Source organism: Modestobacter caceresii, from assembly GCF_000761485.1.
Classification (GTDB): domain Bacteria; phylum Actinomycetota; class Actinomycetes; order Mycobacteriales; family Geodermatophilaceae; genus Modestobacter; species Modestobacter caceresii.
Genome location: NZ_JPMX01000091.1, coordinates 41234 through 155274, shown reverse-complemented (window position 1 = coordinate 155274; position 114041 = coordinate 41234). Strand labels below are relative to the sequence as shown.

The window sequence follows — 114041 nt, the reverse complement described above, 5'->3', positions numbered from 1 at the left end:
TCGGGTGGGCGATCAGCGCCTCGTGCGCCTCGTGCCACTCGTCGAGGGTCATGTTGGCCTGTTCACCAGGCACCGCCTCCCACGAGAGGACCGCGTCGGCGGTGAGTGAGACGACGGCCTTGTAGACGGTGCCCTCCTCGCGGCTCCAGCAGGTCACCCGAGCCACACGCGGGATGGGGTCGCCGGGAGCGAAGGCGCGGACGACGTCCTTGGCGGGCTCCTCCAGCTCGATCGAGGCGAAGCGCCAGCGTTCGTCGACGCCCCTGTCCCGGCGGAGCACGGCCGCGGCAGCGCGGAACTCGGCGGCGTCGAGCGGGTCGAGGGGGTGCGCGGTCATGTCTGGGTCTCCCGGGTCGTGGAGCAGCGGTCGGCGAGCAGAGGCACGGCTGGGTCCAGCGGATCCCGTCCCGGGCGCGGCGGCGACGGGCCAGGGCCCAGAGGGCCTCCGGCACCACCTGGTCGGCCAGGACCGCGGTGGTGTCGGCGCGGCCGTGCAGCTCGGGAAGGGCGGCGAGCACGGTCCCGGAGGGGCAGTGGGCGAGTGTGAACTCACAACGCATCCGGCACCTCCTCACGCACGGGGCGGGTGCTGGCAAGTGTCTGGCTGAGCGGCCGGTCGGGGCTCATCCGCAACGGGTGATCTCGAGGGGCCTACAGCAGTCCGCGTGTCCGTGCGATCTCCAGGGCCTCGCGTCGGTTCCGTGCCCCGAGCTTCCGGTAGATACCGCGCATGTGGGTCTTCACGGTGTTGACGCTCACGAACTGCTGCGCCGCGATCTGCTCGGCGGTGCGCAGCGAGGGCAGCTCGACGAGGACCTCCTGCTCCCTCCCGGTGAGCTGCTGGATAGCACCCACGGCGCCGGGTGGGAACAGCGTGAGCAGCCGGGTGGCGAAGGCCTCGTACCGGCCGTACCGCCCGAGGTTCCGGGCGAGCAGGTCCCGTACCGCCGAGCCGGCCAGGGTGAGGCAGCGCATGGTCTGCAGCGGCTCGGCGACGGCCAGCGCCTCGGTCAGCGCGCGGTGGGCGGCGAAGCCGTCCGCGGTGGCGTCGGCCAGCACCGCGTCCAGCACGAGCGCCTGGATGAGCGTGCGATCGGCCACGCAGACGATCACGCGCTGGCAGATCGGGGCGAGCAGCTGCCGGGCGCTGGCCGGGTGCCCGCGGTGCGCCTGCACCACCGCGCGCAGGTACTGCGCCTCGCCACCCACGCCGAGGCGGCGTTCCACCTGCTGTCGCGCTTCTGCCGCCAACGCCGGCTCTCCTGCCTGGAGCGCCAGGTGCTGCTGCTCCAGGGAGGCGTGCGCGACCAGCACCGGGGGGAGGTCGACCCTCGACGAGGGCCACGACCGGCTGACCCGCCGGCACCGGGCGGTGCAGTCGCCGGCGTGCCCGGGGGACAGCACGGCGTCCAGCAGCTCGGTGGCGAACCGCAGCGGCGGCTCCACCACATCGCTGGTCAGCTCCACCGCTGCCCGGATGTGGTCACGGGCGGTGGGCAGGTCCAGCCGCGAGTAGGCGGCCGAGGCGGCGATCACGTGCGCCGCGGCGCACTGCGGAACCCGGTCCCAGCCCCGCTCGGCGGCGAAGGCGAGCGCGGTGCCGGCCCGGCTCCCCATCTCGGCGCTGTCGCCGCGGCTCGCGGCGACCGCCGCGAGCCCGGTCAGTGCGCGGAGGGTCATGTGGTCGTGTCCCGCGGATCCGGCGACCTCCGCCGCCCAGCGCAGATCGGGCTCGGCCGCGTCCAGCTCGCCGCGGAGCAGCCTCGTCGTGGCCCGCTCGACGGTTGCCAGCAGGTCCAGCTCGGGGTCCGCCGGGCCGCCGGTGTCGGCCCTGCCCGGGACCTGCAACTCACGTCCGGCGTCGCCGAGCAGGTGCGCCCTGCGCAGCGACACCGTGGCGCTCAGCGCCGGTTCCCGCTCGGCGATCTCCGCGGGCGGCACCAGCGCGAGGGCCTCGTCGGCGCTGGTGATGTCCTGCGCATCCAGCGCGGCCGCAGCAGCCACCAGCGCCACCGTCGGTGTGGCTCGCACCTCGGCCGGTGCGTCGCGCAACGTCCGGGTCACCGCCGCACCGTGGCCGTCGAGCATCAGCCGCAGGCCCGACCGGCGCACGAGAGCGACGGCCAGCGCCGGGTCGTCGCACCGGCAGGCGTGCTCGATGGCGGCTCGGTGGTCGCCGTGCGCGGCCGCCCACAGCGCGGCCCTCCGGTGCAACTCGGCCCGCACGGCGGGCGGCCGCCGGGCAAGTTCTGCGGCCAGGTGGCTGCGCAGCAGGCCATGGTACCGGTACCAACGGGGCTTCCCACCCAGGCCGAGGGTGAGCACGTTGGCCCGGGCGAGCTCCTCCAGGAGCAGGCCGGCGTCGTCGCGATCGGTCAGGGCATCGGCCAGGTCGGGGGTGATCCGGTCGCACACGGAGGTGCGGACGAGGAAGTCCCGCACCTCCGGCGGCAGGCGGCCCAGCACCTCGCCCGCCAGGTAGTCGCCGACGGCCCGGTCATCACCGGCGAATGCGAAGAGGGCAGCCCGCTGGTCGCTCGCGGTCTCCAGGCAGATCGCGGCCAGGCGCACGCCGGCGGCCCACCCTTCGGTCCGCTCGAGCACCACGTCGATGTCCGCGTCCTCGAGGTGCAGGTCGTGTCCGCTGAGCAGCTCCACCGATTCGGCGCGGTCGAGGTCCAGCTCCTGGGCGCGGACCTCCAGCAGCCGGCTCTCCACGCGCAGCCGGTGCAGGGCGAGCCGAGGTTCCCGGCGTCCGACGAGGACCAGGCGCAGCCGCGGGGGAGTCCAGCGCAGCAGCGCGTCGAGGGAACGGAGCGCGTCCGCATCCTCGAGGGCGTCGACCTCGTCCAGGACCAGCCACAGCGGCCGGTCCAGCCCGGCGAGCTGATGGGTGAGCGCAGCGACCAGTTCGTGAGCGGCGGCATCACGGCCCGGCAGCGCATCGCCGAGCAGCCGGCCAGCGGGCAGACCACCGGCCTGGGCGCAGGCGGTCAGGACCGCTGCCCGGAGGGATCGGACGTCATCGCCGGAGTCGACGGTCACCCACGCCGTCGGCGACGGGTCGGGGGCAGTGGTCGAGTGACGGCGGGCCCAGCTCGACAGCCAGGTCGTCTTGCCGGCCCCCGCGGGTCCGGTGACCAGGACGACGTCGGGCGGATCGTCGCCGGGCACGATCGCGCCGTCGAGGATGGCGTCCAGGCGGGGGCGGGCCACCAGCCGGCGCGGTGTCCGGGGTCGGCGGGTCTTGAGCGCGACCACGACGGACGGAGCCTCGCCGAGCGACGGCAACCCGGTGCTGACCTGTCCCGGCCGCCTGGGGCCGACGTCCGGCGGACGCTCGTCGGCGAGACGCTGCGGTGGCTCAACACGGGGCATCGCATGCTCATCCGCTCGGCGAGGGTGATGGGGCAGTGCCTGGGTGGACGACCCGCAGCGAGGCCATCCGCGGCCACGCTAGGTCGCCCGGGTGCTCAGCACAACTACAAGGCCGAGGGACGTGCCGGGCCGCCGGCGAGGCACCGCACGGCCGCGGCCTGCGCGGTGGCGTCCGCCAGCCGGTCGGCTCCGTGACGGAACCATCCCGGCAGCTGGTCGTCGGTGCCCGGGTCATCGTCCCGGCCGGCCGGACGGGAGGGTCTGCGCCGTCGACGAGTCAGCCGGGGGGCTCCTCGGCCGCTGGGAGGCCCGGCGCTGTCGGCTCCCGCCGCGACCGTGCCGACCGGGCGCGGATCTCCCGATCCGACCGGAGCAGCGCGTCGGCCCACCGAGCGCGGGGATTCGCATCCTCCAGCAGCGCCTTGACGAGAAGGGTGAGCGGCACGGCAAGGATGGCACCGACCGAGCCGAGCACCCAGGCCCAGAACACCAGGGAGACGAGCGTGACGGTCACCGAAAGGTCGACCACGTCGCCGATGTACTTGGGCTCGATCAGGAGGGTCAGCACGAAGTTGACCAGCGTGTAGACCGCTGCGACCGCCAGGGCGAGGTGCCAACCGCCTTCCAGCAGCGCCAGCAGGGTCGGGGGCACGATGCCGATCCAGAACCCCACGTAGGGCACGTAGTTGGTGATGAAGACCAGGAGGCCCCACAACGGTGCCAAGGGCACCCCGAGCAGGGCCAGCGCGACCGCGTCGACCAACCCGGTGAGCAGTCCGAACGCGGTGCTGACCGCGACGCAACGCCGGGTGGAGCGGGCGAAGCCGCGGAGCGCGTCGGCCAGCCGCGGCCGGTCCTCGGCGAGCAGCGCCAGCCGCAGCCGGGCGCCGGCGGCCTCCATGGACAGGAAGAACAGCAAGGTCAGCAGCAGCGCCAAGCTGCTCAGCGCACCGCTGACGCCCCGGACCAGGTCGCCGGTCCAGGAAACCAGCCCGCCGTAGTCGGCGCCCGCGGCCAGGCCGCCGAGCTGGTGGGCGTCGACCCCCAGGTCCGCGACCGCCCGGGTCACCGAGTCGGCCAGCGCGGTCGCCTCGTCGCGGTAGCGGGGGAGGACCGCCGCCAGCTGGGCCAGCGAGACGACCAGGACGGCGGTGAGCGCGATCAGGGCTCCATACACCACCCCGGCCAGCAGAGTGGTGGCCAGCCAGCTCGGCACGCCCCTGGCCCGCAGCCACCGCTGCACCGGCAGGACGGTGATCACGATGACCGCGGCGAGGAACGCGGGGGCGACCAGCCAGGACACCTCCCGCACCCCGGCCACGACGGCGACCGCAGCCGCCGCTCCGACCGTCGCGGTCACGCCGGGCGGCCACAGGGGCCCACCCTCGTCGCCGGGGGAGTCCGGACGCTGCCGCTCGACTCGCCCGGTCACTCCGACCGTTGTACGAGCCGGTGCGGGGAACCGGCCTCACCCGCCGCGGATGACGTCCCTCCAGGACGGGCGCTCACCGCAGCCGACGGCCTGCCCGCACGGGGCGCAGTTGCTGCTGCGCGGGGGGCCCGGCTCACCCGCTGCGGATGAGGCGACGGGGGCGCCGGGTGGGCAGCGTCGGGACAGCGTGCACTGCCGCGCCAGCACGACGCCAGAACGAGGAGTTGTCACCACGGTCGCGGCGACGGCCCACCACCAGCTACCTGGGCGGGGCCCGTCGGTGAGGAGTGCAGATGCCTGGTCTGGAGCACGGGCGCGTCCGGCCCGCGTGGCGACGGGGCTCCTGCGCGTTGCTCGTGGCCGTGGCCGTGCCGAAGGATGTCGCGGTGGTGCGGATCGATCCACCCCGAGGGCTCCGACCGGCCCACTGGGCGGACTCCGCCGACCTCGTCGTGGGCGCCGCCGTCCTGGCGATGGGCAACCCCCTCGCCCTCGAGGGCGCGGTCACCGAGGGCATCATCAGCGCGACCGGTCGCACGGTGACCGTCCCGGCGACCGGTGCCTCCCCGCAGCTCACGTTGCCGGACATGGTGCAGACCTCGGCAGGCGTCCATCCGATGACGAGTGGAGGGGCACTGGTCGCGCTCGACGGCACGGTGGTCGGCGTGCCCACGGCATGGGTGACCGCCGGCGTCGACGCGGCTCCCGCCGGCTTCGCCATCCCGGCCGACGACGTGCGGAGCCTGGCGGACCAGTTGATCGCCGACGGCGTCGTCACCCGGTCCGGCCGAGCCGACGTCGGGGCTCAGCTGACCACGGTCCTCGACGGCGTCGGGCGCCCTCGCGGGGTGGGCGTCGTCTCCGTCGAGCCCGCGGACCGGCCGACCGGGCGGGGCTCCGCACCGGCGACGTCGTCCTCTCGATGAACCGCGCCGGATCCCTGACGATCGGCCGGTTCGGGGACCTGCTGGCCGGTCTGCCGGCCGGTGAACCCGTCACGGTCACCATCCGTCGAGGGGACCGTCGGCAGGACCGCACCGTCACCCCGGCCGACCTGCCCTCCTGACCCGGGACGATGATCCGCCCCGTCCCGGGTGCCCGCCGGGCGACAGGTCGTCGTGGCGACACCGGGTCACCGGAGCCGTCCGGCTCACCCGCGCGCCCGTCCCGCGGCCGCCCCGGCGGCCCGCGCTGGTGGACCGTCCCGCTGCCGGCGGCATGGGGAGCGATCCTGCTGGTCGGCGTGTCGCTGACCCCCTCGCTGCTACCGCGCAGCGGCGAGGTCCAGGGGTTGGTCAGCGGCATCACCGCGGCCTGCGGCCACGCGCTGGGCCTCGGTGCCGCTGCGGTCTGGCGGGCCTTCGCCGACCGCGGGCCGCGGTCGGCCCGCGGTGGCGCCTGGCGGCTGTTCGTGGTCCTGGCGGCGGTGCTGCTGACGGTCTCCTTCGTGCTCGGCCGGCGGTGGCAGGCCGAGCTGCGCCGGCTCATGGGGGCGCCGGAGGAGCCGCTGTGGCACGCGCTGCTCGCGCCGGTGGTGGCGGTCGTCGTCTACGCCGTCCTGGTGGGCACCGGCCGGATCCTGCACGTGGCCGCCCGGGGAGCAGGGCGGCTGCTGTCGCGGTGGATGGGCGTCCGGGCGGCGCGGACGGTGGGTGCACTCGTGGTGGGCGCCGCGGTGGTCCTGGTGGTCACCGACGTCGCCGTCGACGGCTTCGTCGCCGCGGCCGACCGGACGTTCTCGCTCGCGGACGACGACACCCCGGACGGGGTGGCGCGACCGGACAGCCCGCTCCGCTCTGGTGGGCCGGGGTCCGCGGTGCCGTGGGAGGCGCTGGGCCGGGAGGGGCGGGTGTTCGTCGCGGGTGGACCGTCGGCGGCGCAGATCGGTGCCGTCACCGGCCGGCCGGCGCGACCGCCCGTCCGGGTGTATGCCGGGCTGGAGCTCACCGATGACGTCGAGCAGCGCGCGCGGGCCGTGGCGGCCGAGCTGGACCGGACCGGGGGCTTCCAGCGCGCCCGCCTGCTGGTGGCGACGACGACCGGCAGCGGGTGGGTGGACGGTGACTGGGCGGCGGCGTTCGAGTACCTGTCCGGAGGGGACTCGGCCATCGCCTCCATGCAGTACTCGTACCTGCCCTCGGCGCTGTCCTACCTGGTCGACCAGGACCGGGCCCGGGCCGCGGGGCGGGAGCTCTTCGACGCCGTCTACGAGCGCTGGACCGCGCTCCCCGCCGACGACCGGCCCGAGCTGTACGTGTTCGGAGAGAGCCTCGGCTCCTTCGGCGCGGAGGCCGCGTTCAGCGGGGAGCACGACCTGCACAACCGGACCTCGGGCGCGGTGTTCGTGGGGCCGCCGTCGTTCAACACCCTGTTCACCGAGTTCCGCGACGACCGGGACCCGGGCAGTCCCGAGGTGGAGCCGGTGTACCGCGACGGGCGGACGGTGCGCTTCAGCACGGAGCCCGACGGCGGTGCGCATCCCTCGCCGGACGGCCCGTGGAACGGCACCCGGGTGCTCTACGTGCAGCACCCCTCCGACCCGGTCGTGTGGTGGAGCCCCTCGCTGCTGTTCGAACGTCCGGACTGGCTCGCCGAGCCGCCCGGGGACGACGTGCTGGACGACATGGCGTGGATCCCGCTGGTGACGTTCTGGCAGGTCACCCTGGACCTGCCGTTCGCCACCGACGTGCCGTCGGGTCACGGGCACCGCTACGACCGGGAGGCGGTGGCTGCCTGGGCCGCCGTCCTGCGACCGCCGGGGTGGACGCGCGCCGACACCCGACGCCTGGAAGAGGTCCTCGAGCGCTGAGCGGCGGTGCAGCCTGGGGGCATGCGCAGGTGGACGACTGGACGCGGCCGCACCCGCGCGCTGACCGTCGCGCTGGTCCTCGTGCTGGTCGTGCTGCTCACCCCGGGGAACGACGTGGTCGTTCCCCGGGTCCCCAGCCGCCTACGTCCCGGCCAACCTGGTGGCGACCGGGGTGCTGCTCCCCGCGGCCCGGGCAGTCGGGCCGACCTCGACGGAGCTGGGGCGGGCCCGAGGCCGGCTGCGGAGCGGTCTCACGTGGGGGGCCGGGTGCGCTGGGCTGGTCGCGCTCGCCTACGCGGTGGCCGTCCTGGTACCGGCGTCCAGCCCTGCTGTCCGCTCGTCGGCGAGCAGGGCGGTCCCCTCGCGGTCACCCTCGGTGTCGGGCTGGCGGTCCTGGCGACTGCGGGAGCCGGGGTGGTGCTGGTCCTGCTGCGGTTGCGCTCGGGCAGCCTGCTCGCGCCGGTGCTGCTGCGCCTGGCGGTCAACGGGCTGGGGACGCTGGCCGCGCTGGCGGCCCACCGGCTGGCATGACCGGCGAGGTGTCCGTGGAGGGCGTCCGCGGGCGCGCCGGCCCGACCTCCAGCTGGTGGAGACTGCACCACAGGACGAGCGCAGCGAGGCCGGAACCTGCCAGCGCGAGGCTCTGGGAGGCGAGGTAGGAGTTGTAGTCGAGCACGGCATCGGGCGCCACGGGGACCTCCGCCAGCACCAGGACCGTGCCCCCCGCGGCCAGGGCCAGCCCGGTGACGACGACCAGCGCCGCACCGACCGTCCACACGCGCAACCGCCGGCGCTCGGGGACCGGGTGCAGCGACCCACGCCGCGCCAGCCAGGCGAGCACCAGGCAGGTGACGGCCAGCGCGACGAGGTCGGCGCCGATGGTGTCGCTGACCCGGTGCCACTTCGCGGTGACCGTCTGAGCCCCGATCGCGACGGCGTACGCGCCCCCGGCGGCCACGGCGATCCCGCGCCAGCGATGGGGCACGACCACGGCCAGCGCGAACAGCGCCGACATGGCGATCGTCGTGTGCCCGCTCGGGAAGCTGTTGTGGGTGTAGTCACCGGTGACCGGGACCAGCTCCGGCCGGGGCAGCACCACCCGCTTGAGCGTCTGCGTGATCACGGTCGACCCGGCCAGGATGATACCGACACCGACGGCCAGCCGGAGCCCGCCGCGCCACCAAGCGGCCAGCACCAGGAGCGCGGAGACCAGGGCGAACGACGAGAGGGTGATCCAGGACAGCTCGTCCGACGCGGCGAGGCGCGCCTGGCCGGCGACCTGGTCTGCTCCGCGCAGCGCGGCGTTCTCGATGCGCTGACCGGTGACCGTCCACACCGCCGCCCAGTACGTGAGGGCGAGGAGGACGGTGGCGGCCGCGGCGATGACCAGCCAGCGGCGGGTGGGCGGGTGCGCGTCGTCGGCGACCATGAAGTCCTCGTGTCGGTGTGTCCCGGCGTGCCCTGTCGATCAGCAGGGTCGTCCATCCGCCGCCGCGCGGCCACCGGGGCCGGCCGTGACCGCGGGCACCGGCCGGTCACGGGCAGCTGTTCTCCTGGGGGACACCGGCCAGCCGGTCCTTCGTCCACTGCTCGAGGTCGTCGTTCAGCGGCGAGTCGGGCTCCAGGACGCCCATGTGGTTCCGCCCTTCGTACCGCTCGTACCGCAGCGGGTGGCCGGCGGCGCACAGCCGGGCGACGTAGTCGTTCTGCAGGCGCGGGCTGATCACCTCGTCCGCCGACCCCTGGGCGATCAGCAGGGGAGCTGACCACGGCCCCAGCGGCACGTTCTCGCGCAGCCGCCGGCCCACCGCCCCGGTGGTCGGGTCCTGCTCGAGGATCGGGGTGTCGCGGGAGACGGCGACGCCGGTGAGGATGGTGAGGACGGTTCCCGGCTCGCTGGTGCACCGGGCGGCCGCCTCCTCCACCAGGGTGCGCGCCGCCGGGTGGACGATGTCGAGGGAGATGTCCGGGTAGGTCCGGCTGTAGGCGGCCACCACGAAGGAGATCCCCAGGCTGGCCCCGAGCGCACCGGGGTGCGAGGTGACGAGCACGGCCATGCCGAGCGGGTCGCTCGCCGCGGACAGCGCCGCGACCCCGGCGACATCGACGTCCGGTGCGTACGTCGGCGCCAGCTGCCCGGCCCAGAGCGCGGCGTGCCCGCCCTGCGAGTGCCCCCAGATCACCGTCTCGGAGGCCAGGTCGAGGCCGTCGACCTGGTGCGCGGCCCGGACGGCGTCGAGCACCGAACGCCCCTCCCCCTGACCGATCAGGTAGGGGAAGTTCCCCTCGGTGCCCTGGCCGATGTAGTCGGTGGCGACCATGCCCCAGCCGTTGCGCGCAAGGGCGTCCATGGCCGGCATTCCCTCGGTGGAGATGGCGTTCGGCCCCAGGCTGGGCGCGCAGGCCCGGGCGACCCCCACCGTGCCGTGGGCCCACGCGATCAGCGGGACCGGCCGCGCGGTCGGTTTCGCGGGTACCGCCACGACCGCGCTGGCCAAGCCGGGCACGCCGTCGTCCGCGGTCGTCGTGTACAGGATGCGGAGGGCCGTCAGCCCCTCCGGCAGGTCCCCGTCGTAGGGCTCCGCCCGGATCAGGCGGCCGGGTCGGTCGGGGACGTCCTCCGGTGCGTCGTAGAACCCGTTGAGCACCGGGATGCCGCTGCGGAACTGCTCGCTCACGACGAGCGTGGCCCCCGCCACCAGCAGCACGACGCCCGCGGCGACCCACTGCAGGGCCCGCGGCCTCGTGCGCGTCGTCGAGGGCAGCGCCCTGTCCGGCGAACCCAGGCGGCCGGCGGCGACGCCCCGCCAGATCAGGGAGAGACCGAAGGCCGCGGTGCGCACGCCGAAGAGGAGGGCGACGACCAGCAGGGTGGCGTCCGGCCACAGCAACGCCACCAGGCCGAAGGCCACCTCGGACGCTCCGAACGCGCCGCTGAGCAGCCGGTCGGCGGTCGGGCCGTGACGCAGGTCGAGCAGCCTGACCGCGCCGGTGAGGAGCAGGAGCGCCGCCACGAACGGCCCGAGCAGTTCCAGGCTCCGGCCGAGCCAGGCGAGCACGGCCACCCCGGCGACGACCCAGCCGATCCCGGTGACCAGTGGCAGCCGCCCCTCCCCGTGGCGGCGCGCGACCAGGTCGCCCAGCCCGGACACCACGCAGCTCGCGCCGGTGTAGATGCCCAGGGCGGTCAGCGAGCTCAGCGGCCGAACGGCCAGCAGAACGCCCAGGGCCGCGGTCGTCGTGCCGATGAGCACGAGCACCCACCAGGGCGCACGGCCGACGAGCCCCGGCAACGCCCGCACCCGCCGGTCCAGCCGTCGGTACGGAGTGACGGTCGGCATGGCCCGACCGTAGGACCCGGCCGGGTCCCCGGCAGCCGAAGCCGTCGATCTCCGGTCACCCGCGCGCCGGCCGGGCGTGATTGGCTCGGTCGCGTGGACCCCACGACCGAGTTCGTCGTGCACGTGCTCGCCGGCCTGCTCGGCGTCCTCGTCCTGCTCGGAGCGCTCGTGTGGTCGCTCAGGAGGGACCCACGGGCGCTGCGCAACGGCTTCCTCCTGGTGCTGGCGGCGTACCACCTGCTGGGGTTCGTCGCCCTGGCCGCCTCGCGGTCCCGGGTCCTGGAGACCCTGACCGGGGTCGTCTCCGTGGCTGCCCTCGGCCTGATCGCCCTGGGGCTCCTGCTCCTCCCGCTGCTCCTGGTCGTCGACGGGCTCGTCGTGCTCCGCCGGGAGCGACGGTCGCTCGGCAACTCCCTCGCACTGCTGGCGGGGCTGTCCCTGGTGGTGCTCCCCGTCGTGGTCGTCGGCCTGCTCCGCCACGAGAACCCGGTGACCGGCACGCTCGCCGTGGGGCTGGTCACCGCCGAGGCCTGCGCCGGTCTGCTCTTCCTGGGGTTCGCGGTGCAGACGGCGCTGTACGCCTGGACGACCCGCCGGGCGCCGGCACGGGCGGTCATCGTCCTCGGCGCGGGCCTGGTCAGGGGAGAGGTGCCGCCGTTGCTCGCCGCTCGGCTGCGGCGGGCCGTCGCCGCCGTGGAGCAGCGGGCCGGGTCCGTCCCGGTCGTCGCCAGCGGCGGTCAGGGCCCGGACGAGCCGTACCCCGAGGGCGTGGCCATGGGGGAGTGGCTGCGCCGGCACGGGGTCGCCGCCGACAGCGTCCTGGTCGAGGACCGGTCCCGCACCACCCGGGAGAACCTCCGCTACAGCGCGGACCTGCTGGCGCAGCACGGTGTGCCCGAGCCCTACCTCGTCGTCACGAACGACTACCACGCCCCCCGGGCGGCGCTGCTGGCGAGGAGGCTCGGCATCGACGCGCAGGCGATCGGTGCGCCGACCGCCCGGTACTACTGGCCCGGCGCCTACCTCCGCGAGTTCGTGGCGGTGCTCGTCGAGCACCGTTTCCTCCTGGTGCTCTCCGGCCTGGCGGTCGCAGGCATGATGCTCGCGACCTGGCTGTCCCTGACCGCCTGATCCGGCCGGGGCCGCACCGTTCTTCCTCCCGGGCCGCGCGGTCGACGACGTCGACACCGCCGACCCGCCGCGGAGCACGGGTCGTCCTCGGACCAGCTCGGCGAGGTGACGGGGCGTCGCTCCCCGCCGCGCGGCCGGGGCGACGGGGGAGGGCTACTGTCGGGCGCGTACCGACCGTGTGCCAGCAGCCTTCGTCCGGGGAGGACTTCCCCTGTGCGATCGGTACCCCGCCCACCAGTGGCGGGCCGCCGGTCCACCGAGTTCCGCGGCCCGAGGCGTCGATCTCACCGATCCGCCGGGCCGAGCCGGGGGTGGGTGTCACGGGTGGTCCCGGGGCGCCTGTCGTCGGCGGACGGCGCACACGGACCACCTCGGCCGCATGAGCCTGGAGCGCCGTGAACCACCGGGGCCCGCTGCTACCCGGTGCAGAGGCGAGGCCGTGGTCATCTGAACCGCTGAGCAAGGCTGACATCGGACGGATCAGCTTCGAGGTGCTGATCTGCGCTCGATGCTCGCCGGCGGTTGGCCGTCGCGCCCTGCTGGTGAGGGCGCGACCCGGACGTGACGTGCCGGGGGAACCGGAACGCGGGTGGCTAGGTGGCACATGCCGCCCTGACGTGCCACCATCTGGGCATGGATGCCACAGTGGTGGTCGGTCGTCAAGGACGGGTCGTCATACCCGCGGAGGTGCGCGCTGCGCTGGGTCTCCAGCCGGGAGACGAGCTGCACTTACACCTCAACGGGCGGCAGTTGGTCCTCGAGCGGCCGGTCGACGCGCTTGCCCAGTTGCGGGGGTTGGCGACCACTGTGCCGACCAGTCGGTCACTGGTGGACGAACTGCTCGCCGAGCGGCGACGGGAAGTGGCGGAGGAGTGACCGTCCTCGACGCCTCAGCGGTGCTCGCCCTGGTCCATGACGAGCCAGGCGCAGATGTCGTGGCGGCCGCGGTCGGTGCGGCGAGTCTGGGGACGGTGAACCTGGCCGAGGTCGTCGGCAAGCTGGTCGACGCGGGCGTGGACGTACGAGCGGTACGGAACCTGCTACGGGCTGCCGGAGTGGCGATCGAGCCGCTGACAGAGGACGACGCTCAGCTGGCTGGGGCGCTGCGCTGGATCGACGGGGGCCGAGCCCTCTCCCTGGGGGACCGGTGCTGTCTGGCTCTCGCGATGCGTAGCCGCCCGGCCGAGGTGCTCACAGCCGATCGCGCCTGGGCGTCCCTCGATCTCCCCTTGCGCGTGCACCTGATCCGGTAGCCCGCTCGCGCCGGCTACGACCCGCCCGCCCGTCGGCCGTCAGGTCAGTTTCGCGACAGTCGGTGGTGCGTGTCGGCGAAGTTGATGCCGGACGAGGAGATGTCGAACAGCTGCTCCCCGTCCCCGGGGACCGGGTCGGGCAGCTCGACGACGTCCATGACCTCGGGGCCGCCGAAGCGGGTGATCTGTACGGCTCGCATGATCCGAGGCTAGGTGTTCGGGCGGGGCAGGACTGCACCGCGGGTAGCGGTCTCATGAAGAACAGGGCGGTCCATGCCCTGGGCCAGTCAACTGAACTCGGGGCAGTCCCCCTGCCAGCGGCAGCGCCCGGGGAGGGCCCCACCGTGAGCACCGGCTCGAATCACATGTCGTGCGCGGTGAGGATGGAGTCCATGGCGACCTTTGCGACGAGCCCGATGAGCAGCCTGGTGGACGCCCCTGTCCGTTACGACCTGGCCGCGAGCACCACACCAGCGCTGCGCGTCGGGGATCTGGTAGATCCTGACGCGCTGGCGGATATGACGCTCGGGTACGGCAGCTCCCCCGGCGACGCGGAGTTGCGGGCGCTGATCGGTGCGGAAGCCGGCGTGGACGCCGGACAGGTGCTGCTGACCGTGGGGGCGATCGAGGGGATGTTCCTGCTGGCCCAGGATCGGCTCGGGCCCGGCGACGCGGTGGTGCTGGCGAGCCCCTGCTTCCCACCGGCCCGCAGCATCCCCGAGGGGTTGGGAGCGCGCGTGGATGTCGTGGCGATGCGCTTCGGCGATGGCTACCGGCTCCCGATGGATGCGGTCGCAGACGCCCTCACACCGAAGACCCGACTGGTGTCGGTCGCCTCACCCCAGAATCCGTCCGGGGTCCGGCTGACCGAGGGGGAGCTTCACGGGCTGCTGACCGCCGTCGAAGAGCGTGCGCCCGAAGCCGTGGTCCTGGTCGACGAGACCTACCGCCAATCCACCTACGGGAACGCGCCGGTGCCCGCGTCGGCGGCCGCCCTGTCCCCCCGCGTGGTGACGTGTGGATCTGTGTCCAAGGCGCACGGCGCGCCGGGCCTCCGGCTGGGCTGGCTGACGACGACCGATGCCGATCTCTACGAGCGGCTGCGTAACGCCAAGCACCTGACGACGATCGCCTGCTCGGCACCGGCTGAGTTCCTCGCCGTGCAGCTGCTGCGCCGGAGCAAGGAGGTGCTCGCTCCACGGGCGGCGCTGCTGCAGCGTGCACTCACCGAGCTGCAGCAGTGGGTGCGCGATCAGCCCGTGGAGTTCGTCCGCCCTGACGGGGGAGCGCTGTGCTGCCTGCGCCTTCCCCGCGACCGAGTGCCGGACGCTGCCGTGCCGGACTTCTACTCGCGGCTCGCGCAGAACGACGCTCGAGTCGCCCCCGGCTCCTGGTTCGGCGATGAGGACCGGGTGTTCCGCCTCGGATTCGGCCACCTACCACCGGCCGAGTTCACCGAGGCGCTCGCCCGGCTCGCCGACGCGCTCCTTCCAGACCGCGGAAAGAGCTCCTGAGGCAGGCTCTCCACCTGCGGTGTTCGGCCTGCTGCGTGCCCGGTGCGTTGCCCCCACCTTGGGCAAGGTCGGCTGTCTGCAGCCGGTTCGGTCGACGGGCCACGGCGTCGCGGCCAGCCGCCTGGCCCATCAATTGGCGGAGGTGACGGCCTCCAGCCGACGGCGGTCGACCTGGACGGGAACCCGTCGTGTTGCTGGTGCACCTCAGGGAAGTTGACGCCGGACGAGCTGATGTCGTAGAGCGTCCGGCCCTGGGGACCCGCAAGGGCTCTCCGTCCACCGGGCACGCAGCGGCTCGGCTGTCCCGCCGGCGGGCGTCGTCGTCGAACGCCCGGTCCAGCGGCGCCAGCGAGACGTTCGTGACGGTGCGGGCACTCGGCACGGTGTCGAGTCGCGACTCCGGGACGACGTCCGCTGTCCGCCGGTGGCGACCCCGTGATGAGCATGAGCGAGGTCGACTTCGGACGACGAGCTGTCGTCGAGGCGCTGGCCCTCGGCGGGGACATGGTCGGGTAGGTCGACGACGTCGAGGACCTCTTGTCCCGGTCCGGGGATGGGTCAGGGGCAGGTGGTGGCCTGAGGGAGGCCAGCCAGCCGGTCCTGCGTCCACTGCTCCAGGTCGGCGTTCAGGGGGGAGTCGGGTTCGAGCACGCCCATGTGCGACCTGCCGGGGTACTTCGTGTACAGCAGGGGGCGCCCGGCAGCGCAGAGCCGCGACACGTAGTCGTCCTGCAGACGGGGGACGATGACCTCGTCCGCGCCTCCCTGGCCCAGGAACAGGGGTGCCTGCCAGGGGCCCAGCGCCACGTTCTCGCGCAGTCGGCGGCCGATCGCGCCGGTCGCCGGGTCCGTCCGGAGGATCGGGGTGTCCGCGGAGACCGCGACGCCGGTCAGGACGGTGACCAGGCTCCCTGGCTCGCTGGTGCAGCGGGCGGCTGCCTCCCGGACGAGCGTCCGCGCCGCCGGGGTGACGTCGTCCAGGGAGATGTCCGGGTACCACCGGCTGTACGCGGCCACCACGAAGGAGATGCCCAGGCTCGCGCCGAGGGCGCCGGGGTGTGCGGTGACGACCTGCGCGAGTGCCAGTGGGTCGCTCGCCGCCGACAGTGCGGCGATGCCCACGACGGCGACGTCCGGCGCGTACGTCGGGGCGAGCTGGCCGGCCCACAGGGCGGCGTGGCCTCCCTGGGAGTGCCCCCAGATGACCGTCTCCGGGGACACGTCCAGCTCCGCGACCTGGTGCACGGCGCGAACGGCGTCCAGGACCGAGCGCCCCTCTCCCTGCCCGATCAGGTACGGGAAGTCCCCTTCGGTGCCCTGGCCGGTGTAGTCGGTGGCGACCATCCCCCACCCGTTGCGGGCCAGGGCGTCCATCGCGGGCATGCCCTCGGTGGAGATGGCGTCGCGGCCCAGGCTGGGCGCGCACGCTCGCGCGACGCCGACCGTGCCGTGCGCCCAGGCGATCAGGGGGACCGGCCCCGTGGGCTCGGCGGGCACCGCGACCACACCGCTCGCCAGCGCGGGGACGCCGTCGTCCGCGGTCGTCGTGTAGAGGATGCGGTGGGCTTCCAGCCCCGGCGGCAGGTCCCCGCCGTACGGCTCGACGCGCAGCAACTGCCCGGGCTCGTCGGGGACGGCGTCCGGAGCGTCGTAGAAGCCGTCCAGCACCGGGATGCCCTGCCGGAGCTGGTGGCTCACCACCAGCGTCGTGCCTGCCACCAGCAGGACGACGCCTGCGGCCGTCCACCTCGCGGCACGGGGCCGCGGGACGGCCGCCGGGCACCCGAGGGGGTTCGACGGGCGACTCCTCGCCAGAGCAGGGAGAGACCGAAGGCGGCGGTGCGCATGCCGAACAGGAACGCGACGACCAGCAGGGTGGCATCGGGCCACGCGAGTGCGACGACGCCGAACGCGATCTCCGACAGGCCGAACACGCTGGACAGCGCCCGGTCCGCGGTCGGGCCGCGGCGCAGGTCGAGCAGCCGCACGGCGCCACTGGCGATGAGCAGGACGGCAACGGAGGGGCCGAGGAGCTCGAGGCTCCGACCGAGCCACCCCAGGACGGCGACGCCGGTGAGGACCCAGCCGGAGCCGCTGACGAGTGGCCGCCATCCGGCACCGTCGCGGTGCGTCACGAGGTCACCGACTCCGGAGACGACGCAGCTCAGGCCGATGTAGACACCCAGCACGGTCAACGAGCTGAGCGGGCGCACGGCCAGGAGCACCCCGAGCGCCGTGGTCACCACGCCGACGAGGAGGAGCACCCACGACGGCGCACGGCACATCAGTCCGGGCAGTGCCCTGACGCGGCGGCTCAGGCGGCGGTACGGGCTCCCGACCGGCATGACCGCACCCTAGGGGGCCGCCCACCTGCACATCGCCCGGGTTGCCCGAGTGCGCTGCACGCGCTCCCGACCGGGGTGATTGGATCGAGGAGTGGGCCCGCCGACGGAGTTCGCCGCGCGGGGTCTGGCACCGCTCCTCGGGGTCCTCGTCGTGGGCGCAGCGCTGGTCTGGTCGCTGCGGAGGGACCCGCGGGCCCTCCGCAACGGCGTGCTGGTGGTCCTCCTCGGCCACTACCTGCTGGGCTCGGTCGCCCTGCTGACCGCGCGGTCGACCGAACTGGAGGTCGTCACCGGCGTCGTCCTCCTCGCGGCGGCAGCACTGGTCGGGCTCGGTCTCGCCCTCCTGCCGCTGCTCCTGGTCGTCGACGGTGTCCTGGTGCTGCGCAGGGAGAGCAGATCGCTGGCCAATGCCCTCTCCTTGCTGGCAGGGCTGTCGATGATCGGCTTCCCCGTCGTCCTCGTCGCTCTGCTCCGGCACGAGAACCCCGTGACCGGTGCCCTGGCCGTGGGCCTGCTGACCGCACAGGCCTGCGCCGGCCTGCTCTTCCTGGCCTTCGCGACGCACACCGCGCTCTACGCCTGGCTCGCCCGGCGGGCCGAGGCCCGGGCAGTGATCGTGCTCGGGGCCGGTCTGGTCGAGGGCGAGGTCTCGCCGTTGCTCGCCGCGCGCCTGCACCGTGCGGTCACCGCCATCGAGGAACGGAGGGGACGGACGGGTGGGCTGCCGATCGTCCCCAGTGGCGGCCAGGGCCCCGACGAGCCGCGCGCCGAGGGGGTGGCCATGGCCGAGTGGCTGCGCCGGCACGACATCCCCGCCCAAGACGTCCTCGTGGAGGACCGGTCACGTACCACGCGGGAGAACCTCCGGTTCAGCGCGCGGCTGCTGGAGCAACGAGGTGTGCCGGAGCCCTACCTGATCGTCACCAGCAACTACCACGCTCCTCGCGCGGCGCTGCTCGCGCGGCGGTTGGGGATCGACGCCCAGGCGATCGGTTGCCCGACCGCGCTCTACTACTGGCCGAGCGCCTACCTCCGGGAGTTCGTCGCGGTGATGCTCGACCACCGCGCCCTGCTCGCGCTCTCCGGACTCGCCGTGGTGGGCATGGCCGGCCTGGCCGGGCTGTCCCTGGCTGCGGCCTGACCACCGGCCTCGTGCACGCATCGAGGCAGCCGAGACGGACATCGGGCGCCGACGCCCGGTCCGGGGGGATGCACGGCATGCGGGTGGGACGTGCACGGTCGACGAGGGAGCCGATGTGACCACGGTGCTCGACGCCTTCCGCGGGCAGCTCAGCCTGGGCGCGGTCCTCGCCCTGCTGGCGCTGGGAGTTCTGGCCGTCCCGGTGCTGGTCGTGCAGTACCGACGGTTCGGGGTGGTCGACCGGGGGCGTGCGGCGGGCGTCTACCTCTTCGCCGTCTACGCCGTCTTCGTGGTCGCGCTGACGTTGCTCCCACTGCCGTCACCCGATGACGTGGTCTGCGTCGGGAGGAACCTGGAGCCGTTCGCCTTCGTCGGGGCCGTTCGCGGCGACCTCGCCGAGGGGCACTCCCCGTTGTCCAGTCCCGCCCTGTTCCAGCTGCTCTACAACGTCGCGATGTTCGTCCCCGGTGGTGTGCTGCTCCGGCGTTCCTTCCGGTGGTCGCTTCCCCGGGTCGTCGTGGTCGCACTGGCGGCCTCCGCGGCGATCGAGGCGGTCCAGGGCAGCGGCGTCCTCGGCCTCTACGACTGCGCCTACCGCGTCCTCGATGTCGACGACGTCCTGACCAACGTCGGCGGCGCCCTCATCGGCGCTCTGCTGGCGCCGGCGGTCGTGGTGGTGCCGCACCCGGGCCACGGGGCGGCGCGCTCGGGCCGGTCCGGTCCGTTGCGCCGAGCGACCGCTGCGGCGGTCGACTTCCTGCTCGTCGGCCTCCTCGACGGCGACTCACTGATCGGGCTGGGCGTCTCACTGCTGTTCGTCTTCGTCGCCGTCCCGGTCCTCGCCGGCGGCGTGACCCCCGGGCAGCGCCTGGTGCGGGCCGCAGTGGTGCAGCGGGACGGCCGCCCCGCCGCACGTCGTGCACTGCTCGTGCGGGGCGTCCTGGTCTCGGGCCCGTGGTTCGTCGTCGCTGCGTTGTCGCGGTGGGCCAGTGACAGGGCCGCGGAGCTGCCCGGCCTCGTCGTCGTGGCACCACTGGTCCTGTGGGCCGGCCTGGTCGCCGCGGTCATCGGCACCGTCGCCCTCCGACGGGACGACCGAGCACCTCAGGACCTGCTGACCGGTACCGACCTGCGCGTCAGCGCGCGGGGCCGTGACAGTGCGGTCGGGGCCGCGGAGGAACCGGCGTGAGTCGGCGGGTCGATGGGCTGTCCGCTCGGCACTGCGTCGGGCCGGTGCGGCAGCTCGCTGACCGCGAGAGCCATCCGTTCCACTCCGGACGCTGCGGCGGGCTGTGGGCGGGCGACGTGCCTGTGCGTGACGTCAGTTGCCGGACACCCGGTGGTGGGTGTCGGCGAAGTCCACTCCGCACGAGGAGATGTCGTAGGTGGCCTGGCCCTCGCCGGGGACGGGGTCGGGGAGGTCCGCGACGTGGAAGATTTCACGGCCGCCGGAGTGGGTGGTCTGGACTGCTCGCATGCAGCTGAGGCCAGGGGTGAGAGGGAGGTCCTGGCTCGGTCGCCTCGCGAGCCGGGGGCAGTCCCCACCTTCTCCACGAAGTGAGCGCCCGCATCGACGTCGCTCGCTCATCGACTCACCGGCGGCGTCGCGGCTGCACGAGCTCCCCGGTCGCCACCAGGTGATCGGCGACCTCCCGGAGCTTTCTGTTGGTCCCTTGCGAGGCATGGACCAGGACCTGGAACGCCTGTTCCGCGGTCAGCTCGTGCCGTTCCATGAGGATGCCCTTGGCCTGGTCGATGACCGAGCGGGACTGCATGGCCACCTCCAGGTTGTCGGCGACGTCCCGGGCCGTCTGGTAGGCGTGCATGTTGCTGATGCTGACCGCCGCTGCGCGGGCGAACTCCTCGGCGGCCGTCCGGGTGTCGTCGTCGAAGGCGCGCGGTTCGGTGGCATAGACGTTCAGCCCCGCCTGCAGGCCCGTCATCGGCAGCGGCACCGACAGCGAGCTGCGGCTGCCGCGCTCGACCGCTCGGGAGGTGTAGTCGGGCCACCGTGTGTCGCTGCGGGCGTCGGTGATCTCGACGAGTTCCCCGGTGGTCGCGGCGTGCAGGCAGGGGCCGTGGCCGCGCTCGTACTGGGACTCGTCCAGGTCCAGGGCCAGCTGGCCGCTGTACACGGCAGTGGTTGGACGGTTGCCGACGACGAGGGAGATCGACGAGTCCACGTACCCGGGCAGCGTCGCCTTCGTGGCGTCGACGACCGCCTGCAGGAGCGTGTCCATGCTGTGTTCGCGCAACACCAACGAGTTGATCTGCTGCAGGGCGGAGCGGGTGGCTGAGGACGACGACGTGGTGTTCGACACGAGGAGCTCCATCGGTGCGACCGCGAGTGGGTCTCCGCGGCATCGGCACCGACAGGTGCCCCGGTCGAGGTGCGCCTCTGCGTGATGCACCGAGACCGTTCGGGCTGTGCTCCCGTGACGAGAGCAGGTTAACGCCCGAACACGACGAAGGGCGATCGTGGTGCCTGGCCCCCGTGCGCGCGGACACGGCACACGAGGGTCCCGTCGGGGACCGGACGTGCGCAGCGTGGAGGTCAGCCGGCGGGGAGTTGAGCGACCAGCTCTCGCGGTCAGGCTCCATCGGCCGGACCACGGCTGGTGGGCCGCCGCGCACGCCCGGCTGCCCGCGTTCTGTCGACACCCGGGTGGCCTAGGCTCGTGGAGCTCCGACGTGGCACACAGACGGCGCGTGTTCGCGGGGTCCCAGGTCGGGGCTCCTGCCGAGGTCACCACCCCGGTGTACCTGACCGGAGCTGAGCCATGTCGCGCGCCGACCTCCCCCCTGACGTCCCCTCCCGAAGCCAGGAGGCCGCTCGCGCGTTGGAGCAGTTGGGCGGCATCTCGCTGCAGCGCTACTCGATGGAGTCGCTGCTCCAGACGGTGACAGAGCTGGCCAAGTCGGTCATGCCCGGTGACCCGGAGGTGTCGATCACCGTCCAGACCGGCCATCGGCGGTTCACCGTCGTCTCCACCGGGCAACTGGCCACGGACCTCGACGAGGTGCAGTACGCCGAGCACCACGGGCCCTGCCTGCACGCAGCCACCACGCTCGAGCTGACCGAGATCCCCGACACCCGTAGCGAGACCCGCTGGCCGGAGTACGCCCGGCGCGCGGTCGAGCACGGCAACCTGAGTTCGCTGTCGGTGCCGCTGGACATGGACGCCGACCTCTCCGGCGCGCTGAACGTCTATGCCCGGACGCCGAACGCCTTCGACGACGATGCCCGGGAGGCAGCCGCCCGCTTCGGCCCGTACGCGGCCGTGGCGGTCGGGAACGTGCACGCCTACGAGAGCGCCCAGGACGTGGCGCACAACCTCCAGGTCGCTCTCGAGTCGCGCGCGGTCATCGACCAGGCCAAGGGCATCGTGATGGAACGGCACAGGGTGACGGCGGACCAGGCCTTCCAGCTCCTGGCCGGGTTCTCCAGCCGGACCAACACCAAGCTGCGCGAGGTCGCCGAACGCCTCGTGCACACCGGCGAGCTGCCGGACCTCTTCGACCGCTGAGGCGGGCCCGTGTCGGGCGGGTCGCTCGGCTCCGCCACCTGTGACTGTTGCCGTCGCACGCCAGGTGCTCGACCTGCACTCGTCGACCGAGCACGCCTCCTGGGGACGGCGCTGCTGGACTCTCGCCAGGTGGCTTGCGGTCCTGAGCGGGCTCACGAGGTCGCGTACCGTTCGGCCCGGTCCAACCTCCGGCCGATCGCCTCGTGGGGCACCCGGGCCGGGACCGGCCGGTTGCCGTGTCCCGCGCCTCTCTGGGGGAGACCACCGTGACCGCACCCGTGACCTCGTCGCCGGGGACCGAGGACGACCCGGCGCTGTCCGTGTCGATCGACTTCGCCACAGCGACCGTCGTCCTCTCCGGCGAGCTGGACCGCGACGGGGCGCACCACCTCGTCGATGCCCTCGGCAACCTGCTCACCACAGGTCATCCGCGGTGGACGGTCGACAGCGCCGCCGTCACCTGGTGCGACGTCGGTGGCCTCCGCGCACTCGCGGCAGCCCATGCCCTGGCCGTCGCCCACGGGCGCGAGCTGTACCTGCACCGGTCGAGCAGGTACGTCGATCGACTGGTCGCCCTCAGCGGACTGGACCAACTGGTGTCCGGTGTACCGGGTCACGGGCGTCGCCCGGCACGGTCAGCACGTCCAGACGGCGCGGTGGCGTTGGTCGAGACCCACGTCGGGGGGCCGGCGTGACCGGGTGCCCGGTCAGCCGGGCCGCTCGCTCAGCGGTGTGCGACCGCCGACACCGTCGTCACGTTCCTGGGCGTGCGTCCGTGACGGACGGCGGGGCAGTTGCCCAGCGATCACGGCTGCCGCCGGGTGCGGATGTGGTGGGTGAGCAGTAGTCGACGCGGTGTGCGCGGTAGCCGTCGGCCAACGCCTCGTTGAGCGCGAGCGCCAGCACGTCCTGCTGACCGGTCTCCCAGGGCATCAGCCCGGCCAGGTACCCGTCCACGTCGAACAGGTCGCCGCTGCCGGTCAACGCCGCGTAGCGGAGCCACAGCGCCTCCAGCGTCAGCTCGGCGTGGACGCGGGCGGCGTCCATCTGCCGATGCCGCTGGTCGAGGGTCACTGCCCGGTCCAGCCCGAGTGACCACTCGAATGGGGCACGAGGCGGGCGTCCGATGCAGTTCGTCTGGGGAAGTGCTGGGTTCTGGGCATGACACGCCTCTGGTGTGGACACCGGGGTGATCACCGCGGCAGGAACCCCGAGCTGGAGTCCCGCTAACACGCGCCGATCGGTCAACGCGCTGGACCTGACCCTACGCCTCCCGACCGGTCCTCGCGGGAGAGGTGGCGCCGGTCGGTGGCGCTGGGTGACCTCCGCGGTCGCGGCGTCAGAGGCGCCCGGCGAGGACGACGTCCTCGGCCACCTCCCGCAGTTTCCGGTTCTGGTGCTGGCTGGCGTTGACCAGGGCGTCGAACGCGGCCTGCTCGGGAATGCGCCGGCTGCTCATCAGGATCCCCATCGCCATGCCGATGGTGCGGGCGCTCCGCAGCGCCGCCTCGAGGTCGGCCACCCTCACGCGAGCCGCCGCCGTCTCCTCGCGGGATGTCGCCGTCTCGGCCCGCGACACCGCGGTCTCCTCGCGCGAGGACGCGAGTTCCTCGAGGGACCGGGCGAGACGGGCTTCGATCGACGTCTCGACCCGCTCGGTCACCCCGGTCTCCTCACCCTTCGATCGTGACACGACGGTGACCGGTACGGCGACAGCCCCGTCCCACACCGACATGGTCAACCGGCGGGCACCAGCGCGGCCCAGACGTGCTTGCGGGGTCCGTCGGCCGCCCAGCCGAACGCCGTGGACAGCCGGGCGATGAGGTGCAGGCCCAGTCCGCCCAGGGCCGGGTCCCGGTCGACCGCGGGCACCGGCGGGTGGTCGGGGAGGGCGTCGCTGACATCGACGAGCCAGCCGCCGTCACACCCGTCCACACGAACGTGGACCGGCGCGCCGCTGTGCCGCAGCCCATTGGAGGCGAGCTCCTCGAAGGCGAGCAACAACCGGTCCACGTCGTCCTCGTCAGCCCCTGAGGGCAACGTCCCGGACGCGAGACTGCGACGCAACTCGTTGCGAGCGGCGGTCAGCTCGGCTGGTCGGGCGATGGTCCAGGCCCAGCTGTCGTGCACTGCGGTGGGAGTCGGTGGGAGGCGGTGCGCCCACCCGGCTGCCTGGTCGGTGCTCATGGGCTCCTGCGGTGGTCGAGCGGCTGGTCTCGCCGCTGTGCTGTGCCGGGTCGCGCTGTGCTGGCAGGGTCAGCCGAGCGCTCGCGAGGTGGTGCTGCGCGCGACGTCGCGCCTTGCTGCCGTCCAGGACGGCAGGGTCAGGAGTTCGTCGCGCCCGCGTTGCAGGGTGCCATCGGATCAGCCGGCCAGCACGTCGAGCGACGGACCGCACCACTCGACGAGCGACCGACCGATCGTCGTCAGCGGCCGGGCGAGGACGGCGACGTGCGTGGTCGTCGCTCGACGGCGCCGGGACCACGGGGAACCGGCGGGGCCATCCGGAAGACCGGCCAGCCGATCTCGGTGCGCCAGGCGTCCGGTTCGGGGGTGTCGCGTGGGCCGACGAGGTAGGTCTCCCGCACCGGGCCGGCGACGGCCAGTGCGTTGGTCACCACCCACCGACCGAGCTCCCCGTACGTGACGTCGATGTCGTCGTGCTCGCCGACGTGGGTGGTGACGGCGAGCTCGACGGCAGGCAGGGTGACCGCGTGCACCCGGCCGCTGCGCGGCGGCGCGGCCGTCGGCCGGTACACGAGCACGTGCCCGTGGCCGTCCTCGAACAGCGCGTTGTCGTACAGCCCGCCCGGGACGCCGGTCGGCTGGCGGACCACCGCGTCCAGCTCGGCCATGGCACCGGCGTACCAGCCGAGCACCTCCTCGAGCGCCACGTCGTCCTCGACCGCGGCCACCGTCGTCGCCGGGACCGCACGGACCTCGACGTCCAACGGCGCCGGCTCCGGCCGGAGCAGCCGGCGCAGCGATGCCACCGCGGCGCGGGTCCGATCGAGCTCCGCCTCGAGCCGCTGCAGGTGGTCGGCCACGAGGGTGGCCCGGGCACCCGGGTCAGGGGACCGCAGGATGCGCTGCACGTCGGGCAGCGGGACGTCCAGCTGGCGCAGCCGGTGGATGACCTGGGCGGCCGGGATCTGGTCCGCGCTGTAGTAGCGGTACCCGGTCGTGGCGTCCACCGCAGCGGGCTCGAGCAGGCCGGCGTCGTGGTAGCGGCGCAGCGTGCGCACGCTGAGGTGGGTCAGCCGGGAGAACTCGCCGATCGCCAGCATGCGTGCACTCTGCCCCCTCTCCCCGGGGGAGAGTCCAGCGCTTGACCCTCCCGCATCGGGAGGCCGCACCGTGGGGACATGACCTCACCGACCAGCATCCAGCCCGACCAGCTCCCCGTGACGATCCGCGGCTACCTCGCTGCGCACGACGCCGGCGACGCGGACACCGCGCTGCGCGCCTTCACTCCCACCGCCGTGGTCGTCGACGACGGCCTCACCTACCGCGGGACCGAGGAGATCCGACGCTTCCTGGCCAAGGCCGGGGCCGAGTTCACGTACACCAGCACCCTCGTCGCCGCGGAGCGCACCGGCGACGCGCACTGGGTCGCCACCAAGCACCTCGAGGGGGACTTCCCCGGTGGCGTCGTCGACCTGCGCTACCGCTTCGCGATGGACGGCGACTCCATCGCGGAGCTCCTCATCGCGCCGTGACGACCGTGCACTCCTCGTCGGCGTGTGCTGGGAAATGGCCCGCGTCGAGTGCCGGATGAGCAGGTCGGCCTGCCGGGTCGGAGCCGGGGGGCTCGCCTCGGACCTTTCCCCGATCGTCCCGCGCGCACTAGCTTGCCGTCGTCGAGGGGGATCGCGATCCGCGCGGCAGCCGGACGGTGGTGAGCGTTGATGGGCGTGGACACGGCGACGGCGGGCCTGGTGGGCCGGGACCCGGAGATCGACGCACTCGATCGGCTGCTCCGCGACGTGCGGCACCGCGGCGCCGCCGTCCTCGTCCGCGGCGAGGCCGGGATCGGCAAGTCCGCCCTGCTCGACCACGTGTGCGGAGCAGCGGCCGAACGCGGGCTGCGGGTGCTGGCCACGACCGGCGTGGAGTCCGAGACGACCCTCCCGTTCGCCGGCCTCCACCAGCTGGCGCGGCCGCTGCTCGGTCGCCTCCCCGCGTTGCCCGCCCCGCAGCGGCGCGCGCTGAAGGCGGCGTTCGGCATGACCGACGACGCTGCACCGGAGCTCTTCCTGATCGGGCTGGCGGCCCTGACCCTGATCAGCGACAGCGCCGCCGACCAGCCCGTCGTGCTGGTCATCGACGACGCGCACTGGCTCGATCGGCCCAGCGCCGACGTCCTCGGCTTCGTGGCCCGTCGGCTCGAGTCCGAGGCAGTGGTGATGGTGGCGGCCCAGCGCGACGGCTTCCCGCCCGCCCTCGCCGGCCCGGCGGTGGGCGAGCACCGCCTCGAGCGCCTGGACCGTCGCTCCGCCGAGGACGTGCTGGCGCGCCGGGCACCGCAGCTCGAGCCGGCCGACCGCCGGCGCCTGCTGGCCGAGGCCGCGGGGAACCCGCTCGCGCTGGTGGAGCTGCCCCTGGAGCGGGCGCGGGACGACGGGGCGCCCCTGACGCTGACCGCGCGGCTGGAGCACGCGTTCGCAGCCCGGCTGCCCGGGCTGCCCGACGCGACCCGGGACCTGCTGCTCGTCGCAGCGCTGGAGGACGAGGGCGACCTGGGGGAGGCGCTGGCCGCGGCGTCCACCCTCCGCGGCGACGAGGTCACCGCGGACGCACTGACCTCGGCCGTCGAGGTCGGGCTGGTCGCCGCCGACGGCGGGAAGCTGACCTTCCGTCATCCGCTGGTCCGCCACGCGATCCGCCAGCGGGCCACCCTCGCCGAGCGGCAGCGCGCGCACATCGCGCTGGCCGGGACGCTGCGCGGCACCGACCGGCAGATCTGGCACCGGGCCGCCGCAGCCGATGCACCGGACGACGCGGTCGCCGCCGAACTGGAGGACGCCGCGGCCCGCGCCCAGCGCCGAGGTGGCGTGGCAGCGGCGCAGGCGGCGCTCGAGCGCGCCGCCCGACTGACCGCCGACCCGGCGGAGCGGGCGCGGCGCTACCTGCGAGCAGCGGAGCTCGCCTTCGAGTGGGGGCGGCCCGACGTCGTCGACCGCCTGCTGCGTCAGACCGCGGTCCTCGACGTCCCGGCTCGGGAACGGGCACGCATGACGGTGATCCGGGAGGGGTTCGAGGAGGGCATCCGCGACGTCCGCGCGGGCACCCGGATGCTGACCGACGTCGCGGCCGCAGCCGCGGTCGACGGCCGGGCCGACCAGGCGCTGGGGTTCCTCCGGGCAGCGGCGCTGCGGTGCTGGTGGGCCGAGCCGGGCGCCGAGGCGCGCGCCCACCTGCTCGAGGTCGTCGAGCGGGCACTCGATCCGGACGACGTGCTCGTGCTCGAGGTGCTCTCCTACGTGGCGCCGTTCGACCGCGGGGCGCTGCTCCACGAGCGGTTGCGTGCCGTGGCCGACGGTCCGCTCGACACGGCGCGGGCCCAGGCCGCCGGCGAGGCGGCGAGCGTCGTGGGCGACTTCCCGCTCGCCGTGGGTTTCCTGACGTCGGCGCTGACCGGCCTCCGGGGCGACGGTCGGCTCGGACTCCTGGGACGGGCCCTGGCCGTACAGGCGTGGAGCGCGCTCAACGTCGGGCGGTTCGACCTCGCCGCCACGGCTGCCGACGAGGCCGCCCGGCTCTCCGCCGACTCCGCCCAGCCGCTGATGGGGGCCGTCGCCCTGGTGGTCCAGTCGGTGGTCGCCGCGGTCTGCGGCGCCGAGGACGTCGAGGAAGGCCTCGCCGAGGCTGCCCGGCTGGGCCTGCAGGTGGACTCGAACGCCGTCCTGGCGGGTGTGCAGTTCGCCCGGGGCATGGTCGCGCTCGACCAGGGGCTGCACCAGGCTGCCTGGGACCAGCTCGTCCGCCTCTCCGACCCCGCCGACCCCGCCCACCACCCCGTGGTGCGCAGCTTCGCCGTCGGCGACCTGGTGGAGGCCGCCGTCCACAGCGGGCACCGGGCCGAGGTCGAGCCGATGGTGGCGGACCTCGAGGCGATCGCGGCGCGGACCCCGTCGCCGGTGCTGCACATCGGGCTCCGGTACGGCCGAGCGCTCCTGGCCTCCGAGGACGAGGCCGAGGAGCTCTTCGCGGCCGCCCTGGCGGCCGACCTGGGTCCCTGGCCCTTCGCCCGTGCCCGCCTGCAACTGGCCCACGGGGCCTGGCTGCGGCGGTGCCGGCGGGCGGCGGAGTCCCGGGCCCCGCTGCGGGCCGCGCGGGACACCTTCGACGCCCTGGGCGCCGCTGCCTGGGGCGACCGGGCGCGGCAGGAACTGCGCGCCTCCGGGGAGCAGAGCAGGCCGCGGACCCCGGAGGCACGCGAGCAGCTGAGCCCGCAGGAGCTGCTGATCGCGCAGCTCGCTGCGGAGGGCCTGACCAACCGGGAGATCGGCGCACGGCTGTACCTCTCGCACCGGACGGTCGGCACGCACCTGCACCGCATCTTCCCGAAGCTGGGCATCACCTCCCGCGTGGCCCTGCGTGCCGCGATCGGCCCGGAAGCCGCCCGATCCACCGTCGGTGCGACGGTCATCTGACGTACGCGAGCAGGGGGCACCGCTTCCTACGGTCGGTCCATCAGCGCTGACGCGACCGATCCGGTCGTCCCGGTCGCTGCGGATCGAGAGGAACGACGATGACCATCGACAGCGACGAGCGCCGGCCGGACCAGGAGAAGCCCACCGTGGTGCTCGTGCACGGCGCCTTCGCCGAGTCCGCGAGCTGGAACGGGGTGATCGAGCAGCTCAGGAGCGACGGCTACCCGGTCGTCGCCGCGGCCAACCCGCTCCGGAGCCTGCGCCACGACGCCCTCCAGTTGCGCAGCGTCCTGGACCAGGTGCGCGGCCCGATCGTGCTGGCCGGTCACTCCTACGGCGGCTCGGTGATGAGCGTGGCCGCGGACGGGCACCCCGGCGTCCGGGCGCTGGTCTACGTGGGCAGCTTCCTGCTGGAGGAGGGGGAGAGCACCGGTGACCTGGCCGGGAGGTTCCCCGGCAACGAACTGGGGTCCGCCCTGGAGTCCGTTCCCGTCCCCGACGGGAACGGCGGCACGGTGACCGACCTGTACATCCAGCCGGAGAAGTTCCGGCAGGTGTTCGCCGCCGACGTCCCCCCGGAGGTCGCCGAGCTGATGGTCGCGACGCAGCGGCCCATCACCAGCGAGGCACTGGAGGAGAAGGCGACGGCGGCGGCCTGGCGGACGATCCCGTCCTGGACGCTGGTCACGCGGCAGGACCTCGCGGTCCCGGCCGAGGCGCAGGCCTTCATGGCGCAGCGCGCGCAGTCCACGGCCGTCGAGGTCGACGCCTCCCACGCCGTCGCCGTGTCCCGGCCCGGCGCGGTCGCCGACCTGATCGTCGAGGCCGCCCGCGCGACGGCGGGCTGATCCGCCGAACCACGACCGTCCCGCCGCACTCCGGGATCCAGCGGACGGAGCGGGGCGGTCGGGACGGCGCCGCCACCCAGCCAACAGGAGGCCGGTGACGACATGCAGGTCCTCGACCTGATCGGCGTCTTCGCCTTCGCGGTCTCCGGCGCCCTGATGGCGATCGGCCGCGACCACGACGTGGTGGGGATCGCGATCCTGGCGGTGGTCACCGCGCTGGGCGGCGGGATCACCCGTGACCTGGTGCTCGGCGACACGCCACCCCCCGCGTTCACCAGGTGGCAGTACCTGGTCGTGGCCCTGGCAGCGGCCGCGGTCACCTCCGTCGCCCACCCCTGGCTCGGGCGGCTGAGCAGACCCCTGCTCGTCTTCGACGCGGCCGGACTCGGGCTCTTCTGCGTCGCGGGGACCGAGAAGGCGCTCGACCACGGGCTCGCGCCCGTGGCCGCCGCCCTGCTCGGCGTGACGACCGCCGTGGGGGGCGGCGTCCTCCGCGACGTCCTCGCCCGCGAGACCCCGGCGCTGTTCCGGGCGGACTCCGAGCTCTACGCGGTGCCGGCGCTGGTCGGGGCGCTCGTCGTCGGCACCGCCTCGACCTCCGACGCCGACGGACCCGCGCTCGGCGCGGGGGTCGCCTGCGCCGTCTTCGTCGTCCGCGTGCTCGCCCTGCAGCGCCACTGGCGCGGTCCGCGGGCGCGCGGGCGGCGACCTCCGGTCGGCCCGTCCCCGGTGGGCGGACCGCCACCTCCCTGACGCAACGAGAGAAGGAACGACATGACAACGGACGAGCGGTACGACGTGGTGGTCGTCGGCGGTGGCGCCGCCGGCCTGAGCGGGGCCCTCGCCCTCTCCCGGGCGCGGCGCAGTGTGCTGGTGGTGGACGCCGGCAGCCCGCGCAACGCCCCGGCGGAGCACATGCACAACGTGCTCGGCCGCGAGGGGACGCCGCCGGTGGAGCTCCTGGCGATCGGTCGCCGCGAGGTCGAGGGCTACGGGGGCACCGTGGCTGAGGGCCGGGTCTCCGCGCTGAGCCGGGTGGACGGCGGGTTCCGCGTCGACCTGGCCGACGGGCGGTCGGTGCGGGCGCGCCGGCTGCTGGTGGCGACCGGGCTGACCGATGAGCTGCCCGACGTCCCGGGCGTCGCGGAGCTGTGGGGGAGGAGCGCGCTGCACTGCCCCTACTGCCACGGCTGGGAGGTGCGGGACGCGGCGATCGGCGTGCTCGGCTCCGGACCGCAGAGCACGGTGCAGGCGCTGCTCTGGCGGCAGTGGAGCGACGACGTCGTCCTCTTCCCGCATACCGGCGCTGCGCCCACGCCGGAGCAGCGCGAACTGCTCGCCGCCCGCGGGGTGCGGGTGGTCGAGGGCGAGGTGGCCGCGCTCGACGTCACCGACGGTGCGCTCGCCGGGGTCCGGCGGGCCACGGGGGCGGTGGTCGCCCGCGCAGCGCTGGTCGTGGCACCGCGGCTCACGGCCAACGCCGGGCTGCTCGCCGGCCTGGGCATCGAGCCGGTCGACCAGTTGGTCCACGGCGCCGTCCGCGGCACCCGCGTGCCCGCCGACCCGACCGGCCTGACGGAGGCGCCCGGGGTCTGGGTGGCCGGCAACGCCGCCGACGTGACGGCACAGGTGATGGCCTCGGCGGCGCAGGGGATGGCCGCCGCCACCGCGATCAACGTCGACCTGGTCCTCGAGGACGCCCGGACCGCCGTCGAGCAGCTGCGGGACGAGACCAGAGAGGCGTCGTAGAGGCACGGCCGTGGAAGACGACGACGGAGGAGCAGAGATGGGGAGTGTGGATCGCGGGCGCCTGGACGGGCGTCGAGCGCTGGTCACCGGCGGGTCGAAGGGATCGGGTGCAGCCGTGGCTCAACGGCTTCGCGAGCTCGGTGCCGACGTCTACGTGACGGCCCGGACGATGCCCGAGGGGTACGAACACCCGGACCGCTTCATCGCGGCCGACACCTCGACCGCCGAGGGCACGGCGCTCGTCGCGTCGAGCATCGCGGAGGCCGGTGGCGTCGACGTCCTCGTGCACGTCGTGGGAGGTGCGTCCACGCCGTCCGGGGGGTTCGCGGCGATCACGGACGAGCAGTGGGCGACCGAGCTCCAGCTGAACTTCCTCGGCGCCGTGCGGCTCGATCGAGCGCTGCTGCCGTCGATGGTCCGGTCCGGGCACGGTGTCGTGCTGCACTTCACGTCCATCCAGCGGCAGATGCCCCAGTACGACGCGTCTCTCGCCTACGCGGCTGCGAAAGCCGCCTTGCGCACCTACAGCAAGGGCCTGGCCAACGAGCTCGCGCCGCACGGTGTGCGGGTCAACGCGATCAGTCCTGGTGGGATCGAGACCGAGGCCTACGAGAGGTTCGTGGACCGGATCGCGGAGGGGAACGGCCTGAGCCGGGAGGGGGCGAAGCAGAAGATCCTCGACTCCCTCGGCGGAGTTCCTCTCGGCCGTTTCGCGAGAACGGAGGAGATCGCCGATCTGGTGGGCTTCCTGGTGTCCGACCAGGCGTCGGCGATCGTCGGTGCGGAGTACGTGATCGACGGTGGGACCGTCCCGACGACCTAGACCGACGAGCATCCAGGCCGCCGCGAGCAACCGTGCGTCTCTGCGGGAGAGGAGCAGCTGTGGGCACCATGGACGAACTGATCAGCCCAGTCGTCGTTGCACGGCTTCGGGCTGCGCTGGCGGCGGTTGCGCCCAGCAGCGACTTCCCCGCTCTGGTCGAGGCGGAAGGTGCCGTACGGGACGTCCGCCTACGGAAACGGGTGGACGTCGTCCGCGATGCTCTCCTCAGCGACGTCCCGGCGGGGTTCGCCGCCGCCGAGCGAGTGGTGCTCGACGTCGTGGACGAGCCGCGTTTCGGCGGGTGGATGATCTGGCCCACCACGGAGTTCATCGCGTCGAGAGCACTCGAGACCGGGTCGACGCGGGACTTCGATGCCGCCATGGCGCTCCTGGCCCGGCTCACCGTCGGTCTGACGGGCGAGTTCGCCGTCCGTGAGCTCCTCAACGCGCGCCCCGAGCGGGGCCTCCGCATCATGCAGACCTGGACGGGGCATGACAGCGAGCACGTGCGGCGACTCGCCACCGAGGGCTCTCGCGCCTACCTGCCCTGGGCGAAACGGGTGCCCTGGCTGCTCGGCCATCCTCGTGCGACACGAGCCATCCTGGACGCCACCTATCGGGACCCTGCCGAGTACGTGCGGCGCTCGGTCGCCAACCACCTCAACGACCTCAGTCGCGTCGAGCCCTCCGTCGTCACGGACGCCGCCGCCGCGTGGGCCGGCGAGCCGGACGCCAACACCCCCTGGGTGCTGCGGCACGGCCTGAGGACGCTGATCAAGCAGGCCGATCCCAGCGCACTGGCACTCGTCGGGTTCACCGGGAGCAGCCTGCGCGTGGCCAGACTGCGGATCCCCGCCGACGTCGTCCCCTGGGGAGGGGACCTCACGTTCACGGCCGTCGTCACAAACGACGGGGAGACGGAGGCGACCGTGGCGATCGACTACTCCATCGGGTTCCGACGCGCCAACGGGTCCGTCAGCGCGAAGACGTTCAAGCTCGGGTCACGACGCATCCCCGCCGGCGGGAGCAGCGTCGTCACGAAGACCCACTCCTTCCGCCCCATCACCACCCGGACCTACCACCCGGGGCCGCACCACGTCACCGTGCAGGCGAACGGGGTCCTCTCTCCACCCGAGGGGTTCGTCCTGGGAAGGGCAGACGGGCAGGAGGACGGTCATGACCACGCCGCCGACTCTGCCGGAGGTGGACCGGAGTCGGTCGGGATGGTCGACGCGAACTCCACGGGACACCCGATCGACGGAGGCAGGGAGGGGCGATCATGAACGACGTGGCCGAGCGGGTCCTGAGCACCGTGTCCTCGATCCCCAGCGGGCACGTGATGACCTATGGCGACGTCGCCGAGGCGGCTGGCACGGGCGCGCGCGCCGTCGGTCAGGTCCTGCGCAACAGCGGTCACCACGTGCCGTGGTGGCGGGTGGTGGACGCCAGGGGGCGGCCGGTGGAGGGCGCGGCCCAGGAGGCACTCGAGCAGTTCCTCGAGGAGTCCACTCCCTTGCTGCACCGCGGCGACGACGTGCGAGTGGACCTCGCGCGAGCATCGTGGCCCACCCACGACGTGGGCAGGACCTGACGCCGCGGAGGCCCCACGCCTCCACCAGCTCCGCTGCAGCTCGGGTCCGCGCCCGACCTCAGGTCATCGGGTGGTCTGCGCCTCGCGGCGCGGGAGCACCCAGTCGGGCCGCACGTAGTGGCAGGTGTACCCGAACGGGATCCTCTGCAGGTAGTCCTGGTGCTCGTCCTCGGCCACCCAGAACGGGCCGGCCGCCTCGACCTCGGTGACGACCTCGCCGGGCCAGATGCCCGAGGCGTCGACGTCGGCGATGGTGTCGAGCGCGACGCGCTGCTGCTCCTCGCTGGTGTAGAAGATCGCCGAGCGGTAGCTGCGACCGACGTCGTTGCCCTGACGGTCCTTCGTCGACGGGTCGTGGATCTGGAAGAAGAACTCCAGCAACTCGCGGAACGAGATCACATCCGGGTCGAAGACGATCTCGACCGCCTCGGCGTGGTCGCCGTGGTTGCGGTACGTGGCGTTCGGGGTGTCGCCTCCCGAGTAGCCGACGCGGGTGGAGAGCACCCCCGGGCGCTTGCGCAACAGGTCCTGCGCGCCCCAGAAGCAGCCGCCGGCGAGGATCGCGGTCTCAGTGGTCATGGGTGCCTGCCTCTCTGTCGAGTACGGCAGGACAACACCGCGACCGGTGTCGGTGCTTCCCACCGCCCGCCTGGCCCGGGTGGCGGCCCCGTTTCGAGCGACTGCGCAGCCGCTGTCAGGCCAGGCGGCGTCGCAAGGTCGGTACGCCGTCGCCGCCGAGGTGGTCGAGTGCGGCCGGGCGGCCGGTGATACCCAGCAGGAGCGCCTCGGCGGGGCCGCGCACTACAGGGCCGCGGCCGTGCGCCCAGTCGAGGTCCGTCGCCTCGAAGCGCAACCCGTCCAGCGCACCTCTGCGCACGATGCCACCGACCGGGGCGGCGGTCAGGAAGGTGAGCACCTTGTGCAGGCGCTCCTCGGGGACGGCGCGCTGCAGACGCAGCGGCCAACGGATGTCCAGGCCGTGCACCACGAGGTCGGTGAGGGGTGCCTCGGGGCCCGACCCCGGAGGGGTGAACTGGGAGTCCGCCTTGCGCCGCAGGACCTCGACGAGCTCGTCGAAGGGCCGGCGTGCCTGCTCGCGGGCCAGGCGGACGTTCGCCCGGTCGAAGCTGCCGCGGCTCGCCAGCATGGTCAGCAGGAACCTCGGCATGCCCACCTCCAGGGGCACGACGAGGTGCGCGACCACGTCGCGAACGCTCCACTCGCCGCACAGGCTCCGTGTCGCCTGCTGTTCCTCCGTCAGTCCCGACACCAGGGCCGCCAGCCTCCGGCGCTCGTCGGCGATCTCCGCGAACGTCTCCACGGACGGCACCCTGGCAGAACCCCGAGAGGGTGTGCCCACGATCCCGCGCGGCCGCGCCCCTGGACCACCGCCGCCTCGTGGCCTCGGAGCGCGCGTGGTCACGGGCGCGGTCCTGGGGCGCCGAGGCGCGCGACCATCGTCCGTACGGCCTCCTCGACCGCGCGGCTGACCCCGTCCTCGTCGATCGACCAGGTGGCGTGGACCAGTCGGGGCCAGAAGACCGCGCTCGCGATCATGCCGAGGAACTGCGTGGCGGCGGTCTCGGGGGAGTCCACCGTGACCAGCCCCGCCTCGTGCTCGGCCCGGAGATAGCGGCCGAGGGAGACGAGGGCGGGGAGCGTGCCGAAGTCGAAGGTCCGCTCGCCCAGCTCGGGGAAGCGTGGTGCCTCGGCGATCAGGAGCCGGAGCAGGTCGGCGGTCCGGGGCTGCACCAGCACCTCGGCGTACGCCCGCCCCAGCGCCAGGAGGCCGGCGTGCAGGTCGCCGGCCGAGGGGACGGGGACGCTCCCTCCCGGCGTCTGGCCCACGGCGAGCACGGTCGCCTCGAACAGCAGGGCCTTGGTCGGGAACTGCTTGAACAGGGTGGCCTTGGAGACCCCCGCGCGCTCGGCCACCCGGGCGAGCGACGTCCGGTCGTAGCCGCTCTCCAGGAACAGGGCCTCGGCGGCGGCGAGGACGGCCGCGCGGTTCTCATCGGCCACACGCTGGTGGTACTCGGGCAGCTCGCGGGTCATGACGCCAGTCTGACACGGACATGAGTCGGTTGACTCACCTCTCTTGCACCCCTACCGTCAGAGAGGTGAGTCGACCGACTCACGTCAGCGCGAAGGAGTGGTCCCCATGCACGACACATCCCCCCGGACAGCCGCAGGCAAGGTGCTGTGGCACTTCTCGATGTCGCTCGACGGGTACGTCGCCGGTCCCGGTCACCGCATGGACTGGATGCCCGAGGCGACCAACCGGCCAGGTCTGATCGAGGAGTACGTCCAGACGACCGGAGCGGTCCTCGGCGGACGCGACGGCTGGGACGCCTTCCCGGACGCGGGCGCCGTGTACGGCGGTGACTGGAGCGGGCCGGTCTTCGTGCTGACCCACCACCCCGAGGACGCCGAACCCGCCGACGGGGTGACCTTCCTCAGCTGCGACGTCGCCGAGGCGATGCAGATCGCCCGGCAGGCCGCGGGCGGCAAGAACGTCGAGGTGCTGTCCCCGACGATCGGCCGGCAGCTGCTGGAGCGCGGCCTGCTCGACGAGATGGACCTGCACGTCCTGCCCGTGCTGCTCGGCGACGGGGTGCGGCTCTACGACAACCCGGGCGGGGCCCCGGTGCCCCTGGAGTTCCTCAACGGCGACCCGGTCGAGGAGGTCAACCTCAGGTACCGGCCGGTCTCCACGGTCGGCGGCTGAGACCGACCGCACTCCTGGCCCCTGGAGCGGCACGCGCGGGTGTGCTGATCCGGGCAGGGCCGGTGTGGGCGTCGGTGAGGCGTCGCTGCGTTCTCAGCGCAGCCGGCTCGCCGGCTCCAGCGCGACGGCGGTCCCCGTCACCTCGATGCCACTCGAGGACCCGGCGGGGATGTCGACCTCCAGCACCCCCGGGCGTCCCATGTCGGCACCCTGCAGGACGGTGACCGTGGCGGGCACCTCGATGTGCCCGCCTTCGCGCAGGTACCCGCCGAATGCCGCGGCGGCGGCGCCGGTGGCCGGGTCCTCCACGACCCCGCCCGGGGGGAAGGGGTCGCGGGCGTGGAAGGTGCTGGGTCCTTCCCGCCACACCAGGTGGGTCGTCGTCCACCCGCGCGCGTCCATCAGCGCGGCGAGGGCGTCGAAGTCGTAGTCGAGCGCCCGCAGCCGGTCGCGGGTCGCGGCGGCCAGGACGGGGTGCCAGGCCCCCGCCCAGGCCACTCTCGGCGGCAGCGCCGGGTCGAGGTCGGACTCTGACCACCGCAGCGCGACGAGCAGGTCCCGGCGGTCGTCGTCCGCCAGCTCGACCGTCCGCGGCGGCACGCTGGTGAGCGTCGCGCGGACGGTCCCGTCGTCCACGGCCCGGGTGAGGACGCCGACCTCGCCGGCGGGTGTGTCGAAGGTCAGCCGGCCGGGGCCGTGCCGTTCGGCCCAGGCCACGGCCGAGGCGATCGTGGCGTGCCCGCAGAAGCTGACCTCGGCCCGCGGGCTGAAGTACCGGACGTCGAAGCGGTCACCGCGCGGCACCAGGAAGGCGGTCTCGGAGAACCCGACGTCGGCGGCGATCGCGAGCATCTGCTCGGCGGTCAGGCCGTGCGCGTCGAGCACCACGCCCGCCGGGTTGCCGCCGTCGGGCGTGGCGCTGAAGGCGGTGTACCGCAGGACCTGGGGCAGTTCTGTGTTCGTCACGGGAGGGCTCCTTCCGGGCCGGCGACGTCATGGTGGGCCTCGATGCAGTGCTCGGGGATGCGGACGTGCTGGAGACAGTCGAGCCGTTCCCCGGGGCGGTCGTCCAGTGGGAGACCCCCGGCGACGTCCGAGGTCGCCGGCCGCGGCTCCGGTACGTTGGCGCCCGCTCGACGGTCACCGGAGGTGAGGCCGCACGTGGAGGTCAACGACTACGACAGCTTCGGCGCGGCGTACTCGGCGGAGAACGAGGTCAACCTCATCAACGCCCACTACGAGCGACCCGCGATGCTGGACCTCGCCGGGGACGTACGCGGTCGCCGCATCCTCGACGCCGGGTGTGGCTCCGGACCGCTCGCTGCGGCGCTGCGCGACCGGGGCGCTGTCGTGACGGGGTTCGACTCCAGTGCGGTCATGGTCGGGCTGGCGAGGGACCGGCTCGGCGAGGACGCCGACGTGCACGTCGCCGACCTGTCCGCGCCACTTCCCTTCGCCGACGGCGGCTTCGACGACGTGACCGCGTCGCTCGTCCTGCACTACCTGCGCGACTGGACCGCACCGCTGTCCGAGCTGCGTCGAGTCCTGAGGCCGGGTGGCCGACTCGTGCTGTCGGTCAACCACCCGCTGCTCCACAAGATGCTGAACCCCCAGGCGGACTACTTCGCCGTCACCGAGTGGACGGACGAGTACACCTTCAGTGGCCAGTCGGCTGTGCTGTCGTATTGGCACCGGCCGCTGCACGCCATGACGGATGCCTTCTCGGACGCGGGCTTCCAGGTCGCCGTCGTCAGTGAGCCCCCGTGGTCGCCGGACACCCCGGCGGAGCTGCTGCCACCACAGTTCGCCGGCCGCACGTCGTTCGTGAGCTTCCTCTTCTTCGTGCTGATCGCGAACTGAGCGGCGGGGCTCCGGGCCCTGTCCATCGGGTGGACGACGCGCCTGTCGGGCTCCCCATCGGATGGATGCCCGGATGTGTGGTGTCGTCGTCCGCCGTCGCGGGTCGGCGATGGGAAGCTTCCGCGCGGTCGCCCGAACGGGGACCGGTCGCGACGGGAGCTCGATGGCAATGACGTCCTTGTTCGGAACGGGAGACCTGGCCCAGTTGGACCCCCTCATCGGCGCCGACCTGCGGATCTCCGTCGGCGGCGAGCAGCGTCGGTACATCGACCTCGACGCCGCAGCCACCACGTCGGCCTCGGCGGGCGTCGTCCGGGCCGTGCAGGAGTTCCTGCCGTGGTACTCCAGCGTCCACCGCGGAGCCGGCGCGAAGTCGCAGTACACCAGCGCCCGGTACGAGCAGGCTCGCGAGACCCTCACCCGGTTCGTGGGAGCCGATCCGGCGACGCACGTGGCCCTGTTCCCCCGGAACACCACCGAGGGCCTCAACCTGACCGCCTTCCGGTTGGGTCTGACCCGGGACGACGTCGTCGTCACCACCGCGGTCGAGCACCATGCCAACCTGCTGCCCTGGCAGCGTCATGCGCAGGTGCGGGTCGTCGACGTCGACCGGTCCGGGACCTACGACGTCGCCGCCGTGGTCGCCGCCCTGGACGCGCGGCCCACGCCGCGCGTGCTCGCGGTGTCCGGGGCGTCCAACGTCACCGGCTGGCTGCCCGACCTCGCCGCGATCGCCGCAGCGGCCCGGGCCCGCGGTGTGCTGGTGGTGGTCGACGGGGCGCAACTGGTGCCGCACCGCCCGGTGGACATGGCCGCGCTCGGGATCGACGTGCTCGCGTGGTCCGGCCACAAGATGTTCGCGCCCTTCGGCGCGAGCGGGCTGGTCGTCGACCGACGGCTGCTCGCCGACGGGGAGCCCTTCCTCGTCGGGGGTGGCGCGGTGAAGGCCGTCTCGCACGAGGAGGTGATCTGGGCCGACACCCCCGACCGGGACGACGCGGGCACACCCAACGTCGTCGGCGTCGTGGCCCTCGCTGCCGCCGCGGAGGAGCTGCTCGCCGCCGGAGCCCGGAACCGGGTCCACGAGGACCTGCTCGTCCGGGCGCTGGACGACGAACTCGCCACCGTTCCCGGACTGCGTCGCCTCGGCCCCACGACCGGCGACCGTCTGCCGGTGGCCGCCTTCGTCATCGACGGCATGCCCCACGGCGAGGTCGCGGACCGGTTGTCCCGCGAGCACGGCATCGGGGTCCGCAGCGGGTGCTTCTGCGCCCACCCCTACCTCAGCCGACTGTTCGGGCTCACCCCGAGCGAGGTGCAGCAGTTCCACGACGACGCGCGGGTGGACCGGGCCGACCGGCTGCCGGGCGCGGTGCGCGTGAGCTGCAGCTCGGCCACTCCACTGGCAGACGTCGCCACGCTGGGCGAGGCCCTGCGCGCCGTCACCGCCGCTTCCCGGGGCGAGGTCCGGACCCGCCCCGTTGCGATGGCTGGTCAGGGGCGCTGAGTGGGGCCGCACGCATCGCCGTCCGGGCGCGGCGACCGTCTCGACCCCGGCGCACCCCGCCGAGCTGAGCAACGCGGCGGGAGCCTCGACGGTCGTCCCGGCGCGGCGATCCCGGTGGCGAGGCCACCGGGACCGCCGGGGAGCGTTCGCGTCAGCCGACGTCGGACTCCTTCGCCTGGCGGATGAGCTCGTAGGCGTCGTAGTAGGTCAGGAAGCCGGCGGCCTGCAGCTCGATGACGTTGTCGGTCACCTGCGTGACGTAGTCGCGGTGGCTGCTGTACAGCTCGTCCAGCCGGGCTTGCTCGAAGGGCACCTCGTACCCGGCGATGAAGCAGAACGAGGCGCCGGTGGCCGTACCGAACCAGGTGCTGGTGGGCACGTCGAGGAACGGTGAGCGCAGCCCGCCCTGCACGTTGCCGAACTCGTCGAGCACCGGCTCGCCGCGCTCGACGACGATCGGGTTGGACCGGGGCGGCGCCACGCCGTCGCGGACCCAGCGGTCGAGGTTGTCCAGGGCCGCGTTGAAGAAGATCGAGCTGGGGAACCGGCTCCGCGGGCCCTCGTTGCAGGCTTGCGGCGGCACCTCGCGGCCCGCGGCGACGATGTCCGCCGAGGACGCCGAGTAGTACAGCTCGAAGGGCGTGGCGTGCCCGGCTCCGGCCATCTCGTAGTGGCGGAACTGGTCGGGGGCGATGTCGCTGTCGGGGCGGCGCGAGCCGATGCCGCGCAGGTAGTCCGACTGGGACATGACCTGGATGACCGGCACGCCGATGCCGTAGAGGTCACGCCGCGGGTCGTCCACCGGGGGCGCCGGCTCGCACTGGTTCATCGGGTAGGCCCCGGCGAAGGCGCCACCGGCGACACCGACGAGGTAGGCGTCGTAGGTCGGCGCACCCTGCTCGGCGACCACGAGCGGGTGGACGGCCTTCATGTAGTTGACGAGGTAGCCCCCGGTCTGGGAGTAGCCGAAGCCGTAGGCGCGCTCGACCGCCGTCCCGCCGGTGCCGTAGGTCAGCGGGTTCGAGGTCTCGTCGCTGCGCAGCCAGTTGCCGACCTGGGTGTAGATGTCCCAGACCAGCCCGTTCTCGGTGGCCTGGGTGGTGTCGGCCGGCAGGGGCGTCGGTTCGGTGGCCGGGTCGGCGTCGGCGTCGACGACGGAGCAGTTGGCCGGGTCGTCCACGGGCAGGGGGTTGGCGGAGGAGAGGGAGCCGTACCGCTCGGCGTCGAAGGTCTTCAGCGCGTCGACGGCGATCGGCTTGGCGGTGATGCCGACCCAGGCGTCGCCGTTGTCGATGATCTCCTCGCGGGCCAGGGCCCAGCCGATGTTGAGGTCGAACAGGTTCGAGGGGTTGAGCATCTCGACCACGACGTTGCCGCTGAAGTCGTCGGCGTCGGCGGGACGGCGTACGAGCACGCGGGTGGTGTACGGGGCGTCCGCGGTGCGGACCACGGCGGGGGCGTCCTCCGGCCAGCTGTACACGTTCGAGGTGCCGCTGGCGAGGAACTCCTCCTCGGTGTAGCCGATGGCGCCGAGGTCCTCGGGCACCTCCTGGTGGGCGGCGCCACCGAAGGGGTGCGACTCGTCGCTGGAGGGCAGCGGACCGCTCACCTGCGGTACGGGCCCCACGGCGCGTTCCCCGCCGCTGTCGGCCGGGGTGCTCGCCGGCTCCGGGGCCGGGGCGGCGACCGCCGGGGCGGCCGCGCCCCAGGAGGCGGTGACCAGGCCGGCGACGAGCAGGCCCCGTCCGACGGCCCGGGCGCGCGGTGACGAGGAGGTGATGCGGTGCATGGCTGCTCGATCCTGTGGTCGGTCCGAGGCGTCGTTGCCCCGGGTCTCTCCAGGGACCCACGGCGGTGTGGGCCCGCCGACCCGGAGGCGGTGGCGTCCGGGTCGCTGCCGTGCGGCTGGGCTCCTTCCCGAACGGGTGCGGTCCCTCCGGCCGAGTGGCGGGACGGCCCGGGAGTCGGCGTTCACGTCCCGGGCTCGGCAACGGGCGCCCGAGAGCTCCCGTCACCGGGGTGTCGCTCAACGTGCTCCTCATCCCGCCGCTCGGCAAGTCGTCGCACGGGCGTGGGGAGGGAGCGGGGCACCACCTGGAGCTCTCGGCGTGACCGTGTTGATCACCCGGCCGTCGTCCGGGGGGCGGAGGGCGACCGCCCCCAGTCCGTCGGTGAGCATCGCCCACTCGCCAGATCGACTCCTGCGCCAGCTCGGACGTCCTGGGCGCGGTCAGAACCCGATCGCGTTGTGGGGCGGCGGGTCGGTGCGGAACAGCCTCGACAGCAGGTGCGTGGCGTCCGGGGTGTGCGGCCGGATGTGGCCGGCGGAGGTCAACAGGGCTGCGGAGTTGCCGCCGAGGTAGAGCGCGCCCAGGGCCGCGACGTCGATGGTGAGGTCGGGGTCGCGCTGGACGCGCCGGCAGGTGGGTGTCGGTCCACGGGTGTCCAGCAGCCAGGTCCCCACGTTGTCCGGGCACATCGGGTCGCTGGGGACGGTGAAGGTGAGATCTGCGTCGAGGTCGTAGGCCCGCGCGGTGAGCGCGGCGGGGACGTCGAGCAGGCGGAGCCACAGGTTGTCGGACTGCCTGGTCACGCGCAGGGCCCGGGGGTTGCGCAGCATCCAGCGCAGCGGCTCGTCGGTGGGTCGGCCGGCGGCCACGACCCGCTTGGTCAGGTCGAAGTCGAGCAGCAGTGCCCACATCGACCGGTACGCGTCGTCGGTCGTCGCCTCGAGCCGTTCGACGACGAGGGTCCCGGCGTCCTCGATGCGGGGTGACCAGGGCAGCCGGTAGTCCGCGATGCCGTCGATGCGGCCGTCCCCGTCGCGGTGGAGCAGGTAGCGCAGTGGCCCGTCGTCCCCGTCGGCGTCGTCGGTGAGGGACCGCCAGTGGCCGGCCGTCGAGGACACCTCGCCGTTCCTGGTGGCGTGGACCTGCCGGTGGACCACCGGCCACGCCGCTCGCGCCTCCTCGGCGTCGGCCAGGACGAGACTGCCCGCGGGCTCAGGGTGGGGGAGCAGGCCCGCGTCGGCTCGCTCGATCTCCCATCGGGTGCGGATGGTCGCTGGGGCGAAGCCGAACCGGCCGTAGATGCCGCCCTCGCTGGCGCTGAGCGCCGCGAGCGGCTCACCCCGGGCCAGGGCGGCGTCGAACATCGCCTGCATCATCGCGCGGAGGACACCGCGGCGGCGGTGGGTCGCCCGCACCCCGGTGGAGGTGACCCCACCCGCGGGGACGGCGCGGAGGCCGGGCACCGTGATCGTCAGGGACAACATCGCCGATGCCCCGACGATCTGGTCACCGTCGAACGCAGCCTGGGTGTGGACGTGATCGGCCAGGACCTCGCGCGTCGCCTGCTCCAGCTCGTCCGCCGACGCAGGGCGTCCAGGGCGGGGCCAGACGCCGGCGCCGCCGTGCCAGGCGGCCGGGGCGGGCTCCCACTGCGGGAGACCGTTGATGAAGGGCAGGACCCTCAGGTAGTCGGCGGCTTCGGACTGGACGATGGGCCGTACCGAGAACGCCGCCACGGGAGCATTCAGCTGCCTGGTCCGGACTCCGGGCAAGTCGTTTTCTCCGCACCTGCTCTGCGGTCGGCGACCCGGTTCAGGTACTCGATCATCACGGGCGTCATGCCGCCGCCCGAGTGCCCGGCATCGCCGACGACCACCAGCTCGCCGTCCGACCAGGCCTTCGACAACTGCCAGGCGACGTCCAGTGGCCCGCTGACGTCGTATCGGCCGTGCACCATGATCCCCGGGATGTCGGCCAGCCGGTGCGCGTCGCGGAGCAGTTGGCCGTCGTCGAGGAAGCAGCCGTGGGCCCAGTAGTGGGTGACCACCCGGGCGATGGCCAACTGGGACGCCGGGTCCGCCACCGACAGTGACGGCTCGGCGTCCGGGGCGAGGGAGACGTGGGTGTCCTCCCAGTCGCACCAGTCCTGGGCGGCCTTCGCCCGCACCGCTGGATCGGGGGAGTGCAGCAGCCGGCTGTAGGCCGCGGCGAGGTCGCCCTCCCGTTCGGCGGCTGGGACGCCGTCTCGGAACCGCTCCCACTCGCGCGGGAAGACCCGGCCCATGTCGCGGGTGATCCAGTGGGTCAGCCACCGGTCGGGGCTGGTGATCGCGGCCAGCGCCAGCTCGCTGACCCGCTCCGGGTGCGCCTCCGCGTACGCGAGGCCGAGCGTCACGCCCCACGAGCCGCCCCAGACCAGCCAGCGGTCGATGCCCAGGTGCTGGCGCAGTCGTTCGATGTCGCGCATCAGGTGCGGGGTGGTGTTCGCCGACAGGTCGACCTCCGGCTCGCCGGCCCACGGGGTGCTGCGCCCGGCGTTGCGTTGGTCGAACAGCACCACGCGGTAGCGCGCCGGGTCGAACTGCCGGCGCATGCCCGGACGGCAGCCCGATCCCGGGCCGCCGTGCAGCACCACAGCCGGCTTCCCGTCCGGGTTGCCGCACTGCTCCCAGTACAGCGAGTGGCCGTCGCCGACGTCGAGCATCCCGGTCTCATGGGGCTCGATCGGCGGGTACCGGTGATCGACCACGTGGGCATGGTGCCGCAGTTCCAGGTCGCCCACCGCGTACCGCACCATCAGGCTCGCAGCTGTGGCGCGGGCCGCGCTGGAGCCCTTCTCCTGCGGCGCCGCCGTCACCGCTTGACCTTGACACCGTGTGAGTGGGTCTGGTGCGTGGCGACATGTTGAGCATCGGGGAGCTGGCGCATCGCACGGGAGCCTCGCGGCGCATGCTGCGTCATTGGGAGGAGATCGGCCTCCTGGCGCCGGCCGAGGTGGATCAGCGGACCGGCTACCGGAAGTACAGCGCGAGCCAGACGGGTCGGGTCCGCGCCATCACGGCCCTCCGTGCGGTCGGCTTCGGGCTGGAGGCCATCGCTGATCTCCTCAGCTCCGACCTGTCCGAGGCCCGCCTCGTGGCGCTGCTCCGTGCGCGGGAGGTCGAGCTGATGGCGCAGGTCTCCGAGGCGACGACGCGTCTGCAGGAGGTGCGTGGACGCCTCGACTCCCTGGAAGGAGGACGGCGAACGGTGATGAACTCCCTCGAACTGGGTCCGCTCCCGGGTCTGCAACTGGTGGCCCTGCAGACGTCCGTGGGTGACGAGTCCGAGATCGGTGTGGCCGTGGCCGAGCTGACCCGTGCGTTGCGCTCTCAGCTGGCCGAGCTCCGCCGTGACGATGCAGAGATCGTGCTCGCCTACGACGGGATGGCGGACGAGCAGGCGATCTCCGTGACGGCCGGGGTACCCGCCGCGGACCTGGAGTTGGGCCACGAGCTCGCGCTCGTCGCCGTTCCCTCATCGGAGCGCGGAGTGACGGTCCGGTACGAGAGCGCACCTCGCAGCATCGGCGATGCCTGGATCACGCTCGATGCACGGCTGGAGCAGAACGGCTTGCGTACGGAAGGGGTCTACCGGCAGACGCTGACCGCAGAGGGTGGGGTGGTCCTCCAGGCACCTGTGGTCGCCCTGTCCTGAAGCGAGTCCGTGCACCACGATCAGGTCGCCGGGGCGCCCGACGTCCAGCGGCGCGGGGCCGGTGGTGGTGACATGCGAGAGGGAGGCCCGATGATCGGTGATCGTTGGGGCGTGAGCGACGAGGAAGTCGCTCGGCACTACCCATGCGACGGCTTCGTGCCGGCTCCGGTCTGGCGGGCCTGGCGCGGAGTCACGGTGCACGCCCCTCGCAGGGACGTGTGGCGGTGGGTCGCTCAGATCCGACTCGCGCCGTACTCCTACGACTGGATCGACAACCTCGGGCGACGCTCGCCGCAGGAACTGCGAGACCTGGCCGAACCGACCCCCGGCCAGCAGTTCACGACCGCTGGCGGACGGCCGGCCGGGCGCATCCTGAGCGTCGAGTCCGGGGTGCAACTCACCGGCCAGATCATGGGTGCGGTCATGTCCTATGTCGTCCTGTCCACGGGCGGGCCCACCGAGGGGCCAACTCGTCTCCTGCTGAAGGTCGTCGGCGCACACAGCCGCTGGATCGCCCCGCCGCTGTCTGTCGGGGACCTCGTCATGGCACGTCGGCAACTGCTGAACCTCAAGCAGCTCGCCGAGCGATCGACCACGCGATCCGACACCTGACACGGGACTGTCCGTCTGCCTCCGGCTGCGACGGTGTGCGACCAGGCGCGCCACTCGCCGCGTGCAGCCGCTTGTGTGTTGTCGGGGGCCCCGCTAGCTTCGACGCGGGCCGTGACTGGCGCATCGCAGGTGGGATCGACCACCGGGGAGCGGCCCCGTCGACTCGACGCCTGCCGCGCGCCTGGGCTCCCGTCGATCGAGGAGAGCCCGTGACCAGCACCGTCACCCGCGAGACCGCCGCCTTCGCCAGCGCCCTGGACGTCATCGCCCAGGTCGAGCCGCGGGTCGCGGCAGTCATCGGGCAGGAGCTCGCCGACCAGCGTTCGAGCCTGAAGCTGATCGCCAGCGAGAACTACGCCTCGCCCGCCGTCCTGCTGGCGATGGGCAACTGGTTCAGCGACAAGTACGCCGAGGGCACCCCGGGACGGCGTTTCTACGCTGCCTGCCAGAACGTCGACACCGTCGAGCGGCTGGCCGCCGAGCACGCCCGCGAGCTGTTCGGCGCCGACCACGCCTATGTTCAGCCGCACTCGGGCATCGACGCCAACCTGGTCGCCTTCTGGTCGATCCTGGCCCACCGGGTGGAGTCCCCGGCCCTGGCCGAGGCCGGGGTCAAGAACGTCGACGCGCTGACCGACGCCGACTGGGCACAGCTGCGCCGGGCCCTGGGCGACCAGCGGATGCTCGGCATGTCGCTGGACGCCGGCGGCCACCTCACCCACGGCTTCCGGCCGAACATCTCCGGCAAGATGTTCGAGCAGTCCAGCTACGGCACCGACCCGGCGACCGGGCTGATCGACTACGCCGCCCTGCGCGCGCGGGCCCGGGAGTTCCGGCCGCTGATCCTGCTGGCCGGCTACTCCGCGTACCCGCGCCGGGTCGACTTCGCCGCGATGCGGGAGATCGCCGACGAGGTGGGCGCCACGCTGCTGGTGGACATGGCGCACTTCGCCGGGCTGGTCGCCGGCAAGGTGCTCACCGGCGACTTCGACCCGGTGCCGCACGCCGACGTCGTCACCACCACCACGCACAAGTCACTGCGTGGCCCGCGCGGCGGCATGGTGCTGTGCACCGAGGAGTACGCCCCGTCGGTCGACCGCGGCTGCCCGATGGTGCTGGGCGGTCCGTTGCCGCAGGTGATGGCCGCCAAGGCCGTGGCGTTGGCGGAGGCCCGGCGGCCGGAGTTCGCCACCTACGCGGAGCAGGTGGTGGCCAACGCCCGGGCGCTGGCCGACCAGTTGCTGCGCCGCGGTGCCCGGCTGGTCACCGGCGGCACCGACAACCACCTCGTGCTCGTGGACGTCGGTGGGTTCGGGCTGACCGGGCGGCAGGCCGAGGCCGCGCTGCTGGACGCCGGCCTGGTGACCAACCGCAACACCGTGCCTGCCGACCCGAACGGCCCCTGGTACACCAGCGGCATCCGGCTGGGCACCCCGGCGCTGACCACTCGCGGGCTGGGTGAGGCCGACCTGGCCGAGGTCGGGGACCTGATCGTCGACGTCCTGGCCAGCACGCAGTCCGACGGCGACTCCAAGGTCCGGTACCGGCTGGAGCCGGCGGTCGCCGAGCGGGTGCGGGCCCGGGCGACGGAGCTGGTCGACGCCCACCCGCTCTACCCCGAGGTGCAGCTGGACCTGGCTGCCCAGGGCTGAACCGCGGCGGACCCGCCGAGTTCAGCCCTCTCGCCCCGACGGCTGACGGGCATGGCCACAGGAGCGTGCCAGTCTCCGTCGGCGCACCTCATCGACTGTGGAAGGACGGACCCTCGTGGTCTCCAGCTCTGCCCTGCTCGGCATCGCTCTGGTCGAGTTGGGCCTGGTCCTCACCCCCGGGCCGAACATGATCTACCTGGTGTCGCGGTCGATCAGCCAGGGGCGGCGGGCTGGGTTCATCTCACTGCTGGGGGTGGCGGCCGGCTTCTTCGTCTACCTCGCGGCGGCCGCAGCCGGCCTTGCCGCCGTCTTCGTCGCCGTGCCGGCTGCCTACACGGCGCTGAAGGTGGCGGGGGCGGCCTACCTGCTCTACCTGGCATGGCAGGCCGTCCGGCCCGGCGGCACGAACGTCTTCGCGCCGCGTGAGCTCCCGGTTGACCGGCCCCGCCGGTTGTTCGCGATGGGGCTGTTCACGAACCTGCTGAATCCGAAGATCGCGGTGCTGTACGTGTCGCTGCTGCCGCAGTTCATCGACCCCGACGGCGCACCCGTGGCGCTGCAGAGCCTCGTGCTGGGCCTCACGCAGATCGCGATCGCGCTCAGCGTCAACGGATTGATCGTCGTCTTCGCCGGGGGGCTCGCCCGGTTCCTCTCCGTCCGGCCGACCTGGATGCGAGTCCAGCGCTACCTCATGGGCGGGGTGCTCGGAGCCCTGGCGGTGAAGCTGGCCACCGACAGGTCGCGTACAGCGGCTGTCTGACGCGCCACGTGGCGATCACCGCCGCGGGGCTCGGCCGCAACCGCTCCTGCCGCGGCGTGCTCTCCGGCCGACGGCATCCCGTTCACCCAGTTCGCCGTCGGCGACGTGCACGCCGAGGTGGAGCGGCTCAAGGGGCTGGGCGTGCAGTTCACCCAGGACGCGACCGACTTCGGACCGGTGGTCACCGCCGTCCTCGACGACACCTGCGGCAACCTGATCCAGCTCGCCACCATGAAGTAGTGGCGCGAGCACGCCCTGGTCACGCGCGCCTGACAGGATCGCGCCCGTGCGTGCGCTGACCTACTACGTGGGGGTGACCCTCGACGGGTTCATCGCCGCCCCGGACGGTTCCTACGACTTCTTCCCGGTGACCGAGCCGCTGCTGGAGTTCATCGCCCAGGAGTTCCCCGAGACGCTGCCCACGCACGTCCGCGGCCAGCTGCAGATCGCCGATCCAGGCACGCGGTTCGACGCCGTGGTCATGGGGCGAGCCACCTACGAGCCGGCCCTGCAGGCCCAGATCACCAGTCCCTATGCCCACCTGGACCAGCACGTCGTCTCGACCACGCTGCCCGCGGACATCGACCCGGCGGTGCAGGTCAGTCGGGACCCGGTCCAACTCGTGCGCCGACTCAAGAGCGAACTCGGCGCCGGGGTGTGGCTGGCCGGCGGGGGAGTGCTGGCCGGTGCGCTCCTGGACGAGATCGACGTCCTGGTCCTCAAGCGGTACCCGATCGTCCTGGGCGCCGGCATCCCGTTGTTCGGCCCCGGTGCGGCCGAGGCCCGACCCTTCGACGTCGTCGACGAGCGCTCCCTCAGTGGCGGCACCCAGGTCAGCACGTACGCCCGGGCCACCTGACCGCAGCCCGGCGCCGGGTCGAGCTCCCGGCCGCCGACCGTGCCCGGGGATGTCGTGGGCGTATGCGGAACCGGAGACGCCGGGGCAACGGCGGTTCGCCTGCACTGAGAGCTGTCCACCAGTTCTCGATGCCGCACCGGCTCTGCCGCGCGGGGAGGAGCACTCCCATGACGACCACCCACCACCTGTCCGCCGACGGGGCGCCCGGCGCCCCGTCGGGTCCGCGGCGAACGGGTCCTCTCCTGCTGGCCGCGGCCGCTGTGCTGTTCGTGGTCGGCTGCATCACGCTCGGTCCGACCGGGTTCGTCGCCGACGCCCGCAGGGCGGTGGTGGCCGGGGTCGAGACCCTCGCCGCGCCCTGGCCGGGCACCGTGCGCCGGGCCCAGGTCGAGGCCGTGGCGAACGCGCTGCTCTTCGTCCCGGTGGGTGCGCTGGCCGCCCTGGTCCTGCGGCGCTCCGGTCCGGTGCTCCCGTTGGCCCTGGGGGGCGCGACCTCGGTGCTGATCGAGCTGGCACAGACCGCGCTGCCCGGCCGGGTCCCCGACCTCGTCGACGTCGCCGCCAACACCGCCGGCACGCTGGTCGGGGTCGCGCTCACCACCATCTGCCTGGTCGTCGCGCGCCGCTCCCGGCGAGGCGGCGCGCGCCGTCCCCGGCGGGGGACCGGCGCTGCGCTGGTCACCGCGACCCTGCTGATCGCGGGCGTGGCCGGCTGCTCGTCGGCCGATCCCTCCGTCCCTCCGGGGTCCAGCGTGTTGGCCGGTGTCGCCGACACCCCGGCTCTGGGTGCGTCTGGCGGGGGAGCCATGACCGTCGAGAACGGCTACGTCGCCGACGGCGAGGAACTGTCGGCCTTCGCCGACGTCCCGGCCATCACCGGGCTCGACAGCGCGCTGCGCACCGCCGTCCAGGACGCGGCCCGGGATGCGGCTGCCGACGGGGTGGACCTCCACGTGTCCAGCGGATGGCGCAGTGCGGCCTACCAGCAGGCGCTCTTCGACGCCGCGGTGCACCGGTACGGCAGCCCCGAGGCAGCCCGGGAGTGGGTGCTGCGTCCCGACGAGTCCTCCCACGTCACCGGCGACGCGGTCGACGTCGGGCCCACGGACGCGATGTACTGGCTGTCCCGGTACGGGTCGGACTACGGCCTCTGCCAGACCTACGGCAACGAGATGTGGCACTACGAGCTGGCCGTCGAGCGCGGCGGTCAGTGCCCGCCGCCGGCCGCCGACCCCACCGCCGGCTGACCGCGTGACGGCCACCCGCGAACCGGCCAGCGTCGTCGCGGCCCGGCAACTCGCCGCCGAGGCCCACGCGCGTCGCCGGGTGCCCGCCCGGCGGGTCGCCCCGTCCTCCGCCCTGCGCGCCGATACGTCGAGGAGACACCCGGCTCCCTACCCTCGCCGCATGCGCGTGCTGATCGCCGAGGACGAGCCCTACCTGGCCGACGCCATCCGGGACGGGCTCCGGCTGGAGGCCATCGCCGCCGACGTCGTCCACGACGGGGACAGCGCGCTGGAGAACCTGGCCGTCAACAGCTACGACGTCGTCGTGCTCGACCGTGACCTCCCCGGCACCTCCGGGGACGAGGTCGCCCGGCGGATCGTCGCCGAGAACCTGCCGTGCCGCATCCTCATGCTGACCGCGGCCGACCGGCTGGAGGAGAAGGTCGCCGGCTTCGAGCTCGGCGCCGACGACTACCTCACCAAGCCCTTCGCGATGCGGGAGCTGGTGGTGCGGTTGCGTGCGCTGGGCCGCCGTCCGCTCGAGGGCGCGCCCCCGGTGGTGGAGTTCGCCGGCCTCACCCTCGACCCGTTCCGCCGGGAGGTGTACCGCGACGGCCGGTACGTGGGGCTGACCCGCAAGCAGTTCGCGGTGCTGGAGGTGCTGATGGCCGCCCGCGGCGGGGTGGTCAGCGCGGAGTCGCTGCTCGAGCGGGCGTGGGACGAGAACGCGGATCCCTTCACCAACGCCGTCCGGATCACCATCTCCTCGCTGCGCAAGCGCCTCGGCGACCCGTGGCTGATCCACACCGTGCCCGGCACCGGCTACCGGGTGGGCGGGCCGACGGCCGACGACGCCGCGAACGGTCCCGGCCTCCGGTGAGTGCCCGGCTGCGGCTGACCCTGAGCTACGCCGGCTTCCTGCTCGTCGCCTCCGCCGCCCTGGTGGCCCTGCTGGTGTACATCCTGCGGTTCGTGCCCGAGGGCAACCTCAGCGCACCCGGCGCCCCGTTCCTGCCCGACCGGAGCGACCTGCTGGACGCCCTCTGGCCCCGGATCTGGCAGGTGCTGGCCGTGCTCCTCGTGGTCGGGACGGGCGGGGGCTGGTTGCTGGCCGGCTGGATGCTCCGGCCGCTGCACCAGGTCCACGCCGTCGCCCGGCACGTCGCCGCCGGGTCGCTGGACCGCCGGGTCCGGCTGACCGGGCGGGACGACGAGTTCGGCGAACTGGCGGACACCTTCGACACGATGCTCGACCGGTTGCAGGCCACGCTGGACGAACAGCGCCGCTTCGCCGCCAACGCCTCGCACGAACTGCGCACCCCCTACGCCGTGGAGCGCGCGATGCTCGACGTGGCGTTGGCCGACCCGGCCACCGTGGACGTGCCCCGGCTGCTCGCCCGGCTGGACGAGACCAACCGCCGGGGCACCGAGACCGTCGAGGCGCTGCTCGCCCTCGCGGCCCTGGACCAGGGGCGCACGCCGCCGCGCACTCCGGTCGACCTCGCCGAGCTCGCCGCGGGCGTCGTCCGGGACCTGGCCCCGCTGGCCGACCGCGCCGGCATCGACGTGCACACCGATCTCGGCGAGGGCGACCTCGACGGTGCCGAGCCGCTCGTCCGGCAGCTGGTCACCAACCTGGTGCTCAACGGCATCCGGCACAACACCGGCCCGGGCGGGACCGTGCACCTGACGACGGGCAGCACCAGCGAGGGCCGGGCCGAACTGCGGGTGACCAACACCGGTCCGCGGGTGCCCCCGGACGTGCTGGGCACGCTCACCGAGCCCTTCGTCCGAGGCGGAGGACGGACGTCGGTCGGCAGCACCGGGAGCCAGGATCCCGCTCAGCCCGGCAGCGGGCTCGGACTGGCGATCGTGGCCCGGGTGGCCGAGGTGCACGGCGCGGCCCTGCAGCTGTCCGCGCCGCCGGAGGGCGGCCTGGACGTGCGAGTGGGGTTCCCCGCGCCGGGGGCCGGCGGTGCGGGGTCGTCCTCAACGGGGCCGTTCTCCGGCGGGCCCAGGTGAACGGCGCACCGGAGCCGCCGGTACCGGGCGCGCTCGACCTGCAGGACGGCCCGCGGGCCTGGTCGGTGGTGGCAGCGGCCTTCGTCGCGATGTTCACCAGCTTCGGGGTGGCCTACAGCTTCGGGGCGTTCCTGCTCCCGATGAGCGCGGAGCTCGGCTCCGGGCCCGGGGGCACCGCCGCCGTCTTCTCCCTGACCACCCTGGCCATCTTCGGCCTGGGAGCCCTCTCCGGGCCGGCGGTCGACCGGTTCGGGCCCCGGCGGGTGGTGCTCGTCGGGGCCCTCGCGATGGGTCTCGGCCTCGTGCTGACCTCCCGCGCCACGGCGCTGTGGCACGCCTACCTGGGACACGGCCTCGGCGTCGGGCTCGGGGTGGCCTGCAGCTACGTGCCGTTGGTGGCCGTCGTGGGCGGTTGGTTCACCCGGCGACGCACCCTCGCGGTCGGCATCGCGGTGTCCGGCATCGGGCTCGGCACGCTGCTCGTCGCCCCGCTGGCCGCCGACCTCATCGCCCGCCACGGCTGGCGCGAGGCCTACCTCCTGCTCGCGGCGGTCAGCACCGTCGCACTCGTCGGATGCGCCCTGCTCGTCCGCGCTGCCCCGGTGGCCACGCACGTCGAGCCGGCGCCGTTGCTCTCCCGCCTGCGCACCCCGGCGTACCTGCGCCTCTACGTGAGCGGGCTGCTGCTCTCGATCGTGCTGTTCGTCCCGTTCGTGCACCTGCCGGCCTACGCCGCGAGCCGGGGCGCGGGTGACGTGGCGGCGGCGACGCTGGTCGGGGTGATCGGCGCGGCCAGCGTCGTCGGGCGGCTGGCCCTCGGCGCCGCCGCTGCCCGCACCGGAGTGCTCCGCACGTACCAGGCCTGCTTCGCGCTGATGGCCGGCAGCTTCCTGCTCTGGCTCGGCGCGCCCGGCTACCCGCGGCTCGTGGTCTTCGCCGTGCTGCTCGGCATCGGGTACGGCGGGTTCGTCGCGCTCAGTCCGGCGCTGGTCGCCAGCCTGTTCGGGGTGCGGGGACTCGGTGGGCTGCTCGGCGTCCTGTACACGTCGGCCGCCGTGGGGTCCGCGCTCGGACCTCCTGCCGCGGGCGCGGTGATCGGCGCGACCGGGGAGTACCTGCCGGTCGTCCTGGCCGCCGTGGCGATCGGCGCGGTGGCCACCGCCGTGGTGCTCACCGTCCGGGCTCCTTCCCCGGTGGGCTCGTAGCTGGTGCGGTGCCCGCCGACGCCGCAGGAGGATCTGTACCCGTGGTGGACGTCGTCGTCGAGGTGGGTGGCTGGGAACACGAGTGCTGTGGAGAGGCCATCGAGCGGGACCAGCTCGTCGACCTGCAGTGCATCCGGCACAGGGGAAGGGACGGTCAGGAGCGCCTCGTCGAGTCCCACCACGACTTCCCCGTCGACGAACGGGTCCGGGGACGGGTGGTCGACGTGCAGGTGGTGCACGACGGAGGAGTCGCTCGACCTGTTCTCCGCGTGCCGAGCGGGGGAGCCCTGCGGCGCGTCGACGAGGACGACGACGGCCACCTGGAGGACCCGTGGACCGGTGAGGTGATCACCTCACCGGGCAGGGACTTCTTCGTGACGGTCCGGACGACGGCCCGCTGACAGCTCTTGGCTCCCCGGGGCGTGGCTCAGACCGCGACGGTGGTGCCGCAGATGCCACAGACCTCCATCTGTCGGCGCTTCCACCGGGCGACCGGCACGAAGAACAGCGAGAACTGCTTGTACTGCCTCACCCGAGCCCACTGCGTGGTGTTGTTGCAGTTCGGGCAGGTGCGGGTCTCGCCGGGGCCGAGGTGCTGCCGCTTGGTGCCGAGACCGAAGAGGAAGAACATCACGTCAGCGTAGGGAGCGGCGGACATCTCGGGCGGCGAATGGTCGTGCGCAGCCGAGCCGCGGCGTGCGGCTAGCGTGTCCTCCGACCGAGGAGACGAGGCCACCCGTGACCCGCTGGCTGCCCCGCCGTGCCGTGCACCGTCGTTCCCGACGGGACGCGCATGTCCGGTCCAGCCTGCGCACCTCCTCGCCTGCGCACGTCGAGTGCTCGTGAACTCGGTTTCGCCGGAACGGCGCTGGGACGTGGTCGTCGCCGGCGCCGGACCGGCTGGGCTGTCGGTCGCTGCCGCGTGCGCCGCGCGGGGGCTGGGCGTGGTCGTGGTCGCCCCGCACCTGCGGCCCTGGCACCAGACCTACGGCATGTGGGCCGACGAGCTCGATGCCGTGTCCGCGGCGCTGCTCGGCGACACGGCCCGGACGGAGGAGCCTCCGCCGCTGGGTCGGCGGTACCCGGTCACCGTGGTGCGGACCACCGCCGGGAGCCGGGACATCGGTCGTGCCTACGCCCTTCTCCACAACGACGTCGTGCACGGTCTCCTGCTCGGTCGGCTGCGCGCCGGTGGCGGTGCGACCCGCACGGGGTCGGTCGCCGCCGTCCACCAGGATCCGGGTGGTCAGGTCGTGACGCTCATCGACGGGACCACCCTCACCGGCGGCATCGTCGTCGACGCCCGCGGTGGCGGTCCCGGCAGCGCCCACCAGCGGGCCTGGGGGGAACGGGTCACCGGTGACCTCGGCGGCCTGGTCCCGGACGGGGGTGCACTGCTGATGGACTGGGCGGTGCTGCGCGAGGGGGGAGTCGCACAGCCACCCGCTTTCCTCTACGGGATGGGGCTGGACGACGGCACGACCCTGCTCGAGGCCACCTCCCTGGCCGCCCGCCCGCCGGTCGCGCTGCCGCACCTGCGGGACCGGCTGCACCGGCTGATCGCCGGGACCGGTCTGCGCATCGCCGACCGTCCGGAACGGGTGGCGATCCCCCTGGACGCCGCCGTCCGACGATCCGTCGGCGTGCCCGTCGGAGCGGCAGCCGGGCTGGTCCACCCGGCGACCGGGTACAGCGTCGCCGCCTCACTGCGGGCGGGCAGCACGATCGCCGACGCCGTGCTGGCCGGGGCCGATGCGGCGGCGGTGCGCGCCCTCGTCCGCAGTGCGCGGCAACGCGCGACCCTCGGCATGCTCGGCCTGGGGCGTGAGGTCCTCCTCGGTCTGGACGAGGCGGAGACCGATGCCTTCTTCCAGGCCTTCTTCAGCCTGCCGGAGCAGGCGTGGGTCGCCTACCTGGACGTCGGGTCGGCGCCGACGTCCATCGCGGCCACGATGCTGCGAGTCGCCAGAGCACTCCCACCGCCGGCCCGCCGCCGCCTCGTGGCCACCGCCGTCCGCGTCTCCCTGCCCTGGCTCCCGTCCCGGCGCGCCACGCCCGCCGGATCCGTCAGGGGATGATGCGCGCCGCGCGGTACCGCTCGACGTAGCGGAAGAAGCTGTCGCGGGAGTCCCGGCTCTCGGTGAAGCCGGCCTTGCGGCTCTTGTTCATGTCGGTCAGCACCTCGATCTCCCGGCCGAGGTCGCTGTCGGTGTGCCACCAGGAGGCGATCCGGCCGAGGTCGGGCTCGACCAGCCCGTGCTCCGCGGCGATCTCGGCCCAGACGTCCTCGGTGCCGGCCATGCTCTCGGTGAGCGGGCGGACCCGTCCCTCGTGGCCCTCCCACTCCACGCCGAAGTGGGCGGCGATCTGCGGCCACAGCCAGCGCCAGCGGAAGACGTCGCCGTTGACGGTGTTGAAGGCCTGGTCGTGTCCCGCCTCGGTGGCGGCGGCCCAGAGGATCTGGTCGGCCAGCAGGTCGGCGTCGGTCACGTCGGTCACGCTGTTCCACTGGGTGCTCGACCCGGGGAACACGAACGGCCGGCCCGTCTTCTTGCAGATCGCGGCGTACGCCGACAGCGTCAGCACCATGTTCATCGCGTTGCCCACGGCGAAGCCGAACACCGTGTGCGACCGGTGGACGCTCCAGGTGAACCCGGCGCGGGCAGCGGCGGCGAACAGCTCGTCCTCCTGCGCGTAGTAGAAGTTCGGCGCGTCCAAGCGGGGCTCGTCCTCGTGGAAGGGCGTGTCCGGCATCTCGCCCTGCGCGTAGGCCTCGAACGGGCCGAGGTAGTGCTTCAGCCCGGTCATCAGGGCCGCGTGCCGCACCGATCCGGCCGGCTCGAGCGCCTGGAGCACGTTGCGGACGGCGGCGCCGTTGACCGCGATGTTCTCCGCCTCCGTGGCCTGCCGGGTCCAGGCGGTGATGGCGACGAGCTCGGGCGTCAGGCCCGCCAGCGCGGTGGCCAGTCCCGCGGGGTCGGCCAGGTCCGCCTGCACGGGGTGCACGCCCGCGCCGGGGGCCCGACCGCTGCGGGAGAGCCCGTGGACCTCCCACCCCTGGGCGGTCAGTCGCTCCGCGAGGTTCTGGCCGACGATCCCCGTGGCGCCCACGACGAGCGCCTGTCGCGGTCGGGCTGTTGCAGTCACGTGTTCGGTGTCCCCTGTCGGTCGTGCACGCGTCGGACGGCCCGGCGAGTGGCCGCCTGGGCCGTGCACGTGTCCCGCCGAGCGTCGCACCGCCCGGGGCTCAGCGCGTGGTGAGGTGGGCGACGACGAGGTCGCCGAGCAGCTTCCGCTGGTGGGCGCGGGTCGCCGGGTCGAGCATGTCGCGGTCGAAGATGGCCCGGAAGGTGTGCCGGTTCGCGGTCCGGAAGACGCAGAACGCGCTGATCACCTGGTGCACGTCCAGCGCGTCGACGTCGTCCCGGAACAGCCCGTCGTCCCGGCCGCGCTGCAGGATGGCGCCCAGCACGTCGACCGCCGGGGCGGCCAGGCCGGCCAGCGCCGGGGAGCCGGCCAGGTGCTCGGCCCGGTGGATGTTCTCGATGCTCACCAGCCGGATGAACTCCGGGTGCGCCTCGTGGTGGTCGAAGGTGAGCCCGGCCAGCTCGCGGAGCGCCGCCACCGGCTCGAGGTGCTCGACGTCCACCTGCTGCTCCAGCGCGCGGATCCGGCCGTAGGCCTGCTCCAGCACCGCGACGTAGAGCTGCTCCTTGCCGCCGAAGTAGTAGTAGATCATCCGCTTGGTGGTGCTCAGCTTGTCGGCGATCTCGTTGACCCGGGCCCCGGCGTACCCGCGGTCGGCGAACTCCGCGGTGGCCACGGCGAGGATCTCCGCCCGGGTCCGGTCGGCGTCCCGGGTGCGTTCCGCCGGGCGCACCGCGGCGGTGTCGGTGCCGAGCTCGCTGTCCGGGCGGGGCGCGGTCACGGTCTCCTCCTGCGTGGGCGGGCGTCCGGCGGAGCCTATGCACACCCCGCGCCGAGCGGGTGCGGCGACCGGGGGCAGCACCCCGGAGGCCGGGCGCCCGCGGGGGACTGGCGCACCGGCGCCCGATGTGGTCGGGTGTCGGTAACTCACCGCTTGGTACATACGAGAGCAGGGTCCATGCCACCAGCCCGTCCCGCAGACGGCACCCCGCCCTCCGCGCGGCCGCGCCGGGGGATCGCCACGGTCTGCCTGTCCGGGACCCTGGAGGACAAGCTCGGTGCGGCCGCGGCCGCGGGCTTCGACGGCATCGAGGTGTTCGAGCCCGACCTGATCGCCTCCCCGTGGTCGCCGGCCGAACTGGCCACCCGCTGCGCCGACCTCGGCCTGTCGATCGACCTGTACCAGCCCTTCCGGGACCTCGACTCGATCGATCCCGCGCGGTTCGCCGCCAACCTGCGGCGCGCCGAGCGGAAGTTCGACGTGATGGGCGCGCTCGGCGTGGACACCGTGCTGGTCTGCTCCTCGGTCGCGCCCGACGCCGTCGCCGACGTCGACCAGCTCGCCGAGCAGCTGTCGACCGCCGCTGCCCGGGCCGAGCTGCGCGGCCTGCGGATCGCCTACGAGGCGCTCGCCTGGGGCCGGCACGTCTCGACCTGGGACGCCTCCTGGGACGCCGTCCGCCGGGCCGACGCCGCTGCGCTCGGGCTGTGCCTGGACAGCTTCCACGTGCTCTCCCGCGGCGGGGACCCGAGCGGCTTCGCCGCGGTGCCGGGGGAGAAGGTCTTCTTCCTCCAACTGGCCGACGCCCCGCAGCTGACCATGGACGTGCTGCAGTGGAGCCGGCACCACCGGCTCTTCCCCGGGCAGGGCGCCTTCGACCTGCCCGGCTTCCTCGGCGCCGTGCTCGCGACCGGTTACCGCGGGCCGCTGTCGCTGGAGGTGTTCAACGACGTGTACCGCCAGTCCGACCCGGCCCGGACCGCCGTGGACGCCATGCGCTCGCTGCAGTGGCTCGAGGAGGCGCTCGCGCTGGTCGACCCCGCCGCCGGTCTCCGTCCACCGCCGGCCGCACCGGAGCTCTCCGGCTGGTCGTTCACCGAGCTGGCCGTCGACGGGGTCTCCGGGCCGCAGGTCGGGGAGGCGCTGACCGCCCTCGGGTTCACCCACGCCGGTCAGCACCGGTCCAAGCCGGTCCAGCTCTGGGAGCAGGGGGCGGCGCGGGTGCTGCTCAACGCCTCCGTCGTCCGGCCCGGTGCGCCCGGGGAGGCCGCGGTCTCCGCGCTGGGGCTGGAGAGCAGCGACCCGGGGCGCTCGGCCGTGCGTGCCGAGGCGATGAGCGCGCCGGTGCTGCCGCGGACGCGCGGCGCGGCCGAGGCCGAGCTGTCCGCGGTCGCCGCGCCCGACGGCACCGAGGTGTTCTTCACCCGCACCGGGCCCGACGGGTGGCCGGCCGACTTCCTGCCCACCGGCGCCCCGGCTGCGCCGGGCGCCGGCCTCACCGGCATCGACCACGTCGCCCTCACCCAGCCCTTCGACGCCTTCGACGAGGCCGGGCTGTTCTACCGGGCGGTGCTCGGCCTGGAGCCGCAGCAGGTCACCGAGCTGGCGGCGCCCTTCGGGCTGGTGCGCACCCGGGCGGTGACCGGGCCCGACCGGGCGGTGCGGCTGACCCTCTCCGCCTCCTCGCTGCGCCGCGGCGGCTGGGCTCCCCGGGTCCCCGAACCCCAGTACCTCGCCTTCGCCACCGACGACGTCGTGGCGACGGCGGAGCGGCTGCGGGCCGCCGGCGCCCCGCTGCTGCGGCTGCCGGAGAACTACGCCGACGACCTCGATGCCCGCTTCGACCTCCCGGCCGACCTGCTGGCGGCCGTCCGCGAGCACGGCCTGATGTACGAGGAGGACGCACAGGGCGCCTGCCTGCACCTGGCCACCGAGGTGCTCGGCGACCGGCTCTTCGTGATGGTCGTGCAGCGGCTGGGCGGCTACGACGGGTACGGGAACGCCGATGCGCCGGTCCGGATGACCGCCCACCGCCGTCAGCGGCGCGCGCCGGCGGTGTCGGCGGTGCCGCCGGTCGGCTCCGCCAGGATCGAGAGGACGGACGTGTCGTGAACCGGTTGGCCGTGCACCAGTCCGTGGTGCACCCGCGCAGTCCCGTCGAGCTCACCGAACTGCTGGCCGGCACCGGCTGGGACTCGATCGGCCTGCACGTCGGCGCCGTGGCCGAGGTGGAGCCCTGGTGGTCCGGCGGGGCGGGCGAACGGAACCTGCAGCGGCTCGTCGGCGAGCTGCTCGAGACCCGGGTGACGGTGCTCGACGTCGGCCGGGTCCAGCTCGGCGGCAGCCTGCCCGACGACCACGTGCACGCCACCCACGGCCGGGTGCTGGACCTGGGCGCCCGGTTCGGGGCCCGCCACGTGACGGCCAGGTTCGGCCCGGACGCGGCCGCCGAGCAGGCTCTCGCCGAGCAGGTCGACGTCTTCGGCCGGCTGGTCGAGCAGGCCCGCCCGTACCGGCTCCTGCCGCTGCTCGCGCCGCTGCCGGTCGACCGCCCGGACCTGCTCGCCGGCGCGGCGGCCGTCGTGCGTCCCAGCGGTGGCGGCGTCGTCCTGGACGTGCCGGTGGACAGCTGCAGCCCGGCCGAGGTCGAGGCGGCCGTCGACGTGCTCGGTGAGTCCCTCGGCTACGTCCGGCTCAGCGCTCGGCAGGTCGAACGGGCCGGTGCGGCCACCGCCGGGCTGCTCGCCACGCTCCCGCCGCACGTCCCCGTCGCGCTCGGCGGCGACGACTCCGTCGGCGTGCTCACCGACGACCCCACCACCCGGCTGCACCGGCTGCACGGCCTGGTCGACGAGATGCTCGAACACCCCCGGGCGCGCGCCCGCCGGCTGGCCGCCGGCTGACCCCCCGGGGTCCCCGGTCAGCGCGGCTGTCGGGCCAGCTCGGCGAGGCCGGTCAGCGCCAGGGGGTAGCCGAGGACGCCGAGCCCGACGACGACGCCCCGGGCCACCGGTGAGATGTGGGAGTGGTGCCGGAACGGCTCGCGGGCGTGCACGTTCGAGATGTGCACCTCGACCACCGGCAGCTCCGCCCCCTCGATCGCGTCCCGCAGGGCGATGGAGGTGTGCGCGTGCGCGCCCGGGTTGTAGACGGCCCCGATCGCCAGGCCGTCCCGGACGCGCCGGCCCCACTCGTGCACCCAGTCGATGAGCTGCCCCTCGTGGTTGGACTGCCGGAACTCCACGTCCAGCCCCAGCTCGGCCGCCCGCACCCGGCACAGCTGCTCGACGTCGGCCAGCGTCGCCGAGCCGTACACCTCCGGCTTCCGGGTGCCGAGCAGGTCCAGGTTCGGTCCGTTCAGCACGAGCACCGAGCTCATGACGTCCTCTTCGGGTGCGGCGTGAGCAGTCGAGCCGGGTTGACCACCGTCATCTGATGGAGTTCGTCCTCGGTGGCCCCGCCGGCGAGCAGCATCGGGACCACCCGGGTCGGGAGGTTCTCGAAGCGCCAGTGCGGTGCGTGGGCGGCGCGCCACGACGGCGGTGTGACGCGGCTGAAGCAGGCCGCGTCGTGCGAGAGCACCATCCGGTCGGCGTACCCGAGCCGGAGCAGCGCCAGCACGGTGGCGACCCGGCGCTCGTCGGGCAGGACGTGCTCCATGCCGAACCTGTCCATGCCGATGGTCGAGCCGGCGTCCATGAGCACCCGGAGGTAGGTCAGGTCCTCGGTGTCCCCGGAGTGGCCGATGACCACGCGGTCGAGCGGCACGCCGCGCTTCTGCAGAAACGCCTGCTGGTCCAGCCCGTTGCGCAGCGCCGGCCGGCTGTGCGTGGTGATCGGGACGCCGGTCTGCTGGGCGGCCACCGCGGCGGCGGTCATCACCCGGGCGACGTCCTCGGTGATGCCCTCCTCGTCGGTGACGACCTTGAGCATCCCGGCCCGCACAGCGGTGCCGGCGATGCCCTCCTCGATGTCGTGCAGGAAGAACTCGATGAGCGGGTCGGGGCCGTCGACCAGCAGCCCCGGCCCGTGGGTGCGGAAGAAGGGCGGCAGCACGTCGGCGGTGTAGTAGCCGGTCGAGGCGATCAGGTGCACCGGGGCGCGTTCGGCCACGGGCACCAGCCGGGCGACGTCCCGGCCGAGGCCCAGCACGGTCAGGTCGACCACCGTGCGGACGCCGAGGTCGCGCAGCCGGGTCAGGGCGGTGACGGCCCGATCGACGGCGGTGTCCGGCTCCCACTCCGGGTGCGGGAAGTTGAGGTCCAGCTCCGGGCTGCCGACGAAGACGTGCTCGTGCACCAGGGTCGACCCGAGCTGGTCGGGCTGCACCGGGCCGCGGAAGGTCTGCACCACCGCCCCGGGGCGCTCCTGCGCGGAGTCGCCCCGGGGGTCGGTGCGGAGCGCGTCGGTCACTCGGCCGAGTCGCGGATGGCCTCGTAGACGCTGAGCTGCTCCTCGCTCAGGTTGGCCCGCAGGTACTCCTCGGCCTGGGTGCGGAAGGCGTCGACGTCGACGTCCTCCACGACCTCGAACTCACCGCCGGAGGTCCACTCGTCGAGGACCTGCTGCTCGTCCTCCGCGACGCACTCGGGCACCTGCTCGACGGCTGCCGCGACCGCGACGTCGAGCGCCTCCCGCTGCTCGTCGGACAGCTCCTCGACCCCCGGGCCGGCGATGACCAGGTTGGAGTTCTCCTGGTGGGCGGACAGGCTCAGGTAGTCCTGCACCTCGCCGAGGTTCTGGGCGTCGATGTTGACGATCGGGTTCTCCTGACCGTCGACGATGCCCTGCTGCAGAGCCAGGTACAGCTCCTCGTAGGCCACCTCGGTCGGGTCCGCACCCAGGGCGCGGGCGTTCATCAGGTACTGCGGCGAGTTGGGGAACCGCATCCGCAGGCCGTCCAGGTCGGCGGGCTCCCGGATCGGCTGGCCGGCGGTGAAGTGCCGGGCGCCGGCGGACCAGGCACCGAGCACGCTGGCGCCGGTGGAGTCGGCGAACCCCTGGGTCAGCTCGTCGGAGGCGTCGCTGCCGAAGAACCGGGCGAGGTGCTCGCCGTCCTCGAAGGCGTAGGCCGCGTCGACGACGCTCATCGGCTCGTAGACCGCCCCGAGCGCCGAGGCGCCCTGGATGTCGAGGTCGATGTCACCGGAGATCACCGACTGGATGCGGTCGGCGTCACCACCGAGCTGACTGCTCGGGAAGAGCTCCACGGTCACACCGACGTCGGCGGCCTCGACCTCGTCGGCGATGACCTGCGCACCGCACCGGTGCTGCGGCTGGGCCTCGGTGTAGCTGTGCGCGAGCGTCAGCTCCACCTCGCCGCCGCCACCGCCGGCGTCGCCGCCGCCGGCGTCGTCGCCGCCACAGGCGGTGGCGAGCAGGAGCGGGAGCAGGGCGGAGGCCGCGAGGAACGGGCGCTTGGGGAGGGGACGGTTGGGCATGGTCTTTCCCTTCGTTGGGATTCTCAGTGCTCGGTCGGGCGGGTCTGGTCGAGCGGTCGTGCGGGGTCGGGCGTCGGGGCGGCGCCGTCGATCTCGGCGGCGACGAGCTGGTCGAAGTCGGCGAACATGGCCGGTCGGGTCGCAGTACGGCCGAGGAACAGCTCGAAGGAGTCGGCCGCCTGGTTGACGGCCATCCCGGCACCGGTCATCACCCGGCACCCGCGGGCGGTCGCCTCCCGCACGAGCTGGGTCAGCAGCGGGCGGTAGACGATGTCGGCGACCCAGAGGTCGGCGCGCAGCAGGTCGACGGGCACCGGGGTGCCGGGGTGGGCCGCCATCCCCATCGGGGTGGCGTTGACCAGGCCCGAGGCGTCGGCGAGCAGGCCCGGCAGCTCCTCCGGCGGGAAGACGGCAGCCGGCACCTGGCTGCCGGCTGCCGCCAGCGCGCCGATCAGCTGCTCGGCGCGTACCGCGTCGCGGTCCACCACCGACAGCTGCTGGACGCCCTGGCTGACGAGGGCGTGCGCGACGGCGCCCCCCGCACCGCCCGCACCGATCAGGACGACCCGTTCGAGCGGGACCCCGGGCAGGCCGGCCTGCAGGGCGGCGCCGAAGCCGGTCACGTCGGTGTTGTGACCCCGGGTGCGACCGTCCTCGATCACGATCGTGTTGATCGCACCGATGGCGGCGGCCTCCGGAGCCAGCTCGTCGACGAGCGGCGCCATCACCTGCTTGACCGGGTGGGTGACGTTGAGCCCGTCGAAGCCGAGCTCGACCGCGGCGCGCAGCAGGCTCCGCAGGTGGTCCGGCTGCAGGGCGTCGTCCGGCAGCTCGACGGTCTTGTAGGTGTAGCGCAGGCCCTGCCGGGCGCCCTCCCGCTCGTGCAGCTCGGGGGAGAGCGACGGCCCGATGCCCTGACCGAGGAGCCCGGCGAGGAAGGACCGGCGCGGAGCAGGGGCGCCCGTCTGCGGTGCGGAGCCGGTCACAGGCCCAGCACCCCCGGCAGCCAGAGGACGGCGTCGGGGAAGGCGATGATCAGGCCGAGGATCACGACGAGCGGGACGATGAACGGCAGGCAGCCGCGGAAGACCTCGCTGACCTTCGTCTCGGCCACCGAGCTGAGGACGTAGAGCACGGTGCCGACCGGCGGGGTGAGCAGCCCGATCATCAGCGCGACGATCATCAGCACGCCGAGCACGATCGGGTCGACGCCGAAGCTCGCGCTGATCGGCAGCAGGATCGGCACGACCAGCACCAGGACGGCGGTCGGGTCCACCACCGTGCCCAGGACGAGCATCAGGATCGCCGTCATCAGCAGGAAGACGGTGGCGTTCTCGGTGAACCCGAAGACGTTCTCGGCCAGCATCTGGGGGACCCGCTCGCGGGCCAGGATGTAGCCGAGCAGGGACGCGGAGGAGACGATCAGCATGATCGCGCCGGTCGTCGTCACCGTCTCGGTGAGCACCTTGGGCAGTTCCCGGACCTTCAGGCTCCGGTAGGCCAGGCAGAGCACCAGCATGTAGGCGACGCCGACGGCGGCCGCCTCGGTGGGCGTGAAGAAGCCGCCCAGGATGCCGCCCAGGATGATCACCGGGGCGAGGATCGGGCCGATCACCCGTCGTCCGGTGACGACCAGCTGGCGCATCGAGAAGTCGGTCCGGACGATGTCCGGCTGCTTCCGCACCAGGAAGAAGACGACGACGCACAGGCCGAAGGCCATCAGCAGCGCCGGCACGACGGAGGCGGCGAACAGCCCACCGGTCGAGACCGCGGCCAGCCCGGCGAAGATGACCGCGGGGATGCTCGGCGGCATGACCGGGGCGATCAGCGAGGCCGCGCCGGTGACGCCCAGCCCGAAGCGCAGCGGGTAGCCGTTGCGCACCATGGCCGGGATCTGGATCTTGCCGAGGGCGGCGGCGTCGGCGACCGCGGAGCCGCTCATCCAGGAGAAGCCGAGGCTCACGCCGACGCTCACGTAGCCCAGCCCGCCGCGCACCCGGCCCAGCAGCGCCAGGGCGAAGTCGAAGAGCCGGTCGGCGATGCCGCCCCGGTTGGCGATGACGCCGAGCAGGATGAACAACGGCACGGCCAGCAGCGGGAAGCTCGCTGTCGCGTTGACGATCAGCCGGAGGCTGAGGCCGAGGGACTGCCCGGTGAGCAGCATGTAGGCCAGCGAGGGGCCGAGGAAGGCGAACGCCACCGGGACCCGGACGAAGAGCAGGACGACGATCGCGATGGTCAGCAGCAGGAGGCTCATGCCGACTGCACCTCCGTCGTCCCGACCGGAGCCGGCACACCGCGGACGGCGAAGACCACCGCGGCCACGGCGCCCCGGACGGCGGTGCTGAGGAAGCCGAGGAAGGGGAAGAGGTACAGGAAGGTCAGCGGCATGCGCAGGGACGGCGACTTGAGCTGCCCCTGCGAGGACATCAGCTCCCACGCCTCCGCCGCGAAGCCGGCGCCGATGACGGCGACGATCGCACTGGCCAGGACCCGCACGAACCGGACGACCTTCGGGTTCTTCACGTTGTCGACCAGCTGCAGCGCGATGTGGGAGTCGGTGGTGACGAGCACCCCGGCCACCGTGAACGTGACCCACACCAGGCAGAACCGCGCCAGCTCGCCGGTCCACGACCAGCCGCCGACCGGCAGGTAGCGCTGGGCGGCCTGCACGAGCACGAGCAGGAACAGCACCGCCAGCGCCGTCGCGGCCAGCCCGAGCTCCACCTTCGTGATCACCGAGATCCACGCCGGTCTGCGCCGGGCGGTGGTCCCGCCGTGAGCTCCGGTCATCGCCAACCTCTCTCCGCCTCTGTGCTGCCCGTCACAGCACCGGGGGACCGTACGAAGCGGGCGCAGCACACGGCAAACGGTTGCCACCGGTTGCCAAGCTCTCGTAACCTGACCGTGATGTGCAGATGAAGAGCTCGACGATCTACGACGTCGCCCAGGCCGCCGGCGTCGCGACCTCCACGGTGTCGCGGGCCTTCAGCAACCCCGACCGGGTCGGGGCGGTGACCCGGGAGCACGTCCTCGAGGTGGCCCGCCGGCTGGGTTACCAGCCCAACCCGCACGCCCGGGCGCTGGTGTCCCGCCGGACCCGGACCGTGGCGATGGTGGTCTCGGACATCACCAACCCGCACTTCTTCGAGCTCATCCGGGGCGCGGAGATGCGGGCCAAGGCCTCCGGCTACACGCTCGTGCTGGTCAACGCGGAGGAGTCGCCGCGGATCGAGCTGGAGCAGATCCACCGGCTGACCCGGTCGGTCGACGGCTTCCTGCTCGCCGCCAGCCGTCAGCCGGAGGAGGACCTGGTGCAGCTGGCGGCCGGCCACCGGGTGGTCGTGGTCAACCGCCGGGTGCCCGGTCTGGCCAGCGTCGTCCTGGAGCACGCCGAGGGGTGCCGGCAGATGGTCGGCCACCTGGCGTCCCTCGGGCACAGCTCGGTCGTCTACCTCGCCGGCCCGCGCAGCTCCTGGATGGCGGCGAGCCGCTGGGCGGCCATCCGCGGAGCCGCGGCGGAGCTGGGTCTGCGCGCGCAGCGGATGGGCCCCTTCGCCCCCACCGTGGCGAGCGGGGGCGCGGCTGCCGATGCAGCGCTGACCACCGGCGCGACCGCGGCCATCGCGCACAACGACCTGTTGGCCATCGGGGTGCTGCGGCGGCTGGCCGACCGGGGTGTCCAGGTGCCGGCGGACGTGAGCGTGGCCGGGTTCGACGACATCTTCGCCGCCGACCTGTGCACGCCGACCCTGACCACGCTCGGCGGTGCGCACGCCGACGTCGGGCGGGCGGCGGTGGAGATCCTGCTGAACTCGATGGAGCAGCCCCGGGACCACGCCCCGGAACTGGTGGTGCCCTCCGAGCTCATCCTGCGCAGGTCCACCGGCGTCCCTGGTCGTCCTCCCGGCCAGTGACCGGCCGGACCGACCGGCTCCCGACCAGGACATCGGGTCCTCCCGGGCCGGCCGGACCCCGCGCAGGCACGAGGGCGAACCCCCGCGGCCGCCCCTGAGCCGACCTGGCAGTGTGGGCGCGCCGTGGACCGGGTGCAGGAGGGCAGATGACAGACCGCGCAGCCGAGGTGCGCTTCAAGCCGCAGGACCTCCTGCTGGCACTGGGGGGCGCGCTCATCCTCGACACCTACGAGGACCCCCTGCCCACCCGGGTCTTCCTCGACGTGCTCGGGTCCCTGGGCGTCAGCGGCGACGCCACCCGATCGGTGCTGACCCGGCTCACCGAGCGCGGTCTGCTGACCCGCCACCAGGACGGGAGGGTGGCCAGCTACGGCCTCACCGACACCTCGCGGAGGCTCCTGCGGGATGGGCGGGAGCGGGTGCGGGCGGCCGAACCGTTCCACCAGGTGAGCAGCGACTGGACGCTGCTGAGCTTCTCCCTGCCGGAGACGCGGCGGGACGTCCGGAACCGGCTGCGGTCGCGGCTGACCTGGGCCGGCTTCGGCTGCCTGCGCGACGGGCTGTGGGTGGCGCCGGGCCGCGTCGACCTAGACCGGGTCGTCGCCGTGGGCGCCGAGGTGGATGAGCTGCAGGTCGACGGGTTCCTCGCCTCGCCCGCCCCTGGCACGGACGTCGCCCGCTACGTCCGGCGGGCCTGGGACGTCGACGCGCTGCGCTGGGAGCACGAGGAGTTCCTCCGCCGGTGGGAGCGGCCCGTTCCGCGGGAGAGCGATCCGCTGGCCATGTTCGTCCTCCTCGGTGCCCACTGGATCCGTCTGCTGCGGGTCGACCCGGTGCTGCCCGAGCGGTACCTGGGCGAGGACTGGCCCGGCCGCCGGTCGGCGGCTGTGTACCGCAGCGCCTCCGAGGCCCTGGAAGCGCGGGCGGGAACAGCCTTCGCCGCGCTCGTGGAGGACGCACGCGCCAGGCGATGACCGGGCGAGTGGCGTGGCTCACGAAAAAGCTCGGTGATTCGTTGACGCTCGTCAAGGGCGGGCCTAGCGTCTCCGGCATCCCGAGTCCCGACCGTGAGGATCCTGATGTCCCCTCGATCCGTCGTCCCTGGCCTCGCCTGCGCCCTGGCCCTCTCGTTCGCCGCCGCCTCACCCGCCGCTGCCGCAGAGCCCCCGGGCCCGCGGCACGTCGAGGGAACGGTCGACGACGGCGCCACCGCGTGGGTCGCCGATGTCCCGGCCGACTGGAACGGGACCGTGCTCCTGTACAGCCACGGCTACCGGCCCAGCTTCGCCCCCATCCCGCACACCGCCCAGAACGCCCCGGACGACGCGACCCGGCAGGCCCTCCTGGACCGGGGGTACGCCCTGGTCGGCTCCTCCTACGAGCGCAGCGGCTGGACGCTGGACACCGCCGCCGAGGACCAGCTGCAGACGCTGGAGGCGTTCGCCGCGGCCGTCGGTGACCCGTCGCGGGTGCTCGCCGTCGGGACCTCCATGGGCGGCCTGGTGACCGGCCAGCTGGCCGAGCTCCCGGGCACCCCGGTCGACGGTGCGCTGCCGACCTGCGGGCTCATGCACGGCGGGGTCGACCTGCTGAACTACCAGCTCGACGGGGCCCATGCGATCGCCCAGTTGCTCGTGCCACCGGGCACCGACGTGCGCCTGGCCGACTACGAGGGCGACCTCGCCGCCGTCAACGCGGCGGCGAGCACCCTCACCGACGCCGTCGTGGCCGCGCAGGACGACCCCGCGGGCAGGGCGCGGATCGCGCTCGCCGCCGCGCTGTACCACCTGCCGCGCTGGGCCCCGGGTGAGCCCGAGCCCGGTCCGCGGGACCACCAGGCGCAGGTCGACGCACAGGTCGCCCAGTTCACGTTCGCACTGGGCTTCACCTACCCGGCGCGGGTCGACATCGAGAACACCGTGGGCGGCAACCCGTCCTGGAACGCAGGCGTCGACTACCGCGCGTTGCTGCAGCACGCCGACGAGCGGGCGCAGGTGGAGGCCCTGTACCGGACGGCCGGCCTGGATCTCGACGCCGACCTCGACCGGCTGACCGCGACGGCGTCGGTGACGCCCGACGAGGACGCGCTGCAGACCGCCCGCGCCACCTCCGAGCTCACCGGGGAGCTGCAGGTCCCGGTCCTGAGCCTGCACACCACGCACGACGTCCTGGCCCCGGTCCAGGTCGAGGAGGAGTACGCGGAGACCGTGCGCCAGGCCGGTGCGAACCGGCTGCTGCGTCAGGCCTTCGTGCACCGGCTGAGCCACTGCCAGTTCACCCCGGCCGAGCTGGTCGTCTCCGTCGAGGCCCTCGACGAGCGGGTCGCCACCGGGCACTGGGGCTCGGCGGCCCAGCCCCGCACGCTCGACGCGGCAGCCGAGGAGCTCGACCTGGGTGGGTCGGAGATCCTGTGCGACTACCGACCGGCCGAGTGGCTGGGCGACCGTGGCGGACTTCTCGGCCGACCGCGCTACTGACCGGGACCGCGACCGCGACCGCGACCGCGATCCGGCACGGCGCCGGGCACCCCGCGTGCCCGGCCCCGTGCCGCCCCCCGGCGTCCCCCGACGCCGTGCCCTGCCCCATCCCGTTCTCCCGTCCAGTTCCCGTGGAGGAAGCGTGCTCAGCAGACAACGCCGTCGTCTCGGCGTGATCGGCACCATCACCGGCGCGGTCGTCGCGGGGGTGCTGGTCCCACCGGCCGCCGCGCACCCCGGCCGCCCCGCCGATCCGGCGCACGCCGTCCAGCCCGACTGGTTCGACTACGACCGGTCAGCCGCGTACGGCACCGTCGTGGAGCGGCTCCAGGTGCCGATGCGGGACGGCTTCGAGCTCGGGTGCACCATCGCGCGGCCCGCGGTCGGCGGCGAACCGGCGACCGGGGAGTTCCCCGGGATCCTGCGGAGCTACACGCCGTACGGCAGGGCCGTGGAGGAAGCCGAGGGCGAGTTCGCCACGTACTTCAGCCAGCGCGGCTACAACGTGATGTCCTGCGACATCCGCGGCACCGGGATCTCCCCAGCACCGGGCTTCGAGGCCCGGTGGCCGATCCAGGGCCCGGACGGGCATGACGCGGTGGAGTGGCTGGCCGACCAGTCGTACTCCACGGGCAAGGTGGGCGCGTCCGGGACGAGCTACGGCGGGCAGACGACCCTGGAGATCGCGGCACAGCAACCGCCGCACCTCGCCGCGATCGCCCCCAACGTCTCCCCGATGGAGAACTACGCCGAGATCTTCTACCCGGGCGGGGCGCCGGCGGGAGCGGACTGGCTCTGGGTGGGCAGCCCCGACGTGGCGGATCCGGCCTTCGACCAGCGGCAGCTCGAGGCGTTCAGGGCACACCCCACCTACGACGAGTACTGGGACGTCCAGAACGTGGCGAACGCGCACGAGGACATCGAGGTGCCGGTCCTGCTCACCGGTGGGTGGTTCGACGTCTTCCGCGCCGGGGCGATCGGCAACTACGAGGGCCTGCGCGACGCGGGGAACGACGACGTCCGGCTGGTCATGGGGCCGTGGACCCACGCGGACACCTGGGAGCAGGAGACCGAGCCGCTGCCGATCGGCGCGACCCTCGCCTGGTTCGACCACTGGCTGGGCGAGGACCCCGACGCGCCCCTGCCGGCGGCGCCGGTGACCAGCTACGAGGTCGAGGGCACCGCCGGGGGCCGCTGGGTCGAGCTGTCCGACTGGCCGGCGGACGGGGAGGGCCAGGAGCTGGCCCTCGGCACCGACCAGGGACTGGACCGGCGGCCCGGCAAGCCGGGCACCCTCGACCTCACCATCGACCCGGACGACGGCCCGGCCACCACCTGCCTGGTCGGCTGCCCGCGGCCGACGGACCCCGCAGCGGACAACGCCGCGGCGGACGAGGGGCGGCTCACCTTCACGTCCGGCCCGCTGGCGCACGACGCCGTCATGGCCGGGCAGGCCGAGGTCACCGTGGAGGCGACCTTGCCCAACAGCGACGGCAACCTGGTGGCCAAGGTGATGGACGTGGCTCCTGACGGCCGGGTCACCGAGGTCGCCGCCGGCTGGCTGCGGGCCAGTCACCGGTTCGGGCACGACGAGAGCGTCCCCGTCACGCCGGGTGAGGAGACCACCTTCGTCATCGAGACCCAGCCGGCGCACTGGCGCTTCGCCGAGGGGCACCAGGTCCGGATCAGCCTGATGACCGGCGACGTCCCACGGCTCGCTCCGGACGGGGCCACCGGCGTCATCGGCGTCGCCACCGGCGCCCGGGGCTCGATGGCGGAGATCGAGTTCACCCACCGGGTCCGGTTCGACAGGACGCCCGCGGCACCCGGCCGTCCCTGACCGACCCGCGCGGCCCGCACCCGGCTGGGTGCGGGCCGCCCGACGGGCGCACCTGCCGCCCGGCAGGACAGCTGACCTGAGGGAGCACCGGGAGTCCGGTCAGTCCACCGGCTGCTACGGGTCCGCGAGCCAGGACAGCAGGCGGCCGCGGGACCAGCAGCGGCCGACGGCCTCGGTCCGCAGCGTCGACTGCTCAACGAGGGCCAGGCCGATGATGCTGTGGCCGGACGCGTGGCGGTCGCCGAGGGTCGGGACCGCCGGCGCGACCCCGACGCCCTCGGCGGAGACCCAGGCCACCGGGCGTCCGGCCGCCGCGTCGTCGAGCCGGTGCAGGAAGCGCAGGCGCTGCTCCAGCGGCACCTGCGACAGCGCCCACGTCGTGGTGACCACCGGCAGGGCGTCGGCGGGCACCCGGGCCACCGCCTCGGGGAGCAGCTCGACGGGGTCCCCGCGCAGCAGCAGCGGTGGGGCCGTCGCCGCCAGCGCCAGCTCCACGTCGAGCCGCGCAGCCCGCTCCACCTCATCCGGCGCCAGGCAGGCGCGCAGCCGGCGGACGTCGTCGGCGTCGGTCACGTCGACCGGGTCGCGACCGATCCCGATGCGGGTGACGACGTCGGGGACCGCCCACGTCGGGAGCCGCCCGTTCCCTCGGACGGCCGCCGACAGCTGCACAGGGGACGACGGGTCGCCCAGCACCTGGCCGTTGCCGTAGGTGAGGCCCACCCGATCGATGTGGAGGTCGAGTCCGGGCGAACAGCCCACGTCGACCAGCCCGACCGCGACCGCGCCCACCCGGTGCGCCGCCTCGGCGATCGCCGGGTACAGCACGGCGCAGCGGTCGGTCTCGAAGCTCTGCTCCCGTCGGCGCGTGATCGTCACCCCCTCGTCGGTCGTCCGGAGCAGCGTGCCGATCGCCGCGCCGGGGACAGTGTCCCGGTCACCTACGGGGGCGGTCAGCGCTCGTGCACTCCCTGCTCCCGGTCGGCGGCGAGCGTGCCGAGCAGCCGGACGGCGTCCGCGTCGGTGGAGCCGGGCTCCGCGAGGTAGACGACGAGCTGCTGCCCCGGGGAGCTGCGGACGTCGAGGGTCTGCATCCGCAGGGTCAGCCGGCCGACCTCGGGGTGCAGGAAGGTCTTGACCTCCGCGCTCTTCCCCCGCGCCTCCTGCCGGGCCCAGATGCGGGCGAACTCGGGGCTCTGGTCGGTCAGGTGGCGGACGAGGTGCCGGGCACGGGGATCACCGGGCACCGCCCCGGCCTGCAGCCGGAAGCCGGCGACGGTGTTGACCGCCGCCCGCGACCAGTCGGCGTAGAACCGCCGGGCGGCCGGGTCGAGGAACACGTTGAGCAGCAGGTTGTCCGAGTGGGTGAACGGCGCGAGGAGCACCGCGCCCAGCCGGTTGCGGGCCAGCACGTCGTAGGTGCGGCCGAGCACGAACGCGGGGTTCTCCGGCCAGGCGTCCATGAGCTGCACGAGGTCGGGGTCGACGCGCTCCGGGGAGGGGGCGGTGACCGGCCGGGGTGCGATGTCGGCCAGCCGGTAGAGGTGCAGCCGGGCGTCGTCGTCGAGCAGCAGCACGCCGCTGAGCGCGTCCAGCACCTGCACCGACGGGCGCCGCTCGCGGCCCTGCTCCAGTCGGACGTAGTAGTCGACGCTCACCCCCGCCAGCAGCGCCACCTCCTCGCGCCGCAGCCCCGGCACCCGACGCTTCAGCCCCGGCGCGAGGGCCACCTGCGCGGGCGTGACCAGCGCGCGGTGCGCGCGGAGGAACTCACCCAGTTCGCCTGCTGACATGCCCTCGACCGTAGGGCCCACGCAACGCGCCCGGGTGGGTGCCGTGCACCCAGGAGGACGGCGGCACCCCGGAGCGGATCGCGCCGGACGACGGTGGAGCCACACCCCAGACGCAGGAGGGACACCATGACCACCACCACCCCGGTCACCGAGCGGGTCGTGCTCGTCACCGGCGCCAGCAGCGGCATCGGCGCGGCGACCACCCGGCGGCTCGCTGCCGAGGGCCACCTCGTCGTCGCAGCCGCCCGCCGCACCGAGCGGCTCACCCAGCTGTCCACCGAGTGCGCCGCGGCCGGCGGCCGGGTCGAGCCGCTGGAGCTCGACGTCACCGACCGGGCGGCGACGGCCGCATCCGCCGCGGGCATCGTCGACCGGCACGGCCGGCTCGACGTCCTGGTCGCCAACGCCGGGCTGATGCCGTTGTCCCGGCTCGACGCACTGCTCGTCGACGAGTGGGACCGGATGATCGACGTCAACGTCCGCGGCCTGCTGTACGGCATCGCCGCGGTCCTCCCGCACTTCCAGCGGCAGGGGAGCGGTCACGTCGTCACCCTCGCCTCGATCGGCGCGCACGCGGTGTCGCCGACGGCCGCGGTCTACTGCGGCACGAAGTACGCCGCCTGGGCGATCACCGAGGGGCTGCGTCAGGAGGCCGACCCGAGCATCCGGGTCACCACGATCACCCCGGGGGTGACCGAGTCCGAGCTCGCCGGGACCATCTCCGACCCCGGGGCCCAGGAGCTGATGCGCAGCTACCGGGCGAACGCCATCCCGGCCGACGCCGTGGCCGGCGCCATCTCCTACGCGCTCGCCCAGCCCGCAGCGGTCGACGTCAACGAGATCGTCCTCCGCCCGGCGGCGCAGCGGTGAGCACGCGGCTGGTCAGCCGATCGTGGCCCGGCCACGGTCCAGGGCGGCCTCGACGAGCCGGGCGCTCGCCAGCAGGCCGGCGTCCTCGCCGGGCAGGGCCTCCAGCGAGATCCCGATCGGCAGGCCGGCGGGCGTCGTCCCGGCCGGCAGCGAGATGGCCGGCATGCCCGCGGTCGAGCCGGGACCGGTGTTCCGGATGGTGGTCAGGAAGACCGGCACCTGACGCCCGTTGAGCTCGGTCGTGTCGTCGTCCCCGAGTGGGGGAGCGGGCAGGGGCACCGTGGGGTAGACCAGCGCGTCCAGCCGCTGGGCGCCGGCGGGCTGGAGGGCCGCGGCGTAGGCGGCGCGGAGCCGGTCGCGGGTGACCATCGCCTCCCGGTAGACCTCTTCGGTGACGACCCCGCTGAGGGCGGCCTCGAGCGCACCCCGGACGTCCGGCGACGCCACCTGCGCCAGCACGTCGGCCAGCGTGAGCCCGCTCTCCGGGCCGGGCAGCGTCGCCAGGTAGGCCGGCAGGTCCTGCACGACCTCGAAGAAGACGATCGGGAAGCCGCACTCCGCGTCCAGCGTGTGCCCCCCGACGACCTGGACCTCGACCAGCTCGACGCCGGCGGCGGCCAGGCGGTCGAGCGCCTCCTCGGTGCAGCGGGCGACCTCCGGGTGGAGGTCGTCGTAGAACCCGTCGCGGGGGACCCCCAGCCGCAGCGGGCGGCCGGACGGCGCCGCGGCGGGCTCGCCGGTCACGATCTCGTCGACGAGCGCCGCGTCGGCGACCGACGTGGCGAGCACGCCCGCGGTGTCCCGGGTGCGGGAGATCGGGACGGTCCGGCCGGTGCCCCAGCGGCCGGTGGTGGGACGCCACCCCACCACCCCGCAGTGCGCCGCCGGCACCCGCAGCGACCCGCCGGTGTCGGTGCCCAGGGCGATGGGCACGACCCCGGTCGCCACCGCGACGGCGGACCCACCCGAGGAGCCCCCGGCCGAGCGGGTCGGGTCGTGCGGGTTGCGCACCGGCCCGAAGGCCGCGTTGTTGCTGGTGATGCCGAGGGCGAGCTCGTGCAGGTTCGTCTTGCCGATCACGGTCGCGCCGGCCGCGCGCAGCCGGGCCACGGCGTGGTGGTCCCGCCCCGGCCGGGAGTCCCGGAGAGCCGGCGTCCCGCCGGTGGTGGGCAGGTCGCGGGTGTCCAGGTTGTCCTTGACCGCGAGCGGGACACCGGCCAGCGGCCCCTCGCCCGGCTCCGGGTGGTCGGCGAGGGAGAGGAAGGCGCCGAGCTCGGCGATCTCCCGGGCCCGCTGCCCGCTGGCTGCGACCACCGCCTCGGCCGAGGACGCGATGACCTGCTGACGCACCTGGTCCAGCGACGAGGACTCCACGGATGGGATCGTGGCACGTTCCGCCGCGCTCAGCCCCCTGCACGCCGGTCGGGCGGCGGGGTCCCGGGATCAGGTGTCCAGGCCGGAGTACGTCGGCGTCGCCTCCTCGCCGTCCCAGGTGACCCGGAACTCGAAGGCCGTCTCGAGGTCGGCGAGGTACTGGTCGGCCTCCTCCCGGGTGATCGTGCCGTCGGCCAGCAGCGTGTCGATCGCCACGCCGTACTCCGCGACCATGCCGTCGATGAGCTCCTGCGGGTCGACGCCGAGGTCCTCGGCCACCTCGGCCAGACCCTGCCCGGCGTCCATCCGGACGTGCAGTTCCTCGTGGGAGATGCCGAGCACCTCGTCGAGGACGTCCTGCACCGGCTGGTGTCCGCGGTGCAGGTCCAGGCCGGGGTCGCCGTAGGCGTCCTGGATGAGCTCGACGAGCTGCTCCTCCGTGGTCACCGCGGAGACGTCGACGGACCCGCCGGGGCCGCCCTGGCCGCCGCCGCCCGGCATCCCGCCGCCGAAGCCGGTCGTCCCGGACGTCGAGTCGGTGGAGGTGGTCGACTCCGTGGAGGTGGTCGACGTGCTGGCGGTGGCCGAGTCGTCGGCGGTCCCGCAGGCGGCCAGCGGGAGGGCGAGGGAGACGGAGAGGGTCAGGGCGGCGACGGCCTTGCGGATCTTCACGGGGGAGTCCTGTCGGTCGGGTCGTCGTGGGACGACCGGCGATGTGCCGACCACGCTGACCCCCGAGGCTCTGTGTGCCCCGTGCGCTCCCTGTGCGGTCCCTGAGCACTGCCTGGACGGATGCACACGACGTCCTCAGTCACCGCACAGCCGGCCCGGCCACGGTGGACAGCATGACGACGCGTCCCACCCGTGCTCTGGCCGTCACCGCCCTGACCGGGGTGCTGACCGGTGGTCTGGCCCTGCTCACCGCGGGCACCGCCCAGGCGCACAGCCTCACCAGCAGCACCCTGGCCGTGCGGGTCGGCGAGGAGTCCGTCGAGGCGACCGTCTCCGTCGCCGCCGACACCCTCGACACGGTGCTCGGCGGCTCGGCGACCGATGCGGAGGTGACCGGCTACCTCGCCGAGCACCTGACCGTCACCGGCAGCGACGGCAGCACCTGGACCGAGACCTGGTCCTCGGTGGTGCGCGAGACGGTGGAGGGCATCGACTCCTACCGCGTCGACGTCGTGCTGGACCCCGGCGGCGCCGACCCGTCGGCGTTCACCCTCGCCTACGACGGCGTCATCGCCGCCGACGCCTCCCACGAGGCGGTGGTGGTGCTCACCGACGCCGCCGGGGAGATCTCCACCGCCGGGGTGCTCACCGCCACCGACGACACGCTCGTCATCGGGGACGGCGGCCGCCTGGGCACCGGACTGACCGACATGGTCGGGTACGGGTTGCACCACGTGCTCGAGGGCGCCGACCACCTGCTGTTCCTGCTCACCCTGCTGCTGGTCGCACCGGTGGCCGCCGTCGCCGGCCGCTGGCGCCGGCGGGACGGGATGCGGCCCACCGCACGCTCTGTGCTGGCCGTGGTCACCGCCTTCACCGTCGGGCACTCGCTGACCCTGCTGGCCTCGGCGCTGGGCTGGGTGACCGCGCCCAGCGCGCCGGTCGAGGTGCTGATCGCGGTGTCGGTGGGGGTGGCCGCCGTGCACGCGCTGCGCCCGCTGGCCCGCCGCGGCGAGGTCCTGGTGGCCGGGGGGTTCGGTCTGGTGCACGGGCTGGCGTTCGCCGGCATCCTCACGGACCTGGGACTGGGCGGGGTGACCTCGGTGCCCGCGCTGCTGGCGTTCAACGTCGGCGTGGAGCTGGCCCAGCTGCTCACCGTCGCGCTGGTCTTCCCCTCCCTGTACCTGCTCTCCCGCACCCGCTGGTACCCGGTGGTCCGCGCCACCGGCGCGCTCATCGCGCTGGTGGCCGCCACGACCTGGGCGCTGGACCGGCTGGGCTGGCTGGCCGACCCGCTGGCCGGGGTGGAGGAGACGCTGATCGCGAACCCGTGGTGGGTCGTCGCCGGCCTGGCCCTCCTGGCCCTGGTCGCCTGCACGACCGGACCGTTGGTGCGCCAGGACGACGCCGCCCGGACGACCGACCGTCGCGCCCTCGCCCGGCTCGGATGAGGGACCGGGGCCCGATCAGGTCCGGAGTGCCCGCCGCTGGACCAGGGCCGCCAGCCGCGGGTAGCTGGCGGGGAGCAGCCGCACCAGCAGGTCGACGACCTTCGCGTCGGTGCCGACCAGCACCCGCGCCCGACCGGCCTCCACGCCGTCGACGATGGCCCGGGCCGCCTGCTCGGGGGGCATCCGGAGCAGCTTCTCGTCGTACATCCGCGCCCGTGCCTCGTCCTCCGGTGTGACCAGCCCGTGCTGTCGGGAGTGCTCCAGCGCCGCCCGGGAGATGTCGGTGCGCACGCCACCGGGGTGGACGACGGTGACCTGCACCGGGTGCCCGGCCAGCAGCATCTCCGCGCGCAGGGCCTCGGTGAACCCGCGGACGGCGAACTTGCTCGCGCTGTAGGCGTTGATCGACGCCTGGCCCATGATCCCGTTGAGGCTGGACACGTTCACCACGTGCCCGTCGCCGGAGGCGACCAGGTGGGGGAGGAACGCCTTGGTGCCGTGCAGGACGCCGAAGAGGTTGATGCCCAGGATGCGGTCGTAGTCGGCCCAGTCGCTGTCCAGCACCGTGCTCCCGCCCGCGACCCCGGCGTTGTTGTACACCTGGTGCACGACGCCGAAGTGGTCGGCCACCGTGGCCGCGTGCGCCAGCACCGCGCCGCGGTCGGCGACGTCGAGGACGGCGCTGTGCACCTCGGCGCCCAGCGCCCGCGCGCGGGCCGCGGTCTCGGCCGCCCGGGCCTCGTCCACGTCGGACACCGCCACCCGGGCACCGCGCCGGGCCAGTTCGAGGGCCAGCTGCCGGCCGATGCCGGAACCGGCGCCGGTGACGACGGCGACCTTGCCTCGCACGCTGCTCATCGGGGGTCTCCTGTCGGGGACAGCGACGCCAGCGGGGCGCCGGTGCTGCGGGCGAGGTCGGTGGTGAGCTCGACGAGCTGGTCGACGACGCCGGGGGCCAGGTGGTGGCCCAGGTCGGGGAGCTCGACGAACCGGGAGCCGGGGACGGCGGCCGCGGTGGCCCGGCCGCCGCTCGGGTGCACCATCCGGTCGGCCGACCCGTGGACCACGAGGGTGGGGGCGGTGATCCGCCGCAGCTCCGCGGTCCGGTCGCCGGAGGCCTGGATGGCGCTGATCTGCCGGGGCACGCCGGCCCGGGCGCGTACGCCGCCGCCGCGCTCCCACAGCCCCAGCGCCCAGGCCCGCTCGAGGTCGTCGTCGGGCAGGGCGGTCGGGGAGCCGATGTGCCGCAGCAGGGACAGGTGGCGCTCGACCGACTCCTCGACCGTGCGCGCCGGTGCCTGGGCCAGCCGGGCCAGGGTGGACCGGGCGGGCTGCCCGATCCGCCGGTTCCCGGTGGTGGAGAAGATCGACGTCAGGCTGGCGACCCGGTCCGGGTGCCGCGCGGCGAGCGTCTGGGCGATCATGCCGCCCATCGACATGCCGACCAGGTGGGCGCGGTCGATGGCCAGGTGCTCCAGCAGCCCGTAGGTGTCCGCCGCCATGTCCGCGAGGTCGTAGGCGTCCGGCCGTGGCCGGGCCAGCAGCTGCCGCAGCCGCCCCGGGGACCGGGTGCCGATCACGCTCGAGCGGCCGATGTCGCGGTTGTCGAGGCGGACGACGCGGAACCCGTGGCCGGTGAACCCGTCGACCATCCGCTGCGGCCAGGAGGTGAGGTCCAGGCCGAGGCCGGCGACGAGCAGCAGCGGGACGCCGTCGTCCGGGCCGTCGGTGCGGTAGCAGAGCCGCGGGCCGGCGGGCAGGTCGACGAACCGGTCCAGGTCCGCGGCGCTCACGCGGCGACCTGCTCGGCCGCGCCGCTGCGGGTGAAGACGAGCTCCGGGTCGACGACGCTGTCGACCCGGAGCAGCTTGACGTCCGACCGGTAGTCCATCGAGGTCAACCAGGGCATCCGGTCACCCTGCCGCGGCAGCTGGTGGATGGCCCGCTGGACGTAGCCGGCGGCGAAGTCGAGGAACGGCCGGGTGGGCATGTCCGGGTCGCGGGGCTCGGGGCGGACGCTGTCGTACCCGTGCGCGTCCAGGTGGCTGAGCAACCGGGTGAAGTGCTCGCAGAGCAGCCCGATCTTCAGCGTCCAGGAGCTGTTCGTGTAGCCGACCGCGAAGGCGAGGTTGGGCACGCCGGAGAGCATCATCCCCTTGTAGGCGACGGTCTCGGGCAGCTGCACCTCCTGGCCGTCGACGGTGAACTGCACGCCGCCGAACGCCTGCAGGTTGAGCCCGGTGGCGGTGACGATCACGTCGGCCGGCAGCTCCCGGCCCGACTCCAGCAGCACCCCGGTCTCGGTGAACGTGACGATCCGGTCGGTGACGACCTCGGCCCGGTCCTCACGGATCGCGCGGAACAGGTCGCCGTCCGGGACGGCGCACAGCCGCTGGTCCCACGGGCCGTACGGCGGGTTGAAGTGCTCGTCGACCGGATAGCCGTCGGGGAGCTGCTTGGCGTTGACCCAGCGGATGAGCTTCCGGGCCCGCTCCGGGTGCCGCTGGCAGAACTGCCAGACCAGCCGGCCCTTGGCGATGTTCTTGCGGCGGATCAGCGGGTGGGCGCGCTCCTCGCCCAGCACCCGGCGCAGCCGGTTGGCCAGCTTGTCCTCGGCCGGGACCGGCATGACGTAGCTGGGCGTGCGCTGCAGCATGGTGACGCTCGCGGCCGTCCCGGCCAGCGCCGGGACGAGGGTGACCGCGGTGGCCCCGCTGCCGATGACGACGACGCGCTTGCCCGCGGTGTCCAGGTCCGCGGGCCAGTGCTGCGGGTGCACGAGCTGGCCGGCGAACCGCTCGCGCCCCTCGAAGTGCGGGGTGAAGCCCTCGTCGTAGCGGTAGTAGCCGCCGGCGACGAACAGCCAGCCGCAGGTGAGCGCGGTCCGCTCGCCGGTGTCGGTGCGCTCCACCTCGACGGTCCACCGCGCCCGCTCCGACGACCACGACGCGGCGACCACCCGGGAGTGGAAGCGCACGTGGCCGTCGATCCCGTGCTCGGCCGCGGTGCCGCGCAGGTAGTCGAGGATCCGGTCGGCGCCGGCGATGGACTGCGGGTCGCGCCACGGCGCGAACTCGTAGCCGAAGGTGTGCAGGTCGGAGTCCGACCGGATGCCCGGGTACCGGAACAGGTCCCAGGTGCCGCCGGTCGCCTCGCGCGCCTCCAGCAGCGCGAAGCTGCGCTGCGGGTGGTCGCGCTGCAGGTAGTACGCGGCGCCGATGCCGGAGAGGCCGGCACCCACGATCAGGACGTCGAGGTGCTCGACGGGAGTCGGGGTGCTCATGCTCTCTCCAGCTCGGCAGGGGACGGCGCTGTCTCGACCTTCTGTGACCGGAGGACGTTCTGCCAGCACGATCAGCACCACGGTCGGCACGCAGTGGTGCACGATGAACCGGTGACCTCCGAGTGGCCCACCCCGTCGCCGGCTGTCCGGGAGCTCTTCCGGCGCGGCGCGGAGCTCGCCCTCGATCCCCGGGCCGAGTGGGTCGCCGAGCTGCACACCGCGGCGTTGAGCGGGTCCGGCATGCGCCCGGTCGCCGAGGACCCGGTGCTCGCCGAGGGGGCCCGGCGGGCCAACCGCGCCAACCTGCTGCGCTGGGCCGCGGCCAACGTGGAGCGCCCCGGGGAGCGGGTGCCGGTCGACCTGGGGCCCGAGGTGCTGGAGGGTGCCCGGGACCTGGTCCGGCGCGGGCTCGACCACCGGGGCCTGGACGCCTACCGCACCGCGCAGGCGGTCGCCTGGCGCCGGTGGATGGACATCTGCTTCCAGCTCACCTCGGACACCGCCGAGCTGCGTGAGCTGCTGGACGTGTCGGCGCGGTCCATCAGCACCTTCATCGACGACACCGTCACCGCGGTGTCCGCCCGGATGGCCGCCGAGCGCGCCGAGCTGACCCGCGGTGCGCATGCCGAGCGCCGGGTCACGGTGTCGCTGCTGCTGGAGGGGGCGCCGCTCGCCCGGGCCCGGGCCGAGGCGCAGCTGGGCTACGGGCTCACCGGGCCGCACACCGCCGTCATCGCGTGGAGCGATGCCGGTACTGCCGGTTCGGTCCAGCTGGAGGCGGCGGCCGAGGCGGCGATGCGGGCCGCTGGTGCCGCGGGGCGGCTGACCGTGGTGGCCGGAGCGGCCGCGCTGTGGGTGTGGCTGCCGGTCGGCCGGGCGCCCGAGGCGGAGTCGGTGGCCGCCGGGCTGGCCGACGCCCCGGACGTCCGGGTGGCCGTGGGGCGCCCGGGGGTCGACGTCGAGGGGTTCCGGCGCAGCCACCTGGACGCGGTGACCACCCAGCAGATGCTCGACCGGCTGACCTCGCCGCAGCAGGTCGCCCGCTACGAGGACGTGCAGCTGGTCGCGTTGCTCACCAGGGACCCCGCCCGGGTGGAGGAGTTCCTGGCCGACACCCTGGGCGGCCTCCTCGGTGCCGATGCGGTCACCTGCGAGACGGTGCTGGTCTACGTCCGCGAGCTCGGCAACGCCTCGCGGACGGCGGCGCGGCTGTACACCCACCGGAACACCGTGCTCCGCCGGCTGGCCCGGGCCGAGGACCTGCTGCCGCGGCCCCTGGCGGAGAACGCCGTCGCCGTCGCCGCGGCGCTGGAGGTGCTGCGCTGGCGAGGTGCCCGGCCGTGACGTGGGGAGCAGGGCTTGACCTTGACGCAGGGTCAGGGCTGGACGCTCCCGCCATGACCACCACACCAGCAATCGAGCTCACCGGGCTCACCAAGTCCTACGGCGACCATGCGGTGCTCTCCGGCGTCGACCTGAGCGTCGCCCCGGGCACCGTCCTCGCCCTGCTGGGCGCCAACGGCTCCGGCAAGACCACCACGGTGAAGATCCTGTCCACGCTGCTCCGGACCGACGGCGGCACGGCCACCGTCCACGGGCACGACGTCGCGACCGCGCACGGCGAGGTCCGCGCGTCGATCAGCCTCACCGGACAGTTCGCCGCCGTTGACGAGGTGCTCACCGGGCGGGAGAACCTGGTGCTCGTCGCGAAGCTGCGCCACCTCGACGACGCCGGCGGCATCGCCGACGAGCTGCTCGCCCGCTTCGAGCTGGCCGACGCGGCCGGACGCCGGGTGGCGACCTGGTCGGGCGGGATGCGCCGCCGCCTCGACATCGCGATGAGCCTGATCGGCGACCCGCCCGTGCTCTTCCTCGACGAACCGACGACGGGGCTGGACCCGCAGTCGCGGATCGAGGTCTGGGCGACGGTCCGCGAGCTCGTCGGTCAGGGCACGACGGTGCTGCTCACCACCCAGTACCTGGACGAGGCCGAGCACCTCGCCGACCGGATCGCGATCCTGCACGAGGGGCGGATCATCGCCGAGGGCACCCTCGCCGAGCTCCAGCAGCTGTTGCCGCCGGCCGAGGTCGAGTACGTGGAGAAGCAGCCGACCCTGGAGGACGTCTTCCTGGCGATCGTCGGCCACGACGGCTCCAGCGAGCAGGAGGCCGACCGATGACCGCCGCCGTCCTCCGGGACACCGCGACCCTGTCGAAGCGGTCGCTGCGCCACGTCCTGCGCAGCCCGGACACGATCATCACCACGGCCGTCACGCCGGTCGCCATGCTGCTGCTGTTCGTCTACGTCTTCGGGTCCGCCATCGACGTCGGCGGGGGCCGGTACGTCGACTACCTGCTGCCCGGGGTCCTGCTCATCACCGTCGCCTCCGGGATCGCCTACACCGCCTTCCGGCTCTTCACCGACGTCTCCGGTGGTCTCTTCGAGCGGTTCCGGTCGATGCCGATCGCCCGGTCGGCGGTGCTCTGGGCGCACGTGCTCACCTCGGTCGTCGCCAACCTGCTCGCGCTCGCGCTCGTCGTCCTGGTCGCCGTGGCGATGGGGTTCCGGACCGGCGCGGGCGTGCTCGCCTGGCTCGCCGTCCTCGGCATCCTGGTGCTGTTCACCCTGGCGCTGACCTGGCTGGCCGTGGTCCCCGGGCTGACCGCCAGGTCGGTCGACGGGGTCAGCGGGTTCTCCTACCCCCTCGTCTTCCTGCCGTTCATCAGCTCGGCGTTCGTCCCGACCGACGGCATGCCGGGCCCGGTGCGCTGGTTCGCCGAGAACCAGCCCGTCACCCCGATCGTGGGCACCATCCGCAGTCTGTTCGCGGAGCGGCCGGTCGGGGACGACGGTTGGCTGGCAGTCGCCTGGTGCGTCGGCCTGCTGCTCGTCGCGTACGCGCTGGCGATGAGCACCTACCGCCGGAAGACCGGCTGACCGGGACGATGGCGGAGAGGAGACCCCAGCGCCATGCTGACCATCGGCCAGCTCGCGTCCTACGCCGGCGTGACGGTCCGCGCCGTCCGGCACTACCACGCCAAGGGACTGCTTCCCGAGCCCGAGCGCGACCACTCCGGCTACCGGCGCTACGACGCCGCGGCCGTCGTGGAGCTGATCAGGATCCGGATCCTGGCCGAGGCCGGCGTGCCGCTGTCCCGGGTGCGCGAGCTGCTGGCCGCAGGTGACGAGGGCTTCGCCGTCGCCGTCGCGGAGATCGACCGCCGGCTGCGAGCCGAGATCCGCGACCGACAGCGTCATCGGGAGCGGATCTCCCAGCTCGCCGCCGGCGACAGCCTGGCGTTGCCGCCGGAGGCGGTCGCCTACCTCGACCGGATGCACGAGTACGGGTTCCCGGAGCGGGTGATCGAGATCGAGCGGGACAGCTGGATCCTGCTCGCCGCGCAGATGCCGGACCAGATGTCGGCGTTCATGGCGATCAAGCACGCGCAGATCGAGGACGAACCGCTGCGCCGGCTCTATCTCGACATCGGCGACCTGGCCGACTGCGCGGCGGACGACCCGCGGCTGCCGGCGCTCGCGGACCGGGTGGTCGCCTTCCTCGAGGCGGCGGCAGCCCGGTCCGCGGGGGTGGTGGAGGAGGAGCCGATCAGCGCCGACCTGATCGCGCTCCTCGATGCCGCGTTCGTCGAGGCCTTCGCGTGCGCCCCGCGCCTGTTCCAGCTCCTGGAGGAACGGGGCTTCATCGGCTGGACCGACATCAGGCGCATCGACCCGGCGGGCTGAGGCCCGGTCCTGGTCTGCGGGGACCGTGGAGCGACCGCGCAGGTGCGCGGGAGGCCGCCGGCGGGGGATGCTCACCCCGAGCTCGCTCTTCTCTGCAACGACGCGGAAGACCAGAGGTGCTGCATGACGCCTGACCTGCCGGGGCACTGCGCCGGGAACCGCCACCGGGGCGTCCGGTGACCGACGACCGTGACGCGGACGCCGTCGTCCCGGTGTTCTTCCTGTCCGACAGCACCGGGATCAGCGCGGAGACGATGGGCAACGCGCTGCTCATCCAGTTCCCCGACGTGCACTTCGAACGCACCCTCATCCCGTTCATCTCCTCGGTCGAGGAGGCCCGCGAGGTGGTCGCCCAGCTGGACGAGGCGATGGAGGGGCCGGTCACCCCGCTGGTGTTCACCACCGCCGCCGTCGACGAGGTGCGCGAGGAGCTGCTGCGGACCAAGGCCCCGATCATCGACTTCTTCGGCATCCACATGGACCGGGTCGAGGAGCAGCTGGGCACCCGCGGACTGCGGGAGGCCCGGCGGCTGCACGGGGTCGGCGACGTCCGCCGCTACAACAGTCGGATGGCGGCGATCGAGTTCGCCATCGAGCACGACGACGGCCTGAGCCCGCGCGGGCTGGACCGGGCCGACGTCGTCCTGCTGGCGCCGTCCCGGTGCGGCAAGACGCCGACCGCGATGTACCTCGCGCTGCAGCACGGCCTCTTCGTGGCCAACTACCCGCTGGTCGACGAGGACCTGGAGACCACCGACCTGCCCCGCCCGGTGAAGGACCTCCGCGAGCGGTGCTTCGGGCTGACCACCACGGTCTCCCGGCTCAGCCGGGTCCGGCAGGAGCGGCGGCCGGACTCGCGGTACGCATCCGAGGACCAGTGCCGGTACGAGCTGCGCCGGGCGACGGCGATGTACGAGACGCACTCCCTGCCCACGGTCGACACCTCGGCGGCCTCCGTCGAGGAGATCGCCGCCGTGGTGATCCAGACCCTGGCCCGGCAACGGCGCAGCTCCGGCCAGCGCCCGCCATCCGGCCACGACCTCCGGCGAGGAAGGACCCCCCGACCATGAGCACCGACACCGCACCCGAGGCCCCGGCCGGCAGGACCCCGGACGACGGCGACAACGTCCGCTGGTTCGCCGAGCTCGGGCTCGGCGACCTGGAGGTCGTGGGCGGGAAGAACGCCTCGCTCGGCGAGATGATCTCCCACCTCGCCGACGCCGGGGTCAGCGTCCCGGACGGCTTCGCCACCACCGCGGCGGCCTACCAGCGCTTCCTCGGCGACACCGGGCTGGCCGCCCGGATCGCCGACCGGCTGCGCACGCTGGACACCGACGACGTCCGGGCGCTGTCCGCCGCCGGCACGGAGATCCGCCGGGCGGTGGTCGAGCAGCCGTTCCCGCCGGCGCTGGAGGCCGACATCCGGGCCGCGTACGAACGGCTCGCCGGGGACGACGCGGAGGCCTCCTTCGCGGTCCGGTCCAGCGCCACGGCCGAGGACCTGCCCGACGCCTCCTTCGCCGGCCAGCAAGAGACCTTCCTCAACGTGCGCGGCATCGACGCCGTCCTGCAGGCGGTCCGCGAGGTCTACGCCTCGCTCTACAACGACCGGGCCATCGCCTACCGGGTGCACCACGGCTTCGACCACGAGTCGGTCTCGCTGTCGGCGGGCGTGCAGCGGATGGTCCGCTCGGACGTCGGGGCGTCGGGCGTGCTGTTCACCATGGACACCGAGTCCGGTTTCCGGGACGCCGTCTTCGTCACCTCGGCCTACGGGCTGGGGGAGGGCGTGGTGCAGGGGGCGGTCAACCCCGACGAGTTCTACGTCTACAAGCCCGCCCTGCGCGCCGGCCGCCCGGCCGTGCTGAAGCGCGGCGTGGGGGAGAAGGCCACCAAGATGGTCTACACCGCGCACGCCGAGGTCGGCCGGACGACGGAGTTCGTCGACGTCGACCCCGCCGACCGCCGGAAGCTGTCCCTCACCGACGACGAGGTCCTCGAGCTGGCCCGCCAGGCGCTCAAGATCGAGGAGCACTACGGCCGGCCGATGGACATCGAGTGGGGCAAGGACGGCCGCACCGGGGAGCTGATGATCCTGCAGGCGCGCCCGGAGACGGTGCAGTCCCGCGCCGGGACCACCTCCGAGCGCTACCGGCTCACCGGCACCGGGGACGTCGTGGTCGAGGGGCGGGCGATCGGGCAGAAGATCGGCGCGGGTGCGGTCCGGGTGCTCACCGACATCGACGAGATGGACTCCTTCACCCCCGGCGACGTGCTGGTCGCCGACATGACCGACCCGGACTGGGAACCGATCATGAAGCGGGCCGCGGCGATCGTGACCAACCGCGGCGGCCGCACCTGCCACGCGGCGATCATCGCCCGCGAGCTCGGCATCCCCGCCGTCGTCGGCACCGGGACCGCCACCCGGGCCCTGTCCGACGGCGACCCGGTCACCGTCTCCTGCGCCGAGGGCGACACCGGCCTGGTCTACGCCGGCGAGGTCGGCTTCGAGGTCGCCGAGACCGAGCTGGACGCCATGCCGGAGATCCCCACCAAGATCATGATGAACGTGGGGACGCCGGAGCAGGCCTTCGCCTTCTCCCGGCTGCCGCACGCCGGGGTCGGGCTGGCCCGGCTGGAGTTCATCATCAACCGGCAGATCGGGATCCACCCGCGCGCCCTGCTGGAGCTGGACACCCTGGACGCGCCGCTGAAGGCGGAGATCGAGGAGCGGATCGTCGCCTACCCCTCGGCGCGGGACTTCTTCGTGCAGCGGGTGGCCGAGGGCGTCTCCATGATCGCCGCGGCGTTCGCGCCGGAGCCGGTGATCGTGCGGATGAGCGACTTCAAGTCCAACGAGTACGCCAACCTGCTCGGCGGCGAGGCCTACGAGCCGCACGAGGAGAACCCGATGCTCGGCTACCGCGGGGCGTCGCGGTACCTGTCGGCCGACTTCGCCGACTGCTTCGCGATGGAGTGCGAGGCGCTGCGGTACGTCCGCGACGAGATGGGGCTGACCAACGTCAAGATCATGATCCCGTTCGTCCGGACCGTGGCGGAGATCGAGGGCGTGGTGCGGCTGCTCGGCGAGCACGGCCTGCGCCGCGGAGAGAACGACCTGTCGGTGGTGATGATGTGCGAGCTGCCGTCCAACGCGCTGCTGGCTCACGAGTTCCTCGACCACGTCGACGGGTTCTCCATCGGCTCCAACGACATGACCCAGCTGGTGCTCGGCCTCGACCGCGACTCCAGCCTGGTGGCCGGCAGCTTCGACGAGCGCAACCCCGCCGTCCTCGCCGTGCTGGAGATGGCGATCAAGGCGTGCCTGGAGCGCGGCAAGTACGTCGGCATCTGCGGCCAGGGCCCGAGCGACCACCCCGACCTGGCCGAGTGGCTGGTGGCCCAGGGGATCGAGTCGATGTCGCTGAACCCGGACACCGTCGTCGACACCTGGCTGCACCTGGCCAGGACGGGGCGCCCGGCCTGACAGCAGGCCCGAGGACACCGCTCGACGTCGTCGGCCCGGCGACGGGCTGGTGGCCGGCTCGGACGGTCAGTCGCCCGAGGGGTCCCGGTCGTCGGCCGCGCGTTGCTGCTCGATCCGGCCGAGCACCGTCTTCCGGTTCGTCCCGAGGTCCCGCTCGGCGCGCTGGGCCCGGTCCAGCTGCGTCTCTCCGTGCAGGCCGGCGACCCGGCGTCGCGCCTCGGGCGCCGGGACGTCGAGCAGCTCGGCCGCCCGGCGGGCCTCCCGGGCGGCCTCGGTGTCCGGGACGTGCTGCCTCGTACCGGACTGACCCAGCCGCCCGCCGCGGTCGCCGGCCTTGATCTCCTCCTTGAGCCGGGCGCGCAGCTCCGGGTCGGTGTAGTCGTCCTCGTAGTCCTCCGCCGTCCTGCCGCTCATGGCGACCGCCGTACCCCGGCAGGGCCATCCCGACTCCGCAGCCCGCGCGGGGCTCCCGGTGGTGCTCGTCGACCGCGGGGTGCCGGTGGCTGCTCGGGGAGCGGGCGCGGTGGTGACGGCGTGCGCCGTACAGTCGCCTTCTCATCGGGACGTGCAGCGCACGTGTCCTGCCTCCGGAGGGACACGTGCCCAGTCCACTGCCACCTGTCCCCGCGGTGCCGGCCGGGTCCGATCCGGCGTTCGAGCGCTTCGCCCGGCTGGTCCGGCGGCAGCTGGGCGTGCCCGTGGCACTGGTCACCTTCGTCTCCGCGGACGAGCAGGTGTTCCCGGGCGCCCTCGGGCTGGCCGAACCGTGGCAGACGAGCCGCCGGACGCCGCTGAGCCACTCCTTCTGCCAGCACGTGGTCCGTTCCGGGGAGCCCCTGGTCGTCCCCGACGCCCGCACCGACCCGCTGGTCGCCGACAACCTGGCCATCCCCGACCTGCACGTCATCGCCTACGCCGGTGTCCCGCTGACCGACGTCGACGGGAACGTCGTGGGGTCGCTGTGCGCGATCGACAGCCGTCCCCGTGCCTGGTCCGAGGACGACCTGGCGGTGCTGGTCGACCTGGCCGGGGCGTGCAGCTCGGAGGTCCAGCTGCGGACTGCACGACGTCGCGCCGCGGACGCCGGCGTGGTCGCGGAGGCGTCGTCGGCGCGGACGCGCCGGCTGCTGGCCGACCAGGAGATCGACCGGTCCCGGTGGGCCCTGGCGCTGGAGGCCGGGCGGGTCGGGACCTTCGACCTGGACCTGGCCACCGGCGCCCTGGCGGTGGACGACCGGCTGCTGGAGCTGTCCGGGATGGACCGCGCCACGTTCACCGGCCGCCCCGAGGACGTCTACGCGCACGTGCACCCCGAGGACCTCCCTGAGGTCGTCGCCCGGGTGCAGCGGGCGGTCGAGAGCCGCGGCACCTACGACGCCGAGTACCGGATCGTCCTCGCTGACGGCGGGGAGCGGTGGGTGGCCGCCCGTGGGCAGGTGGCGGGCGGTGAGGACGGCACGTCAGCCCGCCTCCTCGGCGTCGTCCACGACACGACCCCCCAGCGGCGGAGCCTGGAGCTGGCCGCGCAGACCCTGGACTCGATGGCCGTCGGCTACCTGGCGATGGACGGCGACTGGCGGATCACCTACGCCAACAAGGAGGCCGAGCGCACGGTGGGCCGCGCGCGTGCCGAGCTGGTCGGCGGCGTCCTCTGGGACCTGTTCCCGGCGACGCTGGGCACCGAGTTCGAGGCCCGCTACCGCGGGGTCGCCGAGACCGGGCAGCCGTGCACGTTCGACGCCTGGTACCCCGAACCGCTCGACGCCTGGTACGAGGTGCGGGCCAACCCCGAACACGGCGGGGTCGCGCTGTACTTCACCGACATCAGCGCACGGGTGCGCGCGCAGCAGCACAGCGACCTGCTGGGGGAGGTCTCCCGTGAGCTCACCGGCGTGCTGGACGCCGAGCAGGCCGTCGCCCGCCTGGCCCGGTTGGTCGTGCCGGCCCTCGCCGACTGGTGCGTGGTCACGCTCGTCGACGACGACCAGCAGACCGGCAGCCGCCGCGGTCTGCGGGACGTCGGCTGGTGGCACGCCGACCCCGCGCTGCGCCCGGTCGTCGAGGCCTACGCGCGGGAGCGCGTCCCCGCGCTGCGGGACACGTCCTTCCTCGGCCAGGTGCTGCTCACCGGACGCACCGCCACCGCCACCACGGACGCGACCGACCGCATCCGGGACGTGCTGCGGCCCGGCCGGGCACAGCAGCTCCTCGGCGACCTGGCCCCGGAGTCCTTCGGCATCCTCGCCCTGCGCGGCCGGGACCGGACCGTGGGCCTGCTCAGCCTCTTCAACGGGGCGGCCCGTGCGCCGATCACGGCGGCCGAGCTGCAGGTGGCCGCCGACATCGCCGGGCGGGCCGGCCTCGCGCTGGACAACGCCCGGCTCTACCGGGAGCAGCGGCAGCTGTCCGAGGAGCTGCAGCGCTGGCTGCTGACCGCCCCGGCGGCGCCGGACCAGGTGCAGATCGTGGTGCGCTACACCCCGGCCGCGGAGGCGGCACAGGTCGGCGGTGACTGGTACGACGCCTTCGTCCAACCGGGAGGCAGCACCATCGTCACGATCGGCGACGTCCTGGGCCACAACACCGCGGCCGCTGCCGCGATGGGGCAGCTCCGGTCGATGCTGCGCGCGATCGCCGTCACCAGCGATGCCGGGCCCGCCGAGGTGCTCACCCGGGTCGACGAGGCGATGGCCACCCTGCAGATCCGGACGAACGCGACGGCCGTGGTGCTCCGCCTGGAGCAGACCGACGAGCAGGCCCGGGACGGCACGACCACCGTGCGCTGGTCCAACGCCGGGCACCCGCCGCCGATGGTGATCGCCCCGGACGGGACGGTGCTGGCGCTGACGGCCCCGCGGGCGGACCTGCTGCTCGGGGTCGACGACAGCGCGCCCCGGCGGGAGCGCGAGGTGACCCTCGACCGGGACGCCGTCCTCCTGCTCTACACCGACGGCCTGATCGAGCGGCGCGACTCCGACCTCGACGCCGGCCTCGACCGGCTGCGCGACGCCCTGGCCGACCTCGCCGGGCTGGACCTGGACGAGCTGTGCGACCAGCTGCTCGCCCGTCTGCTGCCCGACGACGTCGACGACGACGTCGCCCTGATCGCCGTCCGGCTGCGCCCGCACCGACGAGGTCGCTGACCGCACAGGTCACCAGCGCCGCTGGACGCCTGCCAGCCCGCGTGCGCGGCGTCCGGCGGTGGGTCAGGCAGCCGTTGCCTTGACGGCGCGCAGGATCGCGTCGGCGACCTCGTCGGGCCGGGAGACGGGCACCGCGTGCGAGGCGCCGGCGAGCTCGACGACCTCGTGGGCGCCGGCCCGCTCGGCCATGAACCGCTGCGCCTGCGGCGGGATGTTGCGGTCCAGCTCCGGCACCAGGAACCAGGACGGGGCGTGCTGCCACGCCGGGTCGGCCGGCGCGCCCTCGTTCAGGGCGACGTCGCTCAGCGGCCGCTGCGTGGCCGCCGCCAGCGCCGCGTCCTCCGCCGACAGATCCGCGGCGAACTGCTGGTGGAACAGCTCCTGGCGGATGTAGAGGTCGGTGCTGCCGTCGGCCAGCGGGACCGGCTGGATCGTGTCGCCGAGCGTGCTGCCGGGGTAGCGGCCGGACAGCTCCGCGATGCTCTCGCCCTCCTGCGGGGCGAACGCGGCGACGTACACCAGCGCCGTGACCGCGCGGTTCCCCTGGGCCGCCGCGGAGATGACCGCGCCGCCGTAGGAGTGGCCGACCAGCACGACCGGCCCCTCGATCGAGTCGAGGACGGCCTTCACCGAGGCGGCGTCGCCGGACAGGCTGCGCAGCGGGTTGGCCGCGGCGACGGTGCGGTGCCCGGCGGACTGGAGCCGGGCGATGACGCCGCCCCAGCTCGCGGACTCGGCGAAGGCGCCGTGCACGAGGACGACGGTGGGCTGGGTCATGGGGGCCTCCAGGGGCTGGTCGTGGACGAACGGGTGTGCCACGGTGACGACCGCGGTGGTGGCGCGAGCGCCACGCGGCCCCCAGCGTCGGCGGCCGGAGCCCCGTCGGCATCGCACGGACGTACCAGATGCACGGCGTCCGTCGTCTCGTACAAGTCAGGCCCGGGCCCGGGTCCGGGCTCGCTCCAGGAGGTCGTCGTGCTGCCCAACGACCGCACGCCGTTGCGCGGGCGGGACACCGAGCGGGCCCTGCTGCACCGCCGGGTCGGCGCCGCCCGGCAGGACGGCCGGGGCCGGGTCGTGGTCGTCGCCGGTGCCCCCGGCTCCGGCAAGTCGCGGCTGCTCCAGGAGGCCCGGGCCCTGGCCGCCGATGCCGGGGCGCGGGTCCTCGCGGTGTCCGGCGACCCGGACGAGCACGTCATCCCGCACGGGCCGCTGCTGGACGCGGTGCAGGCCGGGCCGCACCCGCTGCTCCCACCTGACGTCCTCGCTGCGCTGCCCCGGGGCCCGGAGCAGGGCTGGTGGCTGCGCAACGAGCTGCAGGCCCGGCTGGAACGCCTCGCCATGCAGCAGCACGTACTCGTCAGCGTCGACGACCTCCAGTGGTGCGACCACGCGACCCTCCGCGTGCTGCGGACCCTGCCGCCGCGGCTGGCCACCGAGGCCGTCGTCTGGGTCGTCGCCGTCCGCGAGGGCGAGGTCGACCCGGCCGTCTCCGCCACGGTGCGCGCGCTGACCGAGGCCGGCGCCGACCGGGTGGACCTGCGCCCCCTGGACGACGAGGCGGTGGCGCAGCTGGCCGGTGACGTGCTGGGGGCGACGCCGGACGACGACGTCCTCGCCTCGGCGGCGCGTGCCGACGGCCACCCGCTGCTGCTGGTCGAGCTGCTCCGCGGCTGGCAGGACGAGCACCTGGTCCAGCTGGACGCGGGGCGGGCCCGGCTGGTCGATGACGTCCTGCCCGCGCGGCTGCGCGATGCCGTCGCCCGGCGCACCGAGCGGCTGTCGGCGCCGGCGCGCGAACTGCTCCAGGTCGGCGCGGTGCTCGGCCGGCAGTTCCCGCCGGACCTGCTCGCCGCCGTGCTCGACCGGCCGCCGACCGCGGTGCTCGGCCCGCTGCAGGAGGTCATCGCGGCGGGGCTGTTGGCCGATGCCGGGGAGCAGATCGGCTTCCGGCACGACCTGATCCGGGAGTCGGTGGCCGCCGGCATGCCCGCCGGGTTCGCCCGGGTGCTGCGCCGGCACGCGGTCGACGTCCTGCTCGCCCGCGGCGCACCGACTCTGCAGGTGGCGACCATGCTGGCCGAGTCGGCGGCGCCGGGTGACCTGGTCGCGGTCGAGGCGCTGCGTTCGGCGGCCGCGACCCTGGCCCTCACGTCGTCCCCAGCGGCGGCGGGGTTCAGCCTCCGGGCGCTCGAGCTGCTCCCGGCGGACTCACCGCTCCGCCCGGAGACCGCGGCCGAGTCGGTGCTGCTGCTGTGGCAGTGCGGCCGGGCCGTTGCCGCCCAGGAGTTGGCGGCCACCATGCTCGCCGGGACGCTGGGGGTCGACCCCGTCGCGGAGGCTCAGGTCCGGCTGGGGCTGGCCCGGTTCACCACCCGGTACTTAGCGACCGAGGCGGTGCGGCAGTGCGAGACGGCGCTGACCCTGCCCGGCCTCCCGGAGGACCTGCGCACGCGGCTACGGCTGGTCCTCGCGGTCAACCACGGGCTCGGCGGTGACCCCGAGGCCGCGGACGCGGTCCTGGCGTCGGTGCGCGACGCGGTCGAGGACGACGCGGACCCCCGCCTGGTCTCGGTACTGGCCCGGGCCGAGACGTACGTGGCCTTCCACCGGCACCGGTGGGACCGGGCGTTCCGACGGCACCAGGACGTCATCCGGCTCGCCCCCGCCGGCGAGGAGATCAACCCGCCCGGCATGTGGGAGGCGGCGATGTGGACCTCGATCGGCCAGCCGGCGCGCTGCCTGGCGCTGGTCGACGCCGAGCTGTCCGCCGCGCGGGCCGACGGCCGGATCGGCTCGCTGCTGCTGTACAGCAGCCTGCGCGCCCGCGCGCTGTTCGACGCGGGACGCCTGGTCGAGGCGCGCGCCGAGGCCGAGTCCGTGCTCGACATGGAGGACGTCGACCTCGTCGGGGGCCTGCTGGACCTGCTCGTCGTCCACGTGCTCGTGCGCGGCGCGCTGCACGCCGGCCGGCCCGACGTCGTCCGGGCCGACCGCGCCCGGGTGCAGCAGATGAGCACCGACGACACCGGGCAGGTCCGCCGCAACGGGCTGTGGCTCACCGCGCTGATCGCCGACGCCGCGGGGGACACCGCAGCGGCGCTCGCCGGCGCAGCGGAGGGGATCGCGACCCTGGAACGCCCGGGTCCGTCGCTGGCCGGCCTGCCCGACATCGCCGACGAGGTGCTGCTCGTCCGGATGGCGCTGCGGGCCGGGGAGCGAGAGGTCGCCGTCCGTGCCGGGGCCGTGGCGCAGCGCCGGGCCGCCGCGAACCCCACGTACCCGATGGCCGCGGCGGTCGCGCGGCACGCCCGCGGGCTGATCGACGACGACGAGGCCTGCCTGCGCGACGCTCTGCGGCTGATGGCCGACACCGAACGGCCACTGGTACGGGCCTCGGCGCAGGAGGACCTCGCCCGGCTGGTCGCCGCGGCGCGGCCGCGCGAGGCGGTGGCGCTGCTGGACGACGCCCTGGCGGCCTACACCGCGGCCGGTGCGGAGCGCGACGCCGCCCGGGCCCGGCGGCGGCTGCGGGACCTGGGTGTGCGGCGGCGCCGCACCCTCGGCCCACCCGCTGCGCAGCACGGCCTGGTCGCGCTGACCCCGGCGGAACGGGAGGTGGTGCGCCTGGTGGCCGAGGGGGGCACGAACCGGGAGGTGGCCGCGCGGCTGTTCCTCTCCCCGCACACGGTGAACACCCACCTGCGCAACGCCTTCACCAAGCTCGGCGTGCGGTCCCGCGTGGAGGTCGCCCGGCTGGTCGACGCCGGTCGCTGAGGCGGGGCCCTCAGTCCTGGCGTCGCGCCGGCCCGCGTTTGGTCCGGTACATGGCGGCGTCGGCGCAGGCGAGGAGCGAGGCCGGGTCGTCGGCCTCCTCGGGGAAGACCGCCGCCCCGGAGCTGGCGCGGATCCGCAGGGCCGTCCCGGGCAGCTGGAGCGGTGCCTCGAGGGCGGCACGCAGGTGCTCCTGCACCCGCCGGACCATCTCCTCCGCAGGCGGGCGGCTGCCGTCGTCCGGCCGTGCCCGGCCGGACGCGGGGAGGCCGGCGAGGACGACCAGGAACTCGTCGCCGCCCAGCCGGCCCAGCAGGTCGCCGGCGCGGACGGCCGAGCGCAGGCGAGAGGCCGCCCCGACGAGCGCGGCGTCGCCGACGGCGTGACCGAAGCGGTCGTTGATCGCCTTGAAGTCGTCGAGGTCCAGCAGCACCGCCGCCACGCTCCCGCCGCTGCGTCGGGCGCGGTGCAGTTCCAGGTTCAGGTGCTCCAGCACGTGTGCCCGGTTGGGGAGGCCGGTGAGCTGGTCGTGGTGGGCCAGGTACGCCGTCCGCCGCTCCCGGTCGACGCGTGCGGTCACGTCCAGCTGGCTGCCGATCAGGTGCGTGACCTCGCCGTGCGCGTCCCGGACGGCGCTGACGTGCAGTTCGTTCCAGAACGCCGAGCCGTCGCGCCGGTAGTTGAGCAGCACCGCGTCGACGTCGCGCCCGGCGAGCAGCCGCCGCCGGATCGGGTGCACCTGGTTGCGGTCGGTGTCGGCCCCCTGCAGGAAGCGACAGTTGCGGCCGAGCACCTCTGACTCCGGGTAGCCGGTCATCCGCAGGAACGCGGCGTTCGCGTAGACCAGCGGGAGGTCGGGGCGGCGGGCGTCGGCGATGACGATCCCGTTGCTCGCGACCGAGACGGCCCGGAGCATCAGGTCCGGCAGGTCGGCCTCGGTGACCCGCGCGACGGGGTCGCCAGGGGCCGGGGCGGGGAGCGGCAGCGGCGTCGCCGTCCCGGCCGGCGGGCGGGTCTTCTCCAGCAGCAGCCCGGCGGCCTCGAGCACCCGCTGCCGGTCGTAGGTCAGCACGTAGTCGAGTCGGCGCGCGGCCGAGCGCACCGGGACGGGGGCCGCGGTCGGGTCGCCGCGACCGTCCACCGGGACCTCGCGAGCGGCCAGCGCAGCCGCGAAGTGCGGGCTGACCACGGTCACGACCCACTGGTCGGTCAGCGGGTCGTCGGCATCGAGGGCGGTGCCCACCACGCCCGGCGCGGGCTCGTCGGGCATCCCCGCGCCGGTCACCGCGGTCAGGGCGGTGAGGCTCCCGAGCGTCTCGTAGCGGCGGCGGGTGCGCGCGCTCATCAGGTCGGCGTGCTGGAAGTTCGCGAGGACGACGGTCTGATCGTCCAGCAGGAGTGCCTGGCGCTCGACCTGACGGGTCATCGAGGCGAGCAGTGGCACGCCGGCGCGCTGCGGTCCCGAGGCGGCGGCGAGCACCTCGTACGGCGTCCCCGGGCCGGTTCCCCCGGCGCCTCGCGCGGGCGTGGCCGGGCGCAGCTGCAGGCCCCGCATGCCGGCCGCCGGCAGGTCCCCCGGACGCCCGAACATCCAGCCCTGACCGAGTCGCGCGCCCATCGCCAGCGCGCGGTCCAGGTGCTCGGTGGTCTCGATCCCCTCGGCCAGGACGAGCGCGCCCGAGCGCTCGGCGTCGGCACGCACGGCGTTGACCACCGCGGCGGCCTGCAGGCTGGTGTGTCCGCGCACCAGGGCCAGGTCCAGCTTGATCACGTCCGGCCGGAGGAACGACACGAGTGCGAGCCCGGCCGGCTCGGCACCGACGTCGTCCAGCGCCACCCGCCAGCCGATCTCGCGCGCGCCCCGCACGCCACGGACCAGGTCGGCCGGGCGCTCGAGCAGGTCGCGCTCGGTGACCTCCAGGACCACCTGCACCCCGGCCGGCGTGAGGTCGGCCAGGTCGGCCAGGTCGGCGGGGGAGAGGGTGGACAGCGTCGCCGGCTCGATGTTCACGAACAGGGTGGTCGGCTCCGCGGCGCCGGCGACCCCGCGCAGCGCAGCGCGCAGGCACGCGGCGTCCAGCGACGCGGTGGTCCCGGCTGCTGCGGCCGCGGCGAACAGCTCGGTCGGGGACTCCAGCGGCCCCGGCTCGCCGCGGGACAGTGCCTCCACCGCCACCAGCGCGCCGTCGGACAGGTCCACGATCGGCTGGAACAGCGACCGCACAGCGTGCCCTTCGCACACCCGTGAGGTCATGGGCCAAGCCTTCCACGCCGGGCCGGTCGGCGCGGGTCCTGAGCTGCACCCGGCAGACGACGCTGGGCTGCGCCGACCGTGCGGCGCTGGGCGCCCGCGGGGTGTGGCGCTTGACACAGCCTCGTGGACACCGATTGGGTGGCGGAGGGAAAGCGCTTGCCGGGCCGCCGTGCCCGACGGTGACCGTCCAGACCAGAGGAGCTCTGTGACCCACTCGAAGCAGCCGGTCCGCGTCGCGGTCGTGGGAGCCGGGAACATCGCCGACGACCGCCACCTCCCGGCGTTGCGCGGGATGGGGGAGCGCGTCGAGGTGGTCGCGCTGGTCGACGTCGAGGAGTCCCGGGCCCGCGCCCTCGCCCAGCGCTGGGACGTCCCACACGCCTTCGGCGACCTCGCCGCGATGCTGGCCGCGGAGTCGCCGGACCTGGTGGTGGTGTGCACCCCGCCGGGCGCGCACCTCGACGGCGTGACGACGTGCCTGCGCGCCGGTGCCTGGGTGTGGTGCGAGAAGCCGCCGATGCTCTCGCTCTCCGAACTCGACGCCGTCGCCGAGCTCGAGCGCGACGGCGGCCCGTACGCCACCTACGTGTTCCAGCACCGTTTCGGCTCCGGCGCCACCCGGCTGCGCGAGCTGGTGCGCACCGGTGAGCTGGGCCGGCCGCTGGTCGCCGTCTGCCACACCCTCTGGTACCGCGACCCCGCCTACTACGAGGTGGCCTGGCGGGGGCGCTGGGCCACCGAGGGCGGCGGCCCGACGATGGGCCACGGCATCCACCAGATGGACCTGCTGCTGTCCTTGCTCGGCGACTGGCGCGAGGTCACCGCGGTCACCGGCACGCTGGAACGCGACGTCGAGACCGAGGACGTCGCGATGGCGGTGGTGACGTTCGCGTCCGGGGCGATGGCCACCGTCGTCAACAGCGTGCTCTCGCCCCGGGAGACCAGCTACCTGCGCTTCGACTTCACCGACGCGACCGTCGAGCTGCAGCACGTCTACGGCTACGGCGACGACGACTGGACGTGGACCCCCGCCCCGCACGTCGCCGACCCCGACCGGGTCGCCGGCTGGCGGGCCACCGCCGGGGTGCCCAGCGGGCACGCCGCGCAGCTGCGCAGCCTGCTGGACTCCTTCGACCGGCGGGAGCGGCCGCAGGTCAGCGGCGTCCAGGGCCGGGAGACGATGGAGTTGGTCACCGGCATCTACCGGTCGGCCGCCACCGGCCGCAGCGTCGCCCGCGCGGACCTGGTGCCGGGCAGTCCGCACTACGACCGGCTCGGCGGCGAGCTGGTCACCGCGGGCGGTGCCCGATGAGCCGCCCGATGGGCGCGGCGTTCCGGGTCACCCACGAGCACGGCCGCCGGGTCGTCGTCGCGGTCGAGGGGGAGGGCCTGGGGCAGGGCTCGGGCCGGGTCGAGGTGGCCACCTACGAGCTCGGCTCGGACGTGGCCGCCTTCGAGGCGCCCAAGCCCTACCTGCACCCGCTGCGCACCCTCTCCGGTGCGCTCGTGTCGGCGTACCGGCCGCACGACCACCGGTGGCACAAGGGCCTGCAGATGACCGTCTCGCACCTGGACGACCAGAACTTCTGGGGCGGGTCCAGCTACCGGCACGGCGAGGGCTACGTCCCGGTGGACAACGTCGGTCGGATGCGGCACGACGGGTTCGCCGCGGTCGAGGTGGCCGACGCCGAGGTCTGCCTGGCCCAGGAGCTCACCTGGGTCACCGCGGCCGGCGAGGACTGGGTGAGCGAGCGGCGGGAGCTGCGCTGGCACGGCCTGGACGTCGAGCGGGGCACCTGGACGCTGGACTTCGCCACCGAGCTGCGCAACGTCCGGGGCGCGGACCTGCACGTCGGCAGCCCGACCAGCCACGGCCGCCCGGACGCCGGCTACACCGGGTTCTTCTGGCGCGGACCGCGCGGGTTCACCGGGGGCGAGGTGGTCACCGCCGACCCGGACGCCCCGGCCGAGCCGATGGGGACGACGTCCCCGTGGCTGGCCTTCACCGGGCAGCACGACGAGGTCGACGGCGGCGCGACGCTGCTGTTCTCCGCCGGCACCAGCTCCGCGCCGGTGCCGCTGCGCTGGTTCGTCCGGCGCGAGCCGTTCCCGGCGGTCAACCCGTCGCCGGCGTTCAGCGAGGAGGTGACGATCGCCCCCGACGAGACGCTGACGTTGCGGCACCGGGTGGTGTTCGCCGACCGGGCGTGGAGCCGCGCCGAGGTGACGGCGTTCGCGGCGGAGCACACGCTGTGAGCGGCGCCGGGGGCACGGTGCCGCCGCTGCCCGGGGCGGTCGGGCTGAGCGGCCTGTCGGTCTACCCGTGGGGCACCGCGGACGGGCTGCACGGTGGCTCCCCGCACCTGCACCTGTGCTGCTCGGAGGCCTACGTCGTGGTCGCCGGCCGCGGCCGGCTGCAGACGCTCACCCTCGCCGGCGGTGCCGCGGAGCTGCCGCTGACCGCCGGGGACGTCGTCTGGTTCACCCCGGGCACGATCCACCGGGCGGTGAACGACGAGGACCTGCAGGTGGTCGTGGTCATGGAGAACAGCGGGCTGCCCGAGGCCGGGGACGCCGTCCTCACCCTGCCGGCCCAACACCTGCGGGACCCCGACGCCTACGCCGCGGCCACCTCCCTCGTCGGCCCGGACGGGCAGCCGTCGCCGGAGCGGGCGCGGGCCCGTCGTGACCTGGCCGTGGCCGGTTTCCTGGAGCTGCGCGACCGCACCACGGCCGGGGACGCCGGTGCGCTCACCGCCTTCCACGAGGCCGCCGCAGCGCTGGTGCGGCCCCGCGTGCCGGACTGGCGGGAACGGTGGACGGCCGGTGCCCTGGCCGCGGCCCACCGCACCGGGGAGCGGCTCGACGCGCTGACAGAGGGCCAGGCACCGCACCTGCGCGCCGCCGGGGTGCACCGGCTGTCCCGGCAGACCGAGCCGGTGCTCGGCATGTGCGGCTTCCTCTCGCCCTACCTGCCCGAGCACTCGTCCCCGGCCGGGTGACGACGGAGCCCCCCGACCTGCCGCTCCCGGGCTACCGGCCGGGGTGACCGGCCCCGGCGCGGCTCGGTCGGCGTCGGCGTGTCGCCCCGCGGCACCCCGGGACGACACGCCGACCCCCGGCTCCGGGATGCTGTCCCGGTCAGCCCCGCGGGAGCGGGCGCGGCCCCGGCCGGGGCGCTGGCGAGTCGCGAACGACGGAGGAGACCCCCATGCCGGCTGACCAGTTGCTGGACGAGGCGACGCGGATCGCCGATGCGCTGCTCGAGGTCCAGACCCGGGTGAACGCCCAGATCGACGCCGCACTGACCGAGCTGCTGCCCGGCGTGCAGCAGCGACTGGGTGCCGCGCCGGCACCGGACGTCGACGTCAGCGACCTGGGGAACGCCCGGATCACCGGCCTGAGCGTCGTCGTCACCCCGGCTGCGGTGGCGACCGTCGTCCCGCTGTCGGCGGAGTCGGCCGCCACCACCCGGGACGCGCGTCGGGTCACGGCCGCCATCGTCGGGGGCGCCGACGACCGGCTGGCCGTCATCGCCGGTCCCTGCTCGATCCACGACCCGGCCGCCGCCCTGGAGTACGCCGCCTTCCTCGCCCGGATGCGCGCGCGGCACGGCGCGGACCTGGAGATCCTGATGCGGACCTACACCGAGAAGCCGCGGACCGAGGTGGACTGGAAGGGGTTCGCCTACGACCCGTTCCTGGACGGCTCCAGCCGGATCAGCGTCGGCCTCGTCGCCACCCGGATGCTGATGGGCGCGATCACCGCGCTCGGTGTCCCGGTGGCAGCCGAGCCGCTGAACGCGCTCACCCCGCAGTACGTCGACGGGCTGGTCACCTACAACGGCGTCGGGGCCCGCAACGTGACCGACCAGACCGCCCGGGAGCGGGTGTCCGGCTTCTCCTCCGTCGTCGGCTTCAAGAACTCCCCGGAGGGCAGCATCGACGTGGCTATCCAGGCCGTGCTGACCGCGCGGGCGCCGCACGAGTTCCTCGGGGTCGACCACCACGGCGTCAGCGCCCAGCTGTCCACGAGCGGCAACGACACCGGTCACGTCATCCTGCGCGGCGCCAAGGACGGCCCCAACTACTCCGCCGCGCACATCGCCGCCACCAAGCGGGCGCTGGCCGCCCGTGGTCTGCCGGAGGTCCTCGTCGTCGACGCCTCGCACGGCAACAGCCAGAAGGACCACCGCCGTCAGGCCGAGGTCGTGCGCGACCTGGCCGGGCAGGTCGCCGGCGGCGAGCAGGCGATCCGCGGGGTGATGATCGAGAGCAACCTCGTGGCCGGGCGGCAGGACCTGGACCAGCGGCACCCCGAGCGGCTGGAGCACGGCAAGAGCGTCACGGACGCCTGCGTCGACCTCAGCACCACCGAGGAGCTGCTGGCGGAGCTGGCCGAGGCCTCCCGGACACGGCGCGCGGCCTGACCGGCCCCGCCGTCAGGCCGTCGAGGCGAGCCGCCCGGCCAGCGTGACGTCGACGGTCAGCACGCAGGGGAGCCGGTGCAGCCGGGCGGCCACCAGGTCCACCTCATCGGGGGTGGCGATCAGGTCGACGCTGATCGTCCAGCGGTCGGTGCCGGCCTCCTCGGCCGACAGCCGGGTGAAGGCGTGGTGGCGCCCGGTCAGCATGGTGAGGACGCGCTGCAGGCCGAGTGCGTCGGTGACGACGACGCGCACCTTGGCCGCGGCGTGGGCGGAGCTGTGGCGGGGGGACATGGGGAGCCTCCGGGCCGGGTGGCCCTGGTCAGCGGGGGAGCGACCTCGATGGACGTGCCCACGGACCCGCCGGTGCGAGGGTCAGTCGCCGACGGGCCCGCACGGAATCCGCTGCCCAGCCACAGCCGCACGGTAGCCCCGGTGGTCGCCGCGGGACAAGGGGGCCCGACCGGTCAGGAACGGAGAAGCGCAGGCGGTGGTCACGTTCCTAGCGTGATGGCCCGGGAGGCACCGCCGGCCGGGCGCGAGCTCCCCACTGCACGCCGATCTGCGGCACGCTGACCCCGCCGCCGCACCAGGACGCCGCATCCGCGCCACCGGACCCGCCCCGAGGAGACACGTGAGCACCGCACCGGAGCACGCTGCCGACACCCACGACCTGATCCGGGTGCTCGGCGCGCGGGTGAACAACCTCAAGGACGTCAGCGTCGAGATCCCGAAGCGCCGGCTGACGGTGTTCACCGGCGTCTCCGGCTCGGGCAAGAGCTCGCTGGTGTTCGACACGATCGCAGCGGAGTCCCAGCGGCTGATCAACGAGACCTACAGCGCCTTCGTGCAGGGCTTCATGCCGACGCTGGCCCGGCCGGAGGTCGACCTGCTGGAGGGGCTGACGACGGCGATCCTGGTCGACCAGGAGCGGATGGGCGCCAACCCCCGCTCCACCGTCGGCACCGCCACCGACGCCAACGCGATGCTGCGGATCCTCTTCAGCCGGCTCGGCACGCCGTACATCGGGCCGCCCACGGCGTTCTCCTTCAACGTCCCGACCCGCAGGGCGAGCGGGGTGATGAGCACGGAGAAGTCCGGCGGACGCGTCGAGAAGGCCGTCGTGAAGGAGGCCGTCTACCTGGGCGGCATGTGCCCGCGCTGCGAGGGCATGGGCTCGGTCTCCGACTTCGACCTCACGGCGCTGTACGACGAGGGCAAGTCGCTGGCCGAGGGCGCGCTGACCGTCCCCGGCTACAGCATGGACGGCTGGTACGGCCGGATCTTCGCCGGCGCCGGCTTCGACATGGACAAGCCGATCGGGGAGTTCACCAAGAAGGAGCTGCACGACCTCCTGTACAAGGAGCCCACCAAGATCAAGGTCGAGGGCATCAACCTCACCTACGAGGGCGTCATCCCGAAGATCCAGAAGTCGATGCTCGCCAAGGACGTCGACGCGATGCAGCCGCACATCCGCGCCTTCGTCGAGCGCGTGATCACCTTCCAGACCTGCCCGGAGTGCGACGGGACGCGGCTGACCCCGGAGGCCCGGTCCTCGATGATCTCGGGCAAGAACATCGCCGACCTCTGCGCGATGCAGATCAGCGACCTCGCCGCCTGGGTCCGCGAACTCGAGGACGCATCGGTCGCCCCGCTCCTCACCGGGCTGCGGCACCTCCTCGACTCGTTCACCGAGATCGGGCTGGGCTACCTCTCCCTCGACCGGCCGGCGGGGACGCTGTCCGGCGGTGAGGCGCAGCGCACCAAGATGATCCGCCACCTGGGGTCCGCGCTCACCGACGTCACCTACGTCTTCGACGAGCCGACCATCGGACTGCACCCGCACGACATCGAGCGGATGAACGACCTGCTCCTGCAGCTCCGCGACAAGGGCAACACCGTGCTCGTCGTCGAGCACAAGCCCGAGACGATCGCGATCGCCGACCACGTCGTCGACCTCGGTCCGGGCGCCGGGACCGGCGGCGGGGAGGTCGTGTTCGAGGGCACCGTCGACGGGCTGCGGACCAGCGGCACGCTGACCGGCCGGCACCTCGACCAGCGCGTCGCGCTGAAGTCCGCGGTGCGCACCTCCACCGGTGCCCTCGAGGTGCGCGGCGCGGACACCCACAACCTCAGGGGCGTCGACGTCGACATCCCGCTCGGCGTGCTGGTGGTGCTCACCGGGGTGGCCGGGTCGGGGAAGAGCTCCCTGGTGCACGGCTCCGTCGCGGACCGGGACGGCGTGGTGGTCGTCGACCAGGGCGCCATCCGCGGCTCCCGGCGGAGCAACCCCGCGACCTACACCGGGCTGCTCGACCCCATCCGCAAGGCCTTCGCCAAGGCCAACGGGGTGAAGCCGGCGCTCTTCAGCTCCAACTCCGAGGGCGCCTGCCCGACCTGCAACGGCGCCGGCGTCATCTACACCGAGCTCGGCGTCATGGCGACCGTGGAGTCCCCCTGCGAGGAGTGCGAGGGGAAGCGGTTCCAGGCCTCGGTGCTGGAGCACACGCTCGGCGGCCGCGACATCGCCGAGGTGCTCGCCATGTCGGTGACGGAGGCCGAGCAGTTCTTCGGCGACGGCGAGGCGCGCACCCCGGCCGCCCACACGGTCCTGGACCGGCTGGCCGACGTCGGGCTCGGCTACCTCACGCTCGGCCAGCCGCTCACCACGCTGTCCGGCGGCGAGCGGCAGCGGCTCAAGCTGGCCACCCGGATGGCAGAGAAGGGGGGCGTCTACGTCCTCGACGAGCCGACCACCGGCCTGCACCTCGCCGACGTGGAGAACCTCCTCGGGCTGCTCGACCGGCTCGTCGACTCCGGCAAGTCGGTCATCGTCATCGAGCACCACCAGGCGGTGATGGCGCACGCCGACTGGATCATCGACCTCGGCCCCGGCGCCGGGCACGACGGCGGCCGGATCGTCTTCGAGGGCACTCCCGCCGACCTCGTCGCCGGCCGCGCCACCGTCACCGGGGAGCACCTCGCGGCCTACGTCGGCGGCTGACCGGGGCCGGCGCTCAGCGCAGGACGGCGGCGACCTTCCCGGCGGCGGCGGCGACCGCCTGGCCGACCTGCTCGACGTCGCTGTTCTCGTCCACGAAGACGACGGCGAGTGCGGCCCGGGCCCCGCCGTCCGGGCCGAGGACCGGTGCGGCGATCGACCGGATGCCGGGGATCACCTCACCGTGCGAGCTGGCCCAGCCGGTCCGGCGGGCCTGCTGGAGGGCCGCACGGTCGTCCTCCGCCGGCGGCTCGGGCATGAGCAGGGCCAGGCCCGGGGCACCGCGGCCGACCGGGTGCCGGGTGCCCGGCCGGTAGGTGATGTGCGCCCGGGTGTCCTGCGGTTCGACGCTGGTCACCGTCACCGCCTCGTCGCCGGCCCGCACCACCAGGAACGCGGTCATGCCCAATTCGGTGGACAGCGAGTTGAGCCGGGGGAGCGCCGCGGCGTTCAGGTCCGTGCGCACCCCGCGGGCCAGCGCGGCCACCCCCAGGCCGAGCCCGTAGTGGCCCAGCGGGTCCCGTTCGACGAGCTGGTGGTCCTCCAGGGTGCGCAGCAGCCGGTAGGTGATCGACCGGTGCAGGTCCAGGGCACGGCCGATCTCGGTCACCGGCTGCGGGGCGCCCGCGCTGGCCAGGTGCTCGAGGATCCGGATGCCGCGGTCCAGCGTCTGCGACTGCGGAGCACCCCCGCTGTCGTTCGCTGGCATCGCCGTCCCCCTGTGGTCGTGGTGGTCCACCCTAGGCCGCGGGCACCGGTGCGGCTCAGCCGTTGATCACCTGGGGCACCGCGACGGCCTTCAGGCCCTCGGCGCCGAACTCGAGCCCGTAGCCGGACTTCTTGTGCCCGCCGAAGGGGATCATCGGGTGCACCCCGCCGTGGGCGTTGATCCAGACGGTGCCGGCCTCGAGGCGGGCGACGACGGCGCGGGCGGCGTCCCGGTCGCTGCTCCAGACCGAGGCGCCCAGGCCGACGTCGAGCCGGTTGGCCATGGCGACGGCCTGGTCGAGGTCGTCGTAGCGGATGATCGGCAGGGCCGGCCCGAACTGCTCCTCGGCCACCAGTGGGTTCTGGTCGTCGATGTCGGCGACCAGGGTGGTGGGGTAGAAGTGGCCCGGGGCGTCGGGGTCGGGGTCACCGCCGGTCAGGATCGTGGCGCCGGAGTCACGGGCGGCCTCGACCAGGCGCGCGACGATCTCGTACTGGGCGCGGTTCTGCAGCGGGCCGAGGACGTTCTGCTCGTCCAGGCCGCGGCCCATCGGCATCGCCTTCGCGACCTCGGTGAGCGCGGCGCAGACCTCGTCGTAGACGTCGGTGTGCACGTACAGCCGCTTCAGCGCGGCGCAGGTCTGGCCGGTGTTGATGAAGGCGCCCCAGAACAGGCCCTCGGCGATCGCCTTCGGGTCGACGTCGGGGAGGACGATCCCCGCGTCGTTGCCGCCGAGCTCCAGGGTCAGCCGCTTCACGGTGTCCGCCGAGCTCTTGATGATCGCCTGGCCGGTGCGGGTCGAGCCGGTGAACATCACCTTGTCCACTCCCGCGTGGCTGGACAGCCGGGCGCCGACGTCGCCTTCGCCGGCGACGCCGATGAGGACGTCGGCCGGTAGGACGCCGTTGAGCACCTCCAGCAGCGCGAGCACGCTCAGCGGGGTGTGCTCCGACGGCTTGACCACCACGGTGTTGCCCATCCGCAGGACGGGGGCGACCTGCCAGATCGTGATCATCATCGGCCAGTTCCACGGCCCGATGGCGCCGACGACGCCGACCGGGCGGTAGTGCAGCTCGGCGTGGATGTCCCCGTCGTCGACGACGGTCTCCACGGGCAGCTCGGTGGCGGCGGTGGCGCGCAGCCACGCGGAGCAGGCGCCGACCTCGAAGCGGGCGTTGGGGCCGTTGAGGGGCTTGCCCTGCTCGCGGGAGAGCAGCTCGGCCAGCGGCTCGGCGGCCGCGTCGATGGCGTCGGCGGCGCGCAGCAGGAGGTCGATGCGCTCGGAGTCCGCGCGTGCCGCCCAGGCCCGCTGGGCGGCACGCGCGGTCGCGACGGCGCGGTCGACGTCCTCGGCGGACCCGAAGGCGACCCGCCCCACGACCTCGCCGGTGGCCGGGTCGAGCACCTCCCGGCCGTCGGGGTCGGAGACGGCGGCCAGCAGGCGGTCGTACGTCGGGGTGGCCGAGTCGGTGTCGACGGGCGTGGCAACGGTGGGAGTGGTCATCGTCGGCCTCTCGTGGTGGGGGCGCTGCGGGGGACGGACAGGGTCGGTCAGCGGGCCGGTTCGACCCGGCCGGTGACCTCGCCGAAGGCGATGCGGGTGCCGTCGGGGCCGGGGGCGCTGGCGGTGATGACCACCTCGTCGCCGTCCTCGAGGAAGGTGCGGGTGGAGCCGTCGGCGAGGGTGATCGGCTCCTTGCCGCCCCAGGACAGCTCGATGAACGAGCCGCGCTGGTCGGCGCGGGGGCCGGACACCGTGCCGGAGGCGAACAGGTCGCCGGTGCGCAGCGACGCCCCGTTGACGGTCAGGTGGGCCAGCTGCTGCGCCGGGGTCCAGTACATGAGCTCGAACGGTGGCCGGCTCAGCACCTCGCCGTTGAGCCGCACCTCCAGGCTGATGTCCATTCCCCAGGGCTCGGCGTCGTCGCGCAGGTAGGGCAGCGGCTGCGGGTCGCGGGCCGGCGGGGCGACCCGGGCCGCCTCGAGGGCAGCCAGCGGCACGACCCAGGGGGAGACCGAGGTGAGGAAGGACTTGCCGAGGAACGGACCCAGCGGCACGTACTCCCAGGCCTGCAGGTCGCGGGAGGACCAGTCGTTGACCAGGCACACCCCGAACACGTGGTCGGCGAACCGGCCGACCGGCACGGCGGTGCCGAGCTCCGAGCCGACGCCGACGACGAACCCGACCTCGGCCTCGATGTCCAGCCGCTGGGAGGGCCCGAAGGTCGGTGCGTCGTCGGTGGGGGCCTTGCGCTGACCGCAGGGCCGGACGACGGGGGTGCCGGAGACGGCCACGGTCCCGGCCCGGCCGTGGTAGCCGATGGGCAGGTGCTTCCAGTTCGGCGTCAGCGCCGCGGAGTCGGGGCGGAACATCTTCCCGAGGTTCTCCGCGTGGTGCTGGGAGCTGTAGAAGTCGACGTAGTCGGCGACCTCGATCGGCAGGTGCATCGTCACCTCGGCCCGCGGCACCAGGTGCGGCTCCACCTCGGCGCGGTGCGAGGAGTCGGTGAACCAGTCGACGAGCTGGGCGCGCAGCGCCGCCCACGCCTCCGGCCCCCGCGCCAGCCAGGCGTTGAGGGTGCCGGTGGCGTGTACGTCGTCACCGGTGGCCGCGGCGAGGTCCAGCACCTGGTCACCGATCGCGATCCCGGTGCGGGGGGCGGTGCCCGGGGTGGAGAAGACGCCGTGGGGCAGGTTGGCCAGCCCGTAGCCGGTGTCGGCGGGCAGCTCGAGCCAGCTGCCCGTCACGCCTGGTGCGGTCATGCTGAGGGCCCGCGGCCGGACCAGGACCAGGCGTACTTGCCGTCGTCGGAGGCGACGCCGGCCTCACCGAGGTCCAGCGGCCGGAAGGTGTCGACCATGACGGCGGTCTCGTCGAAGTACTCGGCGCCGAGTGAGCGCTCCACCGCGCCCGGCTGCGGGCCGTGGCTGTGCCCGCCGGGGTGCACGGAGATCGAGCCCTTGCCGATCCCGGAGCCCTTCCGGGCCTCGTAGTCGCCGTCGACGTAGAACATGATCTCGTCGGAGTCGACGTTCGAGTGGTAGTAGGGCACCGGCACCGCGAGCGGGTGGTAGTCGACCTTGCGGGGCACGAAGTTGCAGATCACGAAGTTGTTGCCCTCGAACACCTGGTGCACCGGCGGCGGCTGGTGCACCCGGCCGGTGATCGGCTCGTAGTCGGCGATGTTGAAGGCGTACGGGTAGAGGCAGCCGTCCCAGCCCACGACGTCGAAGGGGTGCTCCGGGGTCACGTGCACCGTGCCGGCCAGCCCACCCGGGCCGTTGCCGCGGTGCTTGACGTACACCTCGACGTCGGTGCCCTCGCCCAGCAGCGGCTCGGTGGGGCCGCGGAGGTCTCGCTCGCAGAACGGGGCGTGCTCCAGGAACTGCCCGTACCGGGACAGGTAGCGCTTGGGCGGGGCGATGTGCGAGTTCGCCTCGATGGCGTAGGTCCGCAGCGGCTCCGTCCCGGTCGGGACCCACCGGTGCGTCGTCGTCCGCGGGATGATCACGTAGTCGCCCTGGCCGACCTCGAGCGCGCCGAAGGAGGTCTCCAGCGTCGCCGACCCGCGCTCCACGTAGACGCACTCGTCGCCGGTGGCGTTGCGGTAGTACGGGCTGGTCAGTGAGGAGACGGCGTAGGAGATCCGCACGTCGGCGTTGCCCAGCACCAGTCGGCGCCCGGTGACCGCGTCGGTGGCCTTGTGCTCCTCGCCGGGGAACAGGTCGTGCAGCTTCAGGTGCCGGGGCACCAGCGGGGCGTTGGGGGTCAGCGTCTGGTCGGGCAGCTCCCACGGGCGGGCGTCGACCAGTGCCGACGGGATGCCGGAGTGGTAGAGCAGCGCGGAGTCGGAGGAGAAGCCCTCCTCGCCGATCAGCTCCTCGGAGTACAGGCCGCCGTCGGGGCGACGGTGCTGGGTGTGCCGCTTGGGCGGGACGCTGCCCACCTGCCGGTAGAACGCCATCGGGGCTCTCCTTCGGGGCTGGTCCCCACCAAAATGGCCATTTTGGTGGGAGGGGGTGGGTCGTCAGACGGGAGCAGGAACGGGACGGGCGAGCAGGCGGGCCACCGCGGGGGCGACGTCGGCGGGGCGGGTGAGGACGGCGGCGACGTGGGCGTCGGGGCGGAGCACCCAGGTCTCGTCGGGGCGGACGCCCAGCGCCTCGCGCAGGGTGGAGCCGGCGTCCAGGTCGCTGACCCGGTGCACCGCGACCGGCAGGTCGCCGGGGAGCGCGTCGGGCAGGGCGGCGTCGTCCCCGACGAGGACGGTCACCCCGGCCCGGGCCAGCTGCCGCAGCCGGACGACATCCGGCCGCCCGGGGACGGTGACCGGGGCGTCGGGCGCCAGCACGCCGGGCGCCGGTACCGGGACGTCGCCGCGCGCCGGCCGACCGGGGAAGGGGCGCCGTTCGTCGGGGGTGGTGAGCGGGGAGTCGACGTACCAGAACGGCTCCGCCAGCCGGCCGGAGTCGACCTCCGCCCGGGCCGCGGGATCGGTGGTGGCGCGTTCCAGCACCTCCAGCCGGTGCGCGGCCTCCGCCGGCGTGCCCGGCACCAGGAAGCGCATCGTGGCCCCGGTGACGTCGAGGTTCTCCACGGCCGCGGCGTGCCGTTCGTCGTGGTAGCTGTCCAGCAGCGTCTCCGGTGCCCAGCCGCGCAGCACGAAGGCGAGCTTCCAGGCCGCGTTCTCCGCGTCCAGCACCCCGGAGTTCAGGCCGCGGGCGCCGAACGGGGAGACCAGGTGGGCAGCGTCCCCGGCGACGAGGACGCGGCCGACCCGCATCCGGTCGACCACCCGGGAGTGGAACCGGTAGACCGACTTCCAGACGACCTCGTAGGGCCGCTCGCCGATGACCTGGCGGATCCGCCGGTCCAGCCCGCCGGAGGCCTCCTCGGCGGCGAGGTCGAACTCCGGCGGCACCTGCCAGTCGATCCGGAACGTGGAGTCCGGACAGGGGTGGATCAGCACCTGGCGGCCGGGGTTCCACTCCGGGTGGAAGTAGAAGCGCCGTTCGGTCTCCCAGCCGGGCAGGTCGGTGCGGATGTCGCAGATGAGGAACTGGTCGCCGAAGGTCTGCCCCTCGAAGGTCAGCCCCAGGGCGGTGCGGACGACGTCGGCCCGCGGGCCGGCGCAGGCGGCCGCGTAGCTGCCGGCGACGGTCGTCCCGTCGGCGCAGGAGACCGACACCCCGGCGTCGTCCTGCTCGATGCCGGTGACCTCGTGGCCCCAGCGCACCTCGATCAGCGGCTGGGCGTCGATCGCGGAGTCGAGCAGCTCCTCGGTGAGGCACTGCGAGACGTTCACGAAGGGCGGGAACGGGGACTGCCCGCGGTCCACGAACTCGAAGCTGAACAGCTCGGCGTCCCGGTGGAAGGTGCGCGCGGTGGTCCAGGTGACGCCGCGGCGGGCGATCTCGGCCCCGACGCCGACGGAGTCCCAGACGTCGAGGACGTCGCGCTGCTGGCAGATCGCCTTGCTGCCGACCAGGTCCCGCGCGGGACGGCCGTCGAGCACGACCACCGGGAGACCCCAGCGCGCCAGCAGCAGGGCCGTGGTCTGGCCGACCGGGCCGCACCCGATGACGACGACCGGCGCTGGGCTGTCGGAGGAGGTCATCGCGCTCGAGGTCATCGCCGGATCAGCCCTGCAGCTCGTCCCACACCTGGCGGTCGCGCTCGGCGGTCCAGATCACCGGGCGCTCGATGCCGCTGAACTCGTCCCACAGCCGCTGCACGTCGAAGGGCAGGCAGTGCTCGAAGATCGGCCAGTGCCCGAACTTGGGCGCCAGGGCCGCGTGGGTGGCCTCGAAGGCCTCCTTGAGCGTGCCCCCGGCGCGGTGCGCGGTGCCGACCGTCTCGTGCATCGTGGTGAGGAAGGCGCGGGTCTGCTCGATCGCGGCGTCCACCTCGTCGCGGCCGCGGGCGATGGCACCCCGGCCACCGATGAGCTGCTCGGCACCGAGGGCCTTGATCCGGTCGAGGGTGCCGGTGGCCCAGTCGAAGTGGAAGGCGTCGCCGGTGTAGAGGGCGGCCTGGGACTCCACGAGGTCGCCGGCGAAGAGCACCTTCGTCTTCGGCAGCCAGGCCACGATGTCGCCCTCGGTGTGCCCGCGGCCCAGGTGCTCCAGCACCAGCTCGCCGCGGTCGCCGCCGAGCTCGATCGTCAGCTTGTCGCGGAACGTCATCGTCGGCCAGGTGAGCCCGGGGATCGACTCGGGCTCCTCGAACAGCCGCGGCATCCGGCCGTACTCGCTCTCCCAGTCCTGCTGTCCGCGCTCGGCGATCAGGCCCTTGGTCTGCTCGGAGCTGATGATGGCCTCGGCGTCGAACGCGCTGGCCCCGAGCACCCGCACGGCGTGGTAGTGGCTGAGCACCAGGTACCGCACCGGCTTGTCGGTGTGTTCGCGGAGCTTGGCCAGCCAACGGCGGGCGGCGACCGGGGTGGCCAGCGCCTCGAAGCAGACGAGGAAGTCCTCGCCCTCGATGGCGCCGAGGTTCGGGTCGCCCTCGGCGGTGAGCGCGTACACCCCGTCGGCGAGCACCTCCAGGGTCTGCTCCTTGACGCCGAGGTCGGCGGATGAGGCGAAGGGCTTCGCTGCCATGAGGGCTCCCGTGCAGGATCGACCACCGCTCGCATATCGAGCGGTGCGTTCTCTTACCGGCTCAGCGTAGTGGCCGTGTGGCCTGCGACACAACCCATCCGGGGAGTCGATCACCGGTGCGGTGGCCCGGACGCCGGCGGTCGTCATGCGAGCATCGGCGGGAGCGGGCGCCCTGACCTGCCGTGGACGAGGGGGTCGAGGACGTGCCGGACGAGGCGCCCACCGACCGCCGGTTCCCGAGGCGGGTCTACCGGGCGGGGCGGGAACCGGACCCCAGGTTCAGCCTGGCGAACGAGCGCACGTTCCTGGCCTGGATCCGGACGTCGCTGGCGCTGGTGGCCGCCGGGGTCGCCCTGGAGGCGCTGGACCTGCCCATCGCCGACGGTCTGCGGCTGGCCGGCGCGCTGGTCTTCATCGTGCTCGGCCTGCTCGCCCCCGCCCAGGCGTGGCTCGGCTGGGCCGCCACCGAGCGGGCGCTGCGGCAGGGGCGTCCGCTGCCCTCACCACGGTTGGGCCTGCTGCTGGCGGTGGGCACCACCGTGGCGGGCCTGCTGGTCCTCGTGGGCCTGCTGCTGCGGTGACGGACCGCCCCGACGCCGTCTTCGACCTCGGACTCCAGGCCGAGCGGACGGCGTTGGCCTGGCAGCGGACCGCGTTGGCCATGGCGATCGGGGCGCTCGTCGCCGGGCGGCTGGCCGTCCCCGTGTTCGGCGCGGGTTCCCTCGTGGTCGCCGTGCTGGGCGTGGTCGGTGCGGTGGTCGTCCTGGTGGTGTCCCGCCGCAGGTACCGCGCGGTCCACGAGTCGCTCAGCGCGCGGGGGGACCTCGTCGCCGTCCGCTCGGCCGGTGCGCCCATCGCCACGCTGGCCGGCGTCGGCCTGCTGGTGGCGCTGCTGGCGCTGGCCTTCGTCCTGCTCCGCTGACCGGCGGGGCGCCGCTACTGACCTGCGTCGGCCGACTGCTCGACGATCGTGGCCGCGAGGTACTCCTCGCCCTGCCACTGCTCGAACTCCGCGTCCTCGAGGTCGACACCGAGCTCGGTCTCCACCTCGGTCACCTCGAACTCCCGGCCGACGGTGGCGGCCACGGTGACCGGCGTCCCGGAGGTGAGCTCCTCGACTCCCTCGGCGGCCACCACCAGGAGCGGTTCCACCGAGATGCCCTCCGGGCCGACGAGGGTGAAGGCCGAGGAGGTCAGCACCTCCTCGACCACGCCGCGCACGGTCACCTCGGTGCCCGCGTAGACGTCGAGGTCGTCCTCGAAGGCCTCGTCGTACTCGCCGTTGTAGGGGTCGGTGAGGTCGTCCTCGCCCCTGATGTCGGAGACCTCGGTCTGCCCGACGGCGAGCTCGCCGTCGCCCTCGTCTCCGCCGCAGCCCGACAGGGTGAGCAGGAGGGCCGTGGTGAGACCCAACACAGGTGCGCTGGCGATCGACTTCCCGTGGGACGACAGCATGGCGGGACTCTCCTCGGGGACGCATTCGTTCGACGTGGACGGCTCCGTTCACCCCTTCCCACCGGGGCCGCGAGGCCAAACGGGCGTGCGCACGGCGGGGGAGAGCACACCGGCGGAGGGGCCTCATCCCTCGGGCGAGGGTTGCTCCCTCCGCACCTGCGCCTACCATGGCGTTGATCCGTTGGCGGCCCGGGCGACCGGCTGCTGCGCCAGGCAGTCGCCCAGGCCGCTGACAGGTGCCGGTGCCAGCCCTGCACCTCACCCCACGGCCTCTCCGCCACCCGTCCCCGGTGTGCGATGCCGACTGGCATCGTCAGGAAAGGCGAACATGAGCATTGCTGACATCAAGGACCCGGCCGCACCTGCCGAGGTCCCGCCGCCCATGACGGCTGCCGACGTGATCACCACGGCCGCGCCGGCCGAGGAGGAGGTCGCCGAGGACACCGACGGCGGCGCCGCCGCCGCCGCGTCCGAGTGGGACGACGAGGAGGACACCCTCGCCCTCCGGCAGGCGCGCAAGGACGCCGAGCTCACCGCGTCCACCGACTCCGTCCGCGCGTACCTCAAGCTCATCGGCCGCGTGAAGCTGCTGACCGCCGAGGAGGAGGTCGACCTCGCCCGCCGGATCGAGGCAGGCCTCTACGCCGGCCACAAGCTGCACGAGGCGATCGAGGGCGGCGGGAAGCTCGCCACCCAGTTGCGGCGCGACCTGACCTGGATCGTCCGGGACGGTGAGCGCGCCAAGGACCACCTGCTGGAGGCCAACCTCCGTCTCGTGGTCTCCCTGGCCAAGCGCTACACCGGTCGCGGGATGGCCTTCCTGGACCTGATCCAGGAGGGCAACCTCGGGCTCATCCGCGCGGTGGAGAAGTTCGACTACACCAAGGGCTTCAAGTTCTCCACGTACGCGACGTGGTGGATCCGGCAGGCGATCACCCGCGCG

The 114041-nt window shown here is 73.9% G+C and carries 106 protein-coding genes, 1 pseudogene and 1 riboswitch (1 of these 108 cut by a window edge); of the genes and pseudogenes, 59 read left to right on the top strand and 48 right to left on the bottom strand.

The window, feature by feature from the left end; all coding sequences use genetic code 11:
• From IN07_RS18805 to IN07_RS18795, 3 genes are all read right to left on the bottom strand, one after another.
• On the bottom strand, positions 1-337 hold the 5' end (the start) of the coding sequence (locus IN07_RS18805; protein ID WP_036338604.1) for a primary-amine oxidase. Its footprint begins 1580 nt before the window's first position; only the first 337 of its 1917 coding nucleotides appear in the window; the start codon lies at positions 335-337; the stop codon falls past the left edge of the window.
• Positions 338-651: 314 nt separating this feature from the next.
• Entirely contained in the window at positions 652-3261 is a 2610-nt protein-coding gene (locus IN07_RS18800) for a LuxR C-terminal-related transcriptional regulator (protein ID WP_197058563.1), read from the bottom strand.
• A gap of 394 nt (positions 3262-3655) precedes the next feature.
• Complete coding sequence (locus tag IN07_RS18795; protein ID WP_064972452.1) at positions 3656-4738, bottom strand: AI-2E family transporter; 1083 nt, start codon at positions 4736-4738, stop codon at positions 3656-3658.
• Positions 4739-5103: 365 nt separating this feature from the next.
• On the opposite strand from IN07_RS18795, the gene IN07_RS18790 reads away from it, so the two are divergent.
• The 4 genes from IN07_RS18790 to IN07_RS25415 all read left to right on the top strand — a co-directional run bounded on the left by IN07_RS18790 (position 5104) and on the right by IN07_RS25415 (position 8150).
• A complete protein-coding gene (locus IN07_RS18790) occupies positions 5104-5736 on the top strand; it encodes a S1C family serine protease (protein WP_052091488.1) in 633 nt (210 codons plus the stop codon).
• Positions 5733-5876, top strand: coding sequence for a hypothetical protein (locus IN07_RS25420; protein WP_156119278.1), 144 nt, complete (start codon positions 5733-5735; stop codon positions 5874-5876). The genes IN07_RS18790 and IN07_RS25420 overlap by 4 nt, the downstream gene beginning before the upstream one ends.
• A 177-nt stretch (positions 5877-6053) precedes the next feature.
• Positions 6054-7619, top strand: a complete 1566-nt coding sequence (locus IN07_RS18785; RefSeq protein ID WP_197058561.1) for an alpha/beta hydrolase — start codon at positions 6054-6056, stop codon at positions 7617-7619.
• A gap of 21 nt (positions 7620-7640) precedes the next feature.
• Positions 7641-8150, top strand: a complete 510-nt coding sequence (locus IN07_RS25415) for a hypothetical protein (RefSeq protein ID WP_156119277.1) — start codon at positions 7641-7643, stop codon at positions 8148-8150.
• Here the strand turns inward: IN07_RS25415 and IN07_RS18775 are convergent.
• Together IN07_RS18775 and IN07_RS18770 are read right to left on the bottom strand one after the other, a co-directional pair.
• Positions 8101-9048 (bottom strand): phosphatase PAP2 family protein, encoded by a 948-nt coding sequence (locus IN07_RS18775; protein ID WP_064972451.1) that lies wholly within the window; start codon positions 9046-9048, stop codon positions 8101-8103. The genes IN07_RS25415 and IN07_RS18775 overlap by 50 nt on opposite strands.
• A gap of 106 nt (positions 9049-9154) precedes the next feature.
• Positions 9155-10960: a lipase family protein gene (locus IN07_RS18770; protein ID WP_036338594.1), complete on the bottom strand. Its 1806-nt coding sequence runs from the start codon at positions 10958-10960 to the stop codon at positions 9155-9157.
• 93 nt (positions 10961-11053) lie between these two features.
• Between IN07_RS18770 and IN07_RS18765 the strand changes: the two genes are divergently transcribed.
• From IN07_RS18765 to IN07_RS18755, 3 genes are all read left to right on the top strand, one after another.
• Positions 11054-12091: a YdcF family protein gene (locus tag IN07_RS18765; RefSeq protein WP_052091487.1), complete on the top strand. Its 1038-nt coding sequence runs from the start codon at positions 11054-11056 to the stop codon at positions 12089-12091.
• Positions 12092-12724: 633 nt separating this feature from the next.
• Complete coding sequence (locus IN07_RS18760; RefSeq protein WP_036338984.1) at positions 12725-12967, top strand: AbrB/MazE/SpoVT family DNA-binding domain-containing protein; 243 nt, start codon at positions 12725-12727, stop codon at positions 12965-12967.
• Positions 12964-13344 carry a type II toxin-antitoxin system VapC family toxin gene (locus IN07_RS18755; protein WP_036338592.1) on the top strand — a complete coding sequence of 127 codons (381 nt, stop codon included), beginning with the start codon at positions 12964-12966 and terminating at the stop codon, positions 13342-13344. The genes IN07_RS18760 and IN07_RS18755 overlap by 4 nt, the downstream gene beginning before the upstream one ends.
• Before the next feature lie 44 nt (positions 13345-13388).
• Here the strand turns inward: IN07_RS18755 and IN07_RS24880 are convergent, their stop codons facing one another.
• Complete coding sequence (locus IN07_RS24880; RefSeq protein ID WP_081975544.1) at positions 13389-13544, bottom strand: Zn-dependent oxidoreductase; 156 nt, start codon at positions 13542-13544, stop codon at positions 13389-13391.
• A gap of 192 nt (positions 13545-13736) precedes the next feature.
• Between IN07_RS24880 and IN07_RS18750 the strand changes: the two genes are divergently transcribed.
• On the top strand, positions 13737-14858 hold the full coding sequence (locus tag IN07_RS18750) for a pyridoxal phosphate-dependent aminotransferase (protein WP_197058560.1): 1122 nt from the start codon (positions 13737-13739) through the stop codon (positions 14856-14858).
• Between the two features lie 558 nt (positions 14859-15416).
• Here IN07_RS18750 and IN07_RS25925 read toward each other — a convergent pair.
• Together IN07_RS25925 and IN07_RS25920 are read right to left on the bottom strand one after the other, a co-directional pair.
• A complete protein-coding gene (locus IN07_RS25925) occupies positions 15417-16577 on the bottom strand; it encodes a lipase family protein (RefSeq protein WP_197058559.1) in 1161 nt (386 codons plus the stop codon).
• Positions 16553-17203, bottom strand: a complete 651-nt coding sequence (locus IN07_RS25920) for an HdeD family acid-resistance protein (RefSeq protein ID WP_197058558.1) — start codon at positions 17201-17203, stop codon at positions 16553-16555. Before IN07_RS25920 ends, IN07_RS25925 begins: the two co-directional genes overlap by 25 nt.
• A 151-nt stretch (positions 17204-17354) precedes the next feature.
• Between IN07_RS25920 and IN07_RS18740 the strand changes: the two genes are divergently transcribed.
• Positions 17355-18344 (top strand): YdcF family protein, encoded by a 990-nt coding sequence (locus IN07_RS18740; RefSeq protein ID WP_156119276.1) that lies wholly within the window; start codon positions 17355-17357, stop codon positions 18342-18344.
• A gap of 115 nt (positions 18345-18459) precedes the next feature.
• On the top strand, positions 18460-19533 hold the full coding sequence (locus IN07_RS24190; RefSeq protein WP_052091485.1) for a VanZ family protein: 1074 nt from the start codon (positions 18460-18462) through the stop codon (positions 19531-19533).
• A gap of 132 nt (positions 19534-19665) precedes the next feature.
• Here IN07_RS24190 and IN07_RS24875 read toward each other — a convergent pair whose 3' ends face one another.
• Positions 19666-19821 (bottom strand): Zn-dependent oxidoreductase, encoded by a 156-nt coding sequence (locus IN07_RS24875; protein ID WP_081975543.1) that lies wholly within the window; start codon positions 19819-19821, stop codon positions 19666-19668.
• A gap of 115 nt (positions 19822-19936) precedes the next feature.
• The gene (locus IN07_RS18730; protein WP_231558471.1) at positions 19937-20665 is read right to left on the bottom strand and encodes a GAF and ANTAR domain-containing protein; all 729 of its coding nucleotides are present in this window, start codon (positions 20663-20665) and stop codon (positions 19937-19939) included.
• Between the two features lie 459 nt (positions 20666-21124).
• Here IN07_RS18730 and IN07_RS18725 point away from each other — a divergent pair, with 459 nt between their 5' ends.
• Both IN07_RS18725 and IN07_RS18720 read left to right on the top strand, forming a co-directional pair.
• Positions 21125-21871: a GAF and ANTAR domain-containing protein gene (locus IN07_RS18725; protein ID WP_036338589.1), complete on the top strand. Its 747-nt coding sequence runs from the start codon at positions 21125-21127 to the stop codon at positions 21869-21871.
• A 266-nt stretch (positions 21872-22137) separates the two neighbouring features.
• On the top strand, positions 22138-22566 hold the full coding sequence (locus IN07_RS18720) for an STAS domain-containing protein (RefSeq protein ID WP_036338586.1): 429 nt from the start codon (positions 22138-22140) through the stop codon (positions 22564-22566).
• Between the two features lie 58 nt (positions 22567-22624).
• On the opposite strand, the gene IN07_RS24185 is transcribed toward IN07_RS18720, so the two are convergent.
• The 4 genes from IN07_RS24185 to IN07_RS18700 all read right to left on the bottom strand — a co-directional run bounded on the left by IN07_RS24185 (position 22625) and on the right by IN07_RS18700 (position 25158).
• Entirely contained in the window at positions 22625-22918 is a 294-nt protein-coding gene (locus IN07_RS24185) for a hypothetical protein (protein WP_197058557.1), read from the bottom strand.
• Between the two features lie 292 nt (positions 22919-23210).
• On the bottom strand, positions 23211-23534 hold the full coding sequence (locus IN07_RS18710) for an ANTAR domain-containing protein (protein ID WP_197058556.1): 324 nt from the start codon (positions 23532-23534) through the stop codon (positions 23211-23213).
• A gap of 74 nt (positions 23535-23608) precedes the next feature.
• Entirely contained in the window at positions 23609-24058 is a 450-nt protein-coding gene (locus IN07_RS18705; RefSeq protein WP_036338580.1) for an ATP-binding protein, read from the bottom strand.
• A 239-nt stretch (positions 24059-24297) separates the two neighbouring features.
• Positions 24298-25158, bottom strand: coding sequence for a MerR family transcriptional regulator (locus IN07_RS18700; RefSeq protein ID WP_052091482.1), 861 nt, complete (start codon positions 25156-25158; stop codon positions 24298-24300).
• Between the two features lie 78 nt (positions 25159-25236).
• Between IN07_RS18700 and IN07_RS18695 the strand changes: the two genes are divergently transcribed.
• From IN07_RS18695 to IN07_RS18660, 8 genes are all read left to right on the top strand, one after another.
• Complete coding sequence (locus IN07_RS18695) at positions 25237-25590, top strand: nuclear transport factor 2 family protein (protein WP_036338577.1); 354 nt, start codon at positions 25237-25239, stop codon at positions 25588-25590.
• Positions 25591-25785: 195 nt separating this feature from the next.
• Positions 25786-28527 carry an ATP-binding protein gene (locus IN07_RS18690; protein ID WP_231558470.1) on the top strand — a complete coding sequence of 914 codons (2742 nt, stop codon included), beginning with the start codon at positions 25786-25788 and terminating at the stop codon, positions 28525-28527.
• A 98-nt stretch (positions 28528-28625) separates the two neighbouring features.
• Positions 28626-29375: an alpha/beta fold hydrolase gene (locus IN07_RS18685; RefSeq protein WP_052091481.1), complete on the top strand. Its 750-nt coding sequence runs from the start codon at positions 28626-28628 to the stop codon at positions 29373-29375.
• Positions 29376-29477: 102 nt separating this feature from the next.
• On the top strand, positions 29478-30128 hold the full coding sequence (locus IN07_RS18680) for a trimeric intracellular cation channel family protein (RefSeq protein ID WP_052091480.1): 651 nt from the start codon (positions 29478-29480) through the stop codon (positions 30126-30128).
• Between the two features lie 21 nt (positions 30129-30149).
• Positions 30150-31124: an NAD(P)/FAD-dependent oxidoreductase gene (locus tag IN07_RS18675; RefSeq protein WP_036338571.1), complete on the top strand. Its 975-nt coding sequence runs from the start codon at positions 30150-30152 to the stop codon at positions 31122-31124.
• 37 nt (positions 31125-31161) lie between these two features.
• On the top strand, positions 31162-31947 hold the full coding sequence (locus tag IN07_RS18670) for an SDR family oxidoreductase (RefSeq protein WP_081975542.1): 786 nt from the start codon (positions 31162-31164) through the stop codon (positions 31945-31947).
• 200 nt (positions 31948-32147) lie between these two features.
• Positions 32148-33230, top strand: a complete 1083-nt coding sequence (locus tag IN07_RS18665; protein ID WP_231558468.1) for a hypothetical protein — start codon at positions 32148-32150, stop codon at positions 33228-33230.
• 5 nt (positions 33231-33235) lie between these two features.
• Complete coding sequence (locus tag IN07_RS18660) at positions 33236-33538, top strand: MGMT family protein (RefSeq protein ID WP_197058554.1); 303 nt, start codon at positions 33236-33238, stop codon at positions 33536-33538.
• 63 nt (positions 33539-33601) lie between these two features.
• Here IN07_RS18660 and msrA read toward each other — a convergent pair whose 3' ends face one another.
• From msrA to IN07_RS18645, 3 genes are all read right to left on the bottom strand, one after another.
• Positions 33602-34117 (bottom strand): peptide-methionine (S)-S-oxide reductase MsrA, encoded by a 516-nt coding sequence (gene msrA / locus IN07_RS18655; RefSeq protein ID WP_036338565.1) that lies wholly within the window; start codon positions 34115-34117, stop codon positions 33602-33604.
• A gap of 115 nt (positions 34118-34232) precedes the next feature.
• Positions 34233-34859, bottom strand: coding sequence for a maleylpyruvate isomerase family mycothiol-dependent enzyme (locus IN07_RS18650; protein ID WP_197058553.1), 627 nt, complete (start codon positions 34857-34859; stop codon positions 34233-34235).
• 98 nt (positions 34860-34957) lie between these two features.
• Positions 34958-35593, bottom strand: a complete 636-nt coding sequence (locus tag IN07_RS18645; RefSeq protein WP_036338561.1) for a TetR/AcrR family transcriptional regulator — start codon at positions 35591-35593, stop codon at positions 34958-34960.
• Between the two features lie 106 nt (positions 35594-35699).
• Here IN07_RS18645 and IN07_RS18640 point away from each other — a divergent pair, with 106 nt between their 5' ends.
• A complete protein-coding gene (locus IN07_RS18640) occupies positions 35700-36266 on the top strand; it encodes a dihydrofolate reductase family protein (protein WP_036338559.1) in 567 nt (188 codons plus the stop codon).
• Positions 36267-36359: 93 nt separating this feature from the next.
• On the opposite strand, the gene IN07_RS18635 is transcribed toward IN07_RS18640, so the two are convergent.
• Entirely contained in the window at positions 36360-37232 is an 873-nt protein-coding gene (locus IN07_RS18635; protein ID WP_036338556.1) for a PhzF family phenazine biosynthesis protein, read from the bottom strand.
• A 195-nt stretch (positions 37233-37427) separates the two neighbouring features.
• On the opposite strand from IN07_RS18635, the gene IN07_RS18630 reads away from it, so the two are divergent.
• Positions 37428-38126 carry a class I SAM-dependent methyltransferase gene (locus IN07_RS18630; RefSeq protein WP_231558467.1) on the top strand — a complete coding sequence of 233 codons (699 nt, stop codon included), beginning with the start codon at positions 37428-37430 and terminating at the stop codon, positions 38124-38126.
• 169 nt (positions 38127-38295) lie between these two features.
• Entirely contained in the window at positions 38296-39633 is a 1338-nt protein-coding gene (locus IN07_RS18625; protein WP_197058552.1) for an aminotransferase class V-fold PLP-dependent enzyme, read from the top strand.
• Between the two features lie 151 nt (positions 39634-39784).
• Here IN07_RS18625 and IN07_RS18620 read toward each other — a convergent pair whose 3' ends face one another.
• The 3 genes from IN07_RS18620 to pip form a co-directional block, all read right to left on the bottom strand.
• Complete coding sequence (locus IN07_RS18620) at positions 39785-41422, bottom strand: alpha/beta hydrolase domain-containing protein (protein ID WP_036338549.1); 1638 nt, start codon at positions 41420-41422, stop codon at positions 39785-39787.
• Positions 41423-41863: 441 nt separating this feature from the next.
• Positions 41864-43159, bottom strand: coding sequence for a GNAT family N-acetyltransferase (locus IN07_RS18615; RefSeq protein WP_052091477.1), 1296 nt, complete (start codon positions 43157-43159; stop codon positions 41864-41866).
• Between the two features lie 8 nt (positions 43160-43167).
• Entirely contained in the window at positions 43168-44280 is a 1113-nt protein-coding gene (pip, locus tag IN07_RS18610) for a prolyl aminopeptidase (protein WP_231558466.1), read from the bottom strand.
• Between the two features lie 44 nt (positions 44281-44324).
• Here pip and IN07_RS18605 point away from each other — a divergent pair, with 44 nt between their 5' ends.
• The 11 genes and pseudogenes from IN07_RS18605 (at position 44325) to IN07_RS18555 (ending at position 53856) form a co-directional block, all read left to right on the top strand.
• Complete coding sequence (locus IN07_RS18605; RefSeq protein ID WP_036338942.1) at positions 44325-45119, top strand: MerR family transcriptional regulator; 795 nt, start codon at positions 44325-44327, stop codon at positions 45117-45119.
• 111 nt (positions 45120-45230) lie between these two features.
• Positions 45231-45731 (top strand): hypothetical protein, encoded by a 501-nt coding sequence (locus IN07_RS18600; protein ID WP_197058551.1) that lies wholly within the window; start codon positions 45231-45233, stop codon positions 45729-45731.
• Positions 45732-45832: 101 nt separating this feature from the next.
• Positions 45833-45925: riboswitch (ZMP/ZTP riboswitch) on the top strand.
• A gap of 15 nt (positions 45926-45940) precedes the next feature.
• On the top strand, positions 45941-47383 hold the full coding sequence (locus IN07_RS18595; protein WP_036338546.1) for a glycine hydroxymethyltransferase: 1443 nt from the start codon (positions 45941-45943) through the stop codon (positions 47381-47383).
• Positions 47384-47498: 115 nt separating this feature from the next.
• Positions 47499-48143 (top strand): LysE family translocator, encoded by a 645-nt coding sequence (locus IN07_RS18590; protein ID WP_036338543.1) that lies wholly within the window; start codon positions 47499-47501, stop codon positions 48141-48143.
• 63 nt (positions 48144-48206) lie between these two features.
• Positions 48207-48383 (top strand): annotated as a pseudogene (locus tag IN07_RS26775) (VOC family protein); the annotation flags it as partial.
• 46 nt (positions 48384-48429) lie between these two features.
• A complete protein-coding gene (locus IN07_RS18580; protein ID WP_036338540.1) occupies positions 48430-49002 on the top strand; it encodes a dihydrofolate reductase family protein in 573 nt (190 codons plus the stop codon).
• Positions 49003-49169: 167 nt separating this feature from the next.
• Positions 49170-50249 (top strand): VanZ family protein, encoded by a 1080-nt coding sequence (locus IN07_RS24870; protein ID WP_164700752.1) that lies wholly within the window; start codon positions 49170-49172, stop codon positions 50247-50249.
• Between the two features lie 160 nt (positions 50250-50409).
• Positions 50410-51108: a response regulator transcription factor gene (locus tag IN07_RS18570; RefSeq protein WP_036338537.1), complete on the top strand. Its 699-nt coding sequence runs from the start codon at positions 50410-50412 to the stop codon at positions 51106-51108.
• Positions 51105-52250, top strand: a complete 1146-nt coding sequence (locus IN07_RS18565; RefSeq protein ID WP_052091476.1) for a sensor histidine kinase — start codon at positions 51105-51107, stop codon at positions 52248-52250. Before IN07_RS18570 ends, IN07_RS18565 begins: the two co-directional genes overlap by 4 nt.
• On the top strand, positions 52247-53455 hold the full coding sequence (locus tag IN07_RS18560) for an MFS transporter (protein WP_081975538.1): 1209 nt from the start codon (positions 52247-52249) through the stop codon (positions 53453-53455). Before IN07_RS18565 ends, IN07_RS18560 begins: the two co-directional genes overlap by 4 nt.
• A gap of 41 nt (positions 53456-53496) precedes the next feature.
• Positions 53497-53856, top strand: coding sequence for a DUF6578 domain-containing protein (locus tag IN07_RS18555; protein ID WP_231558465.1), 360 nt, complete (start codon positions 53497-53499; stop codon positions 53854-53856).
• A gap of 26 nt (positions 53857-53882) precedes the next feature.
• Here the strand turns inward: IN07_RS18555 and IN07_RS18550 are convergent, their stop codons facing one another.
• Positions 53883-54086, bottom strand: coding sequence for a zinc-ribbon domain-containing protein (locus tag IN07_RS18550; RefSeq protein ID WP_197058550.1), 204 nt, complete (start codon positions 54084-54086; stop codon positions 53883-53885).
• A 211-nt stretch (positions 54087-54297) separates the two neighbouring features.
• Here IN07_RS18550 and IN07_RS18545 point away from each other — a divergent pair, with 211 nt between their 5' ends.
• A complete protein-coding gene (locus IN07_RS18545) occupies positions 54298-55533 on the top strand; it encodes a lycopene cyclase family protein (RefSeq protein ID WP_052091475.1) in 1236 nt (411 codons plus the stop codon).
• Here IN07_RS18545 and IN07_RS18540 read toward each other — a convergent pair.
• The gene (locus IN07_RS18540) at positions 55523-56566 is read right to left on the bottom strand and encodes an SDR family oxidoreductase (RefSeq protein ID WP_231558464.1); all 1044 of its coding nucleotides are present in this window, start codon (positions 56564-56566) and stop codon (positions 55523-55525) included. The two genes, IN07_RS18545 and IN07_RS18540, sit on opposite strands and share 11 nt — an antisense overlap.
• A 136-nt stretch (positions 56567-56702) precedes the next feature.
• A complete protein-coding gene (locus tag IN07_RS18535) occupies positions 56703-57383 on the bottom strand; it encodes a TetR family transcriptional regulator (RefSeq protein ID WP_231558463.1) in 681 nt (226 codons plus the stop codon).
• 177 nt (positions 57384-57560) lie between these two features.
• Here IN07_RS18535 and IN07_RS18530 point away from each other — a divergent pair, with 177 nt between their 5' ends.
• Both IN07_RS18530 and IN07_RS18525 read left to right on the top strand, forming a co-directional pair.
• Positions 57561-59495, top strand: a complete 1935-nt coding sequence (locus IN07_RS18530; protein WP_052091474.1) for a bifunctional sugar phosphate isomerase/epimerase/4-hydroxyphenylpyruvate dioxygenase family protein — start codon at positions 57561-57563, stop codon at positions 59493-59495.
• Positions 59492-60286: a hypothetical protein gene (locus IN07_RS18525; protein WP_036338533.1), complete on the top strand. Its 795-nt coding sequence runs from the start codon at positions 59492-59494 to the stop codon at positions 60284-60286. The genes IN07_RS18530 and IN07_RS18525 overlap by 4 nt, the downstream gene beginning before the upstream one ends.
• Positions 60287-60303: 17 nt before the next feature.
• Here the strand turns inward: IN07_RS18525 and aroQ are convergent, their stop codons facing one another.
• From aroQ to IN07_RS18495, 6 genes are read right to left on the bottom strand one after another with little or no spacing between them, the layout of a single operon-like run.
• Complete coding sequence (gene aroQ / locus IN07_RS18520) at positions 60304-60762, bottom strand: type II 3-dehydroquinate dehydratase (protein WP_036338530.1); 459 nt, start codon at positions 60760-60762, stop codon at positions 60304-60306.
• Positions 60759-61796: a phosphotriesterase family protein gene (locus tag IN07_RS18515; RefSeq protein ID WP_197058549.1), complete on the bottom strand. Its 1038-nt coding sequence runs from the start codon at positions 61794-61796 to the stop codon at positions 60759-60761. The genes aroQ and IN07_RS18515 overlap by 4 nt, the downstream gene beginning before the upstream one ends.
• Entirely contained in the window at positions 61793-62824 is a 1032-nt protein-coding gene (locus IN07_RS18510; protein WP_036338527.1) for a DctP family TRAP transporter solute-binding subunit, read from the bottom strand. Before IN07_RS18510 ends, IN07_RS18515 begins: the two co-directional genes overlap by 4 nt.
• A gap of 23 nt (positions 62825-62847) precedes the next feature.
• Complete coding sequence (locus IN07_RS18505; RefSeq protein ID WP_052091473.1) at positions 62848-63810, bottom strand: shikimate dehydrogenase; 963 nt, start codon at positions 63808-63810, stop codon at positions 62848-62850.
• Entirely contained in the window at positions 63807-65081 is a 1275-nt protein-coding gene (locus tag IN07_RS18500) for a TRAP transporter large permease (RefSeq protein ID WP_036338524.1), read from the bottom strand. Before IN07_RS18500 ends, IN07_RS18505 begins: the two co-directional genes overlap by 4 nt.
• Positions 65078-65617 carry a TRAP transporter small permease gene (locus IN07_RS18495; protein ID WP_052091472.1) on the bottom strand — a complete coding sequence of 180 codons (540 nt, stop codon included), beginning with the start codon at positions 65615-65617 and terminating at the stop codon, positions 65078-65080. The genes IN07_RS18500 and IN07_RS18495 overlap by 4 nt, the downstream gene beginning before the upstream one ends.
• A gap of 125 nt (positions 65618-65742) precedes the next feature.
• On the opposite strand from IN07_RS18495, the gene IN07_RS18490 reads away from it, so the two are divergent.
• From IN07_RS18490 to IN07_RS24180, 4 genes are all read left to right on the top strand, one after another.
• Positions 65743-66741, top strand: a complete 999-nt coding sequence (locus tag IN07_RS18490; protein WP_036338521.1) for a LacI family DNA-binding transcriptional regulator — start codon at positions 65743-65745, stop codon at positions 66739-66741.
• A 146-nt stretch (positions 66742-66887) separates the two neighbouring features.
• Entirely contained in the window at positions 66888-67715 is an 828-nt protein-coding gene (locus IN07_RS18485) for a PaaX family transcriptional regulator (protein ID WP_036338518.1), read from the top strand.
• Positions 67716-67820: 105 nt separating this feature from the next.
• Entirely contained in the window at positions 67821-69218 is a 1398-nt protein-coding gene (locus tag IN07_RS18480) for an alpha/beta hydrolase (RefSeq protein WP_036338515.1), read from the top strand.
• Between the two features lie 142 nt (positions 69219-69360).
• Positions 69361-71058, top strand: coding sequence for a CocE/NonD family hydrolase (locus tag IN07_RS24180; protein ID WP_156119274.1), 1698 nt, complete (start codon positions 69361-69363; stop codon positions 71056-71058).
• 114 nt (positions 71059-71172) lie between these two features.
• On the opposite strand, the gene IN07_RS18470 is transcribed toward IN07_RS24180, so the two are convergent.
• Positions 71173-72015 (bottom strand): DUF2332 domain-containing protein, encoded by an 843-nt coding sequence (locus IN07_RS18470; RefSeq protein ID WP_081975534.1) that lies wholly within the window; start codon positions 72013-72015, stop codon positions 71173-71175.
• Positions 72012-72851: a helix-turn-helix domain-containing protein gene (locus IN07_RS18465; protein WP_036338509.1), complete on the bottom strand. Its 840-nt coding sequence runs from the start codon at positions 72849-72851 to the stop codon at positions 72012-72014. Before IN07_RS18465 ends, IN07_RS18470 begins: the two co-directional genes overlap by 4 nt.
• 126 nt (positions 72852-72977) lie before the next feature.
• On the opposite strand from IN07_RS18465, the gene IN07_RS18460 reads away from it, so the two are divergent.
• Positions 72978-73721, top strand: coding sequence for an SDR family oxidoreductase (locus IN07_RS18460; RefSeq protein ID WP_036338506.1), 744 nt, complete (start codon positions 72978-72980; stop codon positions 73719-73721).
• Positions 73722-73733: 12 nt separating this feature from the next.
• On the opposite strand, the gene IN07_RS18455 is transcribed toward IN07_RS18460, so the two are convergent.
• The gene (locus IN07_RS18455) at positions 73734-75095 is read right to left on the bottom strand and encodes an amidase family protein (protein WP_231558462.1); all 1362 of its coding nucleotides are present in this window, start codon (positions 75093-75095) and stop codon (positions 73734-73736) included.
• Between the two features lie 69 nt (positions 75096-75164).
• Positions 75165-75767: a hypothetical protein gene (locus IN07_RS24175; protein WP_052091470.1), complete on the bottom strand. Its 603-nt coding sequence runs from the start codon at positions 75765-75767 to the stop codon at positions 75165-75167.
• Between the two features lie 173 nt (positions 75768-75940).
• On the opposite strand from IN07_RS24175, the gene IN07_RS18440 reads away from it, so the two are divergent.
• Positions 75941-77218 (top strand): HupE/UreJ family protein, encoded by a 1278-nt coding sequence (locus IN07_RS18440; protein WP_156119273.1) that lies wholly within the window; start codon positions 75941-75943, stop codon positions 77216-77218.
• Positions 77219-77233: 15 nt separating this feature from the next.
• On the opposite strand, the gene IN07_RS18435 is transcribed toward IN07_RS18440, so the two are convergent.
• The 3 genes from IN07_RS18435 to IN07_RS18425 are packed head-to-tail and all read right to left on the bottom strand — an operon-like array spanning position 77234 to position 80501.
• On the bottom strand, positions 77234-78076 hold the full coding sequence (locus tag IN07_RS18435; RefSeq protein ID WP_036338500.1) for an SDR family NAD(P)-dependent oxidoreductase: 843 nt from the start codon (positions 78074-78076) through the stop codon (positions 77234-77236).
• A complete protein-coding gene (locus IN07_RS18430) occupies positions 78073-79011 on the bottom strand; it encodes an alpha/beta fold hydrolase (protein WP_036338498.1) in 939 nt (312 codons plus the stop codon). The genes IN07_RS18435 and IN07_RS18430 overlap by 4 nt, the downstream gene beginning before the upstream one ends.
• On the bottom strand, positions 79008-80501 hold the full coding sequence (locus tag IN07_RS18425; RefSeq protein WP_036338495.1) for a flavin-containing monooxygenase: 1494 nt from the start codon (positions 80499-80501) through the stop codon (positions 79008-79010). Before IN07_RS18425 ends, IN07_RS18430 begins: the two co-directional genes overlap by 4 nt.
• 111 nt (positions 80502-80612) lie before the next feature.
• Between IN07_RS18425 and IN07_RS18420 the strand changes: the two genes are divergently transcribed.
• From IN07_RS18420 to ppsA, 6 genes are all read left to right on the top strand, one after another.
• Positions 80613-81845, top strand: coding sequence for a PucR family transcriptional regulator (locus IN07_RS18420; RefSeq protein ID WP_036338895.1), 1233 nt, complete (start codon positions 80613-80615; stop codon positions 81843-81845).
• Between the two features lie 53 nt (positions 81846-81898).
• The gene (locus tag IN07_RS18415; protein ID WP_036338492.1) at positions 81899-82681 is read left to right on the top strand and encodes an ABC transporter ATP-binding protein; all 783 of its coding nucleotides are present in this window, start codon (positions 81899-81901) and stop codon (positions 82679-82681) included.
• Complete coding sequence (locus IN07_RS18410; protein WP_036338489.1) at positions 82678-83439, top strand: ABC transporter permease; 762 nt, start codon at positions 82678-82680, stop codon at positions 83437-83439. The genes IN07_RS18415 and IN07_RS18410 overlap by 4 nt, the downstream gene beginning before the upstream one ends.
• Positions 83440-83472: 33 nt before the next feature.
• Positions 83473-84246, top strand: a complete 774-nt coding sequence (locus IN07_RS18405; RefSeq protein ID WP_036338486.1) for a MerR family transcriptional regulator — start codon at positions 83473-83475, stop codon at positions 84244-84246.
• 176 nt (positions 84247-84422) lie between these two features.
• Positions 84423-85316 carry a pyruvate, water dikinase regulatory protein gene (locus IN07_RS18400; protein ID WP_036338483.1) on the top strand — a complete coding sequence of 298 codons (894 nt, stop codon included), beginning with the start codon at positions 84423-84425 and terminating at the stop codon, positions 85314-85316.
• A complete protein-coding gene (gene ppsA, locus IN07_RS18395; protein ID WP_036338480.1) occupies positions 85313-87733 on the top strand; it encodes a phosphoenolpyruvate synthase in 2421 nt (806 codons plus the stop codon). Before IN07_RS18400 ends, ppsA begins: the two co-directional genes overlap by 4 nt.
• A gap of 66 nt (positions 87734-87799) precedes the next feature.
• Here ppsA and IN07_RS18390 read toward each other — a convergent pair whose 3' ends face one another.
• Positions 87800-88147 carry a hypothetical protein gene (locus tag IN07_RS18390; protein WP_036338477.1) on the bottom strand — a complete coding sequence of 116 codons (348 nt, stop codon included), beginning with the start codon at positions 88145-88147 and terminating at the stop codon, positions 87800-87802.
• 185 nt (positions 88148-88332) lie between these two features.
• Between IN07_RS18390 and IN07_RS18385 the strand changes: the two genes are divergently transcribed.
• Complete coding sequence (locus IN07_RS18385; protein ID WP_036338892.1) at positions 88333-90876, top strand: SpoIIE family protein phosphatase; 2544 nt, start codon at positions 88333-88335, stop codon at positions 90874-90876.
• Between the two features lie 63 nt (positions 90877-90939).
• On the opposite strand, the gene IN07_RS18380 is transcribed toward IN07_RS18385, so the two are convergent.
• Positions 90940-91653, bottom strand: a complete 714-nt coding sequence (locus IN07_RS18380; protein WP_036338889.1) for an alpha/beta fold hydrolase — start codon at positions 91651-91653, stop codon at positions 90940-90942.
• 198 nt (positions 91654-91851) lie between these two features.
• Here IN07_RS18380 and IN07_RS18375 point away from each other — a divergent pair, with 198 nt between their 5' ends.
• Positions 91852-94653 (top strand): helix-turn-helix transcriptional regulator, encoded by a 2802-nt coding sequence (locus IN07_RS18375; RefSeq protein WP_052091468.1) that lies wholly within the window; start codon positions 91852-91854, stop codon positions 94651-94653.
• A 10-nt stretch (positions 94654-94663) separates the two neighbouring features.
• On the opposite strand, the gene IN07_RS18370 is transcribed toward IN07_RS18375, so the two are convergent.
• Positions 94664-96904: a diguanylate cyclase domain-containing protein gene (locus IN07_RS18370; RefSeq protein ID WP_036338475.1), complete on the bottom strand. Its 2241-nt coding sequence runs from the start codon at positions 96902-96904 to the stop codon at positions 94664-94666.
• Positions 96905-97109: 205 nt separating this feature from the next.
• Between IN07_RS18370 and IN07_RS18365 the strand changes: the two genes are divergently transcribed.
• From IN07_RS18365 to IN07_RS18350, 4 genes are all read left to right on the top strand, one after another.
• A complete protein-coding gene (locus tag IN07_RS18365; protein WP_036338473.1) occupies positions 97110-98216 on the top strand; it encodes a Gfo/Idh/MocA family protein in 1107 nt (368 codons plus the stop codon).
• Positions 98213-99160: a DUF6807 domain-containing protein gene (locus tag IN07_RS18360; RefSeq protein WP_197058547.1), complete on the top strand. Its 948-nt coding sequence runs from the start codon at positions 98213-98215 to the stop codon at positions 99158-99160. The genes IN07_RS18365 and IN07_RS18360 overlap by 4 nt, the downstream gene beginning before the upstream one ends.
• Positions 99157-99906, top strand: coding sequence for a cupin domain-containing protein (locus IN07_RS18355; RefSeq protein ID WP_197058546.1), 750 nt, complete (start codon positions 99157-99159; stop codon positions 99904-99906). Before IN07_RS18360 ends, IN07_RS18355 begins: the two co-directional genes overlap by 4 nt.
• 209 nt (positions 99907-100115) lie before the next feature.
• Positions 100116-101333, top strand: a complete 1218-nt coding sequence (locus IN07_RS18350; protein ID WP_081975529.1) for a 3-deoxy-7-phosphoheptulonate synthase — start codon at positions 100116-100118, stop codon at positions 101331-101333.
• Positions 101334-101345: 12 nt separating this feature from the next.
• On the opposite strand, the gene IN07_RS18345 is transcribed toward IN07_RS18350, so the two are convergent.
• The gene (locus tag IN07_RS18345; RefSeq protein ID WP_036338471.1) at positions 101346-101624 is read right to left on the bottom strand and encodes a hypothetical protein; all 279 of its coding nucleotides are present in this window, start codon (positions 101622-101624) and stop codon (positions 101346-101348) included.
• A gap of 340 nt (positions 101625-101964) precedes the next feature.
• Here IN07_RS18345 and IN07_RS18340 point away from each other — a divergent pair, with 340 nt between their 5' ends.
• A complete protein-coding gene (locus IN07_RS18340; protein ID WP_036338468.1) occupies positions 101965-104334 on the top strand; it encodes an ATP-binding cassette domain-containing protein in 2370 nt (789 codons plus the stop codon).
• A 13-nt stretch (positions 104335-104347) separates the two neighbouring features.
• Here the strand turns inward: IN07_RS18340 and IN07_RS18335 are convergent, their stop codons facing one another.
• The 6 genes from IN07_RS18335 to IN07_RS18310 form a co-directional block, all read right to left on the bottom strand.
• A complete protein-coding gene (locus IN07_RS18335) occupies positions 104348-105040 on the bottom strand; it encodes an IclR family transcriptional regulator (protein WP_036338465.1) in 693 nt (230 codons plus the stop codon).
• A 55-nt stretch (positions 105041-105095) separates the two neighbouring features.
• Positions 105096-106544, bottom strand: a complete 1449-nt coding sequence (locus IN07_RS18330) for an aldehyde dehydrogenase family protein (RefSeq protein WP_052091466.1) — start codon at positions 106542-106544, stop codon at positions 105096-105098.
• 47 nt (positions 106545-106591) lie between these two features.
• Positions 106592-107803: a fumarylacetoacetase gene (fahA, locus tag IN07_RS18325; protein ID WP_036338462.1), complete on the bottom strand. Its 1212-nt coding sequence runs from the start codon at positions 107801-107803 to the stop codon at positions 106592-106594.
• Complete coding sequence (locus IN07_RS18320; RefSeq protein WP_036338459.1) at positions 107800-109005, bottom strand: homogentisate 1,2-dioxygenase; 1206 nt, start codon at positions 109003-109005, stop codon at positions 107800-107802. The genes fahA and IN07_RS18320 overlap by 4 nt, the downstream gene beginning before the upstream one ends.
• 63 nt (positions 109006-109068) lie before the next feature.
• Positions 109069-110658 carry an FAD-dependent monooxygenase gene (locus IN07_RS18315; RefSeq protein WP_036338873.1) on the bottom strand — a complete coding sequence of 530 codons (1590 nt, stop codon included), beginning with the start codon at positions 110656-110658 and terminating at the stop codon, positions 109069-109071.
• A gap of 22 nt (positions 110659-110680) precedes the next feature.
• Positions 110681-111643 (bottom strand): MBL fold metallo-hydrolase, encoded by a 963-nt coding sequence (locus tag IN07_RS18310; RefSeq protein WP_036338456.1) that lies wholly within the window; start codon positions 111641-111643, stop codon positions 110681-110683.
• A 182-nt stretch (positions 111644-111825) separates the two neighbouring features.
• On the opposite strand from IN07_RS18310, the gene IN07_RS18305 reads away from it, so the two are divergent.
• Both IN07_RS18305 and IN07_RS18300 read left to right on the top strand, forming a co-directional pair.
• Positions 111826-112224 carry a YidH family protein gene (locus IN07_RS18305; protein WP_331437141.1) on the top strand — a complete coding sequence of 133 codons (399 nt, stop codon included), beginning with the start codon at positions 111826-111828 and terminating at the stop codon, positions 112222-112224.
• The gene (locus IN07_RS18300) at positions 112221-112565 is read left to right on the top strand and encodes a DUF202 domain-containing protein (protein WP_036338453.1); all 345 of its coding nucleotides are present in this window, start codon (positions 112221-112223) and stop codon (positions 112563-112565) included. The genes IN07_RS18305 and IN07_RS18300 overlap by 4 nt, the downstream gene beginning before the upstream one ends.
• 14 nt (positions 112566-112579) lie before the next feature.
• Here IN07_RS18300 and IN07_RS18295 read toward each other — a convergent pair whose 3' ends face one another.
• Positions 112580-113098, bottom strand: coding sequence for a hypothetical protein (locus IN07_RS18295; protein ID WP_036338450.1), 519 nt, complete (start codon positions 113096-113098; stop codon positions 112580-112582).
• Positions 113099-113426: 328 nt separating this feature from the next.
• Here IN07_RS18295 and IN07_RS26525 point away from each other — a divergent pair.
• The coding region (locus IN07_RS26525; RefSeq protein WP_231558461.1) for a sigma-70 family RNA polymerase sigma factor at positions 113427-114041 on the top strand (615 nt) is incomplete at its 3' end.

Coding starts and splice junctions, on each gene's coding strand:
- IN07_RS18790 (WP_052091488.1), top strand. CDS start 5,104: ATGCCTGGTCTGGAGCACGGGCGCGTCCGGCCCGCGTGGCGACGGGGC.
- IN07_RS25420 (WP_156119278.1), top strand. CDS start 5,733: ATGAACCGCGCCGGATCCCTGACGATCGGCCGGTTCGGGGACCTGCTG.
- IN07_RS25415 (WP_156119277.1), top strand. CDS start 7,641: ATGCGCAGGTGGACGACTGGACGCGGCCGCACCCGCGCGCTGACCGTC.
- IN07_RS18775 (WP_064972451.1), bottom strand. CDS start 9,048: ATGGTCGCCGACGACGCGCACCCGCCCACCCGCCGCTGGCTGGTCATC.
- IN07_RS18770 (WP_036338594.1), bottom strand. CDS start 10,960: ATGCCGACCGTCACTCCGTACCGACGGCTGGACCGGCGGGTGCGGGCG.
- IN07_RS18760 (WP_036338984.1), top strand. CDS start 12,725: ATGGATGCCACAGTGGTGGTCGGTCGTCAAGGACGGGTCGTCATACCC.
- IN07_RS24880 (WP_081975544.1), bottom strand. CDS start 13,544: ATGCGAGCCGTACAGATCACCCGCTTCGGCGGCCCCGAGGTCATGGAC.
- IN07_RS18750 (WP_197058560.1), top strand. CDS start 13,737: ATGGCGACCTTTGCGACGAGCCCGATGAGCAGCCTGGTGGACGCCCCT.
- IN07_RS25920 (WP_197058558.1), bottom strand. CDS start 17,203: ATGCCGGTCGGGAGCCCGTACCGCCGCCTGAGCCGCCGCGTCAGGGCA.
- IN07_RS24875 (WP_081975543.1), bottom strand. CDS start 19,821: ATGCGAGCAGTCCAGACCACCCACTCCGGCGGCCGTGAAATCTTCCAC.
- IN07_RS18725 (WP_036338589.1), top strand. CDS start 21,125: ATGTCGCGCGCCGACCTCCCCCCTGACGTCCCCTCCCGAAGCCAGGAG.
- IN07_RS24185 (WP_197058557.1), bottom strand. CDS start 22,918: ATGGACGCCGCCCGCGTCCACGCCGAGCTGACGCTGGAGGCGCTGTGG.
- IN07_RS18705 (WP_036338580.1), bottom strand. CDS start 24,058: ATGAGCACCGACCAGGCAGCCGGGTGGGCGCACCGCCTCCCACCGACT.
- IN07_RS18700 (WP_052091482.1), bottom strand. CDS start 25,158: ATGCTGGCGATCGGCGAGTTCTCCCGGCTGACCCACCTCAGCGTGCGC.
- IN07_RS18695 (WP_036338577.1), top strand. CDS start 25,237: ATGACCTCACCGACCAGCATCCAGCCCGACCAGCTCCCCGTGACGATC.
- IN07_RS18685 (WP_052091481.1), top strand. CDS start 28,626: ATGACCATCGACAGCGACGAGCGCCGGCCGGACCAGGAGAAGCCCACC.
- IN07_RS18680 (WP_052091480.1), top strand. CDS start 29,478: ATGCAGGTCCTCGACCTGATCGGCGTCTTCGCCTTCGCGGTCTCCGGC.
- IN07_RS18675 (WP_036338571.1), top strand. CDS start 30,150: ATGACAACGGACGAGCGGTACGACGTGGTGGTCGTCGGCGGTGGCGCC.
- IN07_RS18670 (WP_081975542.1), top strand. CDS start 31,162: ATGGGGAGTGTGGATCGCGGGCGCCTGGACGGGCGTCGAGCGCTGGTC.
- msrA (WP_036338565.1), bottom strand. CDS start 34,117: ATGACCACTGAGACCGCGATCCTCGCCGGCGGCTGCTTCTGGGGCGCG.
- IN07_RS18645 (WP_036338561.1), bottom strand. CDS start 35,593: ATGACCCGCGAGCTGCCCGAGTACCACCAGCGTGTGGCCGATGAGAAC.
- IN07_RS18640 (WP_036338559.1), top strand. CDS start 35,700: ATGCACGACACATCCCCCCGGACAGCCGCAGGCAAGGTGCTGTGGCAC.
- IN07_RS18625 (WP_197058552.1), top strand. CDS start 38,296: ATGACGTCCTTGTTCGGAACGGGAGACCTGGCCCAGTTGGACCCCCTC.
- IN07_RS18620 (WP_036338549.1), bottom strand. CDS start 41,422: ATGCACCGCATCACCTCCTCGTCACCGCGCGCCCGGGCCGTCGGACGG.
- IN07_RS18605 (WP_036338942.1), top strand. CDS start 44,325: ATGTTGAGCATCGGGGAGCTGGCGCATCGCACGGGAGCCTCGCGGCGC.
- IN07_RS24870 (WP_164700752.1), top strand. CDS start 49,170: ATGACGACCACCCACCACCTGTCCGCCGACGGGGCGCCCGGCGCCCCG.
- IN07_RS18570 (WP_036338537.1), top strand. CDS start 50,410: ATGCGCGTGCTGATCGCCGAGGACGAGCCCTACCTGGCCGACGCCATC.
- IN07_RS18550 (WP_197058550.1), bottom strand. CDS start 54,086: ATGTTCTTCCTCTTCGGTCTCGGCACCAAGCGGCAGCACCTCGGCCCC.
- IN07_RS18530 (WP_052091474.1), top strand. CDS start 57,561: ATGCCACCAGCCCGTCCCGCAGACGGCACCCCGCCCTCCGCGCGGCCG.
- aroQ (WP_036338530.1), bottom strand. CDS start 60,762: ATGAGCTCGGTGCTCGTGCTGAACGGACCGAACCTGGACCTGCTCGGC.
- IN07_RS18510 (WP_036338527.1), bottom strand. CDS start 62,824: ATGCCCAACCGTCCCCTCCCCAAGCGCCCGTTCCTCGCGGCCTCCGCC.
- IN07_RS18500 (WP_036338524.1), bottom strand. CDS start 65,081: ATGAGCCTCCTGCTGCTGACCATCGCGATCGTCGTCCTGCTCTTCGTC.
- IN07_RS18495 (WP_052091472.1), bottom strand. CDS start 65,617: ATGACCGGAGCTCACGGCGGGACCACCGCCCGGCGCAGACCGGCGTGG.
- IN07_RS18490 (WP_036338521.1), top strand. CDS start 65,743: ATGAAGAGCTCGACGATCTACGACGTCGCCCAGGCCGCCGGCGTCGCG.
- IN07_RS18485 (WP_036338518.1), top strand. CDS start 66,888: ATGACAGACCGCGCAGCCGAGGTGCGCTTCAAGCCGCAGGACCTCCTG.
- IN07_RS18480 (WP_036338515.1), top strand. CDS start 67,821: ATGTCCCCTCGATCCGTCGTCCCTGGCCTCGCCTGCGCCCTGGCCCTC.
- IN07_RS18465 (WP_036338509.1), bottom strand. CDS start 72,851: ATGTCAGCAGGCGAACTGGGTGAGTTCCTCCGCGCGCACCGCGCGCTG.
- IN07_RS18460 (WP_036338506.1), top strand. CDS start 72,978: ATGACCACCACCACCCCGGTCACCGAGCGGGTCGTGCTCGTCACCGGC.
- IN07_RS18440 (WP_156119273.1), top strand. CDS start 75,941: ATGACGACGCGTCCCACCCGTGCTCTGGCCGTCACCGCCCTGACCGGG.
- IN07_RS18435 (WP_036338500.1), bottom strand. CDS start 78,076: ATGAGCAGCGTGCGAGGCAAGGTCGCCGTCGTCACCGGCGCCGGTTCC.
- IN07_RS18425 (WP_036338495.1), bottom strand. CDS start 80,501: ATGAGCACCCCGACTCCCGTCGAGCACCTCGACGTCCTGATCGTGGGT.
- IN07_RS18415 (WP_036338492.1), top strand. CDS start 81,899: ATGACCACCACACCAGCAATCGAGCTCACCGGGCTCACCAAGTCCTAC.
- IN07_RS18410 (WP_036338489.1), top strand. CDS start 82,678: ATGACCGCCGCCGTCCTCCGGGACACCGCGACCCTGTCGAAGCGGTCG.
- IN07_RS18405 (WP_036338486.1), top strand. CDS start 83,473: ATGCTGACCATCGGCCAGCTCGCGTCCTACGCCGGCGTGACGGTCCGC.
- ppsA (WP_036338480.1), top strand. CDS start 85,313: ATGAGCACCGACACCGCACCCGAGGCCCCGGCCGGCAGGACCCCGGAC.
- IN07_RS18390 (WP_036338477.1), bottom strand. CDS start 88,147: ATGAGCGGCAGGACGGCGGAGGACTACGAGGACGACTACACCGACCCG.
- IN07_RS18380 (WP_036338889.1), bottom strand. CDS start 91,653: ATGACCCAGCCCACCGTCGTCCTCGTGCACGGCGCCTTCGCCGAGTCC.
- IN07_RS18370 (WP_036338475.1), bottom strand. CDS start 96,904: ATGACCTCACGGGTGTGCGAAGGGCACGCTGTGCGGTCGCTGTTCCAG.
- IN07_RS18360 (WP_197058547.1), top strand. CDS start 98,213: ATGAGCCGCCCGATGGGCGCGGCGTTCCGGGTCACCCACGAGCACGGC.
- IN07_RS18350 (WP_081975529.1), top strand. CDS start 100,116: ATGCCGGCTGACCAGTTGCTGGACGAGGCGACGCGGATCGCCGATGCG.
- IN07_RS18345 (WP_036338471.1), bottom strand. CDS start 101,624: ATGTCCCCCCGCCACAGCTCCGCCCACGCCGCGGCCAAGGTGCGCGTC.
- IN07_RS18335 (WP_036338465.1), bottom strand. CDS start 105,040: ATGCCAGCGAACGACAGCGGGGGTGCTCCGCAGTCGCAGACGCTGGAC.
- IN07_RS18330 (WP_052091466.1), bottom strand. CDS start 106,544: ATGACCACTCCCACCGTTGCCACGCCCGTCGACACCGACTCGGCCACC.
- fahA (WP_036338462.1), bottom strand. CDS start 107,803: ATGACCGCACCAGGCGTGACGGGCAGCTGGCTCGAGCTGCCCGCCGAC.
- IN07_RS18320 (WP_036338459.1), bottom strand. CDS start 109,005: ATGGCGTTCTACCGGCAGGTGGGCAGCGTCCCGCCCAAGCGGCACACC.
- IN07_RS18315 (WP_036338873.1), bottom strand. CDS start 110,658: ATGACCTCCTCCGACAGCCCAGCGCCGGTCGTCGTCATCGGGTGCGGC.
- IN07_RS18310 (WP_036338456.1), bottom strand. CDS start 111,643: ATGGCAGCGAAGCCCTTCGCCTCATCCGCCGACCTCGGCGTCAAGGAG.
- IN07_RS18295 (WP_036338450.1), bottom strand. CDS start 113,098: ATGCTGTCGTCCCACGGGAAGTCGATCGCCAGCGCACCTGTGTTGGGT.